The 113,666-nt window shown below is 70.3% G+C and carries 109 protein-coding genes, 1 pseudogene and 1 riboswitch (2 of these 111 cut by a window edge); of the genes and pseudogenes, 66 read left to right on the top strand and 44 right to left on the bottom strand.

All coding sequences use genetic code 11. The features are described from left to right. Both AB0B64_RS07425 and AB0B64_RS07420 read left to right on the top strand, forming a co-directional pair. Nucleotides 1-38, top strand: partial view of a PQQ-dependent sugar dehydrogenase gene (locus AB0B64_RS07425; RefSeq protein WP_358175416.1) — the 3' portion only. 1,417 nt of this gene lie to the left of the window's left edge; 38 of the gene's 1,455 nt are visible here — the last part of the coding sequence; the start codon falls outside the window, past its left edge; the stop codon is at nt 36-38. After that, on the top strand, nt 35-973 hold the full coding sequence (locus AB0B64_RS07420) for a hypothetical protein (protein WP_357941149.1): 939 nt from the start codon (nt 35-37) through the stop codon (nt 971-973). Before AB0B64_RS07425 ends, AB0B64_RS07420 begins: the two co-directional genes overlap by 4 nt. 44 nt (nt 974-1,017) lie before the next feature. On the opposite strand, the gene AB0B64_RS07415 is transcribed toward AB0B64_RS07420, so the two are convergent. The 8 genes from AB0B64_RS07415 to AB0B64_RS07380 all read right to left on the bottom strand — a co-directional run bounded on the left by AB0B64_RS07415 (nt 1,018) and on the right by AB0B64_RS07380 (nt 10,028). Then, nucleotides 1,018-1,473 carry a hypothetical protein gene (locus AB0B64_RS07415; RefSeq protein WP_357941147.1) on the bottom strand — a complete coding sequence of 152 codons (456 nt, stop codon included), beginning with the start codon at nt 1,471-1,473 and terminating at the stop codon, nt 1,018-1,020. A 111-nt stretch (nt 1,474-1,584) separates the two neighbouring features. Next, on the bottom strand, nt 1,585-2,637 hold the full coding sequence (locus tag AB0B64_RS07410; protein ID WP_358175413.1) for a leucine-rich repeat domain-containing protein: 1,053 nt from the start codon (nt 2,635-2,637) through the stop codon (nt 1,585-1,587). A 98-nt stretch (nt 2,638-2,735) separates the two neighbouring features. Then, nucleotides 2,736-5,114 carry an aerobic carbon-monoxide dehydrogenase large subunit gene (gene cutA, locus AB0B64_RS07405; RefSeq protein WP_357941143.1) on the bottom strand — a complete coding sequence of 793 codons (2,379 nt, stop codon included), beginning with the start codon at nt 5,112-5,114 and terminating at the stop codon, nt 2,736-2,738. Nucleotides 5,115-5,116: 2 nt separating this feature from the next. Then, nucleotides 5,117-5,599: a (2Fe-2S)-binding protein gene (locus AB0B64_RS07400; protein WP_357941142.1), complete on the bottom strand. Its 483-nt coding sequence runs from the start codon at nt 5,597-5,599 to the stop codon at nt 5,117-5,119. 11 nt (nt 5,600-5,610) lie between these two features. Further along, nucleotides 5,611-6,534 carry an FAD binding domain-containing protein gene (locus tag AB0B64_RS07395; protein ID WP_357941140.1) on the bottom strand — a complete coding sequence of 308 codons (924 nt, stop codon included), beginning with the start codon at nt 6,532-6,534 and terminating at the stop codon, nt 5,611-5,613. Next, nucleotides 6,531-7,895: a solute carrier family 23 protein gene (locus AB0B64_RS07390; protein WP_357941138.1), complete on the bottom strand. Its 1,365-nt coding sequence runs from the start codon at nt 7,893-7,895 to the stop codon at nt 6,531-6,533. Before AB0B64_RS07390 ends, AB0B64_RS07395 begins: the two co-directional genes overlap by 4 nt. Nucleotides 7,896-8,172: 277 nt before the next feature. Next, nucleotides 8,173-8,376, bottom strand: a complete 204-nt coding sequence (locus AB0B64_RS07385; protein ID WP_357941136.1) for an RNA-binding S4 domain-containing protein — start codon at nt 8,374-8,376, stop codon at nt 8,173-8,175. Nucleotides 8,377-8,387: 11 nt separating this feature from the next. Further along, a complete protein-coding gene (locus tag AB0B64_RS07380; protein WP_357941134.1) occupies nt 8,388-10,028 on the bottom strand; it encodes a PucR family transcriptional regulator ligand-binding domain-containing protein in 1,641 nt (546 codons plus the stop codon). A 131-nt stretch (nt 10,029-10,159) separates the two neighbouring features. On the opposite strand from AB0B64_RS07380, the gene AB0B64_RS07375 reads away from it, so the two are divergent. From AB0B64_RS07375 to AB0B64_RS07360, 4 genes are all read left to right on the top strand, one after another. Continuing rightward, nucleotides 10,160-11,089, top strand: coding sequence for a DUF2877 domain-containing protein (locus AB0B64_RS07375; protein WP_358175410.1), 930 nt, complete (start codon nt 10,160-10,162; stop codon nt 11,087-11,089). Next, nucleotides 11,086-12,435 (top strand): FdrA family protein, encoded by a 1,350-nt coding sequence (locus AB0B64_RS07370; protein ID WP_358175407.1) that lies wholly within the window; start codon nt 11,086-11,088, stop codon nt 12,433-12,435. The genes AB0B64_RS07375 and AB0B64_RS07370 overlap by 4 nt, the downstream gene beginning before the upstream one ends. Continuing rightward, nucleotides 12,432-13,814: a DUF1116 domain-containing protein gene (locus AB0B64_RS07365; RefSeq protein WP_358175404.1), complete on the top strand. Its 1,383-nt coding sequence runs from the start codon at nt 12,432-12,434 to the stop codon at nt 13,812-13,814. The genes AB0B64_RS07370 and AB0B64_RS07365 overlap by 4 nt, the downstream gene beginning before the upstream one ends. Before the next feature lie 226 nt (nt 13,815-14,040). Continuing rightward, nucleotides 14,041-16,362 carry a protein kinase gene (locus tag AB0B64_RS07360; protein ID WP_358175401.1) on the top strand — a complete coding sequence of 774 codons (2,322 nt, stop codon included), beginning with the start codon at nt 14,041-14,043 and terminating at the stop codon, nt 16,360-16,362. Between the two features lie 67 nt (nt 16,363-16,429). On the opposite strand, the gene AB0B64_RS07355 is transcribed toward AB0B64_RS07360, so the two are convergent. Then, complete coding sequence (locus AB0B64_RS07355) at nt 16,430-17,212, bottom strand: alpha/beta fold hydrolase (RefSeq protein WP_358175399.1); 783 nt, start codon at nt 17,210-17,212, stop codon at nt 16,430-16,432. A 121-nt stretch (nt 17,213-17,333) separates the two neighbouring features. Here AB0B64_RS07355 and AB0B64_RS07350 point away from each other — a divergent pair, with 121 nt between their 5' ends. Together AB0B64_RS07350 and AB0B64_RS07345 are read left to right on the top strand one after the other, a co-directional pair. Beyond that, entirely contained in the window at nt 17,334-18,149 is an 816-nt protein-coding gene (locus AB0B64_RS07350; RefSeq protein ID WP_358175396.1) for an MOSC N-terminal beta barrel domain-containing protein, read from the top strand. Nucleotides 18,150-18,298: 149 nt separating this feature from the next. Next, nucleotides 18,299-19,588 (top strand): MFS transporter, encoded by a 1,290-nt coding sequence (locus AB0B64_RS07345; RefSeq protein WP_358175394.1) that lies wholly within the window; start codon nt 18,299-18,301, stop codon nt 19,586-19,588. Nucleotides 19,589-19,599: 11 nt separating this feature from the next. Here the strand turns inward: AB0B64_RS07345 and AB0B64_RS07340 are convergent, their stop codons facing one another. Together AB0B64_RS07340 and AB0B64_RS07335 are read right to left on the bottom strand one after the other, a co-directional pair. Continuing rightward, a complete protein-coding gene (locus tag AB0B64_RS07340; protein WP_358175391.1) occupies nt 19,600-21,165 on the bottom strand; it encodes a bifunctional 3'-5' exonuclease/DNA polymerase in 1,566 nt (521 codons plus the stop codon). Between the two features lie 21 nt (nt 21,166-21,186). Further along, complete coding sequence (locus AB0B64_RS07335; protein ID WP_358175388.1) at nt 21,187-22,674, bottom strand: metallophosphoesterase; 1,488 nt, start codon at nt 22,672-22,674, stop codon at nt 21,187-21,189. Nucleotides 22,675-22,821: 147 nt separating this feature from the next. Here AB0B64_RS07335 and AB0B64_RS07330 point away from each other — a divergent pair, with 147 nt between their 5' ends. Then, nucleotides 22,822-23,232 carry a hypothetical protein gene (locus AB0B64_RS07330; protein ID WP_357941115.1) on the top strand — a complete coding sequence of 137 codons (411 nt, stop codon included), beginning with the start codon at nt 22,822-22,824 and terminating at the stop codon, nt 23,230-23,232. 71 nt (nt 23,233-23,303) lie between these two features. On the opposite strand, the gene AB0B64_RS07325 is transcribed toward AB0B64_RS07330, so the two are convergent. Next, the gene (locus AB0B64_RS07325; protein ID WP_358175981.1) at nt 23,304-24,944 is read right to left on the bottom strand and encodes an FAD-binding oxidoreductase; all 1,641 of its coding nucleotides are present in this window, start codon (nt 24,942-24,944) and stop codon (nt 23,304-23,306) included. A gap of 31 nt (nt 24,945-24,975) precedes the next feature. Between AB0B64_RS07325 and AB0B64_RS07320 the strand changes: the two genes are divergently transcribed. From AB0B64_RS07320 to AB0B64_RS07305, 4 genes are all read left to right on the top strand, one after another. Continuing rightward, on the top strand, nt 24,976-25,485 hold the full coding sequence (locus tag AB0B64_RS07320; protein ID WP_357941113.1) for a helix-turn-helix domain-containing protein: 510 nt from the start codon (nt 24,976-24,978) through the stop codon (nt 25,483-25,485). Next, a complete protein-coding gene (locus AB0B64_RS07315) occupies nt 25,478-27,040 on the top strand; it encodes a glycerol-3-phosphate dehydrogenase/oxidase (RefSeq protein WP_358175385.1) in 1,563 nt (520 codons plus the stop codon). Before AB0B64_RS07320 ends, AB0B64_RS07315 begins: the two co-directional genes overlap by 8 nt. Before the next feature lie 106 nt (nt 27,041-27,146). Continuing rightward, nucleotides 27,147-28,016 carry a sucrase ferredoxin gene (locus tag AB0B64_RS07310; protein WP_357941109.1) on the top strand — a complete coding sequence of 290 codons (870 nt, stop codon included), beginning with the start codon at nt 27,147-27,149 and terminating at the stop codon, nt 28,014-28,016. Between the two features lie 101 nt (nt 28,017-28,117). Continuing rightward, a complete protein-coding gene (locus AB0B64_RS07305) occupies nt 28,118-28,429 on the top strand; it encodes a WhiB family transcriptional regulator (RefSeq protein ID WP_080036407.1) in 312 nt (103 codons plus the stop codon). Nucleotides 28,430-28,682: 253 nt separating this feature from the next. On the opposite strand, the gene AB0B64_RS07300 is transcribed toward AB0B64_RS07305, so the two are convergent. After that, nucleotides 28,683-28,916: a DUF397 domain-containing protein gene (locus AB0B64_RS07300; RefSeq protein ID WP_225289364.1), complete on the bottom strand. Its 234-nt coding sequence runs from the start codon at nt 28,914-28,916 to the stop codon at nt 28,683-28,685. Between the two features lie 116 nt (nt 28,917-29,032). Further along, nucleotides 29,033-29,920, bottom strand: a complete 888-nt coding sequence (locus AB0B64_RS07295) for a helix-turn-helix transcriptional regulator (protein ID WP_357941107.1) — start codon at nt 29,918-29,920, stop codon at nt 29,033-29,035. A gap of 131 nt (nt 29,921-30,051) precedes the next feature. Here AB0B64_RS07295 and AB0B64_RS07290 point away from each other — a divergent pair, with 131 nt between their 5' ends. Next, nucleotides 30,052-30,528 (top strand): ATP-binding protein, encoded by a 477-nt coding sequence (locus tag AB0B64_RS07290; RefSeq protein ID WP_357941105.1) that lies wholly within the window; start codon nt 30,052-30,054, stop codon nt 30,526-30,528. A 235-nt stretch (nt 30,529-30,763) separates the two neighbouring features. Here the strand turns inward: AB0B64_RS07290 and AB0B64_RS07285 are convergent, their stop codons facing one another. Both AB0B64_RS07285 and rsgA read right to left on the bottom strand, forming a co-directional pair. Then, a complete protein-coding gene (locus AB0B64_RS07285) occupies nt 30,764-31,396 on the bottom strand; it encodes a phosphoribosyltransferase family protein (RefSeq protein WP_357941103.1) in 633 nt (210 codons plus the stop codon). A gap of 17 nt (nt 31,397-31,413) precedes the next feature. After that, entirely contained in the window at nt 31,414-32,511 is a 1,098-nt protein-coding gene (gene rsgA / locus AB0B64_RS07280; protein WP_358175382.1) for a ribosome small subunit-dependent GTPase A, read from the bottom strand. Between the two features lie 296 nt (nt 32,512-32,807). Here rsgA and AB0B64_RS07275 point away from each other — a divergent pair, with 296 nt between their 5' ends. The 6 genes from AB0B64_RS07275 to AB0B64_RS07250 all read left to right on the top strand — a co-directional run bounded on the left by AB0B64_RS07275 (nt 32,808) and on the right by AB0B64_RS07250 (nt 38,226). Continuing rightward, complete coding sequence (locus AB0B64_RS07275; RefSeq protein WP_357941099.1) at nt 32,808-33,356, top strand: sigma-70 family RNA polymerase sigma factor; 549 nt, start codon at nt 32,808-32,810, stop codon at nt 33,354-33,356. After that, nucleotides 33,353-34,075: a zf-HC2 domain-containing protein gene (locus AB0B64_RS07270; RefSeq protein WP_357941096.1), complete on the top strand. Its 723-nt coding sequence runs from the start codon at nt 33,353-33,355 to the stop codon at nt 34,073-34,075. Before AB0B64_RS07275 ends, AB0B64_RS07270 begins: the two co-directional genes overlap by 4 nt. Before the next feature lie 169 nt (nt 34,076-34,244). After that, on the top strand, nt 34,245-35,546 hold the full coding sequence (locus AB0B64_RS07265; protein WP_358175379.1) for a CHRD domain-containing protein: 1,302 nt from the start codon (nt 34,245-34,247) through the stop codon (nt 35,544-35,546). Nucleotides 35,547-35,804: 258 nt separating this feature from the next. After that, entirely contained in the window at nt 35,805-36,065 is a 261-nt protein-coding gene (locus tag AB0B64_RS07260; RefSeq protein WP_357941092.1) for an IclR family transcriptional regulator C-terminal domain-containing protein, read from the top strand. Continuing rightward, entirely contained in the window at nt 36,062-37,066 is a 1,005-nt protein-coding gene (locus AB0B64_RS07255; protein WP_357941091.1) for a serine hydrolase domain-containing protein, read from the top strand. The genes AB0B64_RS07260 and AB0B64_RS07255 overlap by 4 nt, the downstream gene beginning before the upstream one ends. Further along, nucleotides 37,063-38,226 carry an amidohydrolase/deacetylase family metallohydrolase gene (locus AB0B64_RS07250; protein WP_357941090.1) on the top strand — a complete coding sequence of 388 codons (1,164 nt, stop codon included), beginning with the start codon at nt 37,063-37,065 and terminating at the stop codon, nt 38,224-38,226. The genes AB0B64_RS07255 and AB0B64_RS07250 overlap by 4 nt, the downstream gene beginning before the upstream one ends. Before the next feature lie 85 nt (nt 38,227-38,311). Here the strand turns inward: AB0B64_RS07250 and glyA are convergent, their stop codons facing one another. The 5 genes from glyA to AB0B64_RS07225 form a co-directional block, all read right to left on the bottom strand. Continuing rightward, complete coding sequence (glyA, locus tag AB0B64_RS07245; RefSeq protein ID WP_357642582.1) at nt 38,312-39,565, bottom strand: serine hydroxymethyltransferase; 1,254 nt, start codon at nt 39,563-39,565, stop codon at nt 38,312-38,314. A gap of 25 nt (nt 39,566-39,590) precedes the next feature. Beyond that, nucleotides 39,591-39,672: riboswitch (ZMP/ZTP riboswitch) on the bottom strand. A gap of 45 nt (nt 39,673-39,717) precedes the next feature. Next, the gene (locus AB0B64_RS07240; protein ID WP_358175376.1) at nt 39,718-41,373 is read right to left on the bottom strand and encodes a serine/threonine-protein kinase; all 1,656 of its coding nucleotides are present in this window, start codon (nt 41,371-41,373) and stop codon (nt 39,718-39,720) included. A 15-nt stretch (nt 41,374-41,388) separates the two neighbouring features. Beyond that, on the bottom strand, nt 41,389-42,324 hold the full coding sequence (locus tag AB0B64_RS07235) for a YihY/virulence factor BrkB family protein (protein WP_357642581.1): 936 nt from the start codon (nt 42,322-42,324) through the stop codon (nt 41,389-41,391). 60 nt (nt 42,325-42,384) lie between these two features. Then, nucleotides 42,385-42,759 (bottom strand): YccF domain-containing protein, encoded by a 375-nt coding sequence (locus AB0B64_RS07230; RefSeq protein ID WP_357941088.1) that lies wholly within the window; start codon nt 42,757-42,759, stop codon nt 42,385-42,387. Nucleotides 42,760-42,792: 33 nt separating this feature from the next. Continuing rightward, nucleotides 42,793-43,569: a TIGR03084 family metal-binding protein gene (locus tag AB0B64_RS07225; protein WP_358175978.1), complete on the bottom strand. Its 777-nt coding sequence runs from the start codon at nt 43,567-43,569 to the stop codon at nt 42,793-42,795. A gap of 242 nt (nt 43,570-43,811) precedes the next feature. Here AB0B64_RS07225 and AB0B64_RS07220 point away from each other — a divergent pair, with 242 nt between their 5' ends. The 5 genes from AB0B64_RS07220 (at nt 43,812) to AB0B64_RS07200 (ending at nt 47,387) form a co-directional block, all read left to right on the top strand. Continuing rightward, nucleotides 43,812-43,895, top strand: a complete 84-nt coding sequence (locus AB0B64_RS07220; RefSeq protein WP_311132608.1) for a putative leader peptide — start codon at nt 43,812-43,814, stop codon at nt 43,893-43,895. A 108-nt stretch (nt 43,896-44,003) separates the two neighbouring features. Then, on the top strand, nt 44,004-45,677 hold the full coding sequence (locus AB0B64_RS07215; RefSeq protein ID WP_358175373.1) for a nitrite/sulfite reductase: 1,674 nt from the start codon (nt 44,004-44,006) through the stop codon (nt 45,675-45,677). Further along, nucleotides 45,674-45,844 (top strand): Insertion element protein, encoded by a 171-nt coding sequence (locus AB0B64_RS07210; RefSeq protein WP_357941086.1) that lies wholly within the window; start codon nt 45,674-45,676, stop codon nt 45,842-45,844. The genes AB0B64_RS07215 and AB0B64_RS07210 overlap by 4 nt, the downstream gene beginning before the upstream one ends. Further along, complete coding sequence (locus AB0B64_RS07205; RefSeq protein WP_357941085.1) at nt 45,841-46,569, top strand: phosphoadenylyl-sulfate reductase; 729 nt, start codon at nt 45,841-45,843, stop codon at nt 46,567-46,569. Before AB0B64_RS07210 ends, AB0B64_RS07205 begins: the two co-directional genes overlap by 4 nt. 23 nt (nt 46,570-46,592) lie before the next feature. After that, nucleotides 46,593-47,387: a sirohydrochlorin chelatase gene (locus tag AB0B64_RS07200; protein ID WP_358175370.1), complete on the top strand. Its 795-nt coding sequence runs from the start codon at nt 46,593-46,595 to the stop codon at nt 47,385-47,387. Nucleotides 47,388-47,390: 3 nt separating this feature from the next. Here AB0B64_RS07200 and AB0B64_RS07195 read toward each other — a convergent pair whose 3' ends face one another. Then, on the bottom strand, nt 47,391-47,951 hold the full coding sequence (locus AB0B64_RS07195) for a TetR family transcriptional regulator (protein WP_357941081.1): 561 nt from the start codon (nt 47,949-47,951) through the stop codon (nt 47,391-47,393). Nucleotides 47,952-48,037: 86 nt separating this feature from the next. On the opposite strand from AB0B64_RS07195, the gene AB0B64_RS07190 reads away from it, so the two are divergent. After that, nucleotides 48,038-48,433: a nuclear transport factor 2 family protein gene (locus AB0B64_RS07190; protein WP_358175368.1), complete on the top strand. Its 396-nt coding sequence runs from the start codon at nt 48,038-48,040 to the stop codon at nt 48,431-48,433. A 5-nt stretch (nt 48,434-48,438) separates the two neighbouring features. On the opposite strand, the gene AB0B64_RS07185 is transcribed toward AB0B64_RS07190, so the two are convergent. Continuing rightward, entirely contained in the window at nt 48,439-49,143 is a 705-nt protein-coding gene (locus AB0B64_RS07185) for a DUF1707 domain-containing protein (RefSeq protein WP_358175365.1), read from the bottom strand. Between the two features lie 212 nt (nt 49,144-49,355). Between AB0B64_RS07185 and AB0B64_RS07180 the strand changes: the two genes are divergently transcribed. Next, nucleotides 49,356-50,702 (top strand): ankyrin repeat domain-containing protein, encoded by a 1,347-nt coding sequence (locus AB0B64_RS07180; RefSeq protein ID WP_357941075.1) that lies wholly within the window; start codon nt 49,356-49,358, stop codon nt 50,700-50,702. A gap of 71 nt (nt 50,703-50,773) precedes the next feature. Here the strand turns inward: AB0B64_RS07180 and AB0B64_RS07175 are convergent, their stop codons facing one another. Together AB0B64_RS07175 and AB0B64_RS07170 are read right to left on the bottom strand one after the other, a co-directional pair. After that, entirely contained in the window at nt 50,774-51,670 is an 897-nt protein-coding gene (locus AB0B64_RS07175; protein WP_358175975.1) for a maleylpyruvate isomerase family mycothiol-dependent enzyme, read from the bottom strand. Continuing rightward, entirely contained in the window at nt 51,670-52,227 is a 558-nt protein-coding gene (locus AB0B64_RS07170; RefSeq protein ID WP_225289339.1) for a sigma-70 family RNA polymerase sigma factor, read from the bottom strand. Before AB0B64_RS07170 ends, AB0B64_RS07175 begins: the two co-directional genes overlap by 1 nt. Nucleotides 52,228-52,379: 152 nt before the next feature. Here AB0B64_RS07170 and AB0B64_RS07165 point away from each other — a divergent pair, with 152 nt between their 5' ends. Together AB0B64_RS07165 and glgX are read left to right on the top strand one after the other, a co-directional pair. Beyond that, nucleotides 52,380-52,805: an OsmC family peroxiredoxin gene (locus AB0B64_RS07165; protein ID WP_357941071.1), complete on the top strand. Its 426-nt coding sequence runs from the start codon at nt 52,380-52,382 to the stop codon at nt 52,803-52,805. Between the two features lie 33 nt (nt 52,806-52,838). Next, nucleotides 52,839-54,944 carry a glycogen debranching protein GlgX gene (glgX, locus tag AB0B64_RS07160; RefSeq protein WP_358175362.1) on the top strand — a complete coding sequence of 702 codons (2,106 nt, stop codon included), beginning with the start codon at nt 52,839-52,841 and terminating at the stop codon, nt 54,942-54,944. Nucleotides 54,945-55,143: 199 nt separating this feature from the next. On the opposite strand, the gene AB0B64_RS07155 is transcribed toward glgX, so the two are convergent. Beyond that, entirely contained in the window at nt 55,144-55,548 is a 405-nt protein-coding gene (locus AB0B64_RS07155; RefSeq protein WP_357941068.1) for a hypothetical protein, read from the bottom strand. Nucleotides 55,549-55,589: 41 nt separating this feature from the next. On the opposite strand from AB0B64_RS07155, the gene AB0B64_RS07150 reads away from it, so the two are divergent. The 5 genes from AB0B64_RS07150 (at nt 55,590) to AB0B64_RS07130 (ending at nt 59,846) form a co-directional block, all read left to right on the top strand. Beyond that, the gene (locus AB0B64_RS07150) at nt 55,590-56,198 is read left to right on the top strand and encodes an NAD-dependent epimerase/dehydratase family protein (RefSeq protein ID WP_358175359.1); all 609 of its coding nucleotides are present in this window, start codon (nt 55,590-55,592) and stop codon (nt 56,196-56,198) included. Between the two features lie 47 nt (nt 56,199-56,245). Beyond that, nucleotides 56,246-57,400: a serine hydrolase domain-containing protein gene (locus tag AB0B64_RS07145; RefSeq protein ID WP_358175356.1), complete on the top strand. Its 1,155-nt coding sequence runs from the start codon at nt 56,246-56,248 to the stop codon at nt 57,398-57,400. Between the two features lie 114 nt (nt 57,401-57,514). Then, complete coding sequence (locus tag AB0B64_RS07140) at nt 57,515-58,237, top strand: pyrimidine reductase family protein (protein WP_357941064.1); 723 nt, start codon at nt 57,515-57,517, stop codon at nt 58,235-58,237. Next, the gene (locus AB0B64_RS07135) at nt 58,234-59,472 is read left to right on the top strand and encodes an ATP-dependent DNA ligase (protein ID WP_357941062.1); all 1,239 of its coding nucleotides are present in this window, start codon (nt 58,234-58,236) and stop codon (nt 59,470-59,472) included. The genes AB0B64_RS07140 and AB0B64_RS07135 overlap by 4 nt, the downstream gene beginning before the upstream one ends. Before the next feature lie 26 nt (nt 59,473-59,498). Then, on the top strand, nt 59,499-59,846 hold the full coding sequence (locus AB0B64_RS07130; protein WP_357941060.1) for a hypothetical protein: 348 nt from the start codon (nt 59,499-59,501) through the stop codon (nt 59,844-59,846). Nucleotides 59,847-60,202: 356 nt separating this feature from the next. Here AB0B64_RS07130 and pgeF read toward each other — a convergent pair whose 3' ends face one another. Continuing rightward, complete coding sequence (pgeF, locus tag AB0B64_RS07125) at nt 60,203-60,910, bottom strand: peptidoglycan editing factor PgeF (protein ID WP_358175353.1); 708 nt, start codon at nt 60,908-60,910, stop codon at nt 60,203-60,205. A gap of 463 nt (nt 60,911-61,373) precedes the next feature. On the opposite strand from pgeF, the gene AB0B64_RS07120 reads away from it, so the two are divergent. The 5 genes from AB0B64_RS07120 (at nt 61,374) to AB0B64_RS07100 (ending at nt 65,535) form a co-directional block, all read left to right on the top strand. Continuing rightward, a complete protein-coding gene (locus AB0B64_RS07120) occupies nt 61,374-61,520 on the top strand; it encodes a hypothetical protein (protein WP_358175351.1) in 147 nt (48 codons plus the stop codon). Between the two features lie 3 nt (nt 61,521-61,523). After that, nucleotides 61,524-62,459, top strand: coding sequence for a hypothetical protein (locus AB0B64_RS07115; RefSeq protein WP_358175348.1), 936 nt, complete (start codon nt 61,524-61,526; stop codon nt 62,457-62,459). A 155-nt stretch (nt 62,460-62,614) separates the two neighbouring features. After that, nucleotides 62,615-63,079, top strand: a complete 465-nt coding sequence (locus tag AB0B64_RS07110; protein ID WP_357941052.1) for a hypothetical protein — start codon at nt 62,615-62,617, stop codon at nt 63,077-63,079. A gap of 120 nt (nt 63,080-63,199) precedes the next feature. Next, the gene (locus AB0B64_RS07105; protein WP_358175346.1) at nt 63,200-64,639 is read left to right on the top strand and encodes an aldehyde dehydrogenase family protein; all 1,440 of its coding nucleotides are present in this window, start codon (nt 63,200-63,202) and stop codon (nt 64,637-64,639) included. A 17-nt stretch (nt 64,640-64,656) separates the two neighbouring features. Then, nucleotides 64,657-65,535, top strand: coding sequence for a tetratricopeptide repeat protein (locus tag AB0B64_RS07100; RefSeq protein ID WP_357941048.1), 879 nt, complete (start codon nt 64,657-64,659; stop codon nt 65,533-65,535). Nucleotides 65,536-65,545: 10 nt separating this feature from the next. Here the strand turns inward: AB0B64_RS07100 and AB0B64_RS07095 are convergent, their stop codons facing one another. Further along, nucleotides 65,546-66,175, bottom strand: a complete 630-nt coding sequence (locus AB0B64_RS07095) for a response regulator transcription factor (protein ID WP_358175343.1) — start codon at nt 66,173-66,175, stop codon at nt 65,546-65,548. Continuing rightward, entirely contained in the window at nt 66,172-67,311 is a 1,140-nt protein-coding gene (locus tag AB0B64_RS07090; RefSeq protein WP_358175972.1) for a sensor histidine kinase, read from the bottom strand. Before AB0B64_RS07090 ends, AB0B64_RS07095 begins: the two co-directional genes overlap by 4 nt. Before the next feature lie 126 nt (nt 67,312-67,437). On the opposite strand from AB0B64_RS07090, the gene AB0B64_RS07085 reads away from it, so the two are divergent. Beyond that, a complete protein-coding gene (locus AB0B64_RS07085) occupies nt 67,438-68,220 on the top strand; it encodes a type II CAAX endopeptidase family protein (protein ID WP_358175340.1) in 783 nt (260 codons plus the stop codon). On the opposite strand, the gene AB0B64_RS07080 is transcribed toward AB0B64_RS07085, so the two are convergent. Continuing rightward, nucleotides 68,217-68,678, bottom strand: coding sequence for a helix-turn-helix domain-containing protein (locus tag AB0B64_RS07080; RefSeq protein ID WP_357941042.1), 462 nt, complete (start codon nt 68,676-68,678; stop codon nt 68,217-68,219). The two genes, AB0B64_RS07085 and AB0B64_RS07080, sit on opposite strands and share 4 nt — an antisense overlap. Before the next feature lie 82 nt (nt 68,679-68,760). Between AB0B64_RS07080 and AB0B64_RS07075 the strand changes: the two genes are divergently transcribed. Next, entirely contained in the window at nt 68,761-69,759 is a 999-nt protein-coding gene (locus AB0B64_RS07075) for a GlxA family transcriptional regulator (protein WP_357941040.1), read from the top strand. 88 nt (nt 69,760-69,847) lie between these two features. Continuing rightward, nucleotides 69,848-71,065: a TDT family transporter gene (locus AB0B64_RS07070; RefSeq protein WP_358175337.1), complete on the top strand. Its 1,218-nt coding sequence runs from the start codon at nt 69,848-69,850 to the stop codon at nt 71,063-71,065. Here the strand turns inward: AB0B64_RS07070 and AB0B64_RS07065 are convergent, their stop codons facing one another. Genes AB0B64_RS07065 through AB0B64_RS07050 form a run of 4 tightly spaced genes read right to left on the bottom strand, consistent with a single transcriptional unit; the run spans nt 71,066 to nt 72,885 of the window. Beyond that, a complete protein-coding gene (locus tag AB0B64_RS07065; protein ID WP_358175334.1) occupies nt 71,066-71,407 on the bottom strand; it encodes a nitrile hydratase accessory protein in 342 nt (113 codons plus the stop codon). A gap of 26 nt (nt 71,408-71,433) precedes the next feature. Next, the gene (gene nthA / locus AB0B64_RS07060; protein ID WP_358175331.1) at nt 71,434-72,021 is read right to left on the bottom strand and encodes a nitrile hydratase subunit alpha; all 588 of its coding nucleotides are present in this window, start codon (nt 72,019-72,021) and stop codon (nt 71,434-71,436) included. Further along, nucleotides 72,018-72,683, bottom strand: coding sequence for a nitrile hydratase subunit beta (nthB, locus tag AB0B64_RS07055; protein WP_357941032.1), 666 nt, complete (start codon nt 72,681-72,683; stop codon nt 72,018-72,020). The genes nthA and nthB overlap by 4 nt, the downstream gene beginning before the upstream one ends. Before the next feature lie 46 nt (nt 72,684-72,729). After that, a complete protein-coding gene (locus AB0B64_RS07050) occupies nt 72,730-72,885 on the bottom strand; it encodes a hypothetical protein (protein WP_358175328.1) in 156 nt (51 codons plus the stop codon). Nucleotides 72,886-72,993: 108 nt separating this feature from the next. Here AB0B64_RS07050 and AB0B64_RS07045 point away from each other — a divergent pair, with 108 nt between their 5' ends. Further along, entirely contained in the window at nt 72,994-75,099 is a 2,106-nt protein-coding gene (locus tag AB0B64_RS07045) for an acyl-CoA dehydrogenase (RefSeq protein WP_358175325.1), read from the top strand. On the opposite strand, the gene AB0B64_RS07040 is transcribed toward AB0B64_RS07045, so the two are convergent. Both AB0B64_RS07040 and AB0B64_RS07035 read right to left on the bottom strand, forming a co-directional pair. Next, a complete protein-coding gene (locus AB0B64_RS07040; protein WP_358175322.1) occupies nt 75,096-75,770 on the bottom strand; it encodes a class F sortase in 675 nt (224 codons plus the stop codon). The two genes, AB0B64_RS07045 and AB0B64_RS07040, sit on opposite strands and share 4 nt — an antisense overlap. A gap of 36 nt (nt 75,771-75,806) precedes the next feature. After that, nucleotides 75,807-76,304 (bottom strand): hypothetical protein, encoded by a 498-nt coding sequence (locus AB0B64_RS07035; RefSeq protein WP_357941027.1) that lies wholly within the window; start codon nt 76,302-76,304, stop codon nt 75,807-75,809. Between the two features lie 280 nt (nt 76,305-76,584). Here AB0B64_RS07035 and AB0B64_RS07030 point away from each other — a divergent pair, with 280 nt between their 5' ends. Both AB0B64_RS07030 and AB0B64_RS07025 read left to right on the top strand, forming a co-directional pair. Further along, nucleotides 76,585-77,073: a hypothetical protein gene (locus tag AB0B64_RS07030; RefSeq protein ID WP_358175319.1), complete on the top strand. Its 489-nt coding sequence runs from the start codon at nt 76,585-76,587 to the stop codon at nt 77,071-77,073. After that, a complete protein-coding gene (locus AB0B64_RS07025; protein WP_357941022.1) occupies nt 77,048-77,899 on the top strand; it encodes an alpha/beta hydrolase in 852 nt (283 codons plus the stop codon). The genes AB0B64_RS07030 and AB0B64_RS07025 overlap by 26 nt, the downstream gene beginning before the upstream one ends. A gap of 30 nt (nt 77,900-77,929) precedes the next feature. Here the strand turns inward: AB0B64_RS07025 and ligD are convergent, their stop codons facing one another. Next, nucleotides 77,930-78,937 carry a non-homologous end-joining DNA ligase gene (ligD, locus tag AB0B64_RS07020; RefSeq protein WP_357941020.1) on the bottom strand — a complete coding sequence of 336 codons (1,008 nt, stop codon included), beginning with the start codon at nt 78,935-78,937 and terminating at the stop codon, nt 77,930-77,932. Beyond that, entirely contained in the window at nt 78,918-79,226 is a 309-nt protein-coding gene (locus tag AB0B64_RS07015; protein WP_357941018.1) for a hypothetical protein, read from the bottom strand. The genes ligD and AB0B64_RS07015 overlap by 20 nt, the downstream gene beginning before the upstream one ends. A 303-nt stretch (nt 79,227-79,529) precedes the next feature. On the opposite strand from AB0B64_RS07015, the gene folP reads away from it, so the two are divergent. Further along, complete coding sequence (gene folP / locus AB0B64_RS07010) at nt 79,530-80,393, top strand: dihydropteroate synthase (protein ID WP_357941016.1); 864 nt, start codon at nt 79,530-79,532, stop codon at nt 80,391-80,393. Between the two features lie 667 nt (nt 80,394-81,060). Next, complete coding sequence (gene msrB / locus AB0B64_RS07005) at nt 81,061-81,462, top strand: peptide-methionine (R)-S-oxide reductase MsrB (RefSeq protein ID WP_225289313.1); 402 nt, start codon at nt 81,061-81,063, stop codon at nt 81,460-81,462. A 193-nt stretch (nt 81,463-81,655) separates the two neighbouring features. On the opposite strand, the gene AB0B64_RS07000 is transcribed toward msrB, so the two are convergent. Continuing rightward, on the bottom strand, nt 81,656-82,480 hold the full coding sequence (locus AB0B64_RS07000; protein WP_357941014.1) for a patatin-like phospholipase family protein: 825 nt from the start codon (nt 82,478-82,480) through the stop codon (nt 81,656-81,658). Nucleotides 82,481-83,083: 603 nt separating this feature from the next. Here AB0B64_RS07000 and AB0B64_RS06995 point away from each other — a divergent pair. The 12 genes and pseudogenes from AB0B64_RS06995 to AB0B64_RS06940 all read left to right on the top strand — a co-directional run. Beyond that, entirely contained in the window at nt 83,084-84,247 is a 1,164-nt protein-coding gene (locus tag AB0B64_RS06995) for an MFS transporter (protein ID WP_357941012.1), read from the top strand. Nucleotides 84,248-84,302: 55 nt separating this feature from the next. Further along, nucleotides 84,303-85,334 carry a LacI family DNA-binding transcriptional regulator gene (locus AB0B64_RS06990; protein WP_357941010.1) on the top strand — a complete coding sequence of 344 codons (1,032 nt, stop codon included), beginning with the start codon at nt 84,303-84,305 and terminating at the stop codon, nt 85,332-85,334. Between the two features lie 235 nt (nt 85,335-85,569). Then, nucleotides 85,570-87,105: an ABC transporter substrate-binding protein gene (locus AB0B64_RS06985; protein ID WP_357941008.1), complete on the top strand. Its 1,536-nt coding sequence runs from the start codon at nt 85,570-85,572 to the stop codon at nt 87,103-87,105. 16 nt (nt 87,106-87,121) lie between these two features. Next, on the top strand, nt 87,122-88,063 hold the full coding sequence (locus AB0B64_RS06980) for an ABC transporter permease (RefSeq protein ID WP_357941006.1): 942 nt from the start codon (nt 87,122-87,124) through the stop codon (nt 88,061-88,063). Then, nucleotides 88,060-89,796: a dipeptide/oligopeptide/nickel ABC transporter permease/ATP-binding protein gene (locus tag AB0B64_RS06975; protein WP_357941004.1), complete on the top strand. Its 1,737-nt coding sequence runs from the start codon at nt 88,060-88,062 to the stop codon at nt 89,794-89,796. The genes AB0B64_RS06980 and AB0B64_RS06975 overlap by 4 nt, the downstream gene beginning before the upstream one ends. After that, the gene (locus AB0B64_RS06970; protein ID WP_357941002.1) at nt 89,793-90,617 is read left to right on the top strand and encodes an ATP-binding cassette domain-containing protein; all 825 of its coding nucleotides are present in this window, start codon (nt 89,793-89,795) and stop codon (nt 90,615-90,617) included. The genes AB0B64_RS06975 and AB0B64_RS06970 overlap by 4 nt, the downstream gene beginning before the upstream one ends. A gap of 27 nt (nt 90,618-90,644) precedes the next feature. Further along, on the top strand, nt 90,645-93,461 hold the full coding sequence (locus AB0B64_RS06965) for a family 78 glycoside hydrolase catalytic domain (protein ID WP_358175316.1): 2,817 nt from the start codon (nt 90,645-90,647) through the stop codon (nt 93,459-93,461). Between the two features lie 86 nt (nt 93,462-93,547). Continuing rightward, nucleotides 93,548-95,023 (top strand): family 43 glycosylhydrolase, encoded by a 1,476-nt coding sequence (locus AB0B64_RS06960; RefSeq protein ID WP_358175313.1) that lies wholly within the window; start codon nt 93,548-93,550, stop codon nt 95,021-95,023. Next, complete coding sequence (locus tag AB0B64_RS06955; protein ID WP_358175310.1) at nt 95,020-97,008, top strand: PKD domain-containing protein; 1,989 nt, start codon at nt 95,020-95,022, stop codon at nt 97,006-97,008. The genes AB0B64_RS06960 and AB0B64_RS06955 overlap by 4 nt, the downstream gene beginning before the upstream one ends. 329 nt (nt 97,009-97,337) lie before the next feature. After that, complete coding sequence (locus AB0B64_RS06950; protein ID WP_357940990.1) at nt 97,338-97,451, top strand: DUF5605 domain-containing protein; 114 nt, start codon at nt 97,338-97,340, stop codon at nt 97,449-97,451. A gap of 39 nt (nt 97,452-97,490) precedes the next feature. After that, on the top strand, nt 97,491-99,935 hold the full coding sequence (locus AB0B64_RS06945) for a glycoside hydrolase family 2 TIM barrel-domain containing protein (RefSeq protein ID WP_358175307.1): 2,445 nt from the start codon (nt 97,491-97,493) through the stop codon (nt 99,933-99,935). 102 nt (nt 99,936-100,037) lie between these two features. Then, nucleotides 100,038-100,217, top strand: a pseudogene (locus AB0B64_RS06940) (transposase); the annotation flags it as partial. A gap of 15 nt (nt 100,218-100,232) precedes the next feature. On the opposite strand, the gene AB0B64_RS06935 reads toward AB0B64_RS06940, so the two are convergent. Continuing rightward, complete coding sequence (locus tag AB0B64_RS06935; protein WP_358175305.1) at nt 100,233-100,895, bottom strand: hypothetical protein; 663 nt, start codon at nt 100,893-100,895, stop codon at nt 100,233-100,235. Nucleotides 100,896-100,995: 100 nt separating this feature from the next. On the opposite strand from AB0B64_RS06935, the gene AB0B64_RS06930 reads away from it, so the two are divergent. Then, nucleotides 100,996-101,136 carry a hypothetical protein gene (locus tag AB0B64_RS06930; RefSeq protein WP_358175302.1) on the top strand — a complete coding sequence of 47 codons (141 nt, stop codon included), beginning with the start codon at nt 100,996-100,998 and terminating at the stop codon, nt 101,134-101,136. A 354-nt stretch (nt 101,137-101,490) separates the two neighbouring features. On the opposite strand, the gene hemQ is transcribed toward AB0B64_RS06930, so the two are convergent. Continuing rightward, entirely contained in the window at nt 101,491-102,192 is a 702-nt protein-coding gene (gene hemQ / locus AB0B64_RS06925; protein ID WP_357940984.1) for a hydrogen peroxide-dependent heme synthase, read from the bottom strand. Further along, entirely contained in the window at nt 102,185-103,600 is a 1,416-nt protein-coding gene (hemG, locus tag AB0B64_RS06920) for a protoporphyrinogen oxidase (protein WP_358175299.1), read from the bottom strand. Before hemG ends, hemQ begins: the two co-directional genes overlap by 8 nt. A 127-nt stretch (nt 103,601-103,727) precedes the next feature. On the opposite strand from hemG, the gene AB0B64_RS06915 reads away from it, so the two are divergent. Then, nucleotides 103,728-104,678, top strand: a complete 951-nt coding sequence (locus AB0B64_RS06915; RefSeq protein ID WP_358175296.1) for a DUF4349 domain-containing protein — start codon at nt 103,728-103,730, stop codon at nt 104,676-104,678. Here AB0B64_RS06915 and hemE read toward each other — a convergent pair. Continuing rightward, nucleotides 104,666-105,616 (bottom strand): uroporphyrinogen decarboxylase, encoded by a 951-nt coding sequence (gene hemE / locus AB0B64_RS06910; RefSeq protein WP_358175969.1) that lies wholly within the window; start codon nt 105,614-105,616, stop codon nt 104,666-104,668. The genes AB0B64_RS06915 and hemE overlap by 13 nt on opposite strands. A 652-nt stretch (nt 105,617-106,268) precedes the next feature. Here hemE and AB0B64_RS06905 point away from each other — a divergent pair. The 5 genes from AB0B64_RS06905 (at nt 106,269) to AB0B64_RS06885 (ending at nt 111,453) form a co-directional block, all read left to right on the top strand. After that, nucleotides 106,269-106,865, top strand: a complete 597-nt coding sequence (locus AB0B64_RS06905) for a DUF3000 domain-containing protein (protein ID WP_225289305.1) — start codon at nt 106,269-106,271, stop codon at nt 106,863-106,865. 45 nt (nt 106,866-106,910) lie between these two features. Continuing rightward, nucleotides 106,911-108,137 carry a ribonuclease D gene (locus AB0B64_RS06900; protein ID WP_357940978.1) on the top strand — a complete coding sequence of 409 codons (1,227 nt, stop codon included), beginning with the start codon at nt 106,911-106,913 and terminating at the stop codon, nt 108,135-108,137. 72 nt (nt 108,138-108,209) lie between these two features. After that, nucleotides 108,210-109,355 (top strand): Gfo/Idh/MocA family oxidoreductase, encoded by a 1,146-nt coding sequence (locus AB0B64_RS06895; RefSeq protein ID WP_358175293.1) that lies wholly within the window; start codon nt 108,210-108,212, stop codon nt 109,353-109,355. Next, nucleotides 109,352-110,512: a dihydrodipicolinate synthase family protein gene (locus AB0B64_RS06890; RefSeq protein ID WP_358175290.1), complete on the top strand. Its 1,161-nt coding sequence runs from the start codon at nt 109,352-109,354 to the stop codon at nt 110,510-110,512. Before AB0B64_RS06895 ends, AB0B64_RS06890 begins: the two co-directional genes overlap by 4 nt. Next, nucleotides 110,509-111,453 carry a sugar phosphate isomerase/epimerase gene (locus AB0B64_RS06885; protein ID WP_358175287.1) on the top strand — a complete coding sequence of 315 codons (945 nt, stop codon included), beginning with the start codon at nt 110,509-110,511 and terminating at the stop codon, nt 111,451-111,453. Before AB0B64_RS06890 ends, AB0B64_RS06885 begins: the two co-directional genes overlap by 4 nt. Nucleotides 111,454-111,496: 43 nt before the next feature. On the opposite strand, the gene AB0B64_RS06880 is transcribed toward AB0B64_RS06885, so the two are convergent. Further along, nucleotides 111,497-113,666: the 3' portion of a PEP/pyruvate-binding domain-containing protein gene (locus AB0B64_RS06880; RefSeq protein ID WP_358175284.1), read on the bottom strand. 503 nt of this gene lie beyond the right edge of the window; the window shows 2,170 of its 2,673 coding nt (coding positions 504-2,673); its start codon lies off the right edge, out of view — the gene reads right to left on this strand; the stop codon is at nt 111,497-111,499.

Here is a 113,666-nt window from a genome sequence, read left to right as displayed (position 1 = left end):
GGAAGGTCACCGGCGCCTGCATGACGGCGACGCCATGAGGCACCGCTATCTGGCCCCGGTGGTGGCTCTCGTCCTGACGGCGACGCTCGCCACCCCGGCCGCCGCCCACGACCGGCCCGGCGTACTGCCCACGCTGCGCCACAACCTCATCGCCGCCTACGACTTCGAACACCCGGTCCCCGGAAACCCCGCGCTGGAGCGCGACCAGGGCAGATCGGGCACGGACATCACGCTGATCAACGGCGGTGCCGCCATGCGCAACGACGACGGCGCGCATCGGGGCAGCCGCCACTCGATCCAGCTCCAGCAGGTGAACCCCGCCACGATGGGCAACGACGACTGGAAGGCCGGGATCTACTCCGAGACCGGAGTGCCCACCCTCCACGCCTTCAACGCCGTCAAGGGCGCCACCGTCATGGGCTGGTTCAAGATGACCGGCGAGAACCCCAGCCTCAACTCCAACACCGCGGACCCGGCCGACCGCTACGGAGCGATCGGGCTGGCCGGGGTGCTCACCGGCAACTCCCAGGGCCATGACGTCAGAGCGCTGCTCGAACTCATCACGGTCAACGGGGAGCTGCGCGTGGTCGCGCTGGGCAGGCGAGTCGACGGCAGCAGTTCCCAGACCTTCGCCGCGAGCGAGCCGTGGCAGAGCGTGCTTCCCCAGGATGAATGGGTCTTCCTGGCGGCCACGTTCGACTACGACAACGCCGCGATGAAGCTCTACAAGAACGGCCGCCCGCTCGACGGCTTCTACACGCTCACGGGTGATCCGTGGGGCGTGGAGGGGGCGCCGGAGCCCGATCTCACCTCGGCCACCGACCCCAGAGGCATCAAGATCGGAGGTAGCTATCCGCAGAACACCAGAGAGAACAACCCCTGTAACTGCCGGATGGACGATTTGATGTTCCTCGACAGGGTCGCGGCCCCCCTGGAGATCTGGGCCCAGTACAAGCTGGCGGCCCGAGGCTGAACGGCTGGGGCTGGGAGGACTCCCACCGCCTTCCCAGCCCTCCGTCAGCCGTTAGTCTGCATCTGTTTGGTCCTGTGGTCCTTGAGATGGAGCTCACCGTGGAGACGCTCCTTCAAAGCGTCAAGCACCTTGCGGCTGGACAGCACGGTCCATCGGTTGCCGACCAGGTGCGGGTTGTATTCGGGCGCGGTGTCCATCCAGGCGTCCTTGCCGGCCTGGGTGGCGAACGTCGACACGAAGAACTGACCCTCGTCGGTCTGGCAGAAGCCCGTACGAATGTCCTTGGCGTTGACCTGGATCTTCGGCTTGCACCCGACCTTCTCGGCCAGTTGCTCGACGGTGTAGACGTTGTTGTCGACCGTGGCGGGCTTCTGCACGATGGGCTCGCCCCCGGCCATCGCGGCGCTCTGGCCGGCTCCTACGGAACCGCTGGCGTTCGTACAACCGGCCACGAGCCCGACCAGCAGCGCAGTAGCGGCCAGACGTGGAAATGTCGTCATGTGCCGAGATACGCAACCCCCGTAGGTGGGGTTCACTCCGGCCGAGATTAAACCGAGATTCACCCGAGACCTCAGCCCGAGAGCCGCAATCCCGGCCGAAGAACCGCGATCTCAGCGCAGGACGACGCAGCCGCGCTCCACCAGGCGGCGCAGCGCGTCGGGCTCGCCGTCGAGCTTGTTCCAGCGCAGGTCGAGCTTCTCCAGCGCGGGCAGCTCGCCAAGGCTCTCGGGCAGCGTCCTGAGCCGGTTGTTACGCAGATCCAGGTGCGTGAGCCGGGCCAGCCCGGCCACCGCGCCGGGCAGCGCCCGCAGCTGGTTGTTGCGCAGGTCGAGCACGCGCAGCTCACCGAGCTCGCCGATCGAGTCGGGCAGCGCGGCCAGCCGGTTGCCCTGCAGATGCAGCTCGCGCAGCCGGCCCAGCCCGCCGATGGAGCCGGGCAGCGCCTCCAGCCGGTTGTTGTACAGCCGCAGCTCGACCAGCGATGCCATGCGGCCGAGCGCCTCGGGCAGGCCGGTCAGCCGGTTGTCGGTCACGTTGAGGTAGGCGAGCCGGTCGAGCCGGCCGATCGCGGCGGGCACCTCGGTGAACCGGTTGTCGCTCAGGTAGAGGTAGTCGGTCAGGCCCAGGTCGCCGATCTCCGGCGGGATCGTGGCGAGGTCGTTGTGCCCGAGATCGAGCATGCGCAGCCCGGTCAGCCCGCCGATCGCCGCGGGCACCTCGGTGAGTGCGTTCTCGGCCAGGTTGAGCGATTCGAGCCGGGTCAGCTTCCACAGCGCGTCGGGCACGCCGGTCAGCCGGTTGCCGCCCGCCGCCAGGTGCCGCAGCCCGCCGCCGAGCCGCTCGGGCAGCGTCTCGATGGCGTTGCCGTACAGGTACAGGGTCTCCAGGTACGGCGGGCAGCCGGGCACCTCGGTCAGCAGGTTGCCATCGAGGTGCAGCGCCCGCAGCGCGGTGAGTCCCGTCAGGTCCGGCAGCGAGCGCAGGCGGTTGCCGTCGAGCCGGAGCTCGGCCAGCGACGTCAGGCCGCCCAGCCATGCGGGGAGCTCGGTGAGCTCGTTCCAGGCCAGGTCGATCAGCCGGACCTCGCCGAGCTCGGCGGGGTCGGAGCTGGGGAACGTGGTCAGCCCCGCGCCGGGTGCGCGCAGTTCGTCATGGATCGTCACGGCGCCGATCCTCGCACGCCGCCACCGGAAGCACGCCGCCACCGGAAGCACGCCGCCGCCGGAAGCACGCCGCAGGAAGCACGCCGCAGGAAGCCCGGCTAAGTGCCCGGCTCGGCGTCCTGTCCGGCGAGGTTCCTGAGGTCGAACAGCTCGGACGGCGAGATCGGCATGCGGTCGATCTCGATGCCCTCCGCGTCCTCGATCGCCCCCGCGATCACCGCCGAGACCGGGATCACCCCGGCCTCTCCCGCCCCCTTGATGCCGAGCGGGTTGAGCGGCGACGGCGTCTCCAGGTGGGCGGTCTCGATGCGCGGGATCTCCGTGACGTACGGCATGAGGAAGTCCATGAACGAGGCGTTGAGCAGCTGCCCGTGCCCGTCGTACACCATCCGTTCGTACAGGGCGCCACCGATGCCCTGGGCCACTCCCCCGTGGATCTGTCCCTCCACGATCATCGGGTTGATCAGCCGGCCGCAGTCGTGCACGACCGCGTACCGCAGGACCTTGATCTCGGCGGTCAGCGGGTCGGTCTCGACGATGGCGGCGTGCATCCCGGCCGCGAACGTGGACCTGATCGGCGAGTAGTAGTCACGGCCCTCCAGCCCCGGCTCGTCGCCCTCGGCCACCGGCGGTTTGTCGGGCGAGGAGACGCCGGAGAACTGGGTCGCCTTGGCCGCCTCCTCGTCGAAGGCGTACCGCAGCGGGTTGGCCAGGACCGCGACCGTGGACAGCGGGATCGAGGCGGTCGGGGCGCCCACAACGTGTACCAGGCCGTCGGCGATCTCCAGGTCGGCCGGGTCGGCCTCCAGCGCGTCGGCGGCGATGCGCAGCGCCTTCTCCCGCACCTTGCGGCAGGCCAGGGCGATGGCGTTGCCGCTGACCACGGCCGCGCGGGAGGCGAAGGTGCCGACCGCGTACCCGAACCTGCGCGTGTCGCCGGTGACGACCGAGATCCGCTCGATGGGCACGCCCAGCTCGGTGGCGGCGATCTGGGCGAACACGGTCTCGTGGCCCTGTCCCTGCGAGGTGAGCCCGGTGGAGACGTGTACGCGGCCGTCGGAGGTGATCTGGACGTGGCCGCCCTCGTACGGGCCGACGCCGGTGCCCTCGACGTAGCAGCCGATGCCGATGCCCCGGTGCCGGCCGGGTTCGAAGTCGTCCCAGCCGATGAGCTCCTTGAGCATGCGGAGCATCTCGGGGTAGTCGCCGCTGTCGTAGATCAGCGGGCGTCCGTCCTGGAAGATCAGGCCCTGGTCGTAGGGGAACTCGTCGGGGCGGATGAAGTTCGCCGCGCGCACCTCGGTGCGGTCCTTGCCCAGGTAGCGGGCGATCTTGTCCATCGTCCGCTCCATGCAGAACACGGCCTGCGGCCGCCCCGCCCCCCGGTACGGGGTGACCTGCACGGTGTTGGTGTAAACGGCGGAGAACTCGACCCGGTAGGCCCCGATCCGGTACGGCCCGAGCAGCTGCGTCGAGGTGATGATCGGGACGATGATCCCGTACGGCGTGTAGGCGCCGTGATCGTGCAGGATCGTCACATCCAACCCTTGAACCACCCCGTCGTCGTCGAAACCGACCCTGACGTGCTGCACCTGACCCCGCTCGTGGGCGGAGGAGATGAAGTGCTCGCGCCGGTCCTCGGTCCACTTGACCTCCTGGCCGAGCCGCATCGCCGCCCACGGCACCAGGATCTCCTCCGGCCACGGGTGCACGATCTTCACCCCGAACCCGCCGCCCACGTCGGGCGCGATCACCTCGACGTGCGGCAATGGCAGGCCCAGGGCCGCGGCGACGGCCATGCGGACGCTGGTCGAGGTCTGGGTGCTGGTGTAGACGCGCAGGTCGGAGCCGTCCCAGCGGGCGTACACGCCGCGGCCCTCCAGCGGCATGCTGGCGCTGCGCTCGATGTCGAGCCGGAAGCTCAGCGTGTGCGGCGACGCCTCGATGGCCTCGCGGGCGCTCCGGCCCGCCTGGTTCGGCACCTCCTGCACCAGATGGGCGCCCACATTGCCAGGTACGTCCTCGTGCACGAGCTGCGCGCCCTGAACCGCCTCCTCGATGCCCACGACCGGCTTGAGCGGCTCGTAGTCGACCTCGATGAGCGCGCAGGCGTCCTCGGCGAGGTAGCGGTCCCTGGCCACGACCATCACCACGGGCTCGCCCACGTGCCGGACGACGTCCCTGGCCAGGGGGTAGGCGGTGCGGCCGTGAGTGAGGGCGGGATGCGGGATCAGCAGGGGCAGGGGACGGCCCACGCGCTCGGGCAGGTCCTCCCAGGTGTAGATGGCGACCAGGCCGTCCACGTCGAGCGCGGCGCTCACGTCGACGTCGCGGACGCGGGCGTGGGCGTGCGGCGAGCGGACGAACGCCGCGGCCAGCGCGCCGGAGCCCAGGTCGTCGAGGTAGCGGCCCCCGCCGGTGAGCAGCCTGGGGTCCTCCCGGCGCTGGACCGGCTCCCCGAACAGCCTGGTGGTCATCCCTAGGTCTCCTCGGCGATCAGCTCCGCCGCCCGGTGGACGGCCTTCACGATGTTCTGGTAGCCGGTGCAGCGGCACAGGTTGCCGGAGATGCCGTCGACCACCTCCTCGTCGGTGGGCGCCGGGTTGTCACGCAGCAGCGCGGTCACCGTACACAGGAAGCCCGGTGTGCAGAAGCCGCACTGCAGCCCGTGGCACTCCGCGAACGCCCGCTGCACCGCCGACATCCCCTCCGGCCCGGCCAGCCCCTCCACCGTGGTGATCTCGCTGCCGTCGACGGTCACCGCGAACGTCAGGCACGAGCGCACCGGCTCGCCGTCCAGCAGCACCGTGCAGCAGCCGCACACGCCGTGCTCGCACCCCACGTGCGTGCCGGTCAGCCCGAGGTCGTGGCGCAGGCAGTCGGACAGCAGCCGCCGTCCCGGCACCCGCACCCGCCGCGCGGCTCCGTTCACCACCAGCGTGATCTCGCGCTCGCGCTCCAATCCGGCCTCCCTCACGTACCTGCTGGGCTGCTACCCCACGGTCCCGCCACCTCACGGGCCACGTCCTTGAGCGCCGCCTCACGGGCGGCGTCCTTCAGCGCCTGCTCGGCGAGGACGCCGACCAGATGCAGCCGGTACGCGGCGCTCGCGTGGATGTCGTCGTCCGGCTCGGTCGCCTCCCGTACGGCCCGCGCCACGCCCGCCCAGTCGACGCTGGAGGGGGGACGGCGCTCGCACAGCCCGCCCACGTCCACGACCACCGGCACGGGGCCGACGCTGACGCAGGCCACCCGGGCGGCGGTGACGCGCAGGTCGTCGTCCAGCGTGACCAGCGCGCACACCCCGGCCAGGGCGTAGTCGCCGTGCCTCCTGGCCACCTCGCGGAACGCCGTACCCGACCGTTCCGGCGGCATCGGGAAATATGCGGAAACGGCGAGTTCGCCCGGCTGGACGGCCGACTCCATCGGCCCGACGAAGAAGTCGGCGGCCGTCACCTCCCGGCTCACCACGCCCTCGGCGGCGTCCAGCCGGGACAGCCGTACCGACCCGCCGAGCAGGGCCAGCACGGCGGGCAGCTCGGCGGCCGGGTCGGCGTGCACCAGGCTGCCCACCACCGTGCCCCTGTTGCGGATCACCGGGTGGGCGACCAGCCGGAGCGCCTGCCGCAGCAGCGGATGTCCGGCCAGCCGCTCCACCTGGGCGTGCCTGGCCAGCGCGCCCACGGTGACGCCTTCGGCGGCGAGGTCGAGGCTGGCCAGCGACTCGACGCGGTTGATGTCGACCAGGTGCTCGGGCGCCGCCAGCCGCATGTTGAGCATGGGGATCAGGCTCTGGCCGCCCGCGAGCACCTTGCCGCGCGGACCCACTTGGGCGAGGACGTCCAGGGCCTCGCCGAGGTCGCGCGGCGCGTGGTGTTCGAAGGGCGGCGGCTTCACCCGGCCTCTCTCCCCGCGGCGGCTGTGTCGGCGGGCCGCCCGGCGATGACGCGCAGCAGGTGGTAGCCGCCCACCACGACGATCGTGCCGAACGCGATGCCCTCCAGCCGGAAGTCGCCGCTGATCAATTGCTTCACCGGTCCGATCGCCAGGATGATGCCCGCGCCGATGGGGACCATGTTGACCGGGTCGGCGAAGTTCACCCGGTTCTCGATCCAGATCTTGGCGCCGAGCAGGCCGATCATGCCGTACAGGATGACCGTCACGCCGCCCAGAACGCCTTCCGGAGTCGCGGAGACCAGCGCGCCGAACTTCGGGCTCAGCCCGAACAGGATGGCGATGAGTGCGGCGATGTAGTAGGCGGCGGTGGAGTAGACCTTGGTGGCGGCCATGACGCCGATGTTCTCGGCGTAGGTGGTGGTGGGCGAGCCGCCGACGGCGCTGGTCACCACGGTGGCCAGGCCGTCGGCGGCGATGGCGCGGCCGATGTAGGGATCGACGTCGGTGCGCGTCATCTCTCCCACGGCCTTGACGTGACCGATGTTCTCCGCGATCAGCGCGATCACCGCGGGCAGCACGAGCAGCACGGCCGAGAACTTGAAGTCTGGCAGATGAAACGGCGGCAGGCCGAACCATGGCGCCGCCTCCAGCTTGGAGAAGTCGACACGCAGATGCGGGGCGATCTTGAGCGCGCCGTCGGTGTAGGCCGGGACCTGGCCGAACAGCTGGTCGGCCACCCAGGACAGCGCGTAGCCGACGATCAGGCCGAGCAGGATGCCGATGCGCCCGATGAAGCCCTTGAACGCCACCACGATCACGAACGTCACCAGCATCGTGATCAGCGCCATCCACTGATCCTTGGGCCAGTAGACGTCCGCCACCACGTAGGCCAGCCCGAACCCGATCAGCATGACCACCGCGCCGGTCACGATCGGCGGGAAGATCCGGTGGATGATCTGTACCCCGAGGAAGTGCACGGCCAGCCCGACCAGCGCGAGCACGAACCCGACGATGAGGATCGCGCCGGTCACGATGGCATCGGCGCCGGGGGTGTCACCGCCGAACACCGCCCTGATGGCCAGCACACCGCCCACGAACGACGCGCTGGTGCCCAGGTAGCTGGGGATCTTGCCCTTCACGATCAGCAGGAACATGATCGTGGCCACGCCGGACATCATGATCGCGACATTGGGGCTCAGCCCCATCACCAGCGGGAACACGAACGTCGCGCCGAACATCGCGATCACATGCTGCGCGCCGAACCCGATCATGCGCGGCCAGGTCAGCCGCTCGTCGGGCTTGACGACCTCTCCGGGAGCCAGATGCTTGCCGTCGCCGTGTTTGGTCCAACCGAAAACCATGTGAGCCCCTCTTCACCCGGGCTGCCGCTTCCAGTGCCGCCCCGCAGGCTCCTTCCGCATCCCGCTCCAGATTCGTGCTGCCGTTGCGGGCACATTAGGCCCGCAGGCGTGCTCGTACACGGGCATGATCTGCCAAATTCGCTTTCCTGACCAGAGGAGTGGTCGCGCACTACCTTCAGGTGGTTCCGGTGAGCGCTCAGTTCCAGTGCGGCGGCCGGTGGTAGGTGGCACCACCGGGCCCGCTCGCTTCAGCGCGGCCAGGTAGGCCCGCCAAACCTCAGTGCACCCGGATCGAGAACCCCTCCCCCGTCACCACCTGCCCCGTCCGGATCTTGCACGTCTTCCGGAGCTCCACTTCCCCATCCACCGACACCATCCCCTCGGCGATCAGGTGTTTGGCCATGCCGCCCGTCTCCGTGACCCCGCAGTACTTCAGCAGGTCACACAGCGGGATGAAGTCGGAGCGCAGTTCGAAGTCCACGACCACTCAGCCTAGATGCCCCGCATGCGCAACACGTGCAGGGCCAGGGTCAGGTTGAGGCGCAGGTGGGGGTCGTCGGTGAAGTTGCCGAGCAGGCGCTCCAGCTTGCCGATGCGGTAGCGCAGCGTGTTGTAGTGGAAGTGCAGCCGCCTGGCCGTCTCCGCCACGTTGAGGTTGGTCTCCAGGAGCACCTGCAGGGTTCTGCGCAGGTCGGAGTTCTCGGCGTCGTCGTCCAGGGCCAGCGGGCCCAGCGTCTCGCGGACGAACGCGTGCAGTTCCTCCGTGTCGTTCACCAGCGACAGCAGCCGATAAACGCCCAGCTGGTCGAAGTGGGCCACCGCGCCGGGGCCGTGGAGCTGGCGGCCGACGCGGGCCGCCTTCAAAGCCTGCGAGTACGCCTCGGGCAGCAGGTCGGCGCCGGGCGACGGGCGGGAGGTGCCGGTCGAGAACGTGGCGGGCGGCACGTCGGCGAAGGAGGAGGCGGCGTCCTTGGCCACCCTGGCGGCGTCCACCGTGGCGTCCAGTACGGCCACCACCTCGTGCGAGAAGCCCGCGACCGCGCCCTGGGGGTCGTGGCGGCGCATCGCCGCGACCCAGCACGCGACCAGGCGGTCCTGGGTGGCGCGTTCGTCGCCGTCCGGGTCGAGTTCGGCGACCAGCACGGTGACGGGCCGTTCCAGATCCCAGCCGAACGCCCTGGCCCGCGCCGTGACGCGCTCGGCCGTGCCCGCCCGGCCGGTGAGCACGTCGCGCAGGAAGTCGGCCCGGTACTTGCTCTCGACGGCGTTGACCGCCTCCTGCCTGGTGACGACGAGCGCGGCGACGGTCGCGGCGCGCTCCAATATGCCGACGTCGCTGTCACGGAGCGTCCCGGCCGGGCTGTAGGCGACGATGCGGCCGTGGTGGTGGCCGCCCGCGAGGACGGGAACGGAGGCGAACGCGCGCGTGCGGCCCGCCGTACCGGAAGCGGGCCTGCCGGACGGAGTACGGCCCGAGGCGGGGACGAGCGGCGGTCCCTCGTGCGCGATCGACTCCCACAGGAGGGTCACGTGGTCGGGCGGCCCGGCCGTGGCGAGCACCCGCCCGCCGCCGTCAACCGCCGCCACCGCCACGTCGAGCAGCGCGGCCACCTCGGCGGTCACCTCGTCCAGCCCGCCGCCGGCCAGCACCACCTGGACCAGCGCCCGGTGCGCCTCCTCGGCGCGGGCGAGCACGGCGGCCTGGCGGTTGAGGATGTCGGTCAGCACCTGGTTCAGGATGTCGTCGAAGCCGACGTCGTTCGGCAGCAGGATGAGCGGGAACCCGAGCCGGTCGGCCTGCTCGACCATCTCGTCGGGCAGCTTGTCCACGTACCTGCCGAGCTTGATCGCCAGGGCCGCCAGTTTGCGCTCGTCGAGGTCGGCCACCAGGCGGCCGAGCGACTGGGGGGTGTTGCGCAGCGGGTAGCCGGTGGTCAGCAGCAGCTCGTGCGGCTTGACCCAGGCCAGGATGTCGGGCACCTCCATGACGTTGAGGCGCTGCACGATGCGGCCCAGCCCGCTCTCGCCGGCGATGAGGCGGGCGTCCGCGAGGGTCGATACGCCCAGCACCTCCCCCACCGAGACGCCGTGGGTGATCGTGCCCGTGCTCGCGAGACGGACTGGGGGCTCCATGTGGAGATTGTGACCCCAGAAGCGGTCTGTCAGGAAGAGCCAACCTTCACGCTGACTCTTGGCAAATTTCTCCGTACGGACGGTTGTGCGGCACGTTCTACGGTCAGGTCCAGAGCCGGTAGGGAGGTTCGGTGACCGTCGGTATTCATGCGAGGCGCCCGCGTACCCCTGTGACAGGAGCGGCCAGCGCGGCGGTACGCCCTGTGCTGGCGGCGCCGCGCAGCCCCGCGCGGGTGCTGGCCGTCTTCCCCGCCGGGGTGTACCTGGAGGTCAGGACCGAGCTGGAGCCGTCCGTGCTGGCCGTCATCACGGGCGCGGCGACGCGGCTGCCCAACTCCGTGCTGCTGGCCGCCGAGCTGCCGCGCGTCACCGTGGGTGACGAGGCCGCCGTGGGCGACGGCGCCATCGAGCTGGGGCGGCTGAGCGTACGGGCGCGCCGCTGGTGGGATCCCGCGCCGCCGCTCGGCCGGGTCGATCCCGAACGGCTCAGGCAGGCCGCCCCTCGCCTGACCCCCGGCGAGCCCGGATTGGCGGGCAACGACGCCATCGAGCTCCTGGCGGCCGGCTGCGCGAGCGGCCGGTTGCTGGGCGCGGTCACGGCGGCCGAACGGCTGGTCGGCCTCGGTCCGGGGCTGACGCCGAGCGGGGACGACGTGCTGGCCGGGCTGCTGGTGACGCTCAGGCACCTCGGCGCGGCGGCCGAGGCGGAGCGGGCGGTGTGGCTGGCGGACTGGCTGGCCGCGACCGTGACGTACGACGCCCGCACCCGTACGACGCCGATCTCGGCGACACTCCTGCACTGCGCGGCCAGAGGCGAGGCCAGCCCCGAGGTGATCGCCGTGCTGCGCGGCATCGCCGGGCGGCAGGAGCTCGAACCGGCGCGGCGGCAGCTGCGGCGGCTCGGCCACACCTCCGGATCCGACCTGCTCCAGGGCATCTCCATCGGTCTCGACACCGTCCTGGCCATGGCGGAGGCCCCGAGCCCGCCCCAAAGCCCGCCCCATGTCCCGGCCATGACGGAGGCCCCGACCCCGGCCCGCGCCTTGAGCGTGACCGGATGACCCGCGACGCGGTGCTGCTGCGCAAGGGCGTCTACCACGACTCCGTCACCCTCATGCGCGTCAGCCGCTCGCTGTCGGACCTGCCCGGCATGCGGGTGGCCATCGTCGCCATGGCCACGGAACTGAACCTCGCCCTGGCTCGCGACCTGGGCTTCGACCTGCCCGCCGCCGACCCGGGCGACCTGCTCGTCGCCCTGCGCGGCGACAGTGTGGACACCGCCACCGGCGAGCTCGACCACGCCCTGGCCCGGCTGTCCGCCTCCCGGACCCGGGCGGCCGCCGACCAACCCCCGCTCACCACCCTCTCGGCGGCCAGAAGCCCGGCCGACCTGGTGCTCGTGTCGGTTCCGGGAGAGCACGCGTTCGCCGAGGCGCTCGACGCGATCCACGCGGGACTACCCGTGATGATCTTCAGCGACGGCGTGCCGGTCGCCCGGGAGCGGCGGCTCAAGCTGCTGGCCGAGGAGCGTGACGTGCTGGTCATGGGCCCCGACTGCGGCACCGCCGTGATCGCCGGGGTGGGGCTGGGGTTCGCCAACGTGCTCAGGCCGGGCCCGATCGGCGTCGTCGCGGCCTCCGGCACCGGCGCCCAGCAGGTGACGTCCCTGCTCGACCAGGCGGGCGCCGGGGTCAGCCATGTGCTCGGCGTGGGCGGCAGGGACCTTTCGGCCGAGGTGGGCGGGCTGTCGGCGATGCGGGCGCTGCGCATGCTGGACGACGACCCGGCCACCGAGCTGATCGTGCTGGTCTCCAAGCGGCCCGACCCGGCGGTGGCGCGGGCCGTACAGGAGGTGGTGGAGAGGCTGGGCACGCCGGTCGTGTCGGCGCTGCTCGGGGAGCGCGATCTGACGGCGGCCGCGGAGGAGGCGCTGCGCGCCCTCGGCCGGCCCGTTCCCGCCTGGGAGTCGTGGCCCGGCTGGTCGCCCACGTCGGCGTACACGAAACTCAAGGGCGTCTACTCGGGCGGCACGCTGTGCGCCGAGGCGAGCCTGATCGCCGGGGCGGGCGAGTTCACCGACTACGGCGACGACGCCTACACCAGGGGCCGCGCCCATCCGATGATCGACCCGACGCTCCGTCTGGAGGCCCTGGCCCAGGTGGAGCCGGGCGATGTGATCCTCATGGACGTCGTACTCGGGCACGGCGCCGACCCCGACCCGGCCGCCTCCCTCGCCTCGGCCGTCGCCCACGCCACCCACCATGGAGCCACCGTCGTCGTCGCGCTCATCGGCACCGAGGGCGACCCCCAGGGCCTGCACCGGCAGGCCGCGGCGTTCCGCGAGGCGGGCGCCACCGTCTTCACCTCCAACGCCCAAGCCGCCCGGCACGCCAGGAACCTCCTTTGACTCTGCTCTCCGGTCCGCCCCACGTGATCACCGTCGGCGCCGCCCTCCTTCAGGAGTCGCTCGACGCGCAGGCCGTGCCCACGACCGCCGTCGCGTGGCGGCCGCCCCTGCCCGGCACCGCGGACGCGCTCGCGAAGGTGCTCGCCGACCCGCGCCTGCCCGCGGCCAACGAACGGGCCGTCGGCCGCCTGACCTCGGCCCGCCCCCAGCTCGTCGGGGTACGGCGGGCCTCGGAGGTGCTCGACCTGCCGGAGCGGATGTTCCTGCACGCGGGGCCGCCCATCGACTGGGAGCGCGCGTCGGGCCCGATGCGCGGGGCGCTGATCGGCGCGATGCTGCTCGAGGAGTACGCCCATGACGTGCCGTCGGCCGAGGAGCTGCTGGCCGCCGGCCGGGTACTCCTGGAGCCCTGCCATCGGCACGCCACGGTCGGCCCGATGGCGGGCGTGGTGAGCCCGTCTATGTGGATGCTGGAGGTACGCGACGCCGAGCACGGCGGCACGGCCTACTGCTCGCTCAACGAGGGCCTGGGCAAGGTGCTGCGTTACGGCGCGTACGGACCCGAGGTGCTGGAGCGGCTGCAGTGGATGGACCGGGTGCTCGGACCCGTCCTGTCGGCCGCGATCGAGCTGGGCGGCCCGATCGACCTGCGCGCGATGATCGCGCAGGCGCTGCAGATGGGCGACGAGCTGCACAACCGCAACCGCGCCGCCACCTCGCTGTTCCTGCGCGAGCTGGCCCCCTGGGTGGTCGAGGCGGCGGCCGGCAGCGCCGCCGAGGTGCTGCGCTTCGTCAACGGCAACGACCACTTCTTCCTGAACGCCGCCATGGCCGCGGGCAAGGTGAGCACCGACGCGGCCAGGAACGTACCCGGCTCCTCGATGGTCGTCGCCATGGCCCGCAACGGCACCGATTTCGGAGTACAGGTCTCGGGGCTGGGCGATCGGTGGTTCACCGGGCCGGCGGGCGTGCCGGACGGGCTCTACCTCGGCGCGTACGGCCCGGCGGACGCCAACCCGGACATCGGCGACTCCACGATCACCGAGACGTCGGGCCTGGGCGGGTTCGCGATGGCGGCGTCCCCGGCCATCGTGCGCTTCGTCGGCGGCGAGGTGGCGGACGCGGTGGCGGCGACCCGGTCCATGTACGAGATCACGCTCGCCGAGCATCCCGCCTACCAGATCCCGGGACTCGGCTTCCGCGGCACACCGGTCGGCATCGACATCACTCTGGTGGCCAGGACCGGCGTGTTGCCCGTCGTCAACACCGGTATCGCGGGCCGCGTGGCGGGCACCGGCCAGGTCGGTGCGGGCCTGGTGAAGCCCCCGGTAGAGGCATTCACCGCCGCATTGCTCGCCCTGGCCGCCGACCGTAATTGATCCAATTGATGGGCGATATTGCGACACGTCAAGGCATTTGTAAGAGCCGAGTTGTGGTTCCCTTGGGAATGACCTGCCTATATCGTGGCCAACGCTCATAATCTTGACGTATGGCGGCGCGACGCTTGTGACCGATGAGGCTGGAGATTGGGGCGGGAACATGGCAGCCGACCGCTTGCTCAGCGGACCCGGTGCGGAGGGAAACGCTTCACAGAGCCAGGGTCGTTTGATCGGCAGGCGCTACCGGTTGATGTCACCGGTCGGCCGGGGCGGCATGGGGATGGTGTGGCACGCGCATGACGTGCTGCTCGCCCGCGACGTGGCGGTCAAGGAGCTGATCCTGCCGTACGGGCTCGACCAGGCGGGCAAGCAGGTGGCCCACCGGCGCATGCTGCGCGAGGCCCGGTCCGCCGCGCGGCTGACGCACCCCGGCATCGTGACCGTGCACGACGTGGTCGAGGAAGACGGCCGGCCGTGGATCGTCATGGAGCTGGTCCGGGCGTGGTCCCTGGAGCAGGCGGTCCGCCAGAGCGGACCCCTCCCGGTGATCCAGGCCGCCGAGATCGGCATCCGGGTGCTCGACGCGGTCCGGCACGCGCACGCGGCCGGGATCCTGCACCGTGACATCAAGCCGGGCAACGTCCTGCTCACCTCCGACCGTGTGGTGCTGACCGACTTCGGCATCGCCGCGATCGAGGGCGACGTCACGATCACGCAGACCGGGCTGCTCATGGGCTCGCCCGCCTACATCCCGCCGGAGCGGCTGTCCGGGCAGTCGATCACCCAGGCGGCCGACCTGTGGTCGTTCGGGGCGACGATGTACGCGGCTGTGGAGGGACGCCCGCCGTACGAAGGGCCGGACCCGATCGCGGTGCTGGGCGCGGTCCTCACACAGGACCCCGTCACGCCGCAGCGGGCCGGCGCGCTGGCGCCGGTGATCGAGGGCCTGCTGCGCAAGAACCCGGCCGAACGTCTCACCGCCGAGCAGGTCGGCGATCTGCTGGAGCGGATCCTGCACGCCCACGGCTCGACCCGCCCGCGACCCGCCGAGACCTCGCGGTCCCTGCCCACGGAGGCGGACTCGACGCCCGCCGGGTTGCTGCCGCCGTTCGACTCGCTGTCCGGGCCGATGCCGTCGCGGATCGTGGAGACGCCCTCGGGGCCGGTGCGCGTGCCGTACGACCCGCTGAACAGCCCGTCGGGCGGCTACTCCATGCCCTACGAGGGGATGTCGAGCCCGTCGGGCAGCCACCGCACGGACGCGCTGCCCTCGCTGCCTCGGGCGGACGGGTTCGAGGCGTTCACCAGCCAGTCGGGGTCGCACCGGATACCGGAGGCCGGGGAGCGCCCGCCGACGGGGCCGCACCCGTCGCTGAGCGATCCGGCCGGACCGTCCTTGGTGCGTCCTCTGCCGGGGAGCTTCCCGTCGGGCAGCTTCCCGTCGGGCAGCTTTCCGTCCGGCAGCTTTCCGTCCGGGCCCGTGTCCTCGCCGGGCTCCCCGCTGGACAGGCCGCCGTCGTCGCCGGGCTTTCCAGCGAGTGGACCGCCGTCGTCGCCAGGTTTTCCTTCCGGCGGGCCGCCGTCGTCGCCGGGCTTCCCGCCCAGCGGGCCGCTCGGCGCGCCGCCGTCGTTCGGCGGGCCGTCGGGATCCCATCGGGCCTCTGACAGCGGGGCGTTCGGGAGCCCTTCGGGGCCGCGCCGGATCCCGGAATCGCGTGCGGACTCCCCGAGCCCGTCGGGCCCGCAGCCGATCCTGCCCCTGACCAGTGACAGCCGCGCCGCCGCCCCCTGGCCGCTGGCCTCGCCGGACCACCTGCGCGACCAGGCCATCGACCTGTCGCGCGACCTGACCCACGACCGTCTCACCAAGCTGCCCAGCGCCACCTCGGAGCGCCTGACCAAGAGCAGGCGCAGGCACGAGGACGACGATGAGGGCGGCTGGCTCCGCGACGGCCGCCCCACCCCGCGCCTGATCGTCACGGGCATCGCCACCATCGGCGTGATCGTGGCCGTCGTCCTGTACGTCCGCACGGGCAGCGCACCCGCGCCGGTGCCGAGCGTGGCGATCACCCAGGAGGTGTCGTCGCCACCCGCCGCCGATCCCCTGACGGCGACCGTGCCCAAGGGCTTCAGCGAGCAGACCCCGCCCGGCTTCTCCGCCGCCGTCCCCGACGGCTGGAAGCTGACCGCGTCAGGCGGCGACGCCACCTTCACCGGGCCCAAGGACTCCGGCATGACGACCCGCATCGAGCAGACGACCCCGCAGCAGGACGGAGGCCTGTCGGAACTGACCCGCGAGGAGGCGGCCGGTCGCGTCGACGGCTACATCCAGGTACAGCTCCAGGCGACGCGGTATCGCGACTGGAAGGCCGCCGACTGGGAGTACACCTACACCCTGGCCAACGGCGTCCCCATGCACGCGCTGACCCGTTTCGTCACGATCGACGACACCAACGCGTACAAGATCACCTTCAACATGCCCGAACTCAAGTGGGACGACCAGGCCGAAACCCGCAAGGTCTTCTTCGACACCTTCCGCCAGACGTGACCACCTGAGACCCAGCCACCGCGTCATGAGCGCGGCTGGGTGGAGCGCGCGGCCGGGATCTGAACGGTTATCGCACGCCGAGAGCGCGGTCGAGGAAGTCGCGGACCGTCGTGGCCAGTTCGGCGCGGTGGTCGGACAGGGCGTGGTCGGTGGCCCATTCGTGGTGTTCGAGCGCCGCCCCCGCGTACGCGGGCAGCAGCGGCCGGTGGTGTACCGCGGCGGGCGTCACGGGGTCGAGTCCGGTCCCGATCAGCATCACCGGGCGTCCGGCGAACGCGGGTGCCAGCGAGGCCAGGCTCCACTCCTCCCCCGCGGCCTCCATCTCGGCCACCAGCGCTTCACCGCTGGTGCCGGTGAGCGGGAGCAGTTCACCGTCGAACGCCTCGACCCACTCCCTCCGCCCTTCGGCGTCGAGCCCGCGGGAGATCGTGCCGAAGTCGACGCCGGACACCGATACGGCGGCCGCGATCCCCGGATCCGCGGCGGCCGTCATCAGGGCGACGAACCCCCCGAAGCTATGTCCGACGAGGGCGACCCGCTCCGGGTCGAGCCGGTGCTCGGCCGCGAACGGCTTCTCCCGGACGGCCGCCACCACCCGCGCCGCGTCCGCCAGGCCGTTCCCCCACGACCAGTTCCCACCGACGCCCCAGGAGCCCCGGTAGTGGAAGACCAGGCTGGCGTACCCTGCTTGGCGCAGCGCCTGGGCCAGATCGAAGTTGCGCTCATTGCCGGGAAAACCGTGCAGCACCACCACCGTCGGATGCGGCCCGTCGCCCGCCGGCAGGTGCAGCACTCCCAGCAACGGGACCCCGTCACTGTCGAAGGTCACCGCAGGTGTGGCAGCTCTCACAAGGCTCTCCTCGCTCGGAATGATCGGTACGCTAACAGCCGCCCGACGGCCGCTCCCCAGCGCCTCGGCCCTCGGCCGGTCGCCGAATAGCCCGCAGGTGGGTGTCATGTACCGTCGGCGCATGAAGCTGGCGAGCATCCACATCTATCCCGTCAAATCGACGACCGGGCACGAGGTACATGAGGCCGAGGTGCAGCCCTGGGGCCTGGCCGGTGACCGGCGCTACCTCATCGTCGACGAGCACGGCGAGATGCTGACCGCCCGCGAGCTCCCCCGGCTGCTGATGTGCGTGCCGGAACCGGACGGCGAGACGCTCAAGCTCACCGGCCCGCACGCCGCGCCGCTGCGGGTCACTCCCACCGCCGGCCGTTCGGTGATCAAGATGCGGAAGACGTCGATAGAGCTGACCGACTGCGGCGACGACGCGGCCGCGTGGCTGAGCGCGCTGATCGACCGCCCTGTCCGGCTGGCCTGGCAGGACGACCCCACCTGCCGTCCCGTCGATCCCGAGTACGGCCGGCCGGACGACCGGGTCAGCCTGGCCGACGCCTATCCGCTGCTGCTCACCTCCACGGCTTCGCTGGCCCGGCTCAACGACTGGATCGCGGAGACGGCGGTCGAGAGCGGCGAGGAGCTGCCCCAGCCACTGCCCATGAGCAGGTTCCGGCCGAACGTGGTCGTGGACGGCGTGCCGGACGCCTTCGCCGAGGACGGATGGAGGCGCGTCCGCGTCGGCGACACGGAGTTCCGGGTGGTCAAGGGCTGTGACCGATGCGTACTGACCACCGTGGACGCCGCCACCTACACCAAGGGCAAGGAGCCCATCCGCACCCTGGCCAGGCACCGCAGGTGGGACGGCAAGGTCTGGTTCGGCGTGAACCTCATCCCGGACGCCCCTGGCCGGATCGCGCAGGGGGATCCGGTGACGATCCTCTGAGCCGGGTTCTCGGAGCCAGGCGGGCGAACCTCCGAGCCGGGCGGCGAAAACCCCATCCCACCCGAAAGCAGCCATAAGTAGTTGAATAACGCCGCGTGGGGTGATTTGGGCCTTTGGGGGGATCTCATGGGCTATGCGAGACTTCACAAGTGACCAGCGCCCCTATAAAGCCCGATATTTCATCCCCTGACCGGATCCGGGCCGTCCAGCGGCGCACTCTCGTGATCCTGTCCGCCGCGCAAATAGTAGGCGGCGTAGGCGTCGCAGTCGGCCTGGCACTGAGCTCAGTCGTCGTCGACGAGCTCTCCGGATCCACCGTGATCAGCGGCTTCGCGGGCACCGCGACCGTACTCGGCGCGGCCCTCCTCGCCCTGCCGACCGCCAAGGCGTCCGGCAGGGGCGGCCGGCGGACGGGCCTCACGCTGGCGTACGTGGCCGCGCTGGCGGGCTGCGCGTTGTCCGTCGGCGCCATCAGCCTCGGCAACTGGCCGCTGCTGCTGGTCGGCCTGGTTCTGGTGGGCGGCGGCAGCGCGGGGAACCTGGCGGCCCGCTACTCGGCGACCGACCTGTCACCGCCGGGGCACGCCGCCAGGCACCTGTCCCTGGTCGTCTGGGCGGCCACCATCGGCTCCGTCGCCGGCCCGAACCTGGCCAAGCCCGCCGACCAGATCGGCATGAGCGCGGGCCTCGTGGAGAAGGCCGGGCCGTTCGCGTTCGCGGCGCTGGCGTTCGCGCTGGCGATGCTCATCATCCTGGTCGGCCTGCGCCCGGACCCGCTCAAAGTGGCCCGCCGGCTGAACGACACGCAACCCCCCGCCGCCGGCCAGAACCGGACGATCAGGAACGCCTGGACGACCCTGCGCACCACCCCCATGGCCCGCAAGGCCCTGGTCATGATCGCGGTCAGCCACACCGCGATGGTGTCGGTCATGTCGATGACCCCGGTCAAACTCCACCACGACGGCTCGAATCTGGACATCATCGGCCTGGTGATCAGCCTGCACATCGCCGGGATGTACGTCATGTCTCCGGTGGTGGGCTGGCTGGCCGACAAGGCGGGCAAGGTGCCGGTGCTGCTGCTCGGCATGGCGTTGCTGCTCAGCGCCGCCGTCCTGGCGGGTACGGCCGGGCACCGCGTCTGGCAGGTGACCACCGCGCTGGTGCTGCTCGGCCTCGGCTGGTCGTGCGGCCTGGTGGCGGGATCGGCGCTGGTCAGCGAGTCGGTCCCGGTCGGTAGCCGGCCCGCCGTGCAGGGCCTGTCCGACCTGCTGATGAACGTGTGCGGCGCCACCGGCACGATCGTCGCGGGCGCGATCGTGGGCGGGCTGTCGTACGGGGTGCTCGGGCTGGTGGTGGGGGTGATGGTGACACTGGCCGGAGTCTGGCTGGCGATCACCTGGCGCCACGTGAACAGCGGCCCGCTGACACCCGCCATGTGACGTGCGCGGAGTCACTTGGCGTCGGCGTAGCAGGAGACCGCGACCGCCTCCATCGGGAAGCGCACCGGCGTCCCCCCGAACAGCAGGCGGCTGGCCTCGGCGGCCGACTCCGACACCGCGGCCATCACCTCTTCGGCCTGGTCGAGCGGGCAGTGCACCATGATCTCGTCGTGCTGGAAGAACACCAGCCGGGCCGGGCCGGACAACCGCCCCCGCAGCACCGCCATCAGCACCAGCGCCCACTCGGCGGCGGTGGCCTGTACGACGAAGTTGCGGGTGAACCGCCCCCGATCCCGGATCGCCCGGCTCCCCTCGGGCCCCGACACCAGGGACTTCCACCCCTCCGACGGCGGCGGGCTGGTGCGGCCGAGCCAGGAGCGCACCAGCCGCCCCTCCTCTCCCGCCTTGGCCGCGTCCTCGACGAACTGGTAGGCCTTGGGGAAGCGCTGCCGCATCACCGCCAGCAGCTTGGACGCGTCACCGCTGGTGCCGCCGTACATGGCGGACAGCATCGCGATCTTGGCGTTGGCGCGCTCGCCCCCGAACGACTTGGCCAGCGCCGAGTAGAGGTCGATCTCCCCCGCCGCCCGCGCCAGCCCTCCGTCGGCGGCCATCGCGGCCAGCACCCGCGGCTCCAGCTGGGCGGCGTCGGCCACGATCAACGTCCAGCCGTCGTCGGCGACCACCACGCGGCGCATCACCTTGGGGATCTGCAGCGCGCCGCCGCCGTCGGTGGCCCACCGCCCCGACACCACCCCGGCCACCACGTATTCGGCACGGAAGCGCCCGTCACGCACCCACTGATCGGCCCAGACCCACCCGTGGAAGCTGTACAGCCTGGCCAGCTCCTTGTAGGCGAGCAGCGGCGCGACCGCCGGGTGGTCGAGCTGCTTGAGCTCCCACGACCGGGTGGTCTTGAGCGCGACGCCCGCCCCCTTGAACGCCTTGACCAACTGCTGCACCGAGTCGGGATTGACCGGATGCCCGAACGCCGCCGACACCTCGTCGGCCAGCGCCTGGAGCTTGGCCGGCCGCATGCCGTGCACCGGGCGCGGGCCGAGCAGCTCGGTGAGCAGCGCGTCGTGTACGTCCCGGCGCCACGGCATGCCGTCGTGGCCCATCTCGGCGGCGATCAGCGCGCCCGCCGACTCGGCCGCCACCAGCAGCCGGAACCGGCCCGGCTCCGGCAGCGCCTCGATCCGGCGCAGCTGGTCGGCCAGCACCTCCGCCACCGCCTCCGCGCCCAGCGGCTCGGGCGCGAACAGGGTGTCGGGCACGCTGGGCTGATCGTCGGGCACCGGCAGGCCGTGCAGCCTGGCGTGGGCGGCCTTGGCCGAGCGCGGCTGGCCGTATCGCCCCTCGTACGCGAGCAGCAGCCCCTCGGTGAGCGTCAGGTCGTGGCAGCGTGACACCCGCACACCCTTGGACAGCAGGGACGGATAGATCTCGCGGGCGTCCGCCCAGACCCAGCGCGGCCGCTCGGCTTCGAGCTCGCGCACGGCCCGCGCCAGGTCGTCGACCCGGCGAGCCGGACCACCGACCGGCAGGATCGTCCCGTCTGCCACCACTACGTGCACGCCGTCCAGAGTGCCAGGTGACTACGACAAACTGATGTGCACCTCGTCCTCCATCGGCGGATCCACCTCCTGCGGCAGGCAGCCGGTGGCGGCGAAGCAGCGCACCGTGAGCAGCTCGGGCGTGACCGATAGGTGCAGGAACTGCTTGAAGAACGGTGGTGTGTCCCAGTCGGACAGCTCGGAGAGGTAGCGGTGGAAGACCGTGCCCACGGGCAGCCGGAACGGCATCGGCCAGGCTCCGAGCAGCCGGGCCGCCCACCTCATCCTGCGAGTGATCTTGATGGGTCCGGCGACGGGCCGGACCGGGGTGTTCTTGATCTGGTCCGCCATGATGCAGGCGGCCTCGGCCGGGGTGAGGTAGATCCACTTCATCCGGAGCCGCTTGGCGTACAGCTGGCTGTAGAAGGACAGCGAGTCGCCGCGCAGCGGATAGCACTTGAAGTCGTCCTCGTGCACGCCCGCCACGTCCACCCGGCGGGTGGTGTGGGTGGCGTGCATGAACGCGCCGCCGCCCCCGGAGACGATGTACTGGATCACCCGGTCGCCCACCCTGACGGGATAGCGCTGGTAGTTGTGCACGTCGCCGCCGATGGCGGCCACATAGCGGTGTTCGGGGGCGCGGATGATGTCGTCGATCGTGCCGCCGCCCTCCAGCGGGGACGGCTTGTAGTCGTTGCGCGTGTAGATCGGCTTGCCGGTGACCAGGATCTTCGGGCGCGGGTCCAGGGAGGTGCGCCGCAGCCATTCGGTCTGCTGGGCGTCGATCTCTCCCTGGATGCCGGTGTCGACGCCCACGATGAGCAGGCTCGGGGTCTCGATCGCCCAGTACGGCCCCGGCTGCGCGGCCCGCTGCGCCGGACGGTCCCTGAACGCGCGGGCCTCGGCCAGCAGCCGCTCGTCGATCGTCTCCGACCTGCGCCAGAGCAGGCCACGTAACCCCGCATCCCGCTTGGGCGGGAGCGCCGGGGCGTCGCAGAACACGCGCATGAAACCGCCGAGCCCGTCGTACCAGTCGTGGTTGCCGGGGATCGCGTAGATCGGCGCGTCATAGTCCTTGTACGGGCGGAAGAACTTGTTCTCGTACTCGTTGCCGGACCCGGCCGGATAGAGCACGTCGCTGGCGATGACCGCGAAGGAGGTGCCTTCGCCCACCTTGAGCAGGCCGGGCACGACCGCGTATTGGGAGGCGTCGCCCTCGCCGGTGTCGCCGAGCAGCAGGAAGCTGAAGCTCTCCCCCACCTCCGGCTTGACGCGGAAGTCCGGGTCGGCGCCACGGGCCTCCTGCTCGGCGATCCACCTGCGGCGCACCTTCCCGGACGGGTCGCCGAAGAGCCCGGCGACGATCTGGTTGCGCGAGTGCCACAGCGTGCGCGGGCTGAGCCAGGTGAAGCCCTTGTTGTCGGGTCTCAGGTCGTTGAACGTGCCGATCCGCTGACAGGCCCACCCCGCGCCTTCCTCCGACACCCGGGAGGAGAGCTGCCTTCCACGCTCAGCCGCGACTTCCACCATGACTCCATCTTTACGCGATCTTCCCCAAGCCGCACCCACTTCCCGAAGCGCGTCCGAACGCAGCGTGCCGTTGGGAACACAATCGGTTCGCGATGGTGTAGCCTCACGCCCCAAGCAAGCGGTTCGTCGCCGCGATGGGGGGCTGCCATGGCCCGGAACGGTTCGGACGACGCCACCCGGAGGGGCACCGCGGGGGTGGCCGCCGTAGAGGGGTTGCTGGCGTACGCCGGCAGACGGTCGCGTTGGGGTGGTGGGGCGCTCGACAGGGTCCACCAGGCGATCGGGCTCAGCCGGGAGCTGGCCGCCGCGGACCCCGACGAGCACGCGGTGCTGCTCGCCCGCTGCCTGCTGGCCGCGGCCAAGCTGCTGCTCAAGCGCGGCCGGGCCGCGGAGGCGCTGCCGTACGCCGAGGAGGCCGTCGAGCTCTGCCGTCCGGCGGGTGGCGCGCCGCTGGTGTTCGCCCTGGCCTGCCTGTCGGACGTGTACGAGGCGCAGCAGCGCTATGGGGAAGCGGCGGCGGCCATGACGGAGGCCGCCTCGGTCGACCCACCGGACTGACCCCCAGACTCAGACCTAGGCCCGCGGCCCAGGCCAGGCCCGCGCCCCAGGCCCGCGGCCCCAGGTCGACCTCAGGGGATCAAGATGCCCGGGTTCAGGATGCCCGTGGGGTCGAGCCGGGCCTTGACGGCGCGCAGGATGTCGACGCCCACGGGTCCCAGCTCGGCCGCGTACGCCTCGCGGTGGTCGCGGCCCACGCCGTGGTGGTGCGAGATCGTGCCGCCCGCCGCCACGATGGCCGCGTTGACCGCCTCCTTGGCCCGCTCCCACTGCGCCACCGGGTCGCCCTTCTGCGCGGTGACGACGGTGAAGTACAGCGAGGCCCCGGTCTCGTACACGTGCGAGATGTGGCACATGACCAGCGGCGACTCCAGCGCCCCGAGCAGGGCCAGCCGTACCGCGTCGTACAGGCGTGGCAGCGCGGACCAGAACCCGGCCGTCTCGATGGTCTCCACCGTCGCGCCGGCGGCCAGCAGCGAGTCGCGCAGGTACGGCGCCGAGAACCGGCCGTGCTCCCACGCCCGTCCGGGCTCGGTCCCGAGCGGCACCCCGCCCATCCGCGCCAGCACCACCCCGGCCCCGGCCCTGCGCCCTTCGACGGACGTCGCCGGGGAAGACGTCGCCGGGGAACCCGCCTCCTGCCCGTCGGTCGGCCGGTCAGTCGGCCCGTCGGCTGGACCGTCAACCGGGCCTTCGTAACCCGCGATCACCAGGCAGCCGCTGGAGCCGCCCCCGATGTCGTCCGGCCGGGCCAGCCCGATCATGGTCTCCGTCTCGTCCGAAAGCCGCAGCACCGTGGGCAGCGGCCCCTCTTGCGCCAGCGTCCGCAGCGCGGCCATCCCCTCCCGGAACGACCCGAACCGCCACCCTTCGTACACCCGCCGCCCAGGCACCCGCCGCACCCGCAGCCGCAGCGCCGTGATCACCCCGAACACCCCCTCGGACCCCAGCAGGAGCTGCCGCAGATCGGGCCCCGCCGCCGATTTGGGCGCGCGACCCAGGTCCAGATCGCCGGAGGGAGTGGCGACGGTCAGACCCACCACCATGTCGTCGAAGCGCCCGTAACCGGCCGAAGCCTGCCCGCTGGACCGGGCCGCCGCGAATCCGCCCAGCGTGGCGTACTCGTACGACTGCGGGAAATGCCCCAGCGTCAGCCCGTGCCGTTCGAGCAGCCGTTCGGCCTCGGGCGCCCGCAGTCCCGGCTCGGCGGTGACGACCATCGACTCGGTGTCGACCGAGACGAGCCGGTCGAGCCGGGCCAGGTCCAGCGCCACCACCCCGGCGAAGCCGGACCGGGACGCCGCCAGCCCGCCCACCACGGAGGTGCCGCCGCCGAAGGGCACCACCGCGACCCGCTCGGCGGCGCACAGCCGCAGCAGCGCGGCGACCTCGTCGTGCGAGCCGGGCAGCAGCACGGCGTCGGGCGCGGCCGAGCCGTCTCCCGCGCGCATCCGCAGCAGGTCGGGGGTCGACTTGCCGCGCGTGTGCCGGATCCGGGCCGCGCGCGAGGTCAGCACCTGTTCGTGGCCCACGACGTCGGCCAGGGCGGCCAGGTGCGCGGGCGAGAGCGCGACTGGGGCCAGCCGTACGGACTCGAACGAGGCGGCGGGAGCGGCCGGCTCGCGTACGCCCAGCAGGTCGTGGAGCAGCTCGCGGATCTGCGGGGGCAGTTCGCGGGCCTTGGCGGGGTCGCCCCAGCCCGACCACAGCATCGGTTCGTTCAGCACGTCTACACTGTGACATATGACGTCGATTCGTCACAATGACGGCGTGCTGGACGCGGCCCGCGACTGCGTGCTCGCCTACGGGGTGCGGCGCACCACGCTCACCGACGTGGCGCGGCGGGCGGGGGTGTCCCGGATGACGCTCTATCGCCGCTGGCCCGACGTGCGGAGCCTGGTCGCCGACCTGATGACGCGGGAGTGGGTGCTGGCCGTCACCGAACTGGACCTGTCGGACCCGGTCGCCGCCGTGGTCGAAGGGGTACGGCGGCTGCGCGGCCATCCGCTCTGGCGCAAGATCGTGGAAGCGGACCCGGAGCTGCTGCTGCCGTACCTGCTGGATCGGCGCGGCGCCACCCACGAGGCGGTGCTCGGCGTGCTCGAAGCCGCCGTCGGCGACCGCCGCAAGGCCAGGGCGGTGCTGCTCGTGGCGCAGTCGTTCCTGCTGTCGGCGCCCACCATGCTCGACCCCGTGACCCTCGACGAACTCGACGCCGAACTCGCCACTCTGCTGGAGGCCTACCTTGGATAGCCCGCCGAACGCCGCGCGCCCCTCAGACAGCTCGCTGAACGCCGCGCGACGGACCCGCGAGCTGGCCGTGGTCGCGGAGGAGACGGTCGACGTGCTGGTCGTGGGCCTGGGCGCGACAGGTGCGGGCGCGGCGCTCGACGCCGCTTCGCGCGGTCTCAGCGTCGCGGCGATCGACGCGCACGACCTGGCCTTCGGCACGTCGAGGTTCAGTTCCAAGCTCATCCACGGCGGCCTCCGCTACCTCGCCAAGGGGCAGGTGGGCATCGCCCGCGAGAGCGCGGTCGAGCGCGGCGTCCTGCTGCGGCGGACGGCTCCGCACCTGGTCAAGGCGCATCCGTACGTGCTGCCGCTGACGCCGGAGGTCTCCAGGTCCCGGGCGGAGCTGCTGATGACCGGCTACCGGCTCGGCGACGGGCTGCGCGCCGCCGCCGGCACGCCGCGCCGCCTGCTGCCCGGGCCGTCCCGGCTGACGGCCGCCCGGGCGCACACGCTCGCGCCCATGCTGAGCGAGGACGGCCTGCGGGGCGGCCTGCTGTCGTGGGACGGCCGCGTGTACGACGACGCCCGGCTGGTGGTGGCCATAGCCAGGACGGCGGCGGCGTACGGGGCCCGGATCCTGACCCGGTGCCGCGCCCTGGAGCTGACCGGCGCGGGCGCCAAGGTGCGTGACGAGCTGACCGGCGCGGAGTTCGGCATCCGGGCCAGGACGGTGATCAACGCCGCGGGCGTGTGGGCGGGCCTGCTGGACCCGCGGGTGAGCCTGCGCCCGTCACGCGGCACGCACCTCGTGCTCCGCCCCGGAACCCTGCCGGGCCTCCTGTCCGGGCTGCACATTCCGATTCCCGGAGAGAGCAGCCGATTCGCGCTCGTACTCCCCCAAGCCGACGGCCGCGTGCACGTGGGCCTGACCGACGAGCCCCTCGACGGACCCGTCCCCGACGTGCCCGAGGCCCCCGAGGAGGACATCAGGACGCTCCTGAGCGTGCTCAACACGGTTCTGGCGGCACCGGTGACCCGCGAGGCCGTCGCGGGCGCCTACGCGGGGCTCAGGCCGCTTCTGGCGGCGGGCGGGCGGACGGCGGACGTCTCACGCAGGCACGCCGTGTACGCAGATGGCGGGAAGGCGGACGGAGGGGTCGTCACGGTCGTGGGCGGCAAGCTCACGACATACCGGCGGATGGCGGCCGACGCGGTGGATCGAGCGATCTCGGTGGGGAACCTCCCGGCGGGCCGGAGCCGTACCGCCTCGATCCCGCTCGTCGGAGCCGTCCGGGATCACGGCGCCGTGACCCCGCGAACCGGGGCGGGCGCGGGCCGCCCACCCGAGCGGCTGGTCGCCCGCCACGGCGTCGAGGCGGCGGCCGTGCACGAACTCGTCCGGGCGCATCCCGAGGAGGTCGGCCTCGGCATCACGATGGGCGAGCTGATGTGGTCCGTCGCCCACGAGGGCGCGCTCGACGCGGACGACCTCCTCGACCGCAGGACCAGGATCGGCCTCGTCCCCGAGGACCGGGCGGCGGCGCTGCCGGCCGCCAGGGCGGCTTTCAACCGATAACCCGTACATCCCTCTTACCGTTAGGTTAGTCTTACCTAATTCGCAAGAGGGGAGCAAGGCGTTGGCCAGGGGCTGCGAGCATCCGGATGGCTGCCACACGGGCGGGGTGCCGAATCTGGCCAGCGCCACCGTGGGGGCCCGGCTGTGGCTACTCGTCGAGTACGACGGACCGTGGCCGTCACATCTGGAAACCTTCGAGCTTCCTGAAAAAATCTCGAACCTCGTGCGCCGAGCCCAAGAACGTGGCATCAGACCCCAGCTCATCCGCCGCCCCGGCAGACGGGTCCGCCCACAGGAGCAGGACTTGCGTGTGCTAGTGGGCTACGCCACGGGCCCCAACCCCTGGCTGGCCAGCGGAGTCATCGCAGGTACCGAGGATCTTGACCTGGACGCGCTGGTGGCCGGAGTGGTCCCGGAGTCCTGCATACTTGAAGACGAGCCGGTATTTCTGGTCTGCACGCACGCCAAGCGCAATGCGTGTTGCGCCCGCATTGGACTGCCCATCGCTCGAAGCCTGGCCGAAAACTGGCCGGACAGAGTATGGGAAACGTCACACGTTGGCGGCGATCGCTACGCCGCCAACCTCGTGTGCTTGCCACACGGAATTTTCTACGGCAGCATGTCTCAGGCTGCTGCGATCGCAGCGGCTAACGCGTACCGGTCGGGCGAGATCATTCTCGACCGTTACCGGGGACGCGCAGGCATCCCTGAGCCATTGCAAGCCGTCGAGCACTTCGCCCGAACCCATTCGGGAGAGTGTTCTGTCGGCGCAGTGGCCGTGGAATCCTCCAGGTCGGACGGCGACGTCACCGAAGCCATCGTGCGCTGCGGCGACGTCCGGTTCGAGGTTGTGGTTGAGCCATCGGTGTTCCAAGCGCCGTGTGGTACGGCTTGCGCCGAGAAGATCACCACCTACCGGCTGGTTTCGCTGGACAGGCTCACGCCTGTGCGGTACGCCACGCCCGCCCTTACCTGATCACGGGAACACTACGGCCCACCTTTGCGTTGGAACAGTGACGCCGAAAACGTCCAATGCGGCTCAATTACTGAAATACCTCTCACGAAGGTGGTTTTCTCATGTCTCAGGTACGTCGGCAGCTCGCCCGCCCGCGCCCCAGCTGGGGTTGGCAGGATGATGCCGCGTGCCGGGGTGAGGACCTCGTGCTCTTCTTCGGCCCCGATGGGGAGCGGCAGCCCGAGCGTGACGTGCGCGAGCGGAAGGCCAAGGCGATCTGCGCCCAGTGCCCTGTCCGCAACGAGTGCCTGGACTACGCGCTGTCCCGTCCGGAGAAGTACGGCACGTGGGGTGGCCTGAACGAGGACGAGCGCGCTTCCGAGCGTCGCCGTCGCATGCGCCGCGCCGCCAGCGCCGGCATCTCCGCCGCCTGACTCCACCCGGCAGCGATCACCGCGTGATCATGCAGTTGCCCCGATGAACCGGGGCCTGGCCAGCCAAGTCCAGGCTCCGGCGAACCCGGTCGGGGCAACTGCTTGATCAGGCAAAAGACCTCAGCCCCCAGCACGCGCTTCAGCCCGGCGTCATCCGTGACGCCGGGCTGAAGTGGTTTCCGGATCGCTGCTCGCCGAGCTTCGGGGCTGGACCGCTCTGAGTCGGCGCTGCGCCTGGCTCTGGGCTCTTGGCTCAGACGATCAGATCGTCGAACTCGCCGTCCTTGGCGCCGAGCACGAACGCGGTGATCTCATCCCGCGTGTAGACCAGGGCGGGCCCCTCGGGGAAGCGTGAGTTACGCATCGCCACCTCCCCCGTGGGCAGATCGGCCACCTCGACGCAGTTGCCGTTGGGGTTGCTCCGCCTGCTCTTGCGCCAGACGGCGGGAAGGCGACCGGCGGGCGTTCCGTTGCGGAACTCATGCATGGGCGAAGCTCCCTCGCGCGCTTACGGATGCACGTGCAGCCGTGGTTGCGAGATCACGTTACGGCATCGCCAAGATCGCCATATACGGGACGACCAAAACCCCGATATGGGGTGGATCACACTGACAGCAGGCGCTCCAGGAAGCGTTGGGTCTGCTCAGGGGAGTCGGCCTGGACGCTCAATCGGTCCATGACCTGCATGTAATGCTCGGACTCAGCCGGCTTGTCCAGATAGAGGGCGCTCGTGAGCTGCTCCAGGTACACGACGTCGGGCAGGTCACGCTCGGGGAAGCGCAGGATGCTGAACGGCCCGCCGGCGGCGGCGTGCCCGCCGCGCTCGAACGGGATGACCTGAACGGTGACGTTGGACCGTTTCGTCATCTCCAGCAGGTGCTCGATCTGCCGCCGCATCACCTCACGGCCGCCGAGCGCGCGCCGCACCACGGCCTCATCGATGACCGCCCACAGCTTGAGCGCCCGGCCACCGGCCAGGCGCTCCTGCCGCCTGGTGCGCAGCGCCACACGCCGGTCGACCTCGGCCTCGGGAGTCGTCTCGTGCGCCAGCTTGATCACCGCCCTGGCGTACTCGGGCGTCTGGAGCAGGCCGGGGATGAACTGGTTCTCATACGTACGGATGACCGAGGCCGCACCCTCCAGCCCGATGTAGACCTCGAACCAGCCGGGCAGCAGGTCGCTGTACTTGTGCCACCAGCCCGGGGCGTTCGCCTGCCGGGCCAGCTCCAGCAACGGCGCCCGCTCGGCCTCGTCGGTGACGCCGTAGAGGGTGAGCAGATCGGCGACGTCGCGTTCCTTGAAGCTGACCTGCCCGAGCTCCAGGCGGCTGATCTTGGCGTGAGAAGCGCGAATCGCATACCCCGCGTCCTCCCGCGAGATACGCTTCTCCGTGCGGAGCCTGCGCAGTTGCGTACCCAGCAGGATCCGCAGCACCGTCGGGCTTCCCGGCGAGTAGCCGACCACATTCCCTTCCGCACTCAGTGCGCTCACACCTATCGCTCCCAGATCATCTGCACGTGCAGATGCTATTTGCATCTGTAAAACACGAAAAGTCTTGCATCGGTAAGCACACGCCGTAAAGATGGGCATTGGATCACCTAGACCGCGCTTCGGGGGCCAGGATGACGACTTTCGACGCTCGGCCGCAAGCCGCCACGTGTGCCCAGGCACCCGAATGGCTGCTGCCCATTCTGCTCGACGGGCGGCGCGGACCGTGTGACGAGGTCTTCCGCTTTCATGAGCTGAGCACGTTCGAGCCCGTCTGCGTGGCCTCTGCCAGGCGGTTCGTCGACCGGACGCTCACCTCGTGGGGCTCCGACGACATCGTCTTCGACGCCCAGCTGGTGGTCTCCGAGCTCGTCACCAACGCGATGCGGCACGGCGGCGGCGCCATCCAGCTCCGGCTGCTGAGCCGGCGGCCCGAGGTGGCGTGCGTGGTGAGCGACTACAGCCGGCACGCGCCCGCCGCCCCGCCCACCACCGACGTCTTCGCCGAATACGGCCGCGGCCTGCGCCTGGTCGAGGCCCTCACCACGGGCTGGGGCTGGCTCACCCCCGGCGCCCAGGGCAAGCTCGTCTGGGCCGTACTCTCCAACTGACCCCACGCCCATCGGGACCCCGGCCACAACGGACCACCTTCGTCCGCTCCCCCGAAGGGACCCCGCCCTCCACGGACCGGCCTCTTCCGCTCCCCCGCAGGGGGTATCCCTCCGAAGGGACCCCAGCCCCGACGGACCGGCCTCTTCCTCACTCCCGCAGGGGTATCCCTCCCAAGGGACACCAACCCCGACGGACCGTCACAGAGTCCGAAACGGTCGTGTGACGAAACACCCCTCACCGCACACCCGCCAGCAGATCCAGCACGTCGGCGTCGCTGAGCTGGTCGAAGTGCTCGTACCACTGCCCCACCGCCCGGAAATCCGCCGGGACCCGCAGCACCACCACCTCGTCGGCCTCCTCGCGCATGGCCTCGACGGTGTCGCGGGCGCCCACCGGCACGGCCAGCGTCACCCGGCCCGGCTTGGCCGCGCCGACCGCCCGGAGCGCGGCCCGCGCGGTGGCGCCGGTGGCCAGGCCGTCGTCGACCACGATCACCTCGCGTCCGGCGAGATCGGGCAGCGGGCGGTCGCCCCGATAGACCTTGACCCGGCGGGCCAGCTCGCGCCGCTCCTCCGCGACCACGTCCGCCACCGACTCGGGCGTCATCCCGAGCCTGCGCAGCAGCAGCAGGTCGAACACCGGCTCGCCGCCCTCGGCTATCGCGCCGACGCCCAGTTCGGGCGTCGGCGGATAGCCGATCTTCCGGGTCACCAGCACGTCGAGCCGGCCACCGACACTGCGGTGGATCGGCACGGCCACCGCCACGCCGCCGCGTGGGAGCGCCAGCACCACCGGGTCCTGCGCGTCGAGCAGGCGCCCCGCCAGCATGGCCCCCGCTTGCGCGCGGTCCGCGAACAGCAGCTCCATGCAGTGGTGTTACCCGGTCAGGGGCGGTTTCTGCCCGTGCGCCGCATTTCCTTGTGGATGACCTTCCACTTGTTCTGCTGCTCCTTGCGGAGCCGCGCGTCGGTGCGCGAGGCCATCCAGGCGGCTTCGCGCTGGAGCTTGCGCCAGCTGATCAGCCGCCGCTCGGGGAGTTCGCCGCACTCCAGGGCGGCGAGCACCGCGCAGCCGGGCTCGCTCTCGTGGCCGCAGTCGTCGAACCGGCAGCCGGCCGCCAGCTCCTCGATGTCGGAGAAGACGAGGTCGACACCCTCGCTCATCTCGTAGAGGCCGACGCGGCGGATGCCCGGCGTGTCGATGACGAGGCCGCCGCCGGGCAGCGGGATCAGCTCCCGGTGCACGGTGGTGTGGCGGCCCCGGCCGTCGGCGGCGCGCACCTGCTGGGTCTCCATCGCCTCGCCGTCCGCCATGGCGTTGACGAGCGTGGACTTGCCGGCGCCCGACGGGCCGAGCACGACGGCCGTACGCGAGCCTTCGAGGTAGCCGCGTACGAGCTCGACGCCGTCGCCGAGCACCGAGGAGACGGCGTGCACGTCGACGCCCGGCGCGGCGACGCGTACGTCGGCGAGCAGGTCGTCGAGGCCGCGTTCGAACAGGTCGGACTTGGTGACGAGCACGACCGGCGTGCCGCCCGACTCCCAGGCCAGCGCGACGAGCCGTTCGATGCGGCCCAGGTCGGCGAAGTCCGTGGCGTGCATGGACGGCTCCGCGACGAAGACGATGTCGATGTTGGCCGCGAGCACCTGGCCCTGGCCGTCGCCCGACAAGCCGCCGCGCGAGTCGCGGCTGACGCCGCCCCTGACGAAGGCGCTGCTTCTCGGCAGGACCGCGTCGAGCTCGTAGCGGCCCTCTGGGAGCTCCTTGAGCGCGACCCAGTCTCCGACACAGGGCAGCGCCACCGGGTCGTCAGCGGACGCCCTGCGGACGCGCGCGCCGTATTTGACGTGATGCTGCCCATCGGCGGCGATCACTTCGGCCGCGCCGCGATCGACCCGGGACACCCGGGCGGGCACGGTGTGTAGTGGCAGCTCGGCGACGCGGGATTCGGTCCAGCCGAGCGGGAAAAGCGTGGAGAACAACGGAGTGACACCTTTGTGGTCGAGAAGGACCCGGGTGACCTCTAAGCGGGCCCCCGGAGGATGACAAACGGCAAGCCGAACAGAACAGCCCGCATGGTCGTCACCTCCTCACTCGAGTTCTCGGTGCAGCTGGGAAGTGACTCTACGCATCCCTCCTGCGACTTCGCAACGACTTTCTTCTCGATCTGTTGAACCGCACCAGGGAATCTGTCCGTACTTCCTGCCGACTGCACTTTGAAAGGGGAATGATGCGAGTCAGCACGTGTCCCCCGCCCTCGGCCGAGGGAGCCGCCCCCATGGGCAAGCCACGCTCACGCCACCGGATGAGACGAGTACGTCCGGATGACGAAGTGGTCGTCTCCACTCTCTACCGGGAGTACCACCGGCCGCTGCTGGCCTTCGTGATCCGGCTGACGGCGGGCGATCGGCAATGGGCCGAGGACGTCGTGCAGGAGACCATGATCCGTGCCTGGCGTAGTTCCGAGCAGCTTGATCCGGATTCGGCTTCGCTCATGCCCTGGCTAGCCACCGTCGCACGCCGTATCGTGATCGATGACCGGCGGCGCAAGGAAGCCCGCCCGCCGGAATCAGGCGACGGCCCGCTGGAGAGCATGCCCGTGCCGGACGAGATGGAGGGACTGCTGCACCAGGTGGTCGTATCCGAGGCGCTGATGGCGTTATCCCCGGCCCACCGCGAGATCCTCAACGAGACGATCTTGCGAGACCGGTCGGTCAACGATGCTGCCATAGCGCTCGGCATCCCCGTTGGCACAGTGAAGTCCCGGGTTTACTACGCGGTCCGCGCGTTGCGCGTCGCACTGCAGGAGAGAGGGGTGACGGCGTGAACAGAGTCGAGCATACGGACGTGGGCGCCTACTCCCTCGGCCTGCTGGACGACGACGACAGGCTGGCCTTCGAAGCGCACCTCTCCCTCTGCCCGTCGTGTCGGGCGGAGCTGTCAGAGCTTGCCGGAGTGGCCAGTGTGCTGACGGGGATCGGGCCGGTGCGAGAAGAGCCCCCTCCTCCCGATTACGGGCAGGCCGATGTCATCGACCTGCTCCGGCGTAAGAAGGCGGAGGACCGGCGGTCGAGGCGGGGCACATTCGTGATCGGGCTGGCGGCCTCGGTCACGCTGGTGGCCGGCGGGCTCGCGGTCGGCACCCAGCTCGGGGGCGGTGACGCGGCGCCGCCCGTGGCGGCGGGCCATCCCACGCAGCATCTGGGTCCGGCCGAGCAGTTCTACGCCGACGGCAAGCCCATCGAGGGCGTCGGCGCCGACGGCGTGACCGGCGGGCTGGTGCTGGAGTCCAAGGGCTGGGGCACGCATGCCGCGCTCAAGCTCTCGGGCATCAAGGGCCCGCTCGAATGCGAGCTGATCTCGGTGTCCAAGACGGGCAAGCAGCGGATCATGACGGGCTGGTCGGTGCCACCCGCCGGATACGGCGTGCCCGGGTCGCCCGATCCGCTCTACATGCACGGCGGCAGCCCGTGGAAGCTCGAGGACATCGATCATTTCGAGGTGGTCACCACGACTGGTAAGACTTTACTTACCGTCAGAGCCTGAATTCCCCGGGACTCACCTCTCAGAAGCCCTTCCACCGCAGGTGGGAGGGCTTTTCTGTGCGCACTTCCCTATGTGTAAATTTACGGATTCAGCGGTTGAACCTCTTCGGACCGGGTCGCGTACTGCTTGCCGTACCAACCCCAATGACAATCCTTGAAGAGGTTTCATCATGTCGATTCGTACGCTCGCCCTGTCCGGGGCGCTGCTCGCCACCGGCCTTCTCGCTCCGGTCACCGCTGCTCAGGCGACTGTCTCGGCCTCCGGTGACGACGTGTATCTCGCCGCCGGTCTGCGCGGCGCCAACGAGGTGGGCGTCAAGGGTGACGCCGATGGCCGGTCGACCGTCGTCATCAAGATCAGCGGTAACGAGGTCACCTTCGCGGCTCGCTGGAACAAGATCGACTCACCTACCGCCGGCCACATCCACCAGGCCGCCAAGGGCGCCAACGGCGACGTCAAGCTCGAGTTCTTCACCAAGCCGCTGCCCAAGTCCGTGCTCGGCGTGACCGGCACGGTCACCGCCGACCCGGCGCTGGTCAAGGCGCTGATCGACGACCCTGGCGGCTTCTACGCCAACCTGCACGACGCCGCCCACCCCAAGGGCGCGGTCCGCGGCCAGTTCCACCGGCTGAACAAGCCGATCGACCTCAACGGCGTCCTGCAGGGCAGCAACCAGGCCACGCTCTCCGCCCGCGCCGACGGCACCAAGGAAGTGCCCGCGAACGACGGCAAGAAGCGCGGCGACCAGGACGGCCAGGCCACCTGGTGGCTGCGCCCGGCCGGCTCGGTCATCGGCTACACCGCCTTCTGGACCGGGCTCGCCCCGGTGACCAACGGGCACGTCCACAAGGGCGCGAGCGGCAAGAACGGCGACGTGGTCGCCGACCTGTTCGCCGACGCCGCGGGCCTGCCGTCGAACCTGACGGGGGTCGCGGGTGAGGCCAAGGTCGCCGCGCCGGTCGTCAAGCGCATCGCCGCCAACCCCGGCCGGTACTACACCAACCTGCACACCACGGAGTTCAACGGCGGCGCGGTGCGCGGCCAGCTGTCCGGCGACCCGTTCGACCACCCCCGCGCGGTCACCGCCGAGGTGCTGAAGGGCGCCCAGATCTACGCCTGCACCCAGCAGCCCGGCGCGGCACCGGCCTTCACCCAGTACGGCGTGGCGGCCAAGCTGCGGCGCGGCATCGACCACTCCTTCGTGACCCCTGCCGCGGGACCGCCGCAGTGGGTCGCTCCAGACGGCAGCGCGGTACGCGGAGCGGTCGTCACCAAGACCCCCAACGGTGACGGCAACATCCCCGAGCTGGTCCTGGACGCCACCCAGTCCGGCAAGAACACCGGCCTGCTGGCCCACGCCACCACGATCCTGCGCCTCAACACCGAGGGCGGCGTGGCCCCCGCGGGCACCTGCACGGTCGGCGCCCAGACCCAGGTCGACTACAAGGCCGACTACCTCTTCCTGGGCTGATCACTCTAAGGAAGTCCATAAGACCAACTGAAGAGCAAGTCCGCGCGGGCGATTCGGTCCCGCCCGCGAGGGCCGCCCCCGGCCGGTAGCGGCGCCACCCGCCACCGGCCACCGCCTCCGGGGACCTCCGGCCCGTCCCCGAAGGCACCCGACGCCCCGCCGTAACCCTCCGTACGGCGGGGCGTCCTCATGCCCGGAGCAGGTCCGAACGGCGGGGCGCCCTCACGCCCGGAGCAGGTCCGAACGGGGGGCGTCCTCATGCACGGACCTCAGCCCCGGTCGGCGGCGGCTTTGCCGCTTCAGGAGCTGGAGGCGGTACGCTCACGCGGCTACGCGATCGACAAGGAGCAGAATGAGGCGAACATGCGCTGTGTCGGGGCGGTGGTCCGCGACGCGAGTGGGACGGCGGTGGGCGCGGGTCTCACGCTCAGCCTGAGTCAGGACGACATACCGCTGCTGGGACCGCTGGTGGTGGCCGCCGCCGCCCGCGTGCCGGCGGCGATCGGGAGGAACGTATGACGGACGTGCTCGCGCGGGCCCGAGCCCTCGGGGAGTTCTCCGGCGCGGCCTGGGCCTACGGCAGGTCGAGCGGCCCGGTTTCGCGCGGCCGGCTCGGCACGCTGGCGTGGAACGGCGACCCGGTCAGTGACGACACCCTGTGGGACCTGGCCTCGCTCACCAAGCCGATCGTCGGGCTGGCCGTCATGGCGCTGGTCGAGTCGGGCGAGCTGACCCTGGACGATCCCATCGCGCTGCACCTGCCGGAGTACGCCTCGACCGACAAGTCCGGCATCACCGTCTTCGAGCTGCTGACGCACACCTCGCGCATCCCCGGGCAGCAGCCGCTCTACCGCGACCACCCAACCCGCGACGAACTGCTCGCGGCGGTGGCCCGGCTGCCGCTGCGCTCCTCGCCCGGGGTCGAGTACAGCTCCCAGGGGTTCATGATCCTCGGCCTGATCGCCGAACGCGCCGCCCGGACCCCGCTCGACCAGCTGGTACGGGAGCGGGTGACCGGGCCCGTCGGCATGGACGAGACCCGCTTCCTGCTGCCCGAGGCCGACCGGGGTCGCGCGGCCGCCACGGAGGACTGCCCGTGGCGCGGCCGGATCGTCCAGGGGACCGTGCACGACGAGAACGCCGAGGTGCTGGGCGGGGTGGCCGGGCACGCGGGGCTGTTCGGCACGCTGGAGGACCTGGCGCGGCTGGGCCGGGCGCTGTGCCGGGGCGGCGGTTTCTTGGGCGCCCGAACGCTCGAGGTGATGACCCGGACGCGGACCGGAGGCAGGGCGCTGGCCTGGGAGGGGTGGGAGCGGCCCGGCTGCAGCGGGGGCGATCTGCTGAGCCCGGCGGCGTATGGGCACACCGGGTTCACGGGGACGAGCCTATGGGTGGATCCGGAACTGAACGTGTTCGTGGTGCTGCTGACCAACCGGGTGCACCCCAGCCGGGGGTCGGACGCGATCAACCGAATCCGCCGCGCCTTCCACAATGCGGCTGTCGCGGAGGTCCTGGCATGACCGGTGATGCGCTTCGGGTGGTCGGTTCGGCTTCGGTGGTGCGGCTGGTTCCGGGAGGCGGCGGGCTGGTGCTGGAGCCGACCCGGGAGCGGCCCGGGGATCTCTGGATCGGGCCCGGCTGGGTGGACCTGCACGCCCACGTCTACGACGGGATGACGGTGATCAGCGTGCCCCCGGACGGGGTCGGCCTGGACCAGGGCGTGCACGTGGTCGCCGACGCGGGCAGCGCGGGCCAGGCGACGATCGACGGTCTGGCCCGCTATGTCGTTCCGGCCGCCGAGACCGAAATACGCGCCTGGGTGAACATCGGCTCATACGGCCTCGTTCATCTACGCGAAACGGCCGACCCGAGTTTCATCGACGTGGACGCCACACTAGCCGCCATCGAACGGCACCGGGGTCTGGTCTGCGGCGTGAAGGTCCGCTCCAGCGGCGCGGTCGTGGGCGCGATGGGGCTGCAGCCGCTCCAACTCGGCCGGCTCGTCGCCCGGCAGGCGGGTCTGCCGCTGCTGGTGCACGTCGGCGAGGCGCCGCCGCTGATCGAGGACGTGCTCGACCTGCTGGACGAGGGCGACGTGATCACCCACTGCTACCACGGCAAGACCGGCCATCCGTGGCGGCCCGACGGCACCCCTGCCCCCGCGCTGGCCCGCGCGCTCGACCGGGGCGTGCTGCTGGACGTGGGGCACGGCGTGGCCAGCTTCAGCTTCGACGTCGCCGAACGCGCGCTCGCCGCCGGTTACCCACCGCACTCGATCAGCACCGACATCCACGTACGCAACATCGGCGGCCCGGTGCACGACCTGGCCACCACGATCACCAAGCTGCTGGCCTGCGGCCTGCCGTTGAAGAACGCGATCACGGCGGTGACGGACGCACCCCGCCGCGTCCTGCGCATGGACTCGCCAGACTCGGAATGGCTGGCGAACGACGGCACGATAAGGCACGCCACGGTATTCCGGCTGGTCGGAGAGGCCACGGCGTCCCGGTCGACCGCAGAGACCACGGAGTTCCGGCTGACCGGGGAGACGGAGCGGGTCTATGTGGATTCTCGCGGAACCCACCGCGAGCCCACCCAGCGCATCCTCCCGGTGGCCACCATCCGGGAGGGACGCCTCCGGCCCACCGAACCGCGCCACCGGTCAACGACACGCACGTAACGGCGCCGAGCCCTGTGCGGGCTCAGCGGCCGTTTTCCTGGAGGCCCTCAGCCACGTACGGCGGGCGGCTGTGCCGAAACGGAAATCAGGAGAGACCCGGCGCGGGGAACTGCGCGGTCAGCTCACTCACCTCGTGGTGCACCCGGCTGATGACGTGCTCGGCGTCGCCCTTGGCCAGGGCCGTGACGACCTCGTCCATCCACGCGCCGATCTGCCGCATCTCCGCCGGCCCCATCCCCCGGGAGGTGACAGAGGGGGTGCCGATGCGGATGCCGCTCGGGTCGAACGGCTTGCGGGTGTCGAAGGGGACCGTGTTGTAGTTGGTCTCCAGGCCCGCGCGGTCGAGCGCCTGGGCGGCCGGCTTGCCGCCGATGCCCTTGGGCGTGAGGTCGAGCAGGATGAGGTGGTTGTCGGTGCCGCCCGAGACCAGGTCGAAGCCGCGGCTCGACAGCTCCTCGGCCAGCGCCTTCGCGTTGGTCACCACCTGGTGCGCGTAGGCCTTGAAGTCGTCGGTGGACGCCTCGTGCAGGGCCACGGCGATGGCGGCGGTGGTGTGGTTGTGCGGGCCACCCTGCAGACCGGGGAAGACGGCCTTGTTGAGCGCGGTCGCGTGCTCGTCGGTGGTGGCCATGAGCATGGCGCCGCGCGGGCCGCGCAGCGTCTTGTGCGTGGTCGTGGAGATCACGTCGGCGTGGCCCACCGGCGACGGGTGCGCGCCGCCCGCGACAAGGCCGGCGATGTGCGCGATGTCGGCGGCGAGTACGGCGCCCACCTCGCGGGCGATGGAGGCGAAGCCCTCGAAGTCGATCGTGCGCGGGATGGCCGTGCCGCCGCAGAAGATCAGCTTCGGCCGGTGCTCCAGCGCCAGCGCCCTGACCTCGTCGAGGTCGATGCGGCCGGTGTCCTGGCGCACGCCGTAGCGGACCGGGTTGAACCACTTGCCGGTGGCCGAGACCGACCAGCCGTGCGTGAGGTGACCGCCGAACGGCAGGCCCATGCCCATCACGGTGTCGCCCGGCTGCAGGAAGGCCATGTAGATGGCCAGGTTGGCGGGCGAGCCCGAGTAGGGCTGGACGTTGGCGTGGTTGACGCCGAACAGCGCCTTGGCCCGCTCGTTGGCCAGGGTCTCGACCTGGTCGATGACCTGCTGGCCCTCGTAGTAGCGCTTGCCGGGGTAGCCCTCGGAGTATTTGTTGGTCAGGACGGTGCCCGTGGCCTCCAGAACGGCCTTGGACACGTAGTTCTCCGACGCGATGAGCTTGACGGTGTCGGCCTGGCGGCGCTCCTCCGCCTTGATGAGCTCGGCGATCTGCGGGTCTACGCTTGTGAGAGAACTCATGACTCTCCTGTCATCGTTGACAATGTGCGAAGACCCAGGCGCACGGCCTTCTGCCCTTCCGCTCCCTGGTGGTTCGCCCCACCTAACGCGCCAGTCGCGACGTTCTAGACGATAGCGGATCGGGCAGGGGGGACCGGGCACGGATCAGGTGATCAGGCAGATGAGAGGGCCACGTTCTTGATCGTTCCGAGCGGCCCGAGGTTGACGTCCACGTGCTCCGCGTCCTGGGGCACGCCCTCGAAGACCGCCCAGAGCTGAAGCTGCATACCGCCCCCGAACGAGGCCGTGGGGACCTCGGCGCACTGACAGGCGTTGTCCTTCCTGGCCGGGTACAACGGCTTGCCCACGCCGGGAGGGACGATGCTGATCCTCGATACGGTGTTGTCGAGGGTGCTGGCACCGAACCTGTCGTACAGGGGCGCGTTGTTCTTGCCGACGTTCTTGACCGTCCACTGCAGGCGGGCCGTGGTGCCCTGCCGTACGAGGGAGTCGATCCGCACCTGGAAGGTGGTGTCCAGGGCGTCGAGCGTGCGGGTGACGGCGGGGGTGCCCGGCTCGGCGACGCGCTCCTGCCATGGGCGCAGTACGGCGAGCGTGGCGCCCACGCCGAGGACGGCCGCGAGCGCGGCGGCGACGACCGGGCCCAGCCAACGGCGCCGCCCAGAAGCCCGCCCGGCAGCCCGCCTCCCGCCGAACGGCCCTTCACCCGCTCCGGCGGGCGGCCCTTCACCAGCCCCAGCGGACGGGCCTGCCAGCGGTCCGGCAGACGGCCCTTTGACCGCGCCAGCGGAAGAACCTGCCGGCACCACCGCGGACGGCCCTCCCAGCGAACCAGCGGACGGGCCGTCGAACCGACTGTCGGGCCGCGTGGCACCGGGCGTGGTGGCTGACGCCGGGCTGGCCAACGATGGGATGGCTGACGACGGAGTGGCGAAGGGTGGGGCGGCGGAAGGTGGGGTGGGGGCGAGTGGGGTCCAGGTGTCTGAGACGAGTCTGGTGGCGGCGGCGACCGGCACCTCGGCGCGGCCGAGCAGCCGGTCCAGGAGTTGCTGTGCGGTCGGCCGCCGCATCGGGTCCTTGTCCAGCGCCCGCTCGACCAGCGGCCTGATCCGCTCGTCCAGCCCGTCGAGCACCGGCGCGTGGTTGATCACCCGGTAGACCACCTCGGCGACCCCGCCGGACCCGAACGGCGGCCGGCCGATGCCCGCGTACGCCACCAAGGCGGCCCACGAGAAGATGTCGCTCGCCGAGGTCACCTGCTCGCCCTTGGCCTGCTCGGGCGACATGTACGCGGGCGTCCCCATGCTCTGGGCGATCGTGACGGGCGCTCCCCCGGCGTCGGCGAGCTGGGCGATGCCGAAGTCGATGACCCGCGGCCCGACCGCGCTGAGCAGCACGTTGGACGGCTTCAGATCGCGGTGCACGACCCCGGCCTGGTGGATCGCGGCCAGCGCGGTGGCCACGCCGACGGCCAGCGCCTCCAGGTTCGACCCGGTCAGCGGCCCCTGCCGGACGACCACGCCGGACAGGTCGGGGCCCTCGACGTATTCGGTGACCAGATAGGCGGTCCCGCCCTCGAACCCGGCGTCGAGCACGGGGGCGGTGCAGAATCTGGCGACCCGCCTGGCGGCCTCGGCTTCCTTGCCGAACCGGCGCCTGAACTCCTCACGGGCGGCCAGCTCGGGCCGCATCATCTTCAGCGCGACACGCCTGCCGGTGGGGTCCTCCGCGAGGTGGACGAACCCCATGCCACCCTCGCCCAGCTTCTTGACGAGCGTGTAGGGGCCGACTCTCCGCTGTGCGTCCACCGGGGGGATTATTCCCTATTTGGTACGACTGGCGCCGGGCCAGAGCCGATCGACCTCGGCGTTCAGGATGGCTCCGATCAGCACGGCGAGCGCGGTGATGTAGAGCCAGAGCAGCAGCGCGATGGGCGCGGCCAGCGAGCCGTAGACGGACACGGGCGAGAACCACGCCGCGAGCACGGCCCGCAGCACGGCAGCACAAACGATCCACAGGAACAGCGCCAGGATCGCCCCCGGCAGCTCCCGGTACCACTTCGTCCGGACCGGCACGCTCACGTGGTAGAGCACGGTCAGGAAGAGCACCGAGCCGATGACCACCACCGGCCAGTACAGCAGGTCGACGAGGACGCCGTACTCCCCCGGCAGCGCATCCTTGAGCAGCGTCGGCCCGATGACCAGCACCGGCATCACGATGATCCCGATGACCAGCCCGATCACGTAGAGCCCGAACGACATCAGCCTGGTCCTGATGATGCCGCGTTCCTCGCCGAGCCCGTAGGAGACGGAGATGAGGTCCACGTAGACGTAAAGTGCCCGCGAGCCCGACCAGAGCGACAGCAGGAAGCCCACCGAGATGATCGACACCTTGCTGGCGTCGTCGCTGAGGACGTCGGTGATGAGCGGGTTGACCACCTTGTGCACCGCGTCGTCGGTGAACAGCAGCCCGGCCTGGTCGATCACCCAGGTCTTCACCTGCACGACAACCTGGGGCCCCAGCCAGGTGCCGAGCTTGGCCAGTACCCCGATCAGTCCCAGCACGAACGGCGGGAGGGACAGCAGCGCGAAGAAGGCCGCCTCGCCCGCGAGGCCCGTGACGCGGTAAGTGACTCCCGCGTTCGTGGTCGCGCGGACGGTCGCCCACGAATTCGTGTCGAGCACCCAGTTCAGCCTGGCACGGGCGTTGGAGGCGAGCCGCCTCCTCATCGACCGGCTAGGCGCATCGGTGGACGTCATGGCACCCAACGGTTATTAGCAGTGACTCTTCGGGACAGCTTACGTCCCCCGGGCACTGCCCTAGTCGACGTCGACGATGCGCGCACCCAGCGGGAGCAGGGAAACCGGGATGAGTTTGAGGTTCGCGATGCCCAGCGGGATGCCGATGACCGACAGGAACAGCGGGATCGAGGTGACCACGTGCCCGATCGCCAGCCAGATGCCCGCGAAGACGAGCCAGATGACGTTGCCGATCGTGGAGAGCGCCCCCGCGTCGGGGTCGCGCACGACGGTCCGGCCGAACGGCCAGAGCGCGTAGGCCGCGATCCTGAACGAGGCGATGCCGAACGGGATCGTGACGATCAGGACGCAGCAGATGACGCCGGCGATCGCGTAGCCGATGGCCAGCCAGACACCGGCGAAGATCAGCCAGATGACGTTCAGGATTGTCCGCATGCTTACAGCATGTCACCGGGGCTGCCTCTCAAATCATCGGGAATACCCCTGGCCTTTCCCTGATCGACCCTTACCGGGTGGTCCGGCGAACGCCTGCGCTATCTCCATCCAGGCGCGCGCGGTCTCGCCGGTGATCTCCAGGTCGGTGTCGTCGCGGTGGACGCGCTGGGTGACGAGCAGGCAGAAGTCCAGCATCGGCCCGCGGACCGTGTCGGCGGCCTCCTCGGGGCCCGCCGCCCATGGCGTCCCGTCGGGCATGGTCAGCTCCACGCGCACCGGCCGCGCCGGAAGGGGCAGATTCCGTACGGCGAAACCGTAGGGCATGGCCCTGAACCCGATCATCGCCACGTGCCGCAGCCTCGGGGTGGGCTCCCTGGTGACGCCGAGCGCGTCCGCGACGTCCTGGCCGTGCGCCCAGGTCTCCATCAGCCGGGCGGTGACGAAGGACGCGGCCGACATGTCGGGGCCGTACCAGGGCAGCCGGTCCCGGGCCGACAGCCCGGTGAACGCCTTGATGCTGCGGGCGCGCGCCGTACGGAACCATTCGAGCAGTTCGTCGGGGGCGAGCCCGCGGAACTCCGCGGCCAGGTCGTCGGTGGAGGTGAAGTGCGCCGCCGCCGCCCGGAAGACGTCGGGATCGGTCACGGCGGTGCGCGCGGCCTCGTCGAACCAGGCCAGGTGGCTCACCTGATCGCGCACCGCCCATCCCTCGGCGGGTGTGCCGAGCTCCCAGTCTCCGGCCTCCAGGGGCCGTAACAGCCCGTCGAGTGACGCGGTCTCCGCACGCAGGTCGCTCAGCAACTCGCCCATGAGGTCCACGGGCGCCAGCCTAACCGAACAAGGTTCTACGAGGAATAATGCAAGGGTGATCTGCGAGAAGTGCAAGGAAAAACGCCACGAGGAGTGTCGCGGCGGATCCTGGTGCGATTGCCAGCACCAGCAGGCCGAGGAGCCGGCCGAGTCGGACCTGGACTGGCCCCGTCAGGGGTGAAGAGCGTCCACAGTCTGGACCCAGTCTTGGACATACCGGATACCTAGCGTATCTTCGAACTATGCCAGCGGACCCCATGCTTGTCGGTCGACGACACGTCGATCTTCAGCGTGTCCGCAGTGCCATCTGTTGCGACGCCCGTTAACCCACCCGTTTTCTCCGTTGCGCGCGTCGCAAATCTCCTCCTTCACCCCTGCCCTCAATGATGAGGCGGGAGGAAGCCTGCGCGCGCCCATGAACCGAAGGACGCGCAATGAGCACCCCTGCCAGCCGGCATCACAAACGCCCGCGCGGCGAAGGCCAGTGGGCTCTCGGTTACCGGGAGCCGCTGAACAAGAATGAAGAGAACAAGAAGAACGACGACGGCCTCAACGTCCGCCAGCGCATCATCGACATCTACTCCAAGCGTGGTTTCGACTCGATCGACCCGGCCGACCTGCGCGGCCGGATGCGTTGGTACGGCCTCTACACCCAGCGCAAGCCCGGAATCGACGGCGGCAAGACCGCGATCCTGGAGCCCGAGGAGCTGGACGACCGCTACTTCATGCTGCGGGTGCGGATCGACGGCGGTCAGCTGAGCATCCCGCAGTTGCGGGTCATCGCCGAGATCTCCAACGAGTACGGCCGGGGCACCGCCGACCTGACGGACCGGCAGAACGTGCAGCTGCACTGGATCGAGATCGAGTCGGTGCCCGACATCTGGGCGCGGCTCGAAGCGGTCGGGCTGTCGACCACCGAGGCGTGTGGCGACACGCCGCGCGTCATCCTGGGCTGCCCGCTGGCCGGGATCGACACCGACGAGGTGCTGGACGCCACCGACGAGATCCGCGTGCTGAACGAGCGGTTCATCGGCGACCCGGCCTACTCCAACCTGCCGCGCAAGTTCAAGTCGGCGCTGAGCGGGTGCCCGTCGCACTGCACGGTGCACGAGATCAACGACGTGGCGTTCGTGGGTGTCGAGCTGCCCAGTGGGGAGAAGGGCTACGACCTGTGGGTCGGCGGGGGGCTGTCCACCAATCCGATGTTCGCCAAGCGGCTCGGGGTGTTCGTCCGGCCCGAGCAGGTGGCCGACGTCTGGGCCGGAGTGATCGGGATATTTCGTGATTACGGATATCGGCGGCTGCGGCACCGCGCGCGGATCAAGTTCCTGGTCAACGACTGGGGCGTGGAGAAGTTCCGGGAAGTCCTGGAGACCGAATACCTCAAGGAGGCGCTGCCCGACGGGCCCGCGCCCCAGGCGCCCCGTGGCTCCCGCCGCGACCACGTCGGGGTCTACCCGCAGAAGGACGGCAACTTCTACGTGGGCTTCGCGCCCAAGGTCGGCCGCCTCGACGGCGACAAGCTGCACGTGATCGCCGACCTCGCCGAGCGGCACGGCTCCGGCCGCGTCCGCACCACGGTCGAGCAGAAGATGGTCATCCTCGACGTCGCGCCGGACCAGGTCGACTCCCTGGTCGAAGAGCTGGAGGCGAACGACCTCCAGGTCAACCCGTCGACGTTCCGCCGCCAGACGATGGCCTGCACCGGCATCGAGTACTGCAAGCTGGCCATCGTCGAGACCAAGGCCACCGCCGCCAACCTCATCGACGAGCTGGAGCGGCGCCTGCCCGACTTCGCCGAGCCGCTCACCATCAACGTCAACGGCTGCCCCAACTCCTGCGCGCGCATCCAGGTAGCCGACATCGGCCTCAAGGGCCAGCTCGTCGTGGACGAGCACGGGGAGCAGGTGGAGGGCTACCAGATCCACCTGGGCGGCTCGATGGGCGTCAACCCCGGCTTCGGCAGGAAGGTACGCGGGCTCAAGACCACCGCCGAGGCCCTGCCCGACTACGTCGAGCGGGTCGTGAAGCACTACGACGCCCAGAAGAAGGAAGGCGAGGCCTTCGCCGACTGGGTGCAGCGAGCGGACGAGGCGGACCTGCGATGACCACGCGAGCCGTCCCCTTCCACTGCCCCTACTGCGGCGACGAGGACCTCGAACCCTACGAGGGCGACCCCGAAGCCCCCGACTCCGCGGCGCACGGCGGCTGGTACTGCCGGTCCTGCGCCCGCGCCTTCAAGCTGAAGTTTCTTGGAATCGGAGTGAAGATATGACACTCGTCGACATCGAGGTCGGTTTAAGAGAGCAACGCGGCGCGCTCGACCTGCAGGACATCGTCGAGTCCGCCGCGGTCTTCCTGGAGGACGCGTCCGCCCGCGAGATCATCCGGTGGGCGGCGGCGACGTTCGGCGACCGGCTGTGCCTGACCTCCTCGATGAGCGACGCGCTGCTCATCGACCTGGTCAGCCGGGTCAAGCCCGGGGTGGACGTGTTGTTCATCGACACCGGGTTCCATTTCGCCGAGACGATCGGCACCCGTGACGCGGTCCAGCAGGTCTATGACGTCAATGTGATCAACGTGCAGCCGTCGCGCACGGTGGAGGAGCAGGAACGCGAGCTCGGGCCGCGCCTGTTCGGCCGCAATCCCGACCTGTGCTGCTACCTGCGCAAGGTGGAGCCCCTCAACCGGGCGCTCGAACCGTACCTGGCGTGGATCTCGGGCATCCGCCGCGACGAGGCGAGCACCCGCGCCGAGACCAAGGTCGTGGAGTGGGACGCCAAGCGGCAGATGGTCAAGGTCAACCCGATCGCCAAGTGGACCCAGGACGAGGTCGACAACTACATGGCCGACAACGGGGTGCTGATCAACCCGTTGCACTATGACAACTACCCCTCGATCGGCTGCGCCCCCTGCACCCGGCAGGTCGCGGAGGGCGAGGACCCGCGCAGCGGCCGCTGGGCGGGGCTGGGGAAGGTCGAATGCGGCATTCACCTGTAACCCCCAGCATGTGGCCCGTCCCGTTGGCAGACGGGACGGGCCAGGACATCCCACTGGTCGCGGTGGCGCACGGGTCTCGCGATCCGCGCGCCGCCGCGACCGTGGAAGCCCTGCTCGACGAGGTACGGCTGGCGCGGCCCGGACTGCCGGTGCGCACGGCGTACCTCGACCACGCGACCCCGTCCTTGGGGCAGGCGCTGAGCGGGCTGGACGCGGCCGTGGTGCTGCCACTGCTGCTCACCGAGGCCTACCACAGCCGGGTGGACCTTCCCGCGGCGCTCAACGAGGCCAGGGCGCGCGACCCGCGGCTGCGCGTGCGCTACGGCGCGACGCTGGGGCCGCACCCGCTGCTGCTGGCGACGCTCGAACGGCGGCTGGCGGAGGCCGGGGTGTCGCCGGGCGATCCGGACACGGCGGTCGTGCTCGTGTCGGCGGGTTCGAGTGATCCACGGGCCAACGCGGTGATCACCGGGATGGCGCGCTCCTGGTCACGGGCGACGGGCTTCCCGCGAGGGCTGTCCGCGGGCCCGCGTGCCACGGGAGGGTGGTGGGCGGTGACCGCGGCGTACGCGTCGGCGGCCGAGCCGACGCCCGCGCAGGCGGTGGCGCTCCTCCGCGAGGCGGGCGCGCCCCGGGTGGCCGTCGCGCCGTACCTGCTGGCGCCCGGCTATTTCGCCGACAAGGTGCGGCGGAGCACCCTTGAGGCGGGCGCCGACGTGGTCGCCGACGTGCTCGGCCCGGCTCCCGAACTGGCCGAGGTCCTGCTGGAGCGCTATGACACCGCGGCCCGCGCCCCGGCCGGTGCGGCGGCCTCGTAGACCTCAGCGCGTCTCGCCCGCCAAGCTCTCGAAGCACGGCCGCAGCAGGGCGATGATGTCGTCGGCGGGCGCGTCCGCCAGGGAGCTCAGCTTGAGCAGGTAACGATCGATCACCACCCCGTGGATGATCGCGCTGATCAGCGCCGCCCGCAGCCCGGCGTCGGCGGCCGGGATGGCCGCGCTCATCCGGTCGAGCCAGGTCGCCGCCGCCGCTCGGAACTCCCCCGACGCCTCCGCGTGCGTGAGCACGGAACGCAGCACGACGAGCGACGCGACCGGTTCGTCGTCGAGCCGCCGGCGCAGCGAGGTGAGCAGGGCCTCCGCCGGATGCCCCACCGGCAGTTCCTCGTCCGGCAGCTTGGCCGCGCGCGAGAACAGCTCCTCCTTGCTGCCGAAGTAGTGCATCACCAGCCCCGCGTTGACCCCCGCGGCGGACGCCACGTTCCGGATCGTCGTGCGCTCGTATCCGAGCTCGGCGAAGGTGGCACGGGCGGCGGCGAGAATGCGGGCCTCGGTCTCGCGGCGCTGCTCGGCTCGGGTGCGGCGCGGCTTCTCGTCGGACACCAGTTCATTGTACGGGCGTTGACCGAATCACCAGATTCGTTCTACGGTTGTTCAATGAACGCACGTTCAACGAATGCGGGGTGGCCGTGAACGCACGTGAGGTGGCCGAGCGGGTGCTGGAGACGAGCCTGTCGGCGGACATGGAGGGGTTCGTGGCGTTGATGGCCCCCGACGGGGTCATCGAGTGGCCCTACCGTCCCGAGGGCGTCCCGGAGACCCTCAACGGGCGGGACGAGATCCGGGCGTTCATGGCCACGGGTGGGCGGCTGATCGAGTTCGAGAGGCACGTCGATGTGGTGACCCACGAGACGGCCGATCCCGAGGTGGCCATCGTCGAGTACACCGTCCACGGCCACGTCGCCGCCACCGGCGCGCCGTTCACCCAGCGGGTCATCGCCGTGATCCGGGTGCGTGACGGATTTATCGTGCACTATCGCGACTACATCAACCCGCTGCCGTTGATGGCGGCCATGGGTTCGTGAGCGCGTCAGTAGCCCCGGCGCAGATCGCGGCGCATGCTGCGGTGGTCGTCGCGGAGCTGCCTGCGCATGCTGCGCCACTCGTCGCCGTGCAGCATGCGCCACTGCTCGCGCCACGCCGCCAGGCCGCGCCGTAGCGGTTGCGCCTGGGAGTCGCCGATCACCTTCACGTCGCCCATGACCGCGTACGCGTGCACCCGGATGACCGGTGCGTTGGTGCCCGGAGCCGCTTCCAGGACGTCGACCCGCTTGTCGCCCATGATGGCCATGCCGTCGAGGTCCACGTTGACGCCGTCGGGGACGATGATCTTCACGTCGCCCATCACCGAGACGGCCATGATGTCGACCACGTTCGTGCGGACCTCGGCCTCACGCAGGTCGAGCAGCACATCGCCCATCACGGCGACCGCCCCCAGCTCCTGGTCGATCCGCCAGGTGCCGCGCCGCTTGGAGTCGCCCATGACGCCGACGAACCAGCGCCGCTTGCGCGCGGGCCCCTCCTGATGGACCGGTGGCACGGGCACGGCGCCCGAGGCGGGCAGGTCCTGGACGAGCATGGCCAGCTCGGCGTGCGTGGAGGCGGTGTAGGCGGCCTCGGTGCGGTCGGTCAGCTCGACGAGCGTCAGCCGCCCGTCAACCGAGGCGACGCGGAGCTGCTCCACGACGGCTTCACGTTCGGCGTCCGAGGCCCTAACCTCGCCAGGGTCAGTCATAGTCGCAACATATCGCGTTTCCGGACGATCGGGATCCTCCCGGAGAAGGAACAGCCCTACTCCGAACTGCTCACCTCGCCGAGCCGCTCACCTCGCCGAGCCGCTCACCTCGCCGAGCTGCTCACCTCGCGAACTGCTCACCTCGCCGAACTGCTCATCGCGCTTGCGAGGGGCTGACACGGCCGGCGCCCGATCCAAGCTAGGGTCCAGTCATGCATGAGGAACAGCTCTACCGGGCCGCGTTGAACGGCGAGTCGGAGAAGGTGAGCGAGCTGCTCGCCGGTGGCACCGACCCCAACCAGGCCAGCGCGGGCGATGAAGACGGGCTGCCGCTCTGCGCGGCGGCCGCCTGGGACCGGGCCGAGGTCGCGGGCCTGCTGCTGGCCGCCGGGGCCGACGTCAACGGCCGGGAGAGCGGCGGCTGGACCGCGCTGCTCTGGGCCGCGGCCAAGGGGCACGCCGAGACGGCCGAATTGCTCATCGAGGCGGGTGCCGAGATCGACGCCGCCAACGACGTCGGCGACACGCCGCTCACGCTGGCGGCCCGGCGCGGCGCCCTGGGCGTCGTACGCCTGCTGCTGGACAGCGGGGCCGACGCCGCCAAGTACGACGGAGACGGCGACACCCCGCACGAGATCGCCGTCGACTGGGTGGGCGTGCACCTGGAGAGCGCGCTGCTCGACCAGATCGGCCAGGACGACTGGGAGTACGTCGTGGCGCGCCAGTTCGCCAAGGACGGCACCGAGCTCGTCACCGTGGCCGGGCGCTCCCCCGACGGCGAGCAGACCGAGCAGGTGCAGGCACAGCGCGGCCACGCCGCCATCGCGACGCTGCTGGAGGACGCCACCGGCATCTACGCCCCGGCCGACCAGCTCGTGGCGCGGGCCCTGGCGCACCGCGACACCGACGAGGACGCCGAGACATGGTGGATCGTCGCCGACTCGCTGGGCAAGCGGGCCGACGACGAGACGTACGAGGTGCTGGCCGGGCTGTGCGTGAGCGAGGACGCCAGGGAGCGGGAGTTCGGCGTCGACGCGATCGCCCAGTTCGGGTTCGCCGACGACGACAAGCCCTACCTCGAGCAGACGCTGCCGCTGCTGCAGAAGATGGCCACCACGGAGGGCAACGCGCAGGTCCTGCGCTCGGTGCTGGCCGCGCTCGGCCATCAGGGCGACCCCCGGGCGCTGCCGCAGGTGCTCGACATCATCGGCCGTCCTGATCACCGGCGCACCATGACCGACGCGATCGCGCTGGCCGATGTGCTGCCGCCGGACCACGAGGAGGGGCTGGAGCTGCTGATCGGCATGACGCGGGACGACGAGGCGGAGGTCCGCGACTGGGCCACGGCCGGGCTGGCCTCGCTCAAGGCCGACACGCCGCAGATCCGCGAGGCACTCGCCGACCGCCTCGACGACGCCGACTTCCGTACGGTGGCGGAGGCCACGCGCGGGCTCGCCGAGCGGGGCGACCCGCGGGCCGAGCAGGGCGCCAAGCGCGTGCTGGCGGAGAGCGACGACGAGTACGCCAGGGACCTGGTCACCCAGACCCAGGCGCAGTAGGGACGTGACACGGGCCCGGCCCTGACCGCCTCGGATGGACCCGGCCCTGGCCGCCTGCGGGGAAGCGGGCGTCAGGGGCCCGAAAGGGCCGGGGCGGTGTTGAGGACGTCGTGAGCCAGGGCGAGGTCGCCTTCGAGGTCGGCGGGGAAGGACCCCGGGTCGCCCCGCCCGCCCAGCAGGAAGCAGAACTCCACCACGTCCGCCGTGATGTGCGCGTCCGGGACGCCGCCACCGTCGGCGGCGTCCGTCACGCCGAGCGGAACGTGCCACTCCCCGCCTCCCGGCCCGGTCAGCGTGAGCAGGAGCGTGCGCCCGCTGCCGTCCAGGCCGGACAGGAGCATCGTCCACGGCAGCAGCCGCGCGCACAGGTCGGCCGTCGGGTGGATGTGCTCGGGGATCGGGTCGGGCAGCCGGAGGCCGCCGGTGCGGGCGGCGTCGTCGGCGTGCACCCACGTCTCCAGGCACCGGGCCAGGATGTGGTCGGACACCGGCGCGTCGAGGCCGTCGAGGTGCGCGGCGGTGCCGGGGTCGAGGTCGGCCAGGTGGCGGCAGAGGGCGTCGGCCTGGGCGCGCCAGTCGCGCCTGGTCTGTTCGGGGCTGCGGGACCGCTCGTAGTTCTGGACGTCGGCGGTACGGCTGAGCGAGTCGGTCGCGCCGATGGCCGGACCCAGCACGGGGGCGCCGACGGAGGCCGCCAGCAGGCCGTCCTTGGCGGCGAGGTGGGCGACGAGTTCCTGGAGCGTCCAGCCCTCGACGATGACCCGTGACCAGTCGTCCTCCACGGCGGAGGCGAGCAGCGCGTCCATGGCGGCGACGCGCCCGGCGTACGGCCGCACCCAGGGGGCGGTGGGCGCGGCGGGCCGGCGCCGGGCCCTGGCCCCGGCCAGGAGCTGGGGCCGCAGGGAGCGTTCCGGTACGGCCGGGTCCTCCATCAGCGCGTCCAGGTAGAGACGCTCGACGGGCTCCATCACACCTCTTCCTCTGCCAGCGCGTCTGCCAGACGGCGTAGCGCCAGCCGGATCCGCGACTTGGCCGTGCCCTCGGGCACGCCCAGCTCCTCGCCCACCTGGCGGTATGTCCGCCCACCGTAGTAGGCCAGTTCGACAGCTTCCCGCAGGCCGTCGGGTAACGCCATCACCGCCTGCCGTACCCGCTTGGCCTCGTCGGCCGCGAGCACGTTGTCCTCCAGCCTGGCGGGCTCGGGCTCGTACAGGCGGGGGCCCAGCGCGGAGACGCGCCTGCGCTCCTCGGCCCGTACGTGGTCGACCGCGCGGCGGTGGGCGATCGTGGCGAGCCACGCGCGCAGGGTGCCACGATCTGGGTCGTAGGCCAGCGGCCGTTCCCAGAAGACCAGGAACACCTCCTGCGTGATGTCCTCGGCGATCACCCGGTCCCTGGTGACACGCAGGGCGAGACCGAAGATCAGCGAGGAGAGCCGATCGTAGACCTCCCCGAGCGCGGCCTCGTCGCCGCCGACCACCCGCTGATGCAGCAGGCGGTCGTCGTACGGTGCCTCCACTGGCACCACACTCCCGTGATCCGGACCAAGGCGGCGGGTGCGCCGCGACCCGAGCATGTCATTATTCGCCGGAAATGTGCACACGGATGACCGAGCCGCAGAACTTTCTCGGGCTCGCGATAGGGTCGGAATTCCTACGACCAGAGGGAGCAACCACTATGGCCACCACTCGCACCGCCACTACTGAGTGGAAGGGCGCGCTGCTCGACGGGTCGGGCACGGTGTCGCTGAACACCTCGGGTGTCGGCACGTTCGAGGTCACCTGGGCGTCCAGGTCCCAGGACGCCGGCGGCAAGACCTCGCCCGAGGAGCTCATCGCGGCCGCCCACTCCTCCTGCTTCTCGATGGCGCTCTCGCACGGCCTCGCCGGTGCCGGCACGCCCCCGGAGTCGCTGGAGACCAGCGCGGACGTGACGTTCCAGCCCGGTGAGGGCATCACCGGGATCGTCCTGACCGTGAAGGGGCAGGTGCCCGGGATCACGGCCGAGCAGTTCCAGGAGGCGGCGGAAACCGCGAAGGCCAATTGCCCGGTGAGTAAGGCGTTGACGGGCACGACGATCAGCCTCAACGCCGAACTCCTCTAGCGGGACCGCGATCGCGTGCGACAATTGGGTCACATGCGCGAGGTCTGGCCGGGCGAGCCCTATCCACTTGGCGGCACCTGGGACGGCGTGGGCACCAGCTTCTCGCTGTTCTCCGAGGTGGCCGAGCGAGTCGAGCTATGCCTCTTTCACGATGACGGCTCCGAAGAACGCGTGGATCTGCCGGAAGTCGATGGATTCGTCTGGCACGGTTACCTGCCGGGCATCGCGCCGGGGCAGCGCTATGGCTACCGCGTGCACGGCCCGTACGAGCCGTCACACGGGCACCGGTGCAACCCGGCGAAGCTCCTCCTCGATCCCTACGCCAAGGCGATCGACGGTGATCTGACGTGGAACGAAGCGCTGTTCCCGTACCACTTCACCGACCCGACGCGGCTCAACTCGGCCGACAGCGCGCCCTTCATGCCGAAAAATGTGGTCATCAACCCGTTCTTCGAATGGGGCAACGACCGGCCGCCGCGCACTCCGTACCACGAGACCGTGATCTACGAGGCGCACGTGCGGGGGCTCACCATGCGCCACCCGGCGGTGCCCGAGGAGCAGCGCGGCACGTACGCGGGCGTGGGGCACCCGGCGATCATCGACCACCTGCTCTCGCTCGGGGTGACGGCGGTCGAGCTGATGCCGGTGCACCACTACATGCCTGAGCACTTCCTGGTGGCGCGGGGGCTGACCAACTACTGGGGCTACAACACGATGGCCTACCTGGCCCCCCACGGCCGTTACAGCAGCGCGGGCACGCGGGGCGAGCAGGTGCTGGAGTTCAAGGCCATGGTGCGGGCGCTGCACGAGGCGGGCATCGAGGTCATTCTCGACGTGGTCTACAACCACACGGCCGAGGGCGACCACATGGGGCCGACGCTGGGGTTCAGGGGGATCGACAACTCGGCCTACTACCGGCTGCACGACGGTGACCGGCGCTACTACCTGGACTACACCGGCTGCGGCAACTCGCTGAACGTCCGGTCGCCGCACGCGCTCCAGCTCATCATGGACTCCCTGCGTTACTGGGTGCTGGAGATGCACGTCGACGGGTTCCGGTTCGACCTGGCGGCGGCGCTGGCGCGGGAGCTGCACGACGTCGACCGGCTGAGCGCCTTCTTCGATCTGATCCAGCAGGATCCGGTCATCTCGCAGGTGAAGCTGATCGCGGAGCCGTGGGATGTCGGCCCCGGCGGCTACCAGGTCGGAAATTTCCCACCCTTGTGGACGGAGTGGAACGGGAAATACCGCGACATAGTGCGAGATTTCTGGCGCGGCACCCACTCGGCGCTCCCCGAGTTCGCCTCCCGCCTGACCGGCTCCGCCGACCTCTACGCCTCCTCGGGCCGCCGGCCCGTCGCCTCCATCAACTTCGTGACCTGCCATGACGGCTTCACCCTCACGGACCTGGTGTCGTACGACCGCAAGCACAACGACGCCAACTGCGAGGACAACCGCGACGGCACCGACGACAACCGCTCCTGGAACAGCGGCGCGGAGGGGCCCGTCGAGGACCCCGAGATCGTCCGCCTCCGCCACCGGCAGCGCCGCAACTTCCTGACGACGCTGTTCCTGTCGCAGGGGGTGCCGATGCTCTCCCACGGCGACGAGCTCGGCCGCACGCAGCGGGGCAACAACAACGCCTACTGCCAGGACAACGAGCTCGCCTGGATCGACTGGTCGCAGCTCCACACCGAGTCCGACCTGCTGGAGTTCGTCTGCGGACTGTCGCGGCTGCGGCGCGAGCACCCGGTCTTCCAGCGCCGCCGCTTCTTCCACGGCCGCCACCCGGACGACGGCAAGCGCGACCTGGTGTGGCTCACGCCGGGCGGCACGGAGATGACGGCCGGAGACTGGCACATCGGCTACGCCAAGTCGCTGATGGTCTACCTCAACGGCGAGGCGATCACGGAGCCGGGGACGCGGGGTGAGCGGATCGTGGACGACTCGTTCCTGTTGCTGATCAACGCCCACCATGAGGACATGACGTTCACATTGCCGGGCGGGGAATTCGGCGACCACTGGCTGCCGATCCTGGACACGGACGACAAGGGGGTCTGTGATGGCGAATACGCCTCCTCCTCCCAGGTGACGGTGACCTCCCGCAGCATGCAGGTGCTCCAGCGTCCCCTTTCTTAAAGGCTGGTTTTAGGAGCGGTTTTTACGGCAGGCACGGTGAGCCCCACCCGCCGTACGGGGTCGGCGTCTGTCCAGGGGGACGCTCCTCCGGTGGAGGTGGCCGGGCGCCGTGACGAGACGGTGAGACCGGGGCCTTCACAACGCGCCTCATACCGCCCGTAGAAGGCCCACCGCGGTCGTAGAGGGCTCATCGCGGCCCCTAGAGCAGCCCCGCGACGCTCACCGTGAGGATGACCAGGACGAACGTGGCCACGCCCGCCAAACCGTGTAGCAGCACCGCGAGGAGGGGAAAGCGTCGCTCCGCGCCTCGCGCGTGGCGGCCGGCACCCAGCCAGCGGGTGAACATCACGAAGCCCAGCAGCGCCGCCGCCGCCAGGACCCCGAACGCCGTCCATGCCAGCGCGCGGTTGCCCGTGAGCAGGAAGGCCACCCAGCAGGCCAGCGCGGACACCCCCAGCACCGGATGGGAGAAGATCAGCGTCACCGGGAAGCGCGTGACCTTCGCCGCCTGTTGCCGCAGCCCACCACCCGACAGCCACAGGTAGAGCAGATAGATCCCCACGAGCGCGGTGAACAGCCATGTCACAGCGGTGACCAACCCCACTGGGCCCTCCCTCAAGTGCCCGATTCCCCTGCCGCCACGTTATGCGCGTCACGCTGCGTACGTCCCTAGATACGCCAAAGTGCTATCTCTGGCGGTGCGACGAGCCAGTTTTAACCGCGTTCAGCCAGCCAGTTAGCCTTGTCCTACGTTGTGAGGGAAGCCGGATGAAGATCGTGATACCCGGGGGAACCGGGCAGGTAGGCACCATCCTCAGTCGCGCGCTGACCGCAGCGGGCCATGACGTTGTGGTCCTGACCAGGCGCCCGGTGCGTGATCACGACGTCCGCTGGGATGCCGAAGCCCTGGGCCCATGGGCGAAGGAACTCGACGGCAGCGACATAGTGATCAACCTGGCCGGGCGCAGCGTCAACTGTCGCTACACGCCTGACAATCTGCGGGCGATGATGGATTCGCGGGTGGGAGCGGGCCCAGGAGCAAGCCGAAACCCCGCACACGCGCAAGGTCAGCATGCGCGCCGCCATGGTGATGAGCCCCGACCGCGGCGGCGTCTTCGATGTCATGCTGCGGCTCGCGCGCCTCGGCCTTGGCGCCGGTGGGGCTGCCGCCGACGACCTCGTGCGACGTCTGCGCGGCAGGCCTGGCTCATACCGGCTTCCGAGGAAACGTTGAGGAAACGCTCTCCTGCCTAGAACTGGAGCTCCGCATCGGGACTTCGATCTTCCAGGAGGAGCGCCTCATGGTTTCGCGTCAATCGGCAGTCGCCCGCGTCATCTTGGCGGCATGCACGTCGTTGGCTCTGAGCGTGTCCACGCCCGCCGTCGCAACGGCGGACAACGCCGTCGAGGTAGGGGACGTGCAGAAGGCGATGGCCGCCTTGGTGAAGACAGGCCACGTGGTGGGCGCCATTGGCGAGGTGTACGTGAACGGCAAGCGGGTCAGGACGGGATCGGCCGGATCCCGGCTGCTCGACGGCAGGGGCGGCGCCATCCCCTCCACCGCCCGCTACCGGATCGGCTCACAGACCAAGAACATGACCGCCACCGTGGCCCTGCAACTCGTACAGAGCGGCAAGCTGAAGCTGGAGGACACTCTCAGCGAGGTGCTCCCCGAGATGGCGGAGAAGGATCTGGTGGAACGGGCCGAAGAGATCACGGTACGCGACCTGATCCAGCTCACCTCGGGCATCCCCGACTTCCTCGGTCCCGACATCCGCGCGCTCGACCCCACACTCACGTATCGCCCCGTCGACCTGGTGGCCGCCTCCCGCAAGCGGCAACGGCCGTCGCAGATCGGGACCTTCAACTACTCCAACACCAACTACATCCTGCTCGGCATGATCATCGAGAAGCTGACCGGGCGTTCGCTGGCGACCGAGCTCAACCGGAAGATCTTCACCCCGCTGGGCATGCGGGACACCTACCTGCCGGTCAAGGCCGGCGCGGGGATCAAAGGGCCGCATGGGCACGGCTACATGCCGGATGAGACGGGCAAGCTGCTCGATGTCGACATGCTCAACGCCACCACCATGCTGGGCGCCGGCGGCGTGATCTCCACCGCGCGAGACGTCAGCGCCTTCCAACGCGCCTTCGTTCAGGGCAAGCTGCTGCCGGACTCCCTGCGCAAGGTGATCACCGATCCGGTGCCCGGCCAGCAGCCGCCGCCGCAGGGTGGTCCGTGCGCGGGCAACCCCGGCTTCCAGCCACGCGGCGGCAGCGCCCCCGGCTTCGTCGCCGCGACCTACACCTCCCCGGACGGGCGGCTGCAGTTCGCGGTCTCCGTGACGGTGGCCATGGATGATGGCGAGCGCGCCGCTGTGGCGAGACGCATCGACCAAGCCCTCACGTCGGTGTTCTGCCCCGCATCCGCCCCCAGCGGGAACCGCCGTCTATAGCCCGGGGTGGCACGCGAGGCCCAGATTGGCCATCTATCGTGCACAGCCTCACTATGCCCGCTGTCGAGGGTCCTTCGTCGGCTCGTTGTCGGAGGCGTGTGCCAAGGTAGAGGAGTGCGTCGCATCCATCCCGACATTCAGGACGATCCAGATATCCAGCAGGCCTACGCCTATCCGGCGGACCGGCCGTGGCTGCGCCTCAACATGGTCGCCAGCGCCGACGGGGCCGCCTGGCTGAAGGGCCTGTCAGGGGGGCTGTCCAGCCAGGGCGACCGGCGGATCTTCCGGATCCTGCGCGGGCTGGCCGACGTGGTCATGGCGGGCGCCGCGACCGTGCGTACCGAGGGGTACGGCGCGGTCAAACCACGCGACTCCTGGAAGGAGTTGCGGGGGGACCGGCCGCCGGCTCCGCCCCTCGCGGTGGTCACCCGCCGACTCGATCTCGATCTGGGCAGTCCGCTGTTCACCGAAGCCGTGAGCCGGACGATCGTCATCACCTGCGAGGCCGCGCCCGCCGAGCTCCGCGCCGAGGCCGCCCGGGTGGCCGACGTCGTCGTGGCGGGCGGCGACCAGGTCGACATGTCGGTGGCCGTACGCGAGCTGCACGAGCGCGGCCTGACGCGGATCCTGTGCGAGGGCGGCCCCCGGCTCAACGGGCAGCTAGCGACGGCCGACCTGATCGACGAGCTCTGCCTGTCGATCAGCCCGCTGCTGGTCGGGGGCGGGGCGGCGCGCATTCTCAACGGCGAGGCGGCACAGGTCGAGCTACGGCTCAGCCAGGTGCTGGAGGAGGAGGGGGTCCTCTTCTGCAAGTACACGAGGGAGTCGACGACATGACCGAACCCACCCAGCCGCCCACCGAGACACCGGTCGACCCGCCGATCGAGGCGGCGGCCCACCCGCCGATCGAGCCACCAGCCCACCCGCCCGTCGAGGCGCCGGTCGCCGAAGCGTCGGAACCGGAGCCGGTGCCTAATCTGCCGGTTCGGCCGCCGGTGGCGCCGATGCTGGCCAAGCCGGTCAAGAAGATGCCCGAGCAGGACGGCACGCTGTTCTACGAGCCGAAGTGGGACGGGTTCCGGTGCATCGTGTTCCGCGACGGTGACGAGGTCTATCTGGGCAGCCGCAACGAGCGGCCGTTCACCCGCTACTTTCCCGAGCTGGTCGAGGCCGTCAGGGCGGAGCTGCCGGACAGGTGCGTGGTCGACGGCGAGATCGTGCTGCCGCAGGGGTCGCAGCTCGACTTCGACGCGTTGCAGCAGCGCATCCATCCGGCCAAGTCGCGGGTCGCGATGCTGTCGGAGCGGACTCCCGCGTCGTTCGTGGCGTTCGACCTGCTGGCGCTGGGCGACGAGTCGCTGATGGAGGCGCCGTTCAGTGAGCGGCGGGCGCGGCTGGAGCAGATCTTCCCGGAGAAGGGCAGGTCAATCCGGCTGACCCCGGTCACGACCAACACCGAGCAGGCGGGCGAGTGGTTCGAGATGTTCGAGGGGGCCGGGCTCGACGGCATCATCGTCAAGCCCGGCGACCAGCCGTACATCCCCGACAAGCGCACGATGTTCAAGGTCAAGCACGAGCGCACCGCCGACGTGGTGGTGGCCGGTTACCGCGAGCACAAGACCGGGCCGATCGTGGGCTCGATCCTGCTCGGCCTCTACGGCGACGACGGCAGGCTGCATCACGTGGGCGTGGCGGCGTCGTTCCCGATGGCGCGCCGGGCCGAGCTGGTCGAGGAGCTCAAGCCGTACATCGCCGAGCTGGGCGAGCATCCCTGGGGCCACTGGGCCGAGCAGGCGGCGGCCACCGTCGGGCAGCCGGCGGCCGGGCCCGCCACCGGCGGGCAGCGGGTGCCCGGCGCGGTGTCGCGCTGGAACGCCAAAAAGGACCTGTCGTTCATCCCGCTCCGGCCGGAGCTGGTGATCGAGGTGGCTTATGACCAGATGGAAGGCGACAGGTTCCGGCACACCGCGCAGTGGCGGCGGTGGCGGCCGGACCGCACGCCGGAATCGTGTACGTACGAGCAGTTGGAGAGGCCGGTCTCGTACAACCTTGACGATATCCTTGCCCGATAGCCCTTTATCCCGTTATATCTCGACATATGAGTACCGGTGATGAGCTGCGGGCGGCGGTGGGCGCCCGGCGGGACCTCGGTCCCGATTTCGAGGATGCGATAGTCGAGTCGTTCCTCGACAAAATGGGGCAGGAGGTCGACCGGCGGGTCGACGAGCGGCTCGCCGCCGCAGATCCCAAGGGCAAGAAGGCCAAGCAGCAACTGCAGCGACCCGCCGACGGCCAACGGCTGGCTCTGGCGATCGTCTCGATGGCTCTCGGCACGCTCCTGACGTTGGCCGTGATCATGGGCCAGAAGGAGATGTGGGTGATCGCGCCGATCTGGTTCGCGATCATCGTCGTCAACGGGATCTTCTCCGGCAACGGCAAGGGCTGACCCAACCGCCCGGCCCCTCCTGGGCACAGGTCCCGCCCGGCCGTTCACGAGCGTTGGTCTCGCCGGGCCGATCCCGAGCGCAGGGCTCGCCCGGCCGATCCCGTGAGCCGATCCCGAGACGCCGGTCTGGGCGTGAAGGCCCCGGGAGGAGTGCAGGTCTCGGGGGGTGCCGGGTCCCAGGGGGTGCGGGTCTCGGGGAGCGCGGGTCCCAGGGGGTGCCGAGTCCGAGGGGGTGCGGCACCTGGGGCGCACGGCCCCAGGGCAGGTGCCGGTCCCAGGGGTGTGGGACTCGGGGGTGCTGGTCCCACGGTGGGGTGCTGGTCTCCGGGGGTGCAGGACGTGGGGGGCGCTGGTGGTCAGGTGAGCCAGATGAGGCCGGCGAAGCGGCCGCCTGGCTGCTCGCGCCGGTGGGAGTAGAGCTCCTGCGACTCGATCGTGCACCGGGCGTCGTGTCGTACGTCGGCGACGCCCGCCGTACGCAGCTGAGCCTCGATGCCCGCCCGCAGGTCCAGCGCGGGCGTGTCCCACGAGGTGGTCGACCAGGTTTCCGGCACCCGAGACGCGACCCGTTCGCGCAGGTCGGCGGGCACTTCGTAGCAGCGGCCGCATGCGCCGGGCCCGATCAGCGCCACCATCCGCGCGGGTGCCGCGCCCTTGGCCGTCATCGCCTCGACCAGGGCGGTCGCGATGCCCGCCTCGGTGCCCGGACGGCCGGAGTGGGCGGCGGCCACCATGCCCGCGACCGGGTCGGCGACGAGCACGGCCGGGCAGTCGGCGCCCAGGGAGGCGAGCGCCAGCCGCGGCTCGGTGGTGAAGACGCCGTCGAGCGGCGGCGCGTCGTCGCCGAACGGCTCACTGACGTAGGCGACGTCGGCGCTGTGGACCTGCCGCATGAACACGACGGCCCGCACACCCAGCTCGGCCGCGACACCCGCCCGGTTGGCGCGCACCGCCTCGGGGTCGTCACCGACCAGCCCGCCGAGATTGCGCGACGCGTATGGCGCGGCGCTCACGCCCCCGTGGCGATCGGTGATGGCGACGTGCACTCCGGGGGCCAGTTCCATACTCCGATCTTAGGCCCCGGCCGCCGACGACCGGCCTCCTGACGGGCCCGCCCGCCGAGCCGATGGCACCGCCCGCCGAGGCTCCACCGCTGGTGGTCCCATCAGTGTCCCTGCCAGTAGGGTTTGTGCTTGGCCCTTTCATGACGGATATGCCACCCCTGGCGGAGACCACCACGCTGCGCAGGCTCGTGGAGTACGCCGGCGCCTCGGGCGACTTCTACCAGCACGTGGGCCAGTGTTCCGGTGTTCACGCCGGGGTAAAGGCTCATATGGGAGGGCCCGTCAGGGCGCGAGGGTGTCCTGGTCTTTCAGGTTCGTCGGCAGCTTCACTTTTACTCATACGGGGTTGTTTCTGCTGCTCGATGTACTTTTGAGTACGGTGAGCGGCGCCCCGCCGACCGATCCGGTGAAAGAGGAACCAGACCAGAAATGTCCGCCCCAGAGGCATGTGCGTTACCGGGGCATGGACTTCCGCGACCGCCCGCACACGTGCCGCGGCCGGGTGGTCTCGACCGACGGAGAGCGGGCGGAGCTCGAACTGTGGGGCGAAGACGACCAGGGCCGCCGCACCACTCCCGGTCGCGCCGAGATCATCTATGAGGGGAACTAACCGATGACCACTCTTGCCGACCTGCACGCCCTGATGGCTCGCCTGGGACATCCGGTGGTGACCGCCCCCGCCCCCTCCGTCGCCCGGTTCGCGGACGGCGCTCCATACCGGTTCGAGATTCCCAGTGTGGAGGGGCCGGAGGTCCTGGAGGCCGTCGTCGCGGAGGGGGACCTCCTGAACGTACCGGTGCACCGGACCTCGCAGGGCAGCGGCGTGATGATGCTGTCGGACGCGGAGATCACCCGCATGGCGCGCATCGGCGCCGAGCGCGGCATCGAGATCAACCTGTTCCTCGGCCCGCGCGCCGCCTGGGACACCGGCGGCCAGGCCAAGGTGACCCAGGCGGTCGGCGCTGCGGCCAGGGGCAACGCGATGGTCGCCGCCTGCGTGGCCGATGCGCTGCGGGCGTGCGAGCTGGGCATCCGCAGCCTGCTCGTCGGCGATCTCGGCACGCTGGAGGTGCTCACGACGATGAAGGCCGACGGCGCGCTCCCGTCCTCCCTGGTGCTGAAGACCTCCGTACTCCTGCCGCTCACCAACGGCCCCACCGCCACGATCCTGGAACGGCTCGGCGCGAGCACGCTCAACGTCGGCACCGACCTGACCGTCCCGCACCTGTCCGAGATCCGCGCCGCCACCGGCCTGCCGATCGACCTGTATCTGGAAGTGCCCGATGACCAGGGCGGGTTCGTCCGCTTCTACGAGGCGGTGGAGATCGTCCGGGCGACGGCACCGGTCTACCTGAAAATGGGGCTGCGGAACGCGCCGAACATCTACCCGTCCGGCGCCCACCTCGGCGCCGTGCCCCGCGAGCTGGGCCGGGAGCGGGTACGCCGGGCGGCCCTGGTCCAGCGTTTGCTGGACCAACTCGACCCCGACCTCGCCAAGCGCCCCACCTCAGCCCAGCGCCCCTCGGACCTCGGCATCCCGCAGCCGTAGCGAGCTGAACCTAGGAGCGGCGCGGGCCACCCTCATCGCCCTTCACCTGCGCAAACGTTCTACTTTGCCCCACAGGCATGGGTGCGGCCCGTCCCGATGCTGGGTAGCTACTCTCTGAACATGAAGGAATGCACAAAGTAGCTAGCGAGGGATCCATGGGACTTCCACCGGGACGGTTCTCCATCTACCGGGGCACGGAGCTGCACCCCCAGAGTCGGCTGGACTTCGCGTACGGCACACAGCCCGCCCCCGACCACCCTTCACGCCTGGTGGACACCAAGTGGTTGTGCTGGGGCGCCGTCGAGTCCACCCAGGCGCGCTTCCGCGCGGTAGACGGCCAGGAAGAGGACGACGGCTGGAGCTGCCGAATGAAGATCGACGACGGCCCCTACGCCGACTACTGGCTGGACTCCAGCGACGGCTACGTCTGCGCCGTAGGCTCCTCCAGCCAGCGGTGGAGGTTCCTGGGCGGCGGCGACCAGTGCGAATGGTGGCAAGACGCACGGCCGGTAGTGATCAGCGACCACAAGCCCGCCTCCAACGTGGGCAGTGGCCGGCAACTGCGCGCCCAGCTCGGCGCCACCCCGCAGATGTACACCATCAGCCGGATCGACGGCTGAGCACCGGTCGACAAACCCCCGCCCATCGTGATCACAGCGGTTTCTGCGATCACGATGGGCACCCGGCCCACCGCGGTGCCCGCTAGCCCGCGCGAGGCAAGCAAGCATATGCTTGGCCACGTGGCTGACTATCGCAACTTGATCGGCGGCAAGCTCGTCCCGGCCGCCGACGGCAAGACCATGGACTCCGTCAATCCGGCCACCGGCGAGGTGTGGACCAGGATCCCGGCGAGCGGCCCCAAGGACGCCGAGGCGGCCGTGGCGGCGGCCCAGGAGGCGTTCCCCCGCTGGTCGGCCATGCCGGCGCTGGGCAGGGCGCACTTCCTGCGCAAGGTCTCCGAGCTCTTCGTCCAGCACGCCGAGGAGCTGGCCAGGCTGGAGACGCGCGACAACGGCAGGATCCTGCGCGACACCCTGAAGAAGGACCTGCCGGGCATGGCGCACCTGTGGCAGCTCGCCGCGGGCCAGTGCCTGGACGCGGTCAAGGGCGACACCGTCATCCTGGGGCCCGACGCCCTGGGCCTGACGCGGCGCGAGCCGTACGGCGTGGCCGTCTGCATCATCCCGTGGAACTCCCCCATCTCGACGTTCTCCGCGAAGGCCGCCTTCGCCCTCGCGGCCGGCAACACGGTCATCGTCAAGCCCGCCGAGCAGGCGAGCGTGTCGGTGTTGCGGCTGGGCGAGCTGCTGGCGGAGGTGTTCCCGCCCGGGGTGCTGAACATCGTCAGCGGCCTGGGCGAGGAGGTGGGCGACGCCCTCGTACGGCACCGGGGCGTCGGCAAGATCAGCCTCACCGGTTCGACGGCCACCGGCCAGGCCATCACCAGGGCCTCCGCCGACTCGCTCAAGCCGATGACCTTCGAACTAGGCGGCAAGTCGCCAAATATCGTCTTCCCTGATGCTGATCTGGAGGCGGCCGCCCAGGGCATCACCGTGAACTCCATCTTCACCGGCAACGCCGGGCAGGTCTGCGTGGCCGGTTCGCGGATCCTGGTCCACCGGTCCGTCTGGGACGAGGTGCTGGAGCGTACCCGGCGGATCGCGGAGAGCCTCATCCTGGACGACCCGCTCGACCTGGCGACCACGATGGGCCCGATCGTGTCGGCCGGCCAGTACGAGCGTGTCGTCTCCTACCTGGAGGTGGCCGAGAAGGAGGGCGCGGAGCTGGTGTTCGGCGGCCGGGCGGGCGCCGAGGTGGTGCCGCATCTGCCCGGCGGCTACTGGGTGGCGCCCACCCTCTACACGACCGGCGACAACGCGCTGCGCATCTGCCAGGAGGAGATCTTCGGACCCGTGGCGGTGGCGATCCCGTTCGAGACGGACGAGGAGGCGCTGACGATCGCCAACGACTCGCCGTACGGGCTGGCGGCCGGTCTGTGGACGCGTGACCTGCGCCGCGCCCACCGGTTCGTCCGCGATCTGCGGAGCGGGACGGTGTGGGTGAACACTTTCCGGCAGATGCCGCCGGGGCTGCCGTTCGGCGGCGTGAAGGACAGCGGCTACGGGCACGACTCGGTCCTCGAATACACCCGGGAAAAGGCGGCCATCATCCAGATTTAGTTAGATAGATTCCCATCATGAGCGAGGGGATCAACGAAAAGCCGGAGCTTTCCGAGGCTGCCGCACAGTCTCGGGCCTCGGTGCTGCGCAGCCGGGCCGAGTCGTACATCGCGCTGTCGAGACACGACGCCGCCATCGCCGATCTTACGGAGTCGATCGCGCTCGTGCCGGACAATGCCCGAGCCTGGCGGCTGCGGGGTGAGAGCCACCGGATCATCGAGCGCTATGAGGCCGCGCTGTCCGACTTCGACGAGGCGCTGCGGCTGGAGCCGGACAGCGGGTACGCCCTGGGCTCGCGCGGCCAGGCGTACGCCTCGCTCGGCCGCTTCGAGGAGGCCATGGCCGACTTCGAGCACGCGCTCACCCTCTCGCCCGAATCGCTGTGGATCCTGGAGGCGAAGGCGGACACCCTCGCCGATCTCGGCCGCCTGGACGAGGCGCTGGAGGAGCACGCGAAGATCATCGCCCTGAACGAGGAACTGGCGTACTCGTGGCTGGCCAGAGGCGAGCTCTACCAGCGCATGCACCTGTACACCGAGGCCATCGACGACTACACGCGGGCGCTGGAGGTGGAGCCCGAGTACGTACGGGCGTTCAGCAGGCGCGGCGAGGCCCTGCGCATGGTCGACCGCTACGACGAGGCCCTGGCCGACCTGAACCGGGCCATCGACCTTGACCCGGACAACGACCGGGCGCTGGGCAGCCGCGGGGCGGTGCTCAGCGAGATGGGCGACAACGAGGGCGCGGTGAAGGACCTGGACCGGGCGATCGAGCTGGACGGGGACTACATCTGGGCGTACCGGGTGCGGGGGGAGGTCCTGCAAGAGATGGAGCGGCACGAGGAGGCGGTGGCCGACTTCACCCGGGCACTGGACCTGGAGTTCGGTGACTCCTGAAAACCCCTTACTACCTGGACAGGTGCAGGGCGAGTTGGGTGCGGTCGCGTAGTCCCAGTTTGCGCAGCATGCTCGACACGTGGTTCTTCACCGTCCCCTCGGTGATGAACAGCCGGGCGGCGATCTCCCGGTTGGTCGCACCCACGGCGATCATCCTGGCCACCTCGAGTTCCCGGCTCGACAGGAGTTCCTGGCCGCGAAAGCGGCTCGGTTCGCGCGGCTGCCCGCGCAGCTCGGCCACGAGCCGGGCGGCCACGGGCCCGTCGAGCACGGTCTCGCCCTCGTACGCCTTGCGGATGCCGTCGATCAGCTCCTCGGGCGAGCAGTCCTTCAGCAGGTAGCCGCAGGCTCCGGCGCGCAGGGTGCCGAAGATGTACGCGTCCTCCTCGAAGGTGCTGAGCACCAGCGCGGCGACGCTCGGGTGCTCGGCGGCGAGCCGGGCGGTCAGCTCGACCCCGTCCATCCGCGGCATCCTGGCGTCGACGAGCACCACATCGGGGGCGCAACCCGGCACGGCGGCCAGTGCCTCCCTGCCGTCGGCGGCCTCGCCCACCACCTCGATCCCGTCCTCGATCTCCAGCAGTTTGCGCAGTCCGCGGCGCATGAGCTCCTGGTCGTCCACGAGCAGTATGCGGATCATGGCCGGGCCACCGGCACCTCGGCCCGCAGCTCGAACCCGCCGTCGCGGGCGTTGGCCGCCAGGAAGCTACCGCCGACCGACCGCACCCGCTCGGCCAGCGAGGACAGGCCGAACCCGGCCGCGCGCGCCGCGCCCTTGCCGTCATCGTCGATCGTCAGCACCACCCGATCCTCGCCGAAGTTCAGGTGGGCACGCACCCGGCGGGCTTCGGCGTGCCGCAGCGCGTTGGTGAGCCCTTCCTGGAGTACGCGGTAGAGGACCAGCTCGGAGTCGGGGTCGATGCGGCGTTCGTGCCCGTCGACCGTGAAGCCGACCTCGATGCCGGTGCCCTCGAAGGACCGGGCCAGCTGGCCGAGCGCGGCGCTGCCGAGCCGGCCGTCCAGCGCGAGGGGGCGCAGCGCGCGCACCCAGCGCCGCGCCTCGGCCAGCGCCCGCACGGTCATCTCCTTGGCCTGGCGTACCTCCTCCCAGATCAGTTCCGGACGCCGTTCCCGGTAGCGTTCGGCGTTCTCCAGGTTGATCTTGATCACGGTGAGCTGGTGCCCGATCGAGTCGTGCATGTCCCTGGCCATCCGGGCGCGTTCCTCGGCCACCGCCAGCTCCCTGATCCGCTCGATCAGCCGCTGCGCCGCCGCTCGCTGCCGCCCGGCCTCGAGCAGGGCGGAGGTCATGGCCAGCGAGAAGACGGCGAGCAGCGTCATCGGCATGACCTGGTCGAGCGCTTCGCGCCAGGTGGCGCCGAGCAGCATCAGGATGAACCCGCCGACGGAGAGCAGGTAGATCGCCGTGATCACGATGGCGCGGCGCATGTCGTACACGAAGGCGAGGTTCACCATCGCGACGAACACCAGCGCGGTGTGCCACCCGCTCAGGAACTGACCGACGAACAAGATCGCCACCAGGAGCCCTGGGGCGGCCAGCTTGCGCACGGGGCTCGCGTCGGGGCTCCACGGCATGATCAGCCAGAGCACCGCCACCAGCGCCATCAGAGCGGCGAAGACCCCGAGGCGCGGCCATGCGACTGGGGATCCGATGGCGGGTCCGACTGAGGATCCGACGCCGCCGACCAGGACCGTCGCGAAGACCGACCAGAACACCACCGACAGCAGGGCAGGCCGACCGGGGTCGCGAAACATCACATCTGGGGACCCTACGCGGCTACCCGCCCCCGGACATCCCCCCAGCGACACGGTACTTCGGTCACGCCCGGATCTACCCCATGCTCGATGTGCGCGCTGACGAGTGCGCTTTAGCGTGCCGCCATGCGAATCCTCGGTGCTGTTCTTGTCACGATCGCGATGCTGTTCGCGGCCACGTTCGGAGTCATCGCGATCAGCAACGTCCTGTTCGACGGCTCCCAAGCCCTGGCGCCGTTGATCACGGTGCTGGTGCTCCTCCTCCTGTACGTCTATCGGCGCTTCGTGAGCCACCGCCCGTGGTCCGGCCTCGGGATGACCTTGACCTGGCGGGCCCTGCCTCAGGCGCTGCTCGGCATGGCGGTGGGCCTGGCCGCCCTGCTCGCGGCCAACGCGGTCTCCGTCTGGGCGGGCGCGGCGACGTGGCAACCGCCGGCGATCGAGTCGCCCCTCATGCTCCCTGTCGCCATCGTCCTGATCATGCTGAGAGCCTCGTTCCCGGAGGAGCTGCTGTTCCGCGGCCATCTGTACGACACGCTGTCCGACCGGCTCAGCCCCCGCGCCGTTCTGGCGATCACCACGCTGTCCTTCGGCGCGATCCACATCCTGTCGAGCAGCCCCGCCTCGGGGATCGCGGAGAAGATCCTCTATGTCGTACAGGCCACCGCGCTCGGGCTGCTGTGCGGGGCGGCCCGGGCGCGAACGGGAGCGGTGTGGATGGCTGTGGGCGTACATACCTCGATCTACCTGAGCAGCGGCGCGTTCCCCACCCAAGAGATCAACTATGGGGTGCAACTCGCCCTTCAGACCGCCGCCCTCGTCCTGACCGCCGTCTTGGTGCTCAGATTCCCGAGCGGCCGCGACCGGGTGTCCGGTCCTGCGCGGGCGGGATCGGACGCCCTTTCCTAGAGGCGCCCGATTGCACGGGGACGGTCCGGCTCCTGCGGCACCTTCACCAATCCACCTCCCTCAAGAGGTTCGCCGCACTCCGCGCAGACGATCCGCGTCTGCACCTCGGCACCGCACGTGTGCAGGAACCGCGGTGCGGGCGGCGGGTTCCGCAGGTGCCGGATGCCCCATTCCCGGAGCCCGATCAGCACCGGCTCCAGCGCCTGCCCCGCTGCCGTCAGGTGGTACTCGGAGCGGGGAGGGCGGTCCTGATACGGGCGGCGCTCCAGGATCTCCGCGGCCTCCAGTGACCTCAGTCGCTTGGTGAGAACGTCCCGGGGCGCTCCGGTGTTGGCGCGGATGTCGGCGTAGCGCCGGACGCCCATGAACACCTCACGCAATACCAGGAGCGACCAGCGCTCTCCTACCAGGTCGAGGGTCCCGGCGATAGGGCAGGCACGTGGCTGGACATCGGTCACACCGCGAGCCTAGTCGGTTTGTTTTGCGAACTCACTACGCCTAACATCGGCGGCACCGCATCGCAGGTCCGGAGGGCATTCGATGAACCCCAGACACGCCGGAACCGGCCCACTCCTCGTCACGATCTTCGTCTTTCCTGGAGCCCGGCTGCTGGACGTGACCGGTCCGATCGAGGTGTTCACTTCGGCGAACGAATTCGGCGGCCACTACCGGCTGAACCTCGTGTCGGCCGACGGCAACGAGGTGACGACCTCGGCAGGCACCCGGCTCAGCGTCGACATGGCCGTCAAGGACGCGCACGAGACCAGCGACGTCCTGGTGATACCCGGAGGTCCGGGCTGGGACCAGCTGATCAAGGACGACGCGCTGCTGGACATGGTGCGCAGGCTCGACGCGAACTCTCGTCGCACTGTTTCCGTCTGCACCGGCGCCTTCCTGCTGGCCGCCGCCGGCCTCCTGGACGGCCGTCGCGCCGCCACCCACTGGCGCCACTCACGGGATCTCGCCCTGCGTTTCCCCGCCGTCCAGGTCGAGTCCGACGCGATCTTCGTCCAGGACGGGAAGGTGATGACCTCGGCCGGGGTGAGCGCGGGCATCGACCTCTCACTGGCTCTCGTGGAACAGCACTGTGGAGCCGAAGTGGCCCGCGCGGTGGCCAAGGACATGGTGGTCTTCATGCAACGGCCCGGCGGGCAGTCCCAGTTCAGCGTGCGCGCCCGTGCTCCGCACACTCGCCAGGAGATGCTCCGCCGGGTGCTCGACGCCGTCGTGGAAGATCCCGGCGCCACCCACACGCTGTCCACCATGGCGCGCAGAGCCGGCATCAGCTCCCGCCACGTGACCCGGCTCTTCTACGACGAGATGGGCACGACACCGGCCCGGTACGTGGAGCAGATCCGGCTGGAAGCGGCGCAGGCGATGCTGGAGACCGGCGACGATCCCATGGCGGTGATCGCCCGCCGCACCGGGTTCGGCTCCGCGGAGTCACTACGCAGAGCGTTCGTACGCAATCTCAAGGTGACTCCAGGCGTGTTCCGGGCGCGTTTCCACACCACCGGAGTGGCGGACCCGCTCCGTTGAATGTCCTGATGTGAGGGCGTTGTGGCACACGCTGCTATCCGCCCGGGACGAGCGGCCGCCATACCGTGATGCCAACGAGCCGACGGACTTGGCCGCGGCCCGCGATGTGCTGGGCTGGGGCCCTCCGGTCGGCCGGTTCACGACGGTGATTCCCCAGACGGAGAAAGAGGCGTTCTACGCCGTGACACCCCACCCCAGCAATGCCCGAGCCATCCCTGCCGAGGGCGACGTGGACCCGGGGCTCTCCCCGCCGCCCATAGGTCGTGCGCTGCTCGCCCCCAGCTGGTTCGCGGCCGTCATGGGCACCGGTATCGTCGCCAACGCGGCGGTCACCCTGCCCCGAAGCTTTCCTGGGCTGCTGGTCGCCGCCACGGTGGTCTGGTCGGGGGCCGGCCTGCTGCTCGTCGTGCTGACGGTCGGCTACGTCTGGCAGCGGGCGCTGCGCCTGCACGCCGCGGATCCGGTGCACGCTCAATTCTTCGGCGCGCCGGCCGTGGCGCTGCTCACGGTAGGTGCCGGGGCACTGCGACTCGGTCAGCCGGTGATCGGGGCGCGGGCCGCGCTGGAGGTGGACTGGGCGCTGTGGTCGCTCGGCACCGCACTCGGTCTCGCCACCGCCTGTACGGTGCCGTACCTGATGGTCACCCGGCACCGCTTCGCACCGGACGCGGCGTTCGGTGGCTGGCTGATGCCGGTGGTACCACCGTTGGTCTCGGCCACGACGGGCGCGCTGCTCGTCCCGCACACGCCTGCCGGGCAGGCGCGGCTGGCCCTGCTGCTGGGCTGCTACGCGATGTTCGGGCTCGGCCTGGTGGCGGTACTGCTGGTGCTGGCCATGGTCTACAGCCGCCTGGTGCACCATGACGCGCCCACTGGTGCGATGGTCCCCACGGTGTGGATCGGCCTGGGGGCGCTGGGCCAGATCGTGACAGGGCTGGGGACGCTGGCCACCGCGACGCCGAGCGCGCTGCCCATGTCGTACGCGCACGGCGCGGAGGTCGTCGCGCTGCTGTGCGGAGTCGGGGTGTGGGGCTTCGCCATGCTGTGGCTCGCGCTCGCCGCGGCGCTGACCGTACGGGAGTTCCGAGCGGGGCTGCCCTTCGCCGTCACCTGGTGGTCTTTCATCTTCCCGCTCGGTGCCTGCGTCACCGGCACCGGCGCCCTCGCTGCCCGTACCGGCTCGCAGATCTTCGTCTGGGTCGCCGTCGTCCTCTACGCGCTACTCGTCGCCGCGTGGGTCGTGGTGGCCTGCCGCTCACTGCGCCACGCGGCCGCGCACGCGGGCAGGCCGGAGAGGCGGGCGTGATCACGGGTGACCGTGATCGTCGAGGTGGTCGTGGCCCGGGTGGCGTCGGGCCAGGGTATGTGCGCGGGTGGTGACCTCCTCGGCGGACACGGTGCCTTGGCCGACGAGCACATCCTGCAGGGCGTCCAGCCAGTGCTGGTAGTAGTTCCAGCGCTCGTCCTTCTCCCAGGCTGAGATGCGGGCGATCAGGGCGGCCCGGAACTGCGGCCAGGTGAACACGCCCGCCTCGTACAGGGTGACGGCCATGCCGAAGGCGCGGCTCTGCCACGGCTCGACGAAGACCAGCTCGCCGTTGGAGCGGGGCGGTGCGGCCGGCCCCTCGGCGTCCAGCGGGGTGGTCATGGCGCTTTGACCTTCGAGCGGGGTGGTCATGGCGCCTTGACCTTGGCCACGCCGACCATCGCGTCCCGGGTCACCAGCGGCACGAGCTGTTCCTCCGACAGGTGCTCGGTGCCGGCCGGGCGTTCGGGCAGCACCAGCCAGCGCACTTCGCTGGTGGAGTCGCGGACGGTGATCCGTACGTCCTCGGCGAGTTCGAGCCCCATCTCCGACAGCACCGTACGCGGCTCTTTGACCATGCGCGCCCGGTAGGCCGGATCCTTGTACCAGCTCGGCGGCAGGCCGAGCACCGGCCACGGGTAACACGAGCACAACGTGCAGACCACCACGTTGTGGGTGGTCGCGGTGTTCTCCACGACGACGATGTGCTCGCCCTGCGGCCCGCCGAAGCCCAGCTCCTTGATGGCCGCGGTGCCATCGGCGAGCAGCCGTCGCCGGTACCGCGGGTCGGTCCACGCCTTGGCGACCACCTTGGCGCCATTGAGCGGGCCCACGCTGGTCTCGTAGTTGGCGATGATCCCGTCCATCGCCTTCGGGTCGATCAGGCCCCGCTCGGTGAGCAGTTGCTCGAGCGCTTCGGTACGCAGCGCCGCGGGGAGACGTCCGCCGGTGGTCATGAGAGTGCCTCCAGGTAGCTCTCGTACAGCTCCGCGGTGAGCGTGAAGGGTTCGGCGTCGGCGCCCCACAACTCCCGTGAGTCGAAGCGCACCGAATAGACGTGCTGGGGGTTCTCGCCCAGGAAGTGCGCGTTGGTGTCCGGCAGCAGCGCGGCGGGCTGGATGAACTCGACAACGCCGGTATGTCCGCGTACGTACGCCGGCAACCTGGTGTGCCCGGGCGGTGACATGTCCTTGGCGCGTACCCGCTCGCCGACGGCGAAGGCCGGCGGGACGTCCACCGAACGGAGCGAGCCCGCAGCGGTCGGCGTGTAGTCGGGCTTCGCGGGTTCGGGGATCGGTGGTTCCTCAACGTGTTCGCCGCGCAGGTTGCGAGCGCGGGCGTCGATCGCGGCCGACGCGAGGATGGCGCTGTCGGTGAGCATCAGCTCCGAGGCGTTGAGCCAGCGGCCGAAGTAGCCGTCGTCGAGGTAGGCGGCTCGGCCCAGGCGCTCTTGCGCATGCCGGAAGGCGTCCACGTTTCGCCCGGACACCCGGATGGACAGCAGCGTCAGCGCGAACGCCCTCCCCTGCCAGGGCTCCTTGAAGACCGGCTCATCGCCTCTCGGCGGATGGGTGGGTCCCCAGCCCTCGGTGCCCCCCATATCGGCGATCCCATCCACGCAATCACCCCCATATACCTACATAGCGGGACATATACCCAGGCGGTCAGTGGGTGATGTGGAAGGTGAGCCGCCTTTCGGTCTCTCCGGCGGGGACGGTGTGGACGTAGACGCAGACGACGCTGTTGTCACCGACCTTCTCGCCGATGCCGATGCCGGCGGGGCGGCGGTGAGGGCGGCCACCAGGCCGGCGGCCGCGCACAGGGGTTGTTCACCGATGCGGCGGCCGGCGTAGCGCGACGCCGACTGTGCGTGATCCGTTGCCTCTGACCTCTGGAGATCGACACACCGGGCTTCTAGATTCGGTCGCATGGGGATCGGGCTGACCGAGGAACACCGGGCGCTGGCCGCCTCCGTACGCGGGCAGGCCGAGCGGGACACCAGCCACCGGGCGCTGGCCGAGCAGGGGGTGCTCGGGCTGCACCTGCCCGAGGAGTACGGCGGTCAGGGCTACGGGCTGCTGGAGCTGGCCGTGGCGCTGGAGGTGCTCGGTGAGCGGCGCGTGCCCGGCGCCTACCTGCCGACCGTGCTCGCCTCGGCGGTGCTCGCGCGGTCCCGGGGGCCGAAGGACCTGCTCGGCGGCCTCGCCGACGGGTCGCTCAGCGCGGCGGTCGCCCTGCACGGTACGGCCGACGGCGACACGCTGCTCGCCCTGGGCTCCCCCAAGGCCGACGTCTTCCTGCTGCCGATCGGGGACGGGGAGTGGTCGCTGTTCGAGTGGCAGGACGTCACCGCCGAGCCGTTCGAGAGCGTGGACCTCGACCGGGCCGTGTGCTCGATCGTGGGGTTCACCGGGACGCGGAAGCGGCCGCTCGGTGTCGTGCCGGTGCGCGAGGTGGCCGCCGTGCTGCTGGGCGCGGACTCGTGCGGGGTGGCGGCGTGGGCCGTGGCGACGGCCGCCGAGTACGCCAAGGTGCGCGAGCAGTTCGGGCGGCCGATCGGGCAGTTCCAGGGGGTCAAGCACCGGGTGGCGGCGGCGCTGGTGGCGCTGGAGCAGGCACGCGCCGCCGTCTGGGACGCGGCCAGGGCTCTGGACGAGGCGGTCCCCGCCGCGCCGACCCTCGGCCGTACGCGGGTCACGGTCGGATCGGCCGCGAGTCGTACCGGACCGTGGATGGTCGGCGATGAGGCGCGGCTGACGGTCGGGGTGGCGGCGGTGCTGGGGCCCGATGCGGCCGTACGGTGTACCGCCGACGCGATCCAGGTCCTCGGCGGCATCGGCTACACCTACGAGCACGACGCGCATCGCTACTACCGCCGGGCCCTGTCCGACAGGATGCTGGCCAACGATCCGGGCGTGTGGGCCGAGAAGGTGGCCGAGTTGGCCGCCGCGGGGGTGCGGCGGCGCATGGAGCCCGATCTGCCCGAGGAGGCGGCGAAGGTACGCGACACGATCTGGGCCGAGGCGGCGTCTCTGCGGGCGTTGGAGCGAGAGGCCAGGCTGGGGAGGTTCGCCCGGGAAGGGTGGATCATGCCCTACCTCCCGAAGCCGTGGGGCCGGGCCGCGTCACCGCTGGAGCAGGTGATCATCCACCAGGAGTTCCGCGACCTCGGCCGCCCGAACCTCGGCATAGCGGCGTGGGCCGTGCCCTCCATCGTCAAGTACGGCACCCCCGAACAGGCCGAACGCTTCCTGCCCAGGACGTTCACCGGCGAGATCGTGTGGTGCCAGCTCTTCAGCGAGCCGGGCGCGGGCTCCGACCTGGCGGGCCTGTCGACGAAGGCGACCCGGGTGGAGGGCGGCTGGTCCCTGACGGGCCAGAAGATCTGGACATCCCTCGCCCAGTACGCACATTTCGGGATATGTCTGGCGAGGACTTCCCCCTCAAAACCCAAGCATGAGGGCATCACCTACTTCCTGGTGGACATGGCCACGCCGGGCATCACCATCAGGCCGCTCAAGGAGATCAACGGCGAGGAGATCTTCAACGAGGTGTTCCTGGATGACGTGTTCGTACCCGATGACCTGGTGGTCGGCGAGGTCGACGGCGGCTGGCGCGTGGCCCGCGACACGCTCTCGCATGAACGGGTCGCGCTCGGCGACTCCTGGGGCCCCGGCTCCCAGCACACCGACATGATCGAACTCGTCGGCAAGCTGCCCGACCTGCGGCAGTCCCAGCGCGAACAGGCGGGCCGCCTCTGGGCGGAAGGCCAGGCCATCTCGGCGCTCGGCCTGCGCGTGACGCTCTCCCAGCTCTCGGGCACCGACCCGGGTACGGCCCCCAGCGTGCGCAAACTCCTCGGCATGCGCCACGCCCAGGCCGTCTCCGAATACTGCTGGTCACTCGACCCGTCGAACGCCCGCTGGTCACGGACGATCCTGACCACCAGGGCGTTCACCATCGGCGGCGGCACCGCCGAGGTCCAGCTGAACATCATCGCCGAACGCGCCCTCGGCCTGCCCCGCGATCCTTAGCTTTTGAGATGGTACGGCGCCGCGAGGTGGGCGAACACGATGGTGTTGTCGCGATAGCTGTGGGCCTGCCGGTCAAAGGTCCCCCCGCAGGTCACCAGCCGTAGCCCCGGATAGTCGATCTTCCCGTACACCTTCTTGGTGGGGAAGCTCTTCTTCGGCGTGTGCTCGACCCGGTCCACCACGAACACGGCCACGGACCGGTCGGCCCGCAGCACCTGCACCTGCTCGCCGCGCTTGACGTTCTTGAGCCTCGCGAACACGGCCGGGCCGCTCTTCGTGTCGAGATGGCCGGTGATCACGGCGGCGCCGCGCCCGCCGGGGACGGCGCCGTAGCGGTACCAGCCGGCGAGGTTCGGCGGGTCGAAGGGCGGGTTCTGGATGGCCCCGGCGGCGTCGAGGCCGAGTTCCATGAGCGGCGCCGACACGCCGATCGAGGGGATGTAGACGGCCGTGGGCCGCGCGGCCTTCATCGGCTTGGCGACCTTGCCGAGCGGCACGTTCAGGGACGGCAGGCTGGTGGCCTTGAGCGCGTGGGGCACCTGGGGTCCGGCGGCCGCCACGGATTCGGACGCGCCGTCGCCGAGCATGCCGTTGATCCCGAACCCGATCAGCAGCACCCCGGCCAGCGACACCACACCCGCCCCGGCCCAGATCAGCTTCGAGCCAGCCACCGTCTCACCGCCCCGCTTCCCATGCCATCGGCCGCTTCAGCGTTGGGCGGCCTGCGCGATCTCCTCCGCGTCCGTGTCGCCCTTGCCGCGCCGCACGGCGAACCCGGTCAGCCCGGCCCCGGCCAGCAGCGCGACCCCACCCGCCGCGAACGGCCACACCGGCGGCTCAGGCACCAGCCCGCCACCGCCCGTCTCGGGATGGCCCTGCGGCATCCGGTGCTCTTCTTCGTCGGCCGGTTTCCACGGCCGGTCGGGCTCCTTCGAGGGCGCCGGCTCATCGGGCGGCGGCGACCACGAGTCGTCCGTCGTGGGCGCGCTGGACCAGCTGTCGAGCGGGTTGGGGATGGGCAGGTCGGGCACCGCGAGCGACGGCTGGACCTCGCACGGCAGGATGGGCAGCAGGCAGGTGGCGCCCGCGTTCGGCTCGTCCTGCGTGGTGGCCGAAGCGGTTCCGATGCCCGCCACCATGCTCACGCCCCCGACCACGAAGGCCGCCAAGGCTCCGGCGGCTGCGAGACGTCGCGCTCTTGTCATTACAAGGCTCCCGAATCGGTTGTCACGCCCCGAGATAGAAGGAGAGCCTTGCGAATTATTAGACCATGAGTCAAGTAATGTGACCGAAGTGAAATCAGTCACTTACTCTGCGTTTTCTCCCTCCCAGTAAAACCGCAGGAGCGACCTACAGGCAGTGACCGCAGCCCGAACGGGACCACGACCGCGCCCACCGCGCTCATATCCGTCGGATCAACGAGCGGAAGCGGCTTCGCGATTGATACTTGACGAACGAGAGCAAGTACTTGCTATTGTTCGTCAAGTGAGTACGGGCGAGCACGTCGCGTTGGCTGGTGAGCTGGTCAGACTGATCGAGCGGCGGATCGTCGATCCGCTGGAGATCCTGTTCGGCTCGGACGAACAGGTGGGTCCGGTCAGAGGTCGATTGCGGATCGAGGCCGAGGTTTGGGCCGCGCAGTTGCTGGGACCCGACGACCGGCTCGCGGTTCATACGGCAGCGCGGCTGATCGCGGCGGTCTTTCCCGGAGACGGTCCGTTCGATCCACCCGACGAGTGGTGGCGCACGGCCTTTGGCCGGACGGTGGCCAGACGTGTGGGCCACCCGGGCAAGACCGCGGTGCCGTTCGCCACGGCGGGGGCGATGCTGGGCATCACCCGACAGGGCGTTCACGACCTCGTCAAACGCGCCAAGCTCGACCGGCATCCCGACGGCGGGGTGACCACAGAATCCATACACGAACGACTGAACCAACCTCAGGAGCGTTATGCCGCACGACGTGACCATCACTGAACACGAAATACCCCTCGCCGCGCGGGACTTAGGCGGGGACGGCGAACCCGTGCTTCTTCTCCACGGGCTCGGCGGCACCCTGGAAGCCTGGGACGCGCTGGAGCTTGGAGACCACCGGGCCGTGGCCATGGATCTGCGGGGCCACGGCCTGTCCGGCGATGGGCCATGGGAGTGGGAAAGAGTTCTGGACGACATCGAGGTCGTGGTGCGGCGTTTCGACCTCGGCAACCCGGCAATAGTCGGGCACTCGCTGGGCGGAATGCTCGCCGTACTTTGGGCCCGGCGCCATCCCGGATGCCCGGGCATCGTCAACCTGGACGGATTGCGATCCGCCGAGAACGACCCGGACAACTATCCGGGGATGGATCCGGCCGCAAGGGACCAGGAACTGGCGAAACTCAAGGCCATGTTCGACGCGCAGGCCGCGAACATGGGCCGACCGCTGTCCGCCGAGTTCCAGGCGATGTTCTCCACGAGGGCTCTCACCGAGAAGGACGGGAACACCTACGCCCGGCCCAGCGCGGCACTCCTCGAAGCGGTGCGATACACGCCGGAGTTCCGCGACACGATTCCGCTGCTGCGTCAGGTCACCTGTGCCGCGCTGGTGGTGATTCCGACCCAGGACCCGCCGGGGATGTCGGGCGGGGAATTGATGGAAGCCTTCAGAAGGGGGGTGCGCCGGGACCTCGCTGACGTGCCGTCCAATATTCAGGTCAAAGAGCTGGATGCCAGCCACAATATGCTCGCCGAGCAGCCGAAGGCGGTCGCCGCGCTCGTAACGGACTTCCTCACGGCGAACAGCCCGGGCAGCGCCTCATCAGCGTGAATCCGAATGCCCCGTGCTCGCGCCGGCAGATCAGTCTTGCTCGCTGTCCCTGGCCTTGCTCGGCTGTACGCGCTTGGGCTCGCCGGGCATCTTCGGGTAGTTCGGGGGATAGGGCATGTCGCCGCGTTCGTCGCTTTCGTAGCGGTCGAGCAGGGCTTCAATCGAGTACGCCTGGTCGTCGATGGCGGCGTGGACGTCGCCCAGCTTGGCGAAGCGGGCCGGGACCGTGCGGATGTCGAAGTCGCGCGGGTCGGCGTCCGCCAGCTCGTCCCAGGTGAGCGGGGTGGAGACGGTGGCGTCCGGCCTGGCCCTGACGGAGTAGGCGCTGGCTATGGTGCGGTCGCGGGCGTTCTGGTTGAAGTCGATGAAGACCCGTTCGCCGCGTTCCTCCTTCCACCAGGCGGTCGTGACCAGGCTGGGATCCCGAGCCTCGATGGCTCTGGCCAGGGCGATGCCCGCGTACCGTACCTGAACGAAGTCCCAGCGCGGCTCGATCCGCACGGCGATGTGCACGCCGCGGTTGCCCGAGGTCTTCACGAACCCGGTCATCCCCAGCTCGTCCAGCACCTCGCGGGTCAGGAACGCGGCCTTCCGCGCGGCGTCGAACTCCAGGCCGGGCTGCGGGTCGAGGTCGATGCGCAGCTCGTCGGGGTGCTCGGTGTCGGCGGCGCGCACCTGCCAGGGGTGGAAGTCGATGGTGCCGAGGTTGGCGCAGTAGGCGATGGCGGCCACTTCGGTGACGCGCAGGGAGTCGGCCTTGCGCCCGCTGGGGAACGTGACGGTCACGGTCTCGAGCCAGTCGGGATGCTTGGGCGGCATCCGCTTCTGGTAGATCGCCGGGCTGTGCACGCCGTCGGGGTGACGTTTCAGGTTGGTCGGCCGATCCTTGAGTGAGCGCAAGGCGCCGTCGCCGACGCTCACGTAGTACTCGACCAGCTCGCGCTTGGTCGCCCCGATCTCCGGGAAATACACCTTGTCGGGATTTGTGACCTTAACGGTCCGCTCCCCCACCTCAATCTCAACAAACGGTGACGCCATGCCCCCAACCTAACGCGCCTCCGGTGGAGATCGCCTGCGCGCCGTACCTCATTCTCTTGACGATCTTGTACGGCAGGCACGGTGAGCCCCACCCACCCACACCGGGCCGAGACCTGTTCAGGGAAACGCTCCTCCGGTCGAGCCGATCACGATCTTCAGCGGCGGCCAGCCGCGCGGGATCGTTGACCGTGCGCGGGTCGTCGAACAACTCCCGGTTCCACACCTTCAGCTCGTCGATGTCACCGGCGAAGTTCTCGATGAAGGTGTTGTGCCACTGGACACGGCCCACCTGCAGCGCGCCGGTCGCGTCCCACGAGGCGTAGGGGAAGGCAGCGGTCTAAAACTGACGATCATCGTTGACACCTGGGTCTCCGACGCACTACGGAGATCCACATGTTGAAGTTATGGTGGTGGAGATCCACGGACGGCACCCGGCTGCGCTGGAGTATGACCGCGAGTGACTTAGGGACTGAGGCGAGCAATGAAGAAAGGGCTGGCAGCAGGCGACGTGGTTTTGATCGAACCGGGATCCATCGGCCTCTTCATGGCGCTGCGCTGATCATTCTTTCAGACGGAGTTGAACGTAATGCAGATGTACCACCCCAAGCTGATCGCGCCGATACGGAGAGTGGGACGGCGAGAATTCGATCTAGCACGACACATAGTCGTGATGGGCATTGTGAATCGCACCCCCAACTCGGGCCTGGATCCGAATCGGTCGATGGAGCTTGGCGAGACGATTGCGACGGCGGAGCGGGCGCTACGGGATGGCGCGGAATGGCTTGATGTAGGGGGCCGGGCTTTCCGCTCTGATCAGCCACCGTTGTCGGGGGCGGAAGAGATAGACCGAGTGGTGCCGGTAATCAAGGGCATTCGGGAGAAGAGCGACGCCGTGATCAGCGTGGACACTCACCTGCCGGAGGTCGCGGAGGCGGCCTACAAAGCGGGGGCCGATGTGATCAATGACACGAACGGGCTCCGTTCGCCGGGGATGGCGAGCCTTATCGCCGAGACAGGGATGAGCGTTGTCATTACCCACAGCATCGGCGGGCCGGGGGAGGTGGTAGCGAGCCCCCAATATGGAGATGTCGTCAGCGAGGTGACAGAATTCCTTCGTCAACGGGCGGACGCCGCGGTTGGACATGGCATCAAACCGGAGAAGATCTTCATCGATCCGGGGCACGACCTGAACAAGAACACCGAGCACTCGAACACGATAACCCGCCGCCTGGGAGAGATCGCGGCGATCGGATATCCCGTACTCGTGGCGTGCAGCAACAAGCATTTCATTCGGGAAAGCCTCGGGGTGGAACGAGACAGCGAAGCACTGAAGGCAGGAACGATCGCGGCGAACACGATGTGCGTTCATCAGGGCGCGCGGGTCGTGCGAGTCCATGATGTCGCCGGGAATGTCACCGCGATGAGAGCGGCGGAATCACTGCTCGGTTTGGCGTAAATCTGTGCGATGGGAGCCAAGCCGTCCGCCCAATGCGTAGCGCCCGAAGGGCGAGCGTCCGGCGAGTTGGGCCGGCGACTTGGCGGACGCTTGCTGAGGTGCGCGGCCGGTGCGTGGGCTCGGCGAGTCCAGCGGGCCAACGGCACGCAGTGCGGCGCCCAGCCCGTGGGGTCTCCCAAAAGCCTTGAAAGCGAGATGACGCGGCGGCGCTCAGCTCGGGAAACTTGCTCCAGGGCGCGCTACCACGATGCCGTTCGCGCCGGTCACCTTCGACCACATCTCGGTTACGCCGTACGTGTGCCAGGGACCCCCGCCCTTTACGGCGACTGGGGCTGACCGTGGGTGCCGTAAAGAGACCAATGATGTTGATGGTGGTATGAGGTGGTCCGGCCCGGAGCGGGCGCGGTGGCGGGACCGGCGCTCGACGGGACGGACCAAAAGATCACTCGCCACCGTTCCGGGCGCTGGCGCGCCACCCGGCCGGTCTTCGGATCGCCGGCGGCGCCAGCACGGGCGTGGGCTGTGCCGCGCAGGCGATCCGGCGAGTGATCTCACCTCTGGGCAGGAGGTGATGACACCCCCTTGTCGTCAAAGACGCAAATTGGCCCCAGAAGGGATGCTTCACCCAATGGAGATCTCTTTTTGCCGGATCTCGTACGCTGGAAGCATGGAAAAGGTGGTCAAGAGCGATGCCGAGTGGCGGATCCAGCTCTCTCCCGACGAGTTCCACGTCCTCAGGGAGGCGGGCACCGAGCGTCCGTTTACCGGCGAGTACGTCGATACCAAGACCGAGGGGGTCTACTCCTGCCGGGCGTGCGGGGCCGAGTTGTTCCGGTCGGACACGAAGTTCGAGTCGCACTGCGGGTGGCCGAGCTTCTTCCAGCCGTCGGATTCGGACGCGGTGCGGCTGATCGAGGACGCCAGCCACGGCATGGTGCGTACCGAGGTGCGCTGCGCGCGGTGCGACTCTCATCTGGGGCACGTCTTCCACGGCGAGGGGTACGCCACGCCCACGGACGACCGTTATTGCATCAACTCCGTGTCCTTGCGGCTCGAACCCAGCGCGTGAACGACCGGCGACACCGCGTATCGAGCGCGTGGAGCGGGTAAGTACTCCGCTGTGAATCTTGTTCATCTTCGTCACCGCTGGCACACGATCGAGGCCATCGGCCGCGTCGTGACCCAGCGGTGCGAAGTGTGCTTCAAGACCCGCACGCGCGTGCGCTAGCTCTCCCTGCGACCAGGGACGAGCACGAGTTCGGTCATGTCCACAGCGCCGCCACGTGGGCGACGAGGGCGGTGCCCTGGGCGTAGCCGGCCTCGGCGCTGGCGCCCCGCACGGCGGGGTCGAGAGGGTCGGCGCCGACCGCCGCCTGTGACGCCTCGTCGGGCTCGATCACCTCGACCTTCCCGCCCGTCACCGCGGGCTCGGGGCCGAGTTCGGGCATCGGGGCGAGGATGAGGATCCGGTCGTACCCGGAGGCGAGGTCGGCGTTGCTCATCGAGCGCATGCCGCCGTCGATGTAACGCACGCCGTCGATCGTCACCGGCGGCCAGACGACCGGGATCGCGCAGCTCGCCGCGACCGCGTCGACCAGCGCCACGCCCGAGCCGGGCCCGAACAGGGCGGGCTCGCCCGTGACCGCGTCCACGGCCACGATGACGAGGTCGCGTTCCGGCCAGGTGTGGACGGGCAGGCGCGCCTCGATCACCCGGCGGCGTTCGGGCTCGCCGACGGTGTCGGCGGCCAGGGCCAGCGCGCCGAACCTGCGCCGCTGCTCGGCCGGATCCTCCGTACTCTCGTAGACCTCCTGCATGGTCGCCCACAGATGGTCCATGGGGACGCCGCTCGGGAGTTCGGGGGCCTGGAGGGCGGGGTTGGTCTGGCGTTCGAGGAGGTCGGGCAGCGACAGGCCGCTGGTGACCTGCGCGGCGACGACGGACCCCGCCGAGGTGCCGATGACCTTGTCGGCGGAGGCGGCCACGTCCACTCCCCCGGCGGCCAGGCCGACCAGCACACCGGTGGTCCACGCGATCCCGGCGACCCCGCCGCCGCCCATCACCAGTGCCCGTTTGATCTCGCTCATATGAAGGCCCCTCGCTCGCTATCGAAGACGATGTAATCCCCAACCGGCCGCGAGCCGATCGTCTTCCTGGTGGGGACAGCAGGGTTACCACGATGGTTTCCCGAATGGTTCGTCACGCGACCGTCTCAATCCCTGCGGCGGTCTGTGGTGGCTGGGGTCCCAAAGGAGGCCTGCCCCTCCTGGGGAGCGAAAGACGACGGTCCGTCGTAGCAAAGGTTCCCAGGGGAAAGACGCCCCTCCGAGAGAGCGGAAGCAGACGGCCCGTCGCGGCAGGGCTCCCATGGAGGGACCCTCGATGCCCCGCTCGTCGGAGTGGAAGCCGAGGAAGCGCGCGTGTGCAACGTTCTACTCCGCACCTCGGGAAGCTGCTCGAAAGACTGGAAGGCCGCACCAGGCCCGTGCACTACGTCATCGTGCCGCGCCTCGTGCCGCGCGGCACCAGCGCGCCCCCGTCTGCCAGGCCTTGATCCAAGGATTTGACACGTCTTGGTGGACGATTCTACGCTCCGGCGTAGAACGTTACACATCGGTACCAGACCGGTCCTGGGCGGGCCCCGGATGATTCGGCATCGGGCCGCGCCATCCACTTGAGGAAGACCAGGAATGTCCGCCTTCCGGGACCTGTTTCGCGTGCCGTCGTTCGCATGGCTGTTCGGCACCTCCATCATCGGCCGTTTCCCTCAGGGCATGGTCGGGCTCGCGCTGATGATGCTCATCACCCAGACGTCGAGCTATGCGGTCTTCAGCGCGGTCTCGGCGGCCACGACAGCCGGGGCGTTCATCGGGGGTCCCGCGCTGAGCCGGCTGGCCGACGCCAGAGGGCATCGCCGGGTGCTGCAGATCAGCGCGGTTCTCCACGCCGGCGGGACGTGCGCCCTTGCGCTGGTGCCGCACAACCCGCCGTTGCTCATCGCGGTCGCCTTCCTGGTCGGAGTGTCGGCACCGCCCTTGACCGCCTCGCTCCGAGCCGTGCTGCCCGTCCTGGTCGGCCCGGACAGGCGACGGAGCGCCTACGCGATGGAGGCGACGGCGCAGGAGATCACGTTCGTCCTCGGCCCTCCCGTCGCGGCGCTCGCCTCCTCCCTGGGAGGCCCCCGCCTGGCCATCTTCGTGGCAGCGGCGTTCGTCCTCGCCGGAACCGTCGGCTATGCCCGGGATCGCAACGTCGAGCTGTCCCGGCCGCCCGCCGACAGGCCGCGAGAGGAACGGGCCGGGTTGGGCGCGGTCCTGCGAATACCGGGTCTGGCCAGGCTGCTGGGCGGCACCGCGCTGCTGACCTGCGCGCTGGCCGCACAGGTCCTGGGGGTCGCCGCGCTGGTCAGCGGGGCGAGCGTCTCAGCCGACGCGGGCCTCGTCATGGCCGTCGGCAGTCTCGGATCGCTGGTGGGTGGACTGCTCTACGGGTCGGTTCGCCGCCGCGCGATCCACCTGCGACACCTGCTGCTGCTCGTGTCGACGGGCCTCTTCGTCCTGGCCTTGGCGCCTGACACGGGCGTGCTCAGCGTGGTGCTGTTTCTCTGGGGCGGCACCGTCGCGCCGACCATGTCCAGACTGTTCGAACGGCTGTCGGAGCTCGTTCCCGCCGGATCCGCCACGGAGGCGTTCGGCTGGATGGGCAGCGCACTGGCGATCGGAAACGCCGTGGGGACCTTGTTCGCGGGGCTGCTGGTCGACGGTTTCGGTTCGCATGCCGCCCTGCCGGCCGCCGCCGTCATCGCACTCCTGGGCGCGCTCGTCGTGCCTCCTGGCGGAGAACGGCCGGCGTGACGGCAACGTCCAACCCTGCCGGAGAGAACGTTCTACGCTCGGGTAGGCTCCCTCCGTGACCCAACCCGAGACCCGGCGTGTGACCATCCAGGATGTCGCGAAAGCGGCCGGGGTCTCCATGTCCGCCGTCTCGAAGGTACTCCGCCAGGCCTACGGGGTCAGTCCACAGATGCGGCAGAAGGTCACCGAGGCCATCGAGAGGCTCGGCTACCGCCCGCACGCGGGGGCGCGGGCGATGCGGGGGCGCTCTTTCACGATCGGCGTGCTGATCGCGGACCTGGGCTCCCCTTTTCAGCTGGAGATCTCCGCGGGGATCGGGGCGGAGTTGGAGCCCAGCCCCTATCAGGAGATCCTCATCGGAGCGAGCCCATCCGAGGCACGACAGCGCGGCAGCGTGGAGGCGCTCATCGACCGGCAGGTCGATGGCCTCATCCTGGTCGCCCCTTGGGTGGAGACCTCCTGGCTGGAGGCCTTAGGCGCGAAGATCCCCACGGTCGTCATCGCCCGGCACGGCGGCGGGGACAACTTCGACACCATCGTGGACGACGACTACGAGGGCGCGCGGCTGATGGTCGACCATCTCGTGGGGCTCGGTCACCGCCGGATCGTCCATACCGGTCACTCCGCTCTCGGCCTGACGCCGCCGCACGTGCTGGCGCACACCGCACGACGCGAAGGCTATGTCGCCGCGATGAGGAGACACGGGCTCGTCCCGGACGTGATCGAGACCTCCTATTCCGAGGAGGGCGGCCATGAGGCGGCGCTGCTGGCGCTGGCCGGGCCGGAACCGCCCACGGCGGTGTTCGCCGGCGCGGACATCGCAGCGCTCGGCGTCCTGCGTGCCGCCGAGGAGCGAGGTCTGACCGTGCCGGACCGACTTTCGGTGACCGGATATGACAACACCTTCATCTCCACGATCGGTCGTGTCGCTCTGACGACCATCGATCAGTCGGGGCGCCATACCGGTTCGATCAGCGCCCGTCTTCTGCTGGAGCGCATCGGCGGCCGCCCTAGGCCGGTGCACTACATCATCGCGCCGAGGCTCATCCCCCGCGCCACCAGTGGTCCCGCTCCCGCCGAGCACTGATCGTCCACGCTCGTCTGGCAAGAGGATTTGCGGCAACGTTCTACAAGAAGTCGCCTCTGTCTTTTCTTGATAGTTACTAGCAGGTTTCATCCGCACTCTTGACGGGCTACGAGGCGGCTCCCTACAGTCCTCGGCGTAGAACGTTGCACATGCCGAAGTACTCAAGTCCTCTTGATCGCCTCCTGCTCCCGCAGACCGAGTGCCCACTTCGGCGGCAGCCTGAAGGAGTCCCCCTATGCGACCTAACAAGCCAGCACTCATCGCCTCGGCATCGGCACTCGCCGTCCTGCTGGCCGGGTGCACCGGACAGTCGGCGACAGGCACCGGCCCTGCCGGCGGTGGCACCACCAAGACGGCCAAGGACACGCTCACGCTGGGCATGTCGGCCGACATCCAGGGCTGGGACCCGTCGAACCAGCCGGGTTACCAGGGCTGGGCGGGGGAGGCCGTCTGGGACACCCTCGTCAAGTGTGACGCCTTCGGCAAGCCCGAGGCCGACATCGCCGACAAGTGGTCGATCAGCGAGGACAACAAGTCGTTCACGGCGCATATCCGGGAGGGCATGAAGTTCTCCGACGGGACGCCGGTCGACTCCGCCGCCGTCGAGGCCACGTACAAGTACATAAGCACTCACGGCGGAGCCCAGGCCGACTATGAGGGCATCAAGTTCGACACCCCCGATCCGCAGAACATCACGATCACCTGGCCGGAGCCGCAGCCGCTGATCGTCACCCGGATCTGCAACCCGAAGGTCACGACCAAGGCGATCCTGGACTCCGGGAAGGTGAACGACACCCCGGTCGGCTCGGGCCCCTACGTCCTCGACACGGCCGGCACCACGCGCGGCTCGGTGTACGCGTTCACCAAGAACGACCAGCACTGGAACGCGGCCAATTACCCGTACAAGAAGCTCGTCATCAAGGTCATCGAGAGCGAGACCGCCACCGTCAGCGCGCTCAAGACCAAGCAGATCGACGGGGCGCTGATCACCCCGCAGAGCTACAACGAGATCACGGCATCGGGCCTGAAGGTGCAGACGATGCAGGGTCAGACGACCCGCCTGCTGCTCACCGACCATCTGGGCAAGAAGATCCCGGCTCTCGGCGACGTGCGGGTGCGCCGGGCGATCAACATGGTGTTCGACCGCGAGGCCATGGTGAAGAACCTCTACCAAGGCCATGGCAAGCCGTCGTACCAGATCTTCCGCCCGGGCAGCGACGCCTACATCGAGGGCTTGCAGGACCCCTACCCGTTCGACGTCGCCAAGGCCAAAGCGCTCATGGCCGAGGCCGGCTACGAGAAGGGCTTCGCGCTGGAGCTGCCGACGATGGCGGGCCAGAACCACGAGAAGCTGATGCCGTACGTGACACAGCAGCTCGCCCAGCTCAACATCACCGTCAAGCAGGTTCCGCTGTCCGGTGCGAACGCGATCGGCGACCTGCTCAGCGGCACCTACCCGGTGGTGCTCTGGCAGCTCGGCAACTTCGGCCAGTCGTTGCAGGACATCGACATCGTGGTCCGCTCGTCCGGCTACTGGAACCTCATGCACCAGCCCGACGCCACCGTGGACAAGCACTGGAAGCAGATCGTCACCGGCGACGAGGCCCAGAAGAAGGCCGCCCAGCAGGAGATCAACCGGTACATCATCGACCAGGCCTGGTTCGCTCCGATGGTCAATCCGGACGGCTTTTACGCGCACAGCCCCGACGTCACCGTCGACAAGGTCTCCGACGTCGAGGCGCTGACCCCGAAGCTGCGCGACTTCAAGTAGCCGGGAGAACTCACAGATGGCACTCACGCTGCTCAAGAACCTCGTACGCTCGCTCGCCGTACTGCTGGTGGTCACCTTCGCCACCTTCTCTCTCATGTTCGGCAACGGACCGGGTATCGCGCGGGCGGTGCTCGGGATGAACGCCAGACCCGAGGACGTCCAGCGTGAGGTCATCGCCCTGGGACTCGACCAGCCGCTCCTCGTTCAGTACGGGAACTGGCTGAAGGGGGCACTCTCCGGTGACCTCGGCGCGTCGTTCTACACGGGGCAGACCGTGACGAACGCTCTCTCGTCCAGGGTGCCGGTGACGCTCGCCATCGTGGTCATCACCCTCGTCCTGACGGCCGCGCTCAGCGTGCTCCTCGGTGTCACCGCGGCCGTCAAGGGCGGATGGGTGGACCGGGTGCTGCAGTTCCTGTCGGTGCTGGGCACCGCCGTGCCGGCGTTCATCGTGGCCATCGTCCTGGTCTTCGCCTTCGCCATCGCCGGGCGGGTGCTGCCGGCCACCGGATATGTCTCGCCCGAGATCAGCGTCTCCGGCTGGCTGGCGTCCGTGACGCTGCCGGTCGTCGCGCTGCTGATCGGGTCGATGGCCAGCGCCGCCGCGCAGTTCCGCACGGCGGTGCTGGACACGCTGAGCCGCGACTACGTCCGCACGCTGCGGGCACGCGGCATCAGCGAGCGGCACGTCATCTTCCGGCACGTGCTGCGCAACTCAGCCGCTCCCGGTCTGACGGTGCTCAGCCTGACGACCTTCAGCCTGCTGGGCGGCGCGGTCTTCATCGAGCAGGTGTTCGCCCTGCCGGGCATGGGCCAGCTCGCCAACCAATCGGCCCAGATCAACGACGTGCCCATGGTCATGGGCACCGTACTCGTCACCATCGTGATCGTCCTGGTCGTCAATTTTCTCGGCGATCTGGCTACGACGGTCCTGAACCCGAAGGCGAGGACCCGATGACCGAGAACCCCCGGCGCGGAGTGCTCGTCCGCCTTCTGCGCAACCCGCAGGGCGCCATCTGCCTGGTCTACCTGCTGCTCGTCGTCCTGGTCGCCGTCACGAGCCCGTGGCTGGCCCCGACGGGCCCGTCGGTCACCGAGCTCGACGCCACCAACGCCCCGCCGTTCACCGCCGGACATCTGCTCGGCGGCGACGGCGCGGGCCGCGACATCCTGTCCCGGCTGATGTGGGGCTCACGCCAGACCGTGCTCGCCTGCCTCATCATCCTGGCGGTGTCGGTGGTGACCGGTGTCCTCTCCGGCCTCGCGGCGGGCTTCTACCGAGGGCGCTTCGAGGCGGGCGCGAGTTTCGTGGCCGACGTGATCATGTCGCTGCCGGGGGTCGTCCTGCTGATCGCCCTCTACGCCCTCACCGGCCCGAACATCCCGGTCGCCATGGCCGCGTTCGGGCTGATCCTCGCGCCCACGTACTACCGCCTCGTCCGCAGCGTCGTGCTGGGGGTTCGCAACGAGCTGTACGTGGACGCGGCGCGCGTGGTCGGCTTGCCCGACCTGCGCATCGTCGGCCGGCACGTGCTGTGGGCGGTGCGCGCGCCGGTGATCATCCAGAGCTCGTTCGTGCTCGCGTCCGGCATCGGGATCGAGGCCGGGATCTCGTTCCTCGGGCTCGGCGACCCCGCCGCGGCGTCGTGGGGCATCGTGCTGCAGGAGTCGTTCAACGGCATCTACAACAATCCCACAGCCGTCGTGTGGCCCGCGCTCGTCATCAGCCTCACCATCCTGGCGCTGGTCCTGCTCGGCAACGCGCTCAGCGACGTCCTGCAGGCCTCGGCCCGCAGCAAGCCGCTGTCTCCGCGGGCCCGGCGCGCGGTGCTGAAGGCGGCGCGGCGCGAGGAGGTGGAGGAGGACTCCATCCTGGTGGGCAGCTCCGACGACGTCGTGCTGTCCATCCGCGCCCTGCGGGTCGCCTACCCGGTGGGCGGCGAGATCCGCGAGGTCGTCCACGGTGTCGATCTGGACGTGCGGCGCGGGGAGATCCACGGCCTGGTCGGCGAGTCGGGGTCGGGCAAGTCCCAGGTCGCCTTCTCCACGCTCGGCATCCTGCCGCGCGAGGCGCTCATCCTTGGCGGCAGCGTGCTGCTCGGCGGCGACGACCTGCTGGAGGACGGGGCGAAGATGCGCGCGGCCCGCGGGCGGCGCATCGCGTACGTCCCGCAGGAGCCCATGTCGAATCTGGACCCGTCATTCACCATCGGCAAGCAGCTCGCCTACGGCCTGCGGGGGGTGACCTCGCTGAGTGCGCAGCAAGCGCGGGAGCGGCTCGTGGAGCTGCTCACCCGCGTCGGCATCAACGATCCGGAGCGCGTCATGTGTCTGTACCCGCACGAGATCTCGGGCGGCATGGCGCAGCGAGTGCTCATCTGCGGTGCCGTCGCCGCCGACCCGGACGTCATCGTCGCCGACGAGCCCACCACCGCCCTCGACGTCACGGTTCAGGCGGAGGTCCTGGAGCTGCTGCGCGAGCTCAGCCGCGAGCGTGGCCTGGCCATGATCCTGGTGACGCACAACCTCGGGGTCGTGGCCGACCTGTGCGACGTCGTGAGCGTGATGAAGGAAGGCCGCATCGTCGAGCGGGCCGATGTCGAGACGCTCTTCGAGTCGCCGCGGGAGGCGTACACGAAGGAACTGCTGTCCTCCTCGCGCAGTGTCGAGCTGATGGAGATCCAACCATGACGCAACCCCTGCTGCAGGTCTGTGACTTGGTGGTCCGGTTCGGCGGGCGCGGCAAGAGCGCGAGCACCGTCATCGACGGTGTCTCCTTCGACCTGGCGTCCGGGGAGACGCTCAGCCTCGTGGGCGAGTCCGGGTCCGGCAAGACCACGATCGGCCGCGCTATTCTGGGCCTCGCCCCGGTCACCTCGGGGAGCATCGGCTTTCGCGGGCAGACCATCAGCGGCGTGTCCCGGGCGCGCCGCCGCGAGCTGGCCCGCGACCTTCAGGTGGTCTTCCAGGACCCCTACTCCTCGCTCAACCCGTCCATGACGGTCGGGGACATCCTGGTCGAGCCGCTCGCCGCCGCCGGCGTCGCGGGCGGTCGTGCCCGGGTCCGGGAGTTGCTGGACGCGGTCGGTCTGCCCACGGATGCCGCCGCCAGGTATCCACGAGAGTTCTCCGGCGGGCAACGACAGCGGGTGGCCATTGCCCGCGCGCTCGCCCTCGACCCGGCGGTGATCGTCTGCGACGAGCCGACGAGCGCGCTGGACGTCACCACCCAGGCTCGTGTCCTGAGGCTGTTCAAGGACATCCAGCAGGCGACCGGCGTGGCCTACCTGTTCATCAGCCACGACCTGGGCGTGGTCAACCAGATCAGCGACCGGATCGCGGTCCTGCACCGCGGGAAGATCGTGGAGATCGGTGACGCGCGCCAGGTGGCCACCGCACCGCGGCACGAGTACACGCGCCGGTTGCACATGGCCGCGCCGGTCGCCGACCCGGCCAAGCAGCGCGAACGGCGCGAGCTGCGCCAAGCCCTGCCGGCTGAGGGCCGGTCCTGACGCTTCACGTACATTATGGAGTTTTGCATGACTTTGTCCGCTGCACCCAGCGCGCCGCGCTTCGAGCACCGCACCGAGCCCGGGCCGGCGCTCGGGATGGGCACGCCGGTCCCTCGATTGTCCTGGACCGTCCCGCACGCCGGCGAGGGCTGGGAGCAGACGGCGTATGAGGTGGAGATCACCCGAGGAAGAACTCGCGAGCCCCATCTGGTCCGGAGCCGGGAGCAGGTACTGGTCCCGTGGCCGGCGCCGCCGCTCGCCTCCCGTGAGGCCGCCGAGGCCAGGGTGCGGGTGGCGCACGGGGAGGACTGGAGCCCTTGGAGCGAGGCGGCCACCGTCGAAGCGGGCCTGCTGCACCCGTCCGATTGGACGGCCCGCTTCATCAGCCCCGCCGAGATCGGCGCCATGGACGGCAGGGCTCCCCTCCTGTACGGCCTGGTGGACGTGCCGGGCCCGGTGCGCAGTGCCCGGCTGTACGCCACCGCCCACGGCATCTACTCGCCGTCGATCAACGGGCGCCGCGTGGACGACACGGTCCTCGCCCCGGGCTGGACGTCGTACCGGCACCGGCTGCGCTACCACGTCTACGACGTCACCGACCTGGTCCGGCCCGGCGAGAACATGCTGGAGGTGCTGCTCGGCAACGGCTGGTATCGCGGCCGGCTCGGCTACCTCAACGATCGCGCCGTCTACGGCGACCGGCTCGCCCTGCTCGCCCAGCTCGAGATCACCACCACCGACGGTGCCGTGCACGTCCTGGCGACGGATGACACCTGGCGCGCCCGCGAGAGCGAGGTCCTGGCCGACGACCTGTACGACGGGCAGTCCACCGACCTGCGCCTGCGCGGCGCGCCCGGCCCGGTGAGCGGCGTGGAGGTGATCGAGGCGGACCTGTCGGCGCTCGTCGCCCCCGACGGCCCGCCCATCCGGCCGACCGGTGTACTGCCGGCACAGCGGGTGTGGACCTCACCGTCCGGCATGACGCTCGTCGACTTCGGGCAGAACGCGGTCGGCTGGGTCCGGCTCCGCACGCGCGGCCTGCCGGAGGGCACCACGGTCGTGATCCGGCACGCCGAGGTGCTGGAGGACGACGAGCTGGGCACGCGCCCGCTGCGCACGGCCCGCGCCACCGACACGTGGGTGCTGTCCGGCCGCGACGAGGTGCTCGAACCGTCGCTGACGCTGCACGGCTTCCGCTACGCCGAGGTCACCGGCGTGCCGGACCTGCGCGCCGAAGACCTCGAACTGGTCGTCGTCGGCTCGGATCTGCGTCGCACCGGATGGTTCTCCTCCTCACACGAGGAACTCGACCAGTTGCACGAGAACGTGGTGTGGAGCACCCGCGGCAACTTCGTCGATCTGCCCACGGACTGCCCGCAACGCGACGAGCGCCTCGGCTGGACCGGCGACATCCAGGTGTTCGGCCCCACCGCGACCTTCCTCTACGACGCCACCGGCCTGCTGCGCTCGTGGCTGGCCGACCTCGCCGCCGAGCAGCGCCCGGACGGTTCGGTGCCGCACGTCGTCCCAGGTTTCAGGGACGACGCGGCGTCAGCGGTGCCGGCGGCCGCCTGGGGCGACGCCGCCACGATCCTGCCCTGGACGCTCTACCAGCGCACCGGCGACCTCGAACTCCTGGAACGTCAACTGCCGAGCATGCGCGCCTGGGTCGACAAGGTCACGGCACTGGCCGGCCCGGACCGGATCTGGCGGGGCGGCTTCCAGTTCGGCGACTGGCTCGACCCCACCGCGCCCCCAGAGGAGCCGGGCCGCGCCAAGGCTGACCCCGACGTGGTAGCGACCGCCCATTTCGCCCGCTCCTCATGGATCGTCGCCGAAACAGCACGGCTGCTCGGACGCGCGGACGAAGCGGACAAGTATCAGGCTCTCACCCAGGAGGTGCGCGACGCCTTCGCCCGGACGTTCGTGACACCGGCGGGGCGGGTGCTGTCCGATGCCCAGACCGTGTACGCGCTGGCCATCGAGTGGGACCTGCTGCCCACGCAGGCCCAGCGCGAGGAGGCCGGTCGCCGGCTGGCCGACCTCGTGCGGGCCGGCGGTTTCCGGATCGCCACAGGCTTCGTCGGCACTCCGCTGGTATGCGACGCGCTCACCAGCACCGGCCACCTCGACATCGCCTACCGGCTGCTCCTTCAGACGCGGTGCCCGTCCTGGCTGTACCCCGTCACCATGGGCGCGACCACGATCTGGGAGCGCTGGGACAGCATGCGGCCCGACGGTGGCATCAACCCGGGCGAGATGACCTCCTTCAACCACTACGCCCTGGGCGCCGTGGCCGACTGGCTGCACCGCACCGTCGCCGGTCTCGCGCCCGCGGCCCCGGGCTACCGGCGGCTGCTCATCCGGCCCCGGCCGACCGCGGCGCTCACCCGCGCCGCCGCCCGCCACGCCACCCCTTACGGGGAGGCGTCGGTGTCGTGGGAACGCTCCGGCGGCAGCATGCGCCTCACGGTCGCCGTCCCCGCCGGAGCATCCGCCGAGGTCCACGTCCCAGGGGCGGACGCTCCCGTGCAGGTCGGCCACGGCGAGCACCGCTGGACGGCCGCCGATCCCATCACGGACGAGGATCGCGACTGGACCGGCGCGACGGTCAGGGACCTGCTCGACGACCCGCGGACCTGGGCCGCGGTGGCCCAAGCCGCCGTCACCGCGGGCATCACCCCCAGGGGCGACGCCCAGGCCGCCGAAAAGCTGGCCGCCTACCTCGACTCCCCCGCGACGCGGGTGGCCCACGCCCTGGCACCTGAAGATCACCTGCCGCGGGCGCGGGAACTGCACCTCCGCATCGCGGACATTCTCGGCGACACGAAGGACCGACGATGACCTCTCAGGGACACCTCGACCCGACGCTGCCGGCCGACGTCCGCGCCGACCTGCCGGCCAGGCACATGACCACGCTGGAGAAGTGAGTGAAGGGCTCCACCACGCCGATCGTCCCGGGCTTCTACCCCGACCCGACCGTGTGCCGCGTCGGCGACGACTACTACCTGGCGCATTCGAGCTTCGAGTACTTCCCCGGCGTGCCGATCTGGCACAGCCGCGACCTGCTGCGCTGGACGCAGCTCGGCCACGTCCTGACCCGCCGCAGCCAGTTCGCCCGCGGTGACGGGCGCTCGTCCGGCGGGATCTACGCGGGCACGCTGCGCCATCACGGCGGGCGCTTCTGGTACGTCACCACGAACGTCGGCGACCACGACGGCGGCCAGCTCATCCTCCAGGCCGACGACCCCGCCGGGCCGTGGAGCGACCCGGTGCGCGTCCCCCAGGCCATCGGCATCGACCCGGACCTGGCCTGGGACGACGCCGGGCAGTGCTACCTGACGTGGAAGGCGCTGAGCTTCACCGAGGGCGAGGGCGGCATCATGCAGGCCCGCCTCGACCTCGCCACCGGCCGGCTCCTCGAACCGGCCTACCCGGTGTGGCAGGGCAGCGGGCTGAGCGCCGCCGAAGGCCCGCACCTGTACGAGGTGGACGGCCTCTGGTACCTGCTCCTCGCAGAAGGCGGCACCGAGCGGGGGCACGCCGTCACGGTCGCCCGCGGCCCGCACCCCTCCGGCCCCTTCGAGGGCTGCCCGGCCAACCCGATCCTCAGCCACCGCAGCACGATCCACCCGACGCAGAACACCGGCCACGCCGATCTGGTGCGCGCGCCGGACGGCGGCTGGGCGGCCGTCTACCTGGGCGCCCGGCCGCGCGGCTCGACGCCCGGCTTCCACGTGCTGGGTCGAGAGACGTTCCTCGCGGGCGTGAACTGGGTGGGCGGCTGGCCGGTGTTCGACGAGGACCGCTACGACGTCCCTTCGGCGAACACCGCGTTCACCGACCGCTTCGACCGTCCTGCGCTCGACCCGCGCTGGGTGGTGCCGGGCGGCGAACCAGCCGTGACCGTCACCGCCGACGGCCTGCGCATCGCCGAGGGATTGTTGTGCGCCCGGGTCCGGGACTTGCGCTGGTCGGCCGAGGCGACGCTGGAGGGCTCGGGCCGATTCCTGCTGCGCCTGGATCACCGGCACCACTATGGGCTGGCCCGCTACGGTGATCGCGTCGAGGCCAGTGCCCGCGTGGGCGACCTCGACGTCGTGCTCGCGACAGCCTTCGTCCCGGACGGCCCCGCCGTGCTACGCATCGAGGCGGCGCCGCCGGCATCGCCCACCGTACCCCTCGGTGACGCGGGCCCGGACGAGATCGTGCTCTCCGTCGGCCGGCCGGACGGCGTGCGGGATCTCGCCCGGTTGGACGGGCGCTACCTGTCCACCGAGGTCGCCTCCGGGTTTACCGGACGCATGCTCGCTCTGGGCTCCACCACCGTCCCGGCGCACGTGCGCTCGGTGACCTACCGCCCGCAGGCGGAGCCCGCCACCCCACCCCCCAAGGAGTTCGCATGACCCTGCGTTTCGTGGCCACCGGCCTCGTCCTCGCCTTGAGCCCGGTCCTCGTCCCCGCACAGCCCGCCATCGCAGCGGCGGACTGCGCCGCTTCCGAGCCAGGAGGGCCGATCCAAGTGACGCCGGACTGCGTGGACCCGCTCTACGCCAAGCCCATGATCGACGCCGAGCGGGACCTCACCACCCCCGTGGCACACCGCCGGGTGTCGGGGCACTTCGAGGGCACGGACGTGAAGTTCACGATCTACCTGCCGCCGGCCGCCCAGTGGCAGGGCCGCTTCTTCCAGTACACCTATCCCCTGTCGGACGAGAACGCCCTGGACCGCGTCATCTCCTTCGGCGCCGCCAGCGGCGGGTACACCGTCGCGACCAGCGGGACCCAGGGGTACCGACATGCCGCCGCGGCGGCGAAATTCGCCGAGACCGTGGCCGCCGCCTACTACCGCTCCGGCTCCCGGCGCATCTACGGCTACCTCTACGGCCCCTCCGGCGGTTCCTTCCAGACCGTCGGCGCGATCGAGAACACCACGGGCGTCTGGGACGGCGCAGTCCCGATCGTCCTGGGCGTCCCCATGTCCATCCCGGCCAACTTCTTCATCCGCGCGCAGGCCCGCATGGTGCTGCGGGATGTGGCCGACCGAATCGCGGACGCGGTCCAGCCCGGCGGCTCCGGCGACCCGTACGCCGGGCTGACGGCGGTTCAGGCGGCGATGCTGCGCGAGGTGACGAGCCTCGGCGTCCCGCTGCAGGCGTGGGAGGACCCGGACTACGTGCTGGGGCTGTCCACCGCGGACGGACTGCTCGGCTTCGGTGCCGTGATCCGCCGGTTCGACCCGTCCTACGTCACCGACTTCTGGTCCAAGCCCGGCTATCTCGGCACCGAGCAGTCGCCGCTCGGCGACCTCGTCCGCGCCGAACTGATCGACGCCACACCGACCATCACCCACGTGCAAGCCGCCGCCGACGGGACACCCATCGCCGTCACGCTGTCCGGCCTGCCCACCCTGACCGGCACCCTCGGGCTGGACTTCACCGTCCCGGGAATCGGCGGCTTGATCGGCACCCTCGATCCCTCCACCGGCGTGCTGACTCTGGGCAGCGGGAACTCCGCCGTGGTGCTCGCGGCGCTCAAGACCGGCGTGCGGATCCGCGTCGACAACCGCTGGTTCGTCGCGCTGCCGTCGTACTACCGCCACCAGGTCCCGCCCGCCGACCAGGGCTACACCATCTACGACGTGCTTCATGGCCCTGACGGGCAGCCGCTCTACCCGCAGCGGCCCATGCTCATCGGCCCAATGATCGCGCGGAGCACCACCGGCGGCGGCACCTTCACCGGCAAGATCAACACCAAGGTCATCGTGGTGGACAACCTCCTCGACACCGACGCCTACCCGTGGCACGCGGACTGGTACGCCAAGCAGGTGCGCACGGCGCTCGGTGACCAGGCGTTCGACGGCGCCTTCCGGCTCTACTACAACGACAACGCCGACCACCTCGAAGGCCCGGTCACCGGCACCAAGACGAACCGGATCGTCTCCTACGACCCGATCGTCGAGCAGGCGCTGCGCGACGTGGCCGCATGGGCCGAGCGCGGTGTGACCCCACCTCGTTCCACCCGGTACGACATCACCGGCGGACAGGTCACCATCCCGGCGCGGGCGTCGGACAGGCGCGGCATTCAGCCCGTCGTCGACCTGACCGTCCGCCTGGCCGGTCGCAAGGCGACCTTCTTCGCAAAAGCACAGACTCCCCCGGACGCCGGGACGATCGTCTCGGCCGCGTGGGACTTCACCGGCTCCGGCACCTACACGCCCATCACCATCGGCAAGCCCGGCTCCACGCTGACCCTCACCGGCAGCCACCGGTACACCAAGCCCGGCACGTACTACGTCTCGCTCAAGGTGGCCTCCTCCCGGCCGGGCCAGGCAGGCCCGTTCGCCCAGGTCGAGAACCTCGGCCGGGTCCGCGTGGTCGTGAAGCCCTGATTCACCAGACGTAAGGAGAACGAACCCATGCTCACACCCCTCGTCACGCTCGGCCAGGTCCTCGACGCGCCGGGCGGCCGCGCCCTGCTGGAGCGGCATCTGCCGGAAGCCGTGCTCGACCAGCCAGGCCTGCGTGTGCTCCTCATCGGCGCGTTCCTACGGGTGGCGCCCGCCGTCACGCCCGCCGTCACGGACCCGTCGGCCCCGCGCGCCACGGCGGCCTGGACCCTCGTGGGCGAGCCGTCCAGGTGGGAAGTGCTGGAAATCGCACTGCAGGGACCGGCGGCCGGCAACCCCTTCGTGGACGTCGAGCTGTCCGCGGAGTGGACGTGCTCGACACCTGGGAGTGCACCATCGACCGGCTGCCCGGCACGTACGAGACGTTCGTGCTGGTGCCCCTACCGTCCAAGCCGTATCAGGCCGTGCGGCTGGTGGCGGCCTGACCAGTTTCAGGTCGCCTGTCCCCATAGAAAGAGGTCACTGTGGCACGCATCTCGTTCAACGCCGACTGGACGGTGAAACCGAAGGTCAGCAGCTTCTCCGATCTCGTCGCCGCAGATGCCGCCGGCCAGGCTGTCGTGCTCCCCCACGACGCCATGCAGTCGCTCAAGCGTTCGGCCACGGACAGCGAAGGACCTTCCACCGGTTACCACCCCGGTGGTGTGGTCGAGTACAACAAGACGCTGTTCGTGCCCGAGGAGTGGCGTCACAAGCGTGTCGCGATCGAGTTCGAGGCCGTCTACCGGGACGCCATGGTCTTCGTGAACGGCTCTTTCGCCGGGCAGCGCCGCAACGGTTACACCGGATTCCGGGTACCCCTGGACGCCTACCTGCACTACGGGCAGACAAACACCATCCGGGTCGAGGCACGGGCGCACCAGGACTCCCGCTGGTACTCGGGCCTGGGCATTCACCGAGACACGTATCTGCACGTACTGGACCTCGTCCATCTGGCCCCCGACGGCGTATTGGTCACCACGCCGGACGTGGACGACGAGCGAGCGGTGGTCGAGGTCGCTGCGACCATCCAGAACGAGGGCCTGACCACGCGCACCGTGGCCGTGCAGGTGGAGCTGCGCGACCAGCAAGGCGCACTCGTCGCGACCGAGGCCACGCCCGTCACCATCACCCCTGGCACGACCACGGTGTCGCGCAACCGGCTCTACGTGGCCGGCCACCGCCGCTGGAGCGTCGACGACCCCTACCTGTACCAGGCGACGATCAGGCTGCAGGACGGGGACGTCGAGTCCGACTCGGCCTCGCTGAACATCGGCATCCGCACTCTCCAACTGGATCCGATGCACGGCCTGCGGATCAACGGCCAGGCGGTGAAGCTGCGCGGGGCGTGCATCCATCACGACAACGGTCCGCTCGGAGCGGCGGCGATCGCGCGGGCGGAGGAGCGCCGCATCGAGATCCTCAAGGCCGCCGGGTTCAACGCCATCCGCAGCTCCCACAACCCGGCGAGCCCCGCCTTGCTGGAAGCGTGCGACCGGCTCGGGATGCTCGTCTTGGACGAGGCGTTCGACATGTGGTTGGAGGCCATGAAGCCCTTCGACTACTCCCTGGACTTTCCCGAGTGGTGGGAGCGTGACATCGAGGCCATGGTGGCCAAGAGCCGCAACCACCCGAGCGTCATCATGTACTCGATCGGCAACGAGGTCCCCGAGGCCGGTTCCGGGCACGGCGGCGCATGGGGACGCCGGCTGGCCGAGAAGGTCCACAGCCTGGACGGCACCCGCTTCGTGACCAACGCGATCAGCAGCTTCTGGGCCGTCAGCGCCGAGATCCTCGACGACTTCAAGCAGGAGGTCTCGGCCCTGCATGCCCGCGGCGTCAACGACGTCATGACCGCGATGTCGGACATCTTCGACCGCATCACCACCTCCGACCTCGTCACCGAGCGCACAGCGGAGTCACACGCGGCCGTCGACGTGGCGGGCCTGAACTACGCCGAGCAGCGCTACGTCTCCGACAGGCAGCGGTTCCCCAACCGGGTCGTCCTGGGCACGGAGACCAATCCGCGCAACATCGCGCGGATCTGGCCACTGGTGGAGGAACTACCGCACGTGATCGGCGACTTCACCTGGACCGGGTGGGACTACCTGGGCGAGGTGGGGCTCGGACGCACCGACTACGCCGACGATCCGGCAGGGAGTGGCGGCGGTGACCCGGATTACCCCTGGCTGCTCGCCTGGTGCGGAGACATCGACATCACCGGCCATCGCCGCCCGGCCTCCTATTACCGGGAGATCGTGTTCGGGCTGCGGCACGAGCCGTATATCGCCGTGTTCCGTCCTCAGCACCATGGCAGGCGACGCCTGGAGATGCAGTGGGCGTGGACCGACACGGTCGCCGGGTGGTCCTGGAACGTGGCACCGGGATCACCCGTCGAGGCCGAGGTGTACAGCGACGCCGACGAAGTCGAACTGCTCCTGAACGGCACAGCGGTGGGCCGGGCCCCGGCCGGCCGCCACCACGAGTACCGGGCGCGCTTCGACCTGCGGTACCACCCCGGCGAGCTCACGGCGGTCGCGTACAGCGCCGGCCGCGAACAGTCACGAGTGCGCCTTCGGACGGCTGCAGAGCCCCGCCTCAGCGTCGAGACCGATCGTCACCTGCTGCGCGCCGACCATCGCGATCTGGCCTACGTCACCATCGAGCTCCGTGACGCCGACGGCAACCTGGCACACGACGACGATCGCCAAGTGGCGGTCCAGGTGAGCGGTGCAGGAGTCCTTCAGGCGCTGGGCAGCGCGCGGCCCATGACCGAGGAAGGCTTCGACGCGACACGGCGCACCACGTTCGACGGCCGGGCCCTCGCCGTTATCCGCCCGACCGGCCCGGGCCCCATCCACGTGCGGGTCACCAGTGACGGACTTGCCCCGGTCACCGTGGAGCTCAAGGTCGCCGCCGACGAGGGATGACGTCGATCGGCAGGAGTTCAGCGAGGCTGAGCTGGAATTTCTCCCGGCCGGCGGAGGTGGTCAGGCCGTTGCCGGGGTGGCTTCACCACCAAGATCCATCTGTCCGCCGGCGGACGCCCCACCGGCTTCGACGCCGAACGATACAAGGGCAGGAACGTCGTCGAACGAGCCATCAACCGGCTGAAGAACCTCCGAGCCATCGCGACCCGCCACGACAAACGCGCCCACATCTTCCTCGGCACCGTCACCTTGGCCGCCCTGACCATCTCGCTCCGCACCTGATTCGAGAAACAGCTCTTAGTCGGGTTCGGGGTAGGTGACGCGGCAGCTCTTGTCGGCGGGGCCGAGGATGTTGGCCAGGACCGGGTTGCCGTTCTCGCCGAACTTGGCCTGAACGAAGATGATCGGGTTCGTCTCGCCGCTCTCCCTCAAATACTGCAGGCCGCGTTCGCACAAGGTGATGGCTTGGCTGGAGTTGCCGGCCGACTCCGGGAGGTCGGTGTATAGGCGGAGATATCCGCCTATGCTGCGGATGTCCTTGAGGCGTTTGGAGGCCTTGTCGTCCGCGGGCCAGTGGGTGCGGAAGTATTCGGCCGCCTGCTGGTCGGTGTGCATCGAGGGGCCGTCCGCCTTGTAGTCGGATCCGTCATCCCCAGTCGACAGATCTCCGGTCAACGCATCGACGGTCGAGGGGTTCACGGTGCCGCTGTCCTGGGGCGCTTCGGCCTGGGGGGCGTCCCCTGTCACGGAGCCCGGCGTGGCGCCGGCCGGCGGGGCCTTCGAGGCCGGGGTGTCGTGCGTCGAACCGCCCGAGCGCTGGGCGCCTCCGCCCAGTGGGGTGGGGGTGACGCTCATCGGGATGCGGGTCGCGCCGCCCTCCGCGAGGGCCTGGCCGTGCTTCCCCGAACCGCTGTGGACACCCGAGCTCGTACTCCCGCGCAGGCCCGGGTCCGCGGCCACGCCCGTGTCCGCGCCTCCGCTCGCATCCGATCGGGCCGTCAGCCCACCGCCGAGCGGGCCGGCCAGCGGCCCAGCGAACGGACCGGCGAATAGGCCGTCCGTGCCCAGCAGTCCCAAGATCGCGCCCGCCAGCACCAACGCCCCCGCCGACAACCCCAAGGCCCACGGCCGCCGAGCCTTCGTACGACGCCGCCGCCCGGCCCGCCGCGACCTCCGCGGCGAGTTTCGCGCCGACCCGTGACCGGCCGCCTGCCGGGTCCCCCCGCGACGCTCCGGGCGTCCCGGCGGAGGCCCGTCGGACCGTTCCCTGCCCGGCGGAGGCACATCGGACCACTCCCGTCCCAGCGGAGGCGCGTCGAACGGCTCTCTCCGCGGCGAAGGCCGCTCCCGTCCCAGCCTGCTCCGCAGATCGGCATGGTCCGCCGCGTGTCGCCCAGAGGTGTGCCCTTCCGACCGCCGCACCCGGCCCGCCCCCTTGGAACGTGGACACCCTCGCACCGCACAGGCAAGGGATTCCCCCGATTGTGGCAAGGAGCGGTAGATCAATTCAGTTGGATCCCCCAACTCGGGGCGCCAGTGAACAGGGAGGTTGAGGTTACGGAAGTGCCGCGATGAGTTCCTGGACGGGCTTGCGCACGCCCGTGTAGAAGGGGACCTCGATGCGCGTGTGCTCGCGGGCCTTGGCGCCCCGCAGGTGACGCATCAGGTCGACGATCCGATGCAGTTCGTCGGCCTCGAAGGCCAGCATCCACTCGTAGTCGTTCAGAGCGAAGCAGGACACCGTGTTGGCCCGGACGTCCGGGTAGTCACGCGCCATGTGACCGTGCTCGGCCAGCATCGACCGCCGCTCGGCGTCGTCGAGGAGGTACCACTCCAGCGAGCGGACGAACGGATAGACGCTGACGTAGGCGCGCGGCTCCTCCTCGGCCAGGAAGGCCGGGATGTGGGACTTGTTGAACTCGGCCGGCCGGTGCAGCGCCATCGCCGACCAGACCGGCGCGCTGTGGCGGCCGAGCTCGGTGCGGCGGAAACGGGAGTAGACGTCCTGGAGGTCCTCGGCCGTCGGCGCGTGCCACCAGAACATGTAGTCGGCGTCGGCCCGGAACCCCGCCACGTCATAGAGGCCGCGGGTCACAACGTCTTTCAGCGCCGCCTGTTCGAGCAGCTCAGTGACCTCGCCGGTCATGCTGTCACGGTTGGCGGGACAGCGGTCGGTGGCCTTGAAGACCGACCACATCGTGTAGCGGATCACCTGGTTCAGATCGCGGGCCTTCGGCCGCGGTGCGCCCTCAGTCATGGGTCCATTGTCCTTCCGGCGAGAGGTGGTCCAGAATCCGGGCCGCCGCCGTGCGGGCGGTGGAGACGCACGCGGGGATGCCGAGCCCGTCGTAGGCCGCCCCGCACACCGCCAGGCCGGGCTGCACGGCGACCGCCGCGCGGATGCGGGCCACCCGGTCGAGGTGGCCGACGTCGTACTGCGGCAGCGCCCCGCCCCAGCGCGACACCCGGGTGTCGACCGGCAGCCCGCGTACGCTCATGACGTCGCCCATCTCGGCCGTGGCCAGGGAGACGAGTTCGGAGTCGTCGCGCTGGAGCAGGTGTTCCTCGCCGATCCGGCCGATGGAGCAGCGCACCACCACCAGGTCGCCGGCCAGGTGCGGCCACTTGACCGAGCTGAACGTCACCGCCTTGACCGGCCGCCGCTCGACCGGCGGGACGAGGTAGCCGCTGCTCGTCGGCGGTGTGGGGAAGGCGTCGACGGCGTAGGCGAGGGTGACGATGGCCATGCTGGCGTAGTCGATGCGGTCCAGCTCGGTCGCCGCCTTGGGCGCCTCGGTGCGCAGCAGCCTGGCGGCGGCGGGTCCCGGCGTGGCGACGATCACCGCGTCGGCCTCGATGACCTCGGGGCGCGGCACGGGGCCGGTCACGAGCCGCCAGCCGTGCTCGGTCCGGTGCAGCTCGCGTACGGTGACGCCGGTCCTGATGTCGGCGCCCGACGCCTTGGCGACCGCTTCCGGCAGGCTGCCGATCCCGGTCCTGAGCGAGGTGAACACGGGTCCCGCGTCGCGGGGCGCCTCCTCCACGATCTGCCTGGCCGCCGCGAGCAGCGAACGCTCGGAGCGCGCGGCGGCGGCGATGGCCGGCATCGTGGCCTCCAGCGACAGCCGTTCGGCCCGGCCCGCGTAGACGCCGCCGAGCAGCGGTTCGACCAGCCGCTCGAGCACCTCGCCGCCCATCCTGGCCCTGATGTAGGAGGCGACGGAGACGTCGGTACGTACCAGCGTGGGGGGCAGGATCTGGTCCAGCGGCACGCGCGCCAGCCCGCCGGGCGACACGATGCCGGATCTGACCAGCTCCATCAGGTCGGCGGGCACGCCCATGACCTGCTTCTTGGGCATCGGCCGCAGCGCGCCCCTGCTGTAGACGGCGGCGCGGGTGGTGCCGGGGTCCACCAGGTCGTCGCCGAGCCCGACGGCCTTGGCCAGCTCCTTGCCCTCGGGCCGCCTGGCCAGCATGGACTCCGCGCCGGCGTCGACGTCGATGCCCGCGACCTCGGAGACGAGCAGCTTGCCGCCGATGCGCGGACTGCCCTCCAGCACGGTCACCTTCACGCGCTCGCCCGCGCCCTGTCTGAGGTGCCACGCCGCGGCCAGGCCGGAGATCCCGCCCCCGATGACGACCACGTGCGCTTGTTTCCCTGCCACGCCTCCCGACGCTACCGTCTGTGGCGCTCGCCCAGCCCCTCGGGGGAACCCACTTTTGGATCAAGCATGTGACCTGACCGTGACGCCCGTGGTCAAACCCGCCGGAGTCACCACTCGTCTTAGGTGCATGGAGAGATTCCGGTACGGCATAGCGTTATCGACCGCCTGCGCGATCCTGGTCCTGGCGTCCGGCTGCGGCGGTAGCGAGTCGGCCATGTCCGGCCAGGCCGTGTCCCAGGCGGCGGCCCCCGAAGCGGCCGCGTCCGGCCAGACAGAGTCGAAGGCCGCCCAGGACAGTGCCTCCACCCCGCAACGCAGAGCCCCCAAGTCCGTCGAGAACATCGCCTCGAAGGTCAAGGTCACCCAGCAGGACCGCCAGGTCATCTACACGGCGAGCATGACCGTACGGGCCAAGGAGGTCACGGGGGCGGCGCTCCAGGCCAAGCAGATCGTCACCGCGGCCGGCGGCTACCTGTCGAAGGAGGAGTCGAACTCGGCCGAGGGCAGCGAGGCCAGCGCCCTGCTGGAGTTCAAGATCCCGCCCGCCCGCTACGGCGAGGTGCTCGCCGCGCTCGGCAAGAACCTGGGCAAGCAGCTGTCGGTCCAGCAGGGCACCCAGGACGTCACGCTGCAGGTGGCCGACGTCAACAGCCGGTTGAAGTCGGCGCAGCAGGCGCTCGACTCGCTGCGTACGCTGCTGAAGAAGGCCGACACGATCGGCCAGGTGCTGCAGGTCGAGCGGGAGATCTCCGACCGCGAGGCCGACCTGGAGTCGCTGCAGTCCCAGCAGAAGGAGCTGGCCACCCAGGTCGGCATGGCGACCCTCACGCTCCGGCTGGTCGGCCCCGTCGCGGTCGTGAACGAGCCGTCGGAGGAGCCCGCCGGCTTCCTCGGCGGCCTGAAGTCGGGCTGGAGGGGCCTGGTCGGGGCCGTGAAGGTCGCGCTGACGGTCGTCGGGGTGCTGCTGCCCTGGATGATCGTGGTCGTGCCGGTGATCGTGCTGACGGTCGTCCTGGTACGGCGGCGCCGCCCGGCCCGCCCAGCAGCGGCAACCCCGGTGGAGACTCAGGCTTCGTGAACCAGGTCGGTCAGGCGCATGAGCTGGTCGGGGTCGGTCGAGGGCAGTACGCCGTGGCCGAGGTTGAACACGTGACCCTCGGCCGCCTCGCCCCGGCGCAGCACCTCGCGCGCCTTGCGCTCGACGACCTCCCACGGGGCCAGCAGGATGGCGGGGTCGAGGTTGCCCTGCAGCGCCTTGCCCGGCCCCACGCGGCGGGCGGCCTCGTCGAGCGGCACCCGCCAGTCGACGCCCACCACGTCGGCCCCGGCCTCGCCGAGCAGGCCCAGCAGCTCGCCGGTGCCCACGCCGAAGTGGATGCGCGGCACGTCGAGGTCGGCCAGGCCGTCGAAGATGCGGCGGGTGTGGGGCAGGACGAACTCCCGGTAGTCTTCAGGGGCCACCGCCCCCACCCACGAGTCGAACAGCTGGACGGCCGACGCCCCGGCCCGTACCTGGATGCGCAGGTGCTCCAGGACGATGGCGCTGAGCCGGTCCATCAGCGCGTGCCACAGCGCGGGCTCGCCGTACATCATGGCCTTGGTGCGGTCGTGGTTCTTGGACGGCCCGCCCTCGATGAGGTAGGAGCCGAGCGTGAACGGCGCACCCGCGAAGCCGATCAGCGGCGTGGCGCCCAGCTCGCCGGTCAGCGCCTGGATCGCCTCGGTCACGTAGGGGACGTCGCCGGGCTCCAGCGGGCGCAGCGCGTCGATCCCGGCGGCGTCGCGGATGGGGTCGGCCACGACCGGGCCGACTCCCGGCTTGATGTCGAGGTCGACGCCGATGGCCTTGAGCGGCACGACGATGTCGCTGAAGAAGATGGCCGCGTCGACGCCGTAGCGGCGGACGGGTTGCAGGGTGATCTCGACGATGAGGTCGGGCGTCGCGCACGCGGTCAGCATGGGCACGCCCTCGCGAACCTTCAGGTATTCGGGCAGCGACCGCCCGGCCTGCCGCATGTACCAGACCGGGGTGTGCGGTGCGGGCTGACGGCGGCAGGCGCGAAGGAACGCTGAGTCGGCGAGATTCACCTCTCAAGGGTCCCATGACCTCGTGCCGGTCCGTTCACCGGCGCGACGTGTCGGAAAAGTATGCATTGAACGACCAAAATCATGATCAGATAGCCAGATGGATGTTTACCGGTCGGCTCGGCATCGGCGCCCCACACGGGTCGAACACACCCCATGGGCGACCAGAAAGCCGGTCTCGTCTGGACCAAAAGTTGGCCAAGCCACCGCGCGGCATCGATTCAGCATCCACTTTCGGGACACGCCGAGCGCGTTGCGGCGAATTGTCAGCGTGCCGTGCCAACGTCGGAGCGACGACCCGAAGAAAGGCTCCGGTGCGATGACCGCGTTGTGGGGTTCCCCAGAACACCGCAGTGAGCACTGCGCTCCCTGCGCCGGCATGCGGCTGTTCGAGCAGCCTCCGTGTCTCGACGGACACGAGCCGGGCGAGTGTCCGGAGTGGGCCTGTGTCGACTGCGGCCACGCGATCGTCCTAGGCGGGATCACCCTGCCGGTCCGTCAGCTAGCTATGGCATCGGTTTGATCGCGAACTATGAGCACCCCCGTGGTCCCCTTCCGCCCGTCTTCGACCTACGCTTCGGCTATGACCCTCGGTGAGCAGCCGCCGGCCCCCGCCTCCTTCAGGCGTGCGGTCGACAGCCTGCGCCAGGCCGAGGTCAGGCCGGAGATCGAGCTCGAAGACCTGCCCGCGCCCCAGCGGCTGGCCCCCTTCTCGGCCGCGATCGGCGCCTCGGTCTACCGCGAGGACGACGAACTCGCGGTCGGCAGGCTGATCCTGCTCTTCGACCCCGACGGCCAGCGCGGCTGGGAGGGTCCGTTCCGGCTGGTCGCCTATGTCCGTGCCGACATGGAGCCGGAGATCACCTCCGACCCCCTGCTCGGCCCCGTCGCGTGGAGCTGGCTCACCGAAGCGCTCGAGGCTCATCAGGCCGACTACTCCGCCGCTGGCGGTACCGTGACTAGAGCCGTGTCCGAGGGGTTCGGCAACAAGGCCGAAGACCCGGTCACCACCGAGCTAGAGCTGAGGGCATCCTGGTCGCCCGCGCATGAGGATCTCTCCGGCCATGTCGCAGCGTGGTGTGACCTCATGTGCCTGGCGGCCGGGATCCCGCCGCTCCCTCCCGACGTGGCCGCCATGCCACGCCGACGTGAAGATCCGGAGAGTGACCGTACGAAGTGAGGGCACCAGTCAATACCGCACAAGCGTCATGAGAACGGTGATCTCATGACAGAAGAACGAACCGTCGTCCCACTGCTGGAGCCACGCGAGGGCATCCCGGCGGTCGTCGAAGACGGCGCCTCTTTGGCGCGCGTCGTCGCGGCCTTCCGGGCGGGCACCGGTCCCGTGGCCGTCGACGCCGAGCGGGCCTCCGGCTATCGCTACGGCAACCGCGCGTACCTGGTGCAGCTGCGCCGGGCGGGCGCGGGCAGCGCGCTGATCGACCCGATCGCCTGCCCCGACCTGTCGGAGCTGGACGAGGCCGTCTCAGGCGCGGAGATCGTGCTGCACGCCGCGTCGCAGGACCTGGCGTGCCTGCTGGAGGTCGGGTTCCGGCCCCGTGACATGTTCGACACCGAGCTGGCGGGCCGGTTGCTCGGCTACGAGCGGGTGGGGCTCGGCACGATGGTCGAGACCGTGCTGGGGCTGCGGCTGGAGAAGGGCCACTCGGCGGCCGACTGGTCGACCAGGCCGTTGCCCGAAGACTGGCTGCGCTACGCGGCGCTCGACGTCGAGGTGCTGGTCGAGCTCCGCGACGTGCTCCACGGCGAGCTGGTGGAGAGCGGCAAGCTGGAGTGGGCGCGCGAGGAGTTCGCCGCCGTGCTCAACACCCCGCCACCGGTCCCCCGCTCCGATCCGTGGCGGCGCACGTCGGGCATCCACAAGGTACGCAACATGCGGGCGCTGGCGATCGTGCGGGAGCTGTGGACCATGCGCGACCGCATCGCCCAGGAGAGCGACCTGGCGCCCGGCCGGGTGCTGCCCGACTCGGCGATCGTCACGGCCGCGCTGGAGGTGCCGCGCACCAAGAAGGCGCTCACCGAGATCTCGGCGTTCACCGGGCGCAGCGCGCGCCGGCACATGACCGACTGGCTGGCCGCGGTCAGCAGGGCGCGCGGGCTGCCCGAGTCCGAGCTGCCGCAGCCGAGCACGCCCGGCGACGGGCCGCCCCCGGCCAACCGCTGGGCCGATCGCGATCCGGCGGCGGCCAAGCGGCTCGCCGCGGCGCGCGCCGTCGTGGCCGCGCTCGCCGACGAGCATCGGATGCCGACGGAGAATCTCCTGCAGCCCGACGCGGTCCGCAGACTCACCTGGGAGCCGCCGGTGGAGATCACCGACGAGACCGTGACCGCCCGGCTGCGCGGGCTCGGCGCCCGCGAATGGCAGCTCTCCCTCACCGCCCATCCGCTCGCCAAGGCGCTGGCCCGGCTGGAAAGCAAGGGCGAGCTCTAGGTACGGCCCACTTGACGCCCCCACGGGGGCGGCCTTACCGTTCGGGAAAGCGCTTTCCGCGAAAGGATCCTCATGAGCGTGCGCACCATTGGCGTCGTGATGAACGGCGTCACCGGCCGGATGGGTTACCGCCAGCATCTGGTCCGATCGGTCCTGGCCATCAACGAGCAGGGTGGGGTCGTCCTCTCCGACGGCAGCCGGGTCAAGCTCAGGCCGGTCCTGGTGGGCAGGAGCGCGGACAAGCTTTCCCGGATCGCCGCCGAGCACCACATCTCCCGCTACACCACGGACCTCGACTCGGCTCTGTCCGACGCCGACAACCTCATCTACTTCGACGCCCAGGTCACCAGCGCCAGGGTGAAGGCGGTGCTCAAGGCCATCGAGGCCGGCAAGCACATCTACGCCGAGAAGCCCACGGCCGAGTCCGTCCAGGAGGCGGTCGCGCTGGCGGAGGCGGCCAAGGCCAAGGGCGTCAAGAACGGCGTGGTGCAGGACAAGCTGTTCCTGCCGGGCCTGCTCAAGCTGAAGCGGCTCATCGACAGCGGCTTCTTCGGCCAGATCCTCTCGGTCCGGGGCGAGTTCGGCTACTGGGTGTTCGAGGGCGACTGGCAGGAGGCCCAGCGGCCGTCGTGGAACTACCGGGCCGAGGACGGCGGCGGCATCGTGCTCGACATGTTCCCGCACTGGCACTACGTGATGGAGAACCTGTTCGGCCGCGTCGAGTCCGTCTACGCCAAGGCCGTGACGCACGTTCCCCAGCGGGTCGACGAGCAGGGCAAGGCCTACGCGGCCACCGCCGACGACGCCGCGTACGGCATCTTCGAGCTGGCCGGCGGCGTGATCGCCCAGATCAACTCCTCCTGGACCGTCCGCGTCAACCGCGACGAGCTGGTGGAGTTCCAGGTGGACGGCACGCACGGCAGCGCGGTCGCGGGCCTGCGCAACTGCCGCTTCCAGCACCGCGCCGCCACGCCCAAGCCGGTCTGGAACCCCGACCTGCCCGCCACGGCCCGCTTCCGCGAGGGCTGGCAGGACGTGCCGGACAACGCCGATTTCGACAACGGCTTCAAGATCCAGTGGGAGGGGTTCATCCGCCACGTGTGCGAGGACGCGCCGTTCCCGAACGACTTCGCCTCGGGCGCGCGCGGCGTGCAGCTGGCCGAGCTGGGCCTGCGTTCCTCGGCCGAGGGCCGCCGGATCGAGGTGCCGCACCTGTGATCATCGACCTGCCCGGCGGCGCGTACACGCTGCGCGAGCCCGTGACCTGGCCCGTCGTCGACGCTCCGGCGTCGAGCCGGGTCGTGTACGCGGCCGCGCACGTGGTGGCCGACCCGCTCGGCGACAACACGCCCGGCTCGCCCGCCGCCGTCGACTGGGACGCCACGCTCCGGTTCCGCCGGCACCTGTGGTCGTACGGCCTGCGCGTCGCCGACGCCATGGACACCGCCCAGCGCAACATGGGCCTGGACTGGGCCGCCACCAAGGAGCTCATCCGGCGCAGCGCCGCCGAGGCCCGCTCGTTCGGCGACCCCGCCGCGCTGGTGGCCTGCGGCGCGGGCACCGACCACGCCCCCGAAGCCACCGACCTGGGCGCGATCACCGCCGCCTATACCGAGCAGCTGGAGACCGTGCAGGCCGCCGGCGCCGGGGTGATCATCATGGCCTCGCGGCAGCTCGCGCGGGTGGCGAGCGGGCCCAAGGACTACCACCAGGTGTACGGGGAGCTGCTCGGGCTGGCCGACCGGCCGGTGATCCTGCACTGGCTCGGCCAGATGTTCGACCCGCAGCTGGCCGGATACTGGGGCTCCGCCGATGTGGCGGCGGCCACGGAGTCGTTCCTGGAACTGATCCACGCGCACGCCTCGAAGGTGGACGGCGTGAAGGTGTCGCTGCTCGACGAAGAGCACGAGGTGGGACTGCGGGCCGCGCTGCCCGCCGGCGTCAGGCTGTACACCGGCGACGACTTCAACTATCCGTCGTTGATCAAGTCGGGGTCGCACGCGCTGCTGGGCATCTTCGACGCGATCGCGCCGGCGGCGGCCGCGGCCCTGCGGGCGCTGGACGCCGCCGAACAGAGCACCGGCGCGGAGGCCGCCCGAAATCTCGCACTTTACGATGAGATCTTGGCGCCGACCGTGCCGCTGTCCCGGAAGATCTTCGAGACGCCGACGTACAACTACAAGACCGGCATCGTCTTCCTGGCCTGGCTGAACGGCCACCAGGACGCGTTCGCCATGGTGAACGGCGCCCAGTCGGCCCGCTCGCTGGTCCACCTGTCGGAGGTCTTCCGCCTGGCCGACCAGGCCGGGCTGCTGGCCGACCAGGAGCTGGCCGTACGGAAGATGAAGGCGCTGCTGGAGGTGAACGGGCTGTGAGCCTCTCCCTGAACCAGCGGACGACCAAACGGTGGTCGGTGGCGGAGGCCGTCGAGGGCTGCGTACGGCACGGTCTGGAGGCCGTGGGGCTGTGGCGTGAGGAGGTGGCGGAGCAGGGGCTGGCCGAGAGCGTCAAGCTGGTCCGCGACGCCGGGCTGCGCGTGTCGTCGCTCTGCCGTGGCGGCTTCCTGACCACCCCCGCCGACCCGGGTTCCGGCACGAGCGGCCAGGCATCAGGCGGGACGGCTCGTCGGGTGGCGCTCGACGACAACCGGCGGGCCATCGACGAGGCCGCCGAGCTGGGGGCGGCCTGCCTGGTCATGGTCGTCGGCGGCCTGCCGGGCGTGCGGCCCGGCGAACCGCTGCCGGGTGAGCCGCTACCGGTCGTGCGGCCGGGTGAACCGCTGCCGGCCGACCCCGACGGCGCGGGGCGGCCCTTCTCGCGTGATCTGGCCGGGGCCCGTGAGCAGGTGGCCGAGGCGCTGGAGGTGCTGGCCCCGTACGCCGGTGAGCGGGGCGTCAAGCTGGCGCTGGAGCCGCTGCATCCGATGTACTGCGCCGACCGGGCCGTCCTGTCGACGCTGGCCCAGGCGGTCGACCTGTGCCTGACGTATCCGGAGGAGCAGGTGGGGGTGGTGGTCGACACCTTCCACGTGTGGTGGGACCCGCGGCTGTTCGAGGAGATCGCCAGGGCCGGCAGCCGGATCGCGTCGTACCAGGTGTGCGACTACCTGCAGCCGCTTCCGGCGGACGTGCTGCTGGGGCGCGGGATGATGGGCGACGGGGTGATCGACTTTCCGCCGATCACCCGCGCTGTCGCCGCGGCCGGCTACACCGGGGACGTCGAAGTGGAGATCTTCAACGCCGACGTCTGGGCCGCCGACCCGGACGAGATCGTGGCCACCATGAAGCACCGCTACGCCCAGGTGGTGTCCGCCTGACCCGGCCGGGCGTCCTGTGCCGCCCCTCCTGACCGCGACCGGGTCAGGCCGGGCTGGCGGCCGGTTCGTCCCGTGCCGCGGCTTCGTCAGCCGGGTCCGGCTCGGCCTCGGAGATCGTCACCGTGCCCGCGGCTCCGTTCACGGTGATCTCCTGGCCGGTGACGATGCGGTGGGTGGCGTCCGGGACGCCGGCCACCGCCGGGATGCCGTACTCGCGGGCCACCACCGCGCCGTGCGACATGGCGCCGCCCATCTCCATCACCAGCCCGCCCGCCGTGAGGAACAGCGGCGTCCAGCCGGGGTCGGTCGACGGGCAGACCAGGATCTCCCCCGGCTCCAGGTGCGCCCCGACCGGGTCGAGCACCACCCTGGCGCGGCCGGTGACCGTACCGGCGGAGGCGGCGCTGCCGATCAGCGCGCCCGCCGCGGCGGGGGCCGCCAGGGCCTCGGGCTCAGTGCCGTCCGACAGCATGATCCTCGGCACGTGCCTGCGGCGTGACTCCCGCTCGTAGGCCGCCCGCCGCTCGATCACCGTGGTACGCAGGTCGCCCCCGTCCAGGGCCGACCGCGCCTCCTCGATCCGCAGGTAGAACACGTCGTCCGCCGCGTCCAGCACGCCGGTGGTCACCAGGTGCTCGCCGACGACCAGCAGACTCCGCCGGATCGCGGCCAGGGTCTTCACCAGGTAGAACTTCGGCATCTCGCGTACCCCGGCGAACATCCGGGTCCGCCGCAGCCCGAACCGGACGACAGCCCCCCGGAGCGCGCCCTTGCGGCGAGCAGTCGCCACGATCCGCGCGACAGCCGCCTCGGCCTCGGCCGCTCCCCTGGCGAACAGCGCGTGGGGCGCGAGGTCGGCGCCGCCCTCCATACGCAGGTAGTTGGCCAGGACGCCCAGGATGTGCGTCGGGTCCTCCGACCAGCGGGCGACGCCCAGGTCGATCTCGGCGATGCCGCGATGCCCGTACTTATCCAGAAAAGCAGTGATCCCCTGCTGGGCCTTCGGGGGCAGTTCGCCGGCCTTGAAGCGGCGTACGAGCTCGCTCACCGGCTCGTTCCTGAACGGTTCCGGCTCGATGCGCGTCGCCAGCGCCCAGAGTTCGAGGTCCATCTCGGTGGTCGGGTTGTTGGGGACGCTGCGGAGTACGTCCTGCATGTCGCTCATGGACAGGCCGGAGAGCTTCGCGGCCAGCCCGAACAGCCCATAACCGGCGATCGCGATCGGCATGAGCGAGACGATCGCCGGGAACGCGGTGCTGAGCATCCGCTCCGCGTGGTCGAGCCGCTGGACGGGCGTGGCGGAGCCGGGCACCCGCAGCCGCCGGTCCAGCTCGTCGCCCATCCGCCTGGTGTAGGCGATCGCCCGATCGGGCCGGGTCAGCGCCTGGAGCAGCCGCTTCGGGGCGTGTACGCGGCGGGCGAAGTGCGCCACCGCGCGGAAGAACGGCCGGCGCGAGGTCTGGATCACCGAGAACCGGGGCTCCTCGAACAGGTCCGTCAGCACCGCCCCGGCCCTGGCCTCGCCCATCAGCAGGGCGCGCGGCATGATCGCCCGGCCCATGCGGCTGCGCAGGGCCGTGGTGAGGTCCAGCCAGACGCGCTGACCCGCCTCGAACATGAACGCCGCCCCATCACGCGCCCTGGCCGGACCGTAGCCGAACACCCCGGCGGCACCCGAGCTGAGCAGCTGGAACGCGGACAGCCCCATCGGGGTAAGCGGTCCCATGACGCCCTGGGCGACATTGATGGAGAAGTAGACCCGCAGGCCCTGCCTGGTGGTCTCGGGCAGCGGGTAGAGCGTGGTGATCGGCCTGGCCTGAGTGAGCCAGAGCTCGCCGTCGGCGTCGATGGCCCACTCGGTGTCCTGCGGCGCGCCGTAGTGGTCCTCGACGCGGGTGCCGAGCGCGGCCAGGTCGCGTACCTGCTCGTCGGTCAGGCAGAAGCCGTCATGGGCGGACTCGACGCGTTCCGTGCCGCCGCCGGGCAGGGCGCGGATCGTCAGCCGCTTGTCGCCCGCGTGCCGGTCGAGGATCTCACCGCTCGCCGCGTCGACGACGAACCGGTCAGGGTTGACGGCGCCGGAGACCACGGCCTCGCCGAGCCCGGGGTTCGCGTCGATGACGGCCTCGTGCCTGCGTCCGGTGAGCGGGTTCGCGGTGAACAGTACGCCGGCCGTCCGCGCGTCGACCATGACCTGGACGACCACCGCCAGC

The organism is Nonomuraea sp. NPDC049129, from assembly GCF_040648495.1.
GTDB lineage: Bacteria > Actinomycetota > Actinomycetes > Streptosporangiales > Streptosporangiaceae > Nonomuraea.
This window is presented reverse-complemented; position numbering and strand designations above follow the sequence as displayed.

Coding starts and splice junctions, on each gene's coding strand:
- AB0B64_RS07115 (WP_358175348.1), top strand. CDS start 61,524: ATGACCACTCTTGCCGACCTGCACGCCCTGATGGCTCGCCTGGGACAT.
- AB0B64_RS07145 (WP_358175356.1), top strand. CDS start 56,246: ATGGTTTCGCGTCAATCGGCAGTCGCCCGCGTCATCTTGGCGGCATGC.
- AB0B64_RS07300 (WP_225289364.1), bottom strand. CDS start 28,916: ATGCATGAGTTCCGCAACGGAACGCCCGCCGGTCGCCTTCCCGCCGTC.
- AB0B64_RS07235 (WP_357642581.1), bottom strand. CDS start 42,324: ATGACGTCCACCGATGCGCCTAGCCGGTCGATGAGGAGGCGGCTCGCC.
- AB0B64_RS07215 (WP_358175373.1), top strand. CDS start 44,004: ATGAGCACCCCTGCCAGCCGGCATCACAAACGCCCGCGCGGCGAAGGC.
- AB0B64_RS07380 (WP_357941134.1), bottom strand. CDS start 10,028: ATGGAGCCCCCAGTCCGTCTCGCGAGCACGGGCACGATCACCCACGGC.
- AB0B64_RS06970 (WP_357941002.1), top strand. CDS start 89,793: ATGACGCAACCCCTGCTGCAGGTCTGTGACTTGGTGGTCCGGTTCGGC.
- glgX (WP_358175362.1), top strand. CDS start 52,839: ATGCGCGAGGTCTGGCCGGGCGAGCCCTATCCACTTGGCGGCACCTGG.
- AB0B64_RS07100 (WP_357941048.1), top strand. CDS start 64,657: ATGAGCGAGGGGATCAACGAAAAGCCGGAGCTTTCCGAGGCTGCCGCA.
- AB0B64_RS06980 (WP_357941006.1), top strand. CDS start 87,122: ATGGCACTCACGCTGCTCAAGAACCTCGTACGCTCGCTCGCCGTACTG.
- AB0B64_RS07220 (WP_311132608.1), top strand. CDS start 43,812: ATGCCAGCGGACCCCATGCTTGTCGGTCGACGACACGTCGATCTTCAG.
- hemE (WP_358175969.1), bottom strand. CDS start 105,616: ATGCGGCAGGCCGGGCGGTCGCTGCCCGAATACCTGAAGGTTCGCGAG.
- AB0B64_RS07150 (WP_358175359.1), top strand. CDS start 55,590: ATGCGCGTCACGCTGCGTACGTCCCTAGATACGCCAAAGTGCTATCTC.
- AB0B64_RS07225 (WP_358175978.1), bottom strand. CDS start 43,569: ATGGGCGAGTTGCTGAGCGACCTGCGTGCGGAGACCGCGTCACTCGAC.
- AB0B64_RS07390 (WP_357941138.1), bottom strand. CDS start 7,895: ATGGTTTTCGGTTGGACCAAACACGGCGACGGCAAGCATCTGGCTCCC.
- AB0B64_RS06905 (WP_225289305.1), top strand. CDS start 106,269: ATGACCCTCGGTGAGCAGCCGCCGGCCCCCGCCTCCTTCAGGCGTGCG.
- AB0B64_RS06895 (WP_358175293.1), top strand. CDS start 108,210: ATGAGCGTGCGCACCATTGGCGTCGTGATGAACGGCGTCACCGGCCGG.
- AB0B64_RS07420 (WP_357941149.1), top strand. CDS start 35: ATGAGGCACCGCTATCTGGCCCCGGTGGTGGCTCTCGTCCTGACGGCG.
- AB0B64_RS07230 (WP_357941088.1), bottom strand. CDS start 42,759: ATGCGGACAATCCTGAACGTCATCTGGCTGATCTTCGCCGGTGTCTGG.
- AB0B64_RS07350 (WP_358175396.1), top strand. CDS start 17,334: ATGAAGCTGGCGAGCATCCACATCTATCCCGTCAAATCGACGACCGGG.
- AB0B64_RS07075 (WP_357941040.1), top strand. CDS start 68,761: ATGAACCCCAGACACGCCGGAACCGGCCCACTCCTCGTCACGATCTTC.
- AB0B64_RS07065 (WP_358175334.1), bottom strand. CDS start 71,407: ATGACCACCCCGCTGGACGCCGAGGGGCCGGCCGCACCGCCCCGCTCC.
- cutA (WP_357941143.1), bottom strand. CDS start 5,114: ATGACCACCAGGCTGTTCGGGGAGCCGGTCCAGCGCCGGGAGGACCCC.
- hemQ (WP_357940984.1), bottom strand. CDS start 102,192: ATGACTGAGGGCGCACCGCGGCCGAAGGCCCGCGATCTGAACCAGGTG.
- AB0B64_RS06985 (WP_357941008.1), top strand. CDS start 85,570: ATGCGACCTAACAAGCCAGCACTCATCGCCTCGGCATCGGCACTCGCC.
- msrB (WP_225289313.1), top strand. CDS start 81,061: ATGGAAAAGGTGGTCAAGAGCGATGCCGAGTGGCGGATCCAGCTCTCT.
- folP (WP_357941016.1), top strand. CDS start 79,530: ATGTACCACCCCAAGCTGATCGCGCCGATACGGAGAGTGGGACGGCGA.
- AB0B64_RS07285 (WP_357941103.1), bottom strand. CDS start 31,396: ATGGAGCTGCTGTTCGCGGACCGCGCGCAAGCGGGGGCCATGCTGGCG.
- AB0B64_RS07165 (WP_357941071.1), top strand. CDS start 52,380: ATGGCCACCACTCGCACCGCCACTACTGAGTGGAAGGGCGCGCTGCTC.
- AB0B64_RS07135 (WP_357941062.1), top strand. CDS start 58,234: ATGACCGAACCCACCCAGCCGCCCACCGAGACACCGGTCGACCCGCCG.
- ligD (WP_357941020.1), bottom strand. CDS start 78,937: ATGGCGTCACCGTTTGTTGAGATTGAGGTGGGGGAGCGGACCGTTAAG.
- AB0B64_RS07250 (WP_357941090.1), top strand. CDS start 37,063: ATGACCGGTGATGCGCTTCGGGTGGTCGGTTCGGCTTCGGTGGTGCGG.
- AB0B64_RS06995 (WP_357941012.1), top strand. CDS start 83,084: ATGTCCGCCTTCCGGGACCTGTTTCGCGTGCCGTCGTTCGCATGGCTG.
- AB0B64_RS07085 (WP_358175340.1), top strand. CDS start 67,438: ATGCGAATCCTCGGTGCTGTTCTTGTCACGATCGCGATGCTGTTCGCG.
- AB0B64_RS07095 (WP_358175343.1), bottom strand. CDS start 66,175: ATGATCCGCATACTGCTCGTGGACGACCAGGAGCTCATGCGCCGCGGA.
- AB0B64_RS07210 (WP_357941086.1), top strand. CDS start 45,674: ATGACCACGCGAGCCGTCCCCTTCCACTGCCCCTACTGCGGCGACGAG.
- AB0B64_RS07110 (WP_357941052.1), top strand. CDS start 62,615: ATGGGACTTCCACCGGGACGGTTCTCCATCTACCGGGGCACGGAGCTG.
- AB0B64_RS07305 (WP_080036407.1), top strand. CDS start 28,118: ATGTCTCAGGTACGTCGGCAGCTCGCCCGCCCGCGCCCCAGCTGGGGT.
- AB0B64_RS06900 (WP_357940978.1), top strand. CDS start 106,911: ATGACAGAAGAACGAACCGTCGTCCCACTGCTGGAGCCACGCGAGGGC.
- AB0B64_RS07335 (WP_358175388.1), bottom strand. CDS start 22,674: ATGGTGGAAGTCGCGGCTGAGCGTGGAAGGCAGCTCTCCTCCCGGGTG.
- AB0B64_RS07325 (WP_358175981.1), bottom strand. CDS start 24,944: ATGCTGTGGTCGGGCTGGGGCGACCCCGCCAAGGCCCGCGAACTGCCC.
- AB0B64_RS07290 (WP_357941105.1), top strand. CDS start 30,052: ATGACGACTTTCGACGCTCGGCCGCAAGCCGCCACGTGTGCCCAGGCA.
- AB0B64_RS07275 (WP_357941099.1), top strand. CDS start 32,808: ATGGGCAAGCCACGCTCACGCCACCGGATGAGACGAGTACGTCCGGAT.
- AB0B64_RS07090 (WP_358175972.1), bottom strand. CDS start 67,311: ATGTTTCGCGACCCCGGTCGGCCTGCCCTGCTGTCGGTGGTGTTCTGG.
- AB0B64_RS06915 (WP_358175296.1), top strand. CDS start 103,728: ATGGAGAGATTCCGGTACGGCATAGCGTTATCGACCGCCTGCGCGATC.
- AB0B64_RS07265 (WP_358175379.1), top strand. CDS start 34,245: ATGTCGATTCGTACGCTCGCCCTGTCCGGGGCGCTGCTCGCCACCGGC.
- AB0B64_RS07185 (WP_358175365.1), bottom strand. CDS start 49,143: ATGACTGACCCTGGCGAGGTTAGGGCCTCGGACGCCGAACGTGAAGCC.
- AB0B64_RS07415 (WP_357941147.1), bottom strand. CDS start 1,473: ATGACGACATTTCCACGTCTGGCCGCTACTGCGCTGCTGGTCGGGCTC.
- glyA (WP_357642582.1), bottom strand. CDS start 39,565: ATGAGTTCTCTCACAAGCGTAGACCCGCAGATCGCCGAGCTCATCAAG.
- AB0B64_RS07255 (WP_357941091.1), top strand. CDS start 36,062: ATGACGGACGTGCTCGCGCGGGCCCGAGCCCTCGGGGAGTTCTCCGGC.
- pgeF (WP_358175353.1), bottom strand. CDS start 60,910: ATGGAACTGGCCCCCGGAGTGCACGTCGCCATCACCGATCGCCACGGG.
- AB0B64_RS06975 (WP_357941004.1), top strand. CDS start 88,060: ATGACCGAGAACCCCCGGCGCGGAGTGCTCGTCCGCCTTCTGCGCAAC.
- AB0B64_RS07025 (WP_357941022.1), top strand. CDS start 77,048: ATGCCGCACGACGTGACCATCACTGAACACGAAATACCCCTCGCCGCG.
- AB0B64_RS07120 (WP_358175351.1), top strand. CDS start 61,374: ATGGACTTCCGCGACCGCCCGCACACGTGCCGCGGCCGGGTGGTCTCG.
- AB0B64_RS06955 (WP_358175310.1), top strand. CDS start 95,020: ATGACCCTGCGTTTCGTGGCCACCGGCCTCGTCCTCGCCTTGAGCCCG.
- AB0B64_RS07035 (WP_357941027.1), bottom strand. CDS start 76,304: ATGACAAGAGCGCGACGTCTCGCAGCCGCCGGAGCCTTGGCGGCCTTC.
- AB0B64_RS07370 (WP_358175407.1), top strand. CDS start 11,086: ATGACCCGCGACGCGGTGCTGCTGCGCAAGGGCGTCTACCACGACTCC.
- AB0B64_RS07175 (WP_358175975.1), bottom strand. CDS start 51,670: ATGGAGCCCGTCGAGCGTCTCTACCTGGACGCGCTGATGGAGGACCCG.
- AB0B64_RS07260 (WP_357941092.1), top strand. CDS start 35,805: ATGCACGGACCTCAGCCCCGGTCGGCGGCGGCTTTGCCGCTTCAGGAG.
- AB0B64_RS07205 (WP_357941085.1), top strand. CDS start 45,841: ATGACACTCGTCGACATCGAGGTCGGTTTAAGAGAGCAACGCGGCGCG.
- AB0B64_RS06965 (WP_358175316.1), top strand. CDS start 90,645: ATGACTTTGTCCGCTGCACCCAGCGCGCCGCGCTTCGAGCACCGCACC.
- AB0B64_RS07130 (WP_357941060.1), top strand. CDS start 59,499: ATGAGTACCGGTGATGAGCTGCGGGCGGCGGTGGGCGCCCGGCGGGAC.
- AB0B64_RS07330 (WP_357941115.1), top strand. CDS start 22,822: ATGGCCCGGAACGGTTCGGACGACGCCACCCGGAGGGGCACCGCGGGG.
- AB0B64_RS07000 (WP_357941014.1), bottom strand. CDS start 82,480: ATGAGCGAGATCAAACGGGCACTGGTGATGGGCGGCGGCGGGGTCGCC.
- AB0B64_RS07180 (WP_357941075.1), top strand. CDS start 49,356: ATGCATGAGGAACAGCTCTACCGGGCCGCGTTGAACGGCGAGTCGGAG.
- nthA (WP_358175331.1), bottom strand. CDS start 72,021: ATGACCACCGGCGGACGTCTCCCCGCGGCGCTGCGTACCGAAGCGCTC.
- AB0B64_RS07320 (WP_357941113.1), top strand. CDS start 24,976: ATGACGTCGATTCGTCACAATGACGGCGTGCTGGACGCGGCCCGCGAC.
- AB0B64_RS07045 (WP_358175325.1), top strand. CDS start 72,994: ATGGGGATCGGGCTGACCGAGGAACACCGGGCGCTGGCCGCCTCCGTA.